Origin of the sequence: Campylobacter sp. IFREMER_LSEM_CL1890 (assembly GCF_025772045.1) — a bacterium.
GTDB classification, from domain to species: Bacteria; Campylobacterota; Campylobacteria; order Campylobacterales; family Campylobacteraceae; genus Campylobacter_D; species Campylobacter_D lari_D.
On record NZ_JAKMRK010000006.1, the window covers coordinates 1 to 115343 of the forward strand.

Annotated in this window: 109 protein-coding genes, 1 tRNA gene and 3 pseudogenes (1 of these 113 running past the window's edge); 43 read left to right on the top strand and 70 right to left on the bottom strand. The window is 29.8% G+C overall.

Going from position 1 to position 115343, the window contains the following annotated elements; all coding sequences use genetic code 11:
* The 8 genes from L8W57_RS04040 to mqnE form a co-directional block, all read right to left on the bottom strand.
* Window positions 1-1029: cache domain-containing protein (locus tag L8W57_RS04040; RefSeq protein WP_263659815.1), on the bottom strand; the 1029-nt coding region annotated here is incomplete at its 3' end.
* 78 nt (window positions 1030-1107) lie between these two features.
* A complete protein-coding gene (locus tag L8W57_RS04045) occupies window positions 1108-1848 on the bottom strand; it encodes a Tfp pilus assembly protein FimT/FimU (protein WP_133319343.1) in 741 nt (246 codons plus the stop codon).
* The gene (locus L8W57_RS04050; protein ID WP_263662049.1) at window positions 1845-3002 is read right to left on the bottom strand and encodes a hypothetical protein; all 1158 of its coding nucleotides are present in this window, start codon (window positions 3000-3002) and stop codon (window positions 1845-1847) included. Before L8W57_RS04050 ends, L8W57_RS04045 begins: the two co-directional genes overlap by 4 nt.
* Before the next feature lie 6 nt (window positions 3003-3008).
* On the bottom strand, window positions 3009-3542 hold the full coding sequence (locus tag L8W57_RS04055) for a hypothetical protein (protein WP_133319345.1): 534 nt from the start codon (window positions 3540-3542) through the stop codon (window positions 3009-3011).
* 1 nt (window position 3543) lies between these two features.
* The gene (locus tag L8W57_RS04060; protein WP_133319346.1) at window positions 3544-5937 is read right to left on the bottom strand and encodes a molybdopterin guanine dinucleotide-containing S/N-oxide reductase; all 2394 of its coding nucleotides are present in this window, start codon (window positions 5935-5937) and stop codon (window positions 3544-3546) included.
* 61 nt (window positions 5938-5998) lie between these two features.
* A complete protein-coding gene (locus L8W57_RS04065) occupies window positions 5999-6439 on the bottom strand; it encodes a phosphoribosyltransferase (RefSeq protein WP_133319347.1) in 441 nt (146 codons plus the stop codon).
* Window positions 6440-6448: 9 nt separating this feature from the next.
* A complete protein-coding gene (locus L8W57_RS04070) occupies window positions 6449-7765 on the bottom strand; it encodes an NCS2 family permease (RefSeq protein ID WP_263661047.1) in 1317 nt (438 codons plus the stop codon).
* 8 nt (window positions 7766-7773) lie between these two features.
* Window positions 7774-8838 (bottom strand): aminofutalosine synthase MqnE, encoded by a 1065-nt coding sequence (mqnE, locus tag L8W57_RS04075; protein ID WP_133319349.1) that lies wholly within the window; start codon window positions 8836-8838, stop codon window positions 7774-7776.
* Between the two features lie 120 nt (window positions 8839-8958).
* Here mqnE and L8W57_RS04080 point away from each other — a divergent pair, with 120 nt between their 5' ends.
* From L8W57_RS04080 to L8W57_RS04100, 5 genes and pseudogenes are all read left to right on the top strand, one after another.
* A complete protein-coding gene (locus L8W57_RS04080) occupies window positions 8959-11313 on the top strand; it encodes a nucleotidyltransferase (RefSeq protein WP_263662051.1) in 2355 nt (784 codons plus the stop codon).
* Window positions 11314-11316: 3 nt separating this feature from the next.
* On the top strand, window positions 11317-13116 hold the full coding sequence (gene glmS / locus L8W57_RS04085; RefSeq protein WP_133319351.1) for a glutamine--fructose-6-phosphate transaminase (isomerizing): 1800 nt from the start codon (window positions 11317-11319) through the stop codon (window positions 13114-13116).
* A gap of 127 nt (window positions 13117-13243) precedes the next feature.
* Complete coding sequence (fumC, locus tag L8W57_RS04090; RefSeq protein ID WP_133319352.1) at window positions 13244-14635, top strand: class II fumarate hydratase; 1392 nt, start codon at window positions 13244-13246, stop codon at window positions 14633-14635.
* A gap of 41 nt (window positions 14636-14676) precedes the next feature.
* Entirely contained in the window at window positions 14677-15051 is a 375-nt protein-coding gene (locus L8W57_RS04095; RefSeq protein ID WP_133319353.1) for an HIT family protein, read from the top strand.
* Between the two features lie 236 nt (window positions 15052-15287).
* A pseudogene (locus L8W57_RS04100) lies at window positions 15288-15661 on the top strand (DUF1090 family protein).
* A gap of 511 nt (window positions 15662-16172) precedes the next feature.
* Here L8W57_RS04100 and rsfS read toward each other — a convergent pair.
* Both rsfS and nadD read right to left on the bottom strand, forming a co-directional pair.
* Entirely contained in the window at window positions 16173-16502 is a 330-nt protein-coding gene (gene rsfS, locus L8W57_RS04105) for a ribosome silencing factor (RefSeq protein WP_133319354.1), read from the bottom strand.
* Window positions 16503-16515: 13 nt separating this feature from the next.
* Complete coding sequence (gene nadD / locus L8W57_RS04110) at window positions 16516-17061, bottom strand: nicotinate (nicotinamide) nucleotide adenylyltransferase (protein ID WP_133319355.1); 546 nt, start codon at window positions 17059-17061, stop codon at window positions 16516-16518.
* A gap of 59 nt (window positions 17062-17120) precedes the next feature.
* On the opposite strand from nadD, the gene gap reads away from it, so the two are divergent.
* The 10 genes and pseudogenes from gap to L8W57_RS07940 all read left to right on the top strand — a co-directional run bounded on the left by gap (window position 17121) and on the right by L8W57_RS07940 (window position 26246).
* The gene (gene gap / locus L8W57_RS04115; protein WP_133319356.1) at window positions 17121-18116 is read left to right on the top strand and encodes a type I glyceraldehyde-3-phosphate dehydrogenase; all 996 of its coding nucleotides are present in this window, start codon (window positions 17121-17123) and stop codon (window positions 18114-18116) included.
* A gap of 1 nt (window position 18117) precedes the next feature.
* Entirely contained in the window at window positions 18118-19320 is a 1203-nt protein-coding gene (locus L8W57_RS04120; protein WP_263662057.1) for a phosphoglycerate kinase, read from the top strand.
* The gene (locus tag L8W57_RS04125; RefSeq protein WP_263662059.1) at window positions 19317-19997 is read left to right on the top strand and encodes a triose-phosphate isomerase; all 681 of its coding nucleotides are present in this window, start codon (window positions 19317-19319) and stop codon (window positions 19995-19997) included. Before L8W57_RS04120 ends, L8W57_RS04125 begins: the two co-directional genes overlap by 4 nt.
* 3 nt (window positions 19998-20000) lie before the next feature.
* Window positions 20001-21635: a hydrogenase small subunit gene (locus L8W57_RS04130; protein WP_263662060.1), complete on the top strand. Its 1635-nt coding sequence runs from the start codon at window positions 20001-20003 to the stop codon at window positions 21633-21635.
* Between the two features lie 125 nt (window positions 21636-21760).
* Window positions 21761-22309 carry an ATP-binding protein gene (locus L8W57_RS04135; protein WP_263662061.1) on the top strand — a complete coding sequence of 183 codons (549 nt, stop codon included), beginning with the start codon at window positions 21761-21763 and terminating at the stop codon, window positions 22307-22309.
* Window positions 22310-22321: 12 nt separating this feature from the next.
* On the top strand, window positions 22322-23014 hold the full coding sequence (locus L8W57_RS04140) for a dUTP diphosphatase (RefSeq protein WP_133319361.1): 693 nt from the start codon (window positions 22322-22324) through the stop codon (window positions 23012-23014).
* Window positions 23011-23721: an EI24 domain-containing protein gene (locus L8W57_RS04145; RefSeq protein ID WP_133319362.1), complete on the top strand. Its 711-nt coding sequence runs from the start codon at window positions 23011-23013 to the stop codon at window positions 23719-23721. The genes L8W57_RS04140 and L8W57_RS04145 overlap by 4 nt, the downstream gene beginning before the upstream one ends.
* The gene (locus L8W57_RS04150) at window positions 23714-24118 is read left to right on the top strand and encodes a hypothetical protein (protein WP_263662062.1); all 405 of its coding nucleotides are present in this window, start codon (window positions 23714-23716) and stop codon (window positions 24116-24118) included. Before L8W57_RS04145 ends, L8W57_RS04150 begins: the two co-directional genes overlap by 8 nt.
* Window positions 24119-24464: 346 nt before the next feature.
* Window positions 24465-24920: pseudogene (locus L8W57_RS07935) on the top strand (PDC sensor domain-containing protein); the annotation flags it as partial.
* A gap of 801 nt (window positions 24921-25721) precedes the next feature.
* Window positions 25722-26246 (top strand): methyl-accepting chemotaxis protein, encoded by a 525-nt coding sequence (locus tag L8W57_RS07940; RefSeq protein ID WP_393921402.1) that lies wholly within the window; start codon window positions 25722-25724, stop codon window positions 26244-26246.
* 24 nt (window positions 26247-26270) lie between these two features.
* On the opposite strand, the gene fldA is transcribed toward L8W57_RS07940, so the two are convergent.
* The 5 genes from fldA to L8W57_RS04180 all read right to left on the bottom strand — a co-directional run bounded on the left by fldA (window position 26271) and on the right by L8W57_RS04180 (window position 29784).
* Window positions 26271-26762, bottom strand: a complete 492-nt coding sequence (gene fldA / locus L8W57_RS04160) for a flavodoxin FldA (RefSeq protein ID WP_133319365.1) — start codon at window positions 26760-26762, stop codon at window positions 26271-26273.
* A complete protein-coding gene (locus L8W57_RS04165) occupies window positions 26763-27455 on the bottom strand; it encodes a hypothetical protein (RefSeq protein ID WP_133319366.1) in 693 nt (230 codons plus the stop codon). It abuts the gene before it with no gap.
* A 1-nt stretch (window position 27456) separates the two neighbouring features.
* Window positions 27457-27774 carry a DUF2325 domain-containing protein gene (locus L8W57_RS04170; protein ID WP_263662065.1) on the bottom strand — a complete coding sequence of 106 codons (318 nt, stop codon included), beginning with the start codon at window positions 27772-27774 and terminating at the stop codon, window positions 27457-27459.
* Window positions 27775-27860: 86 nt separating this feature from the next.
* Window positions 27861-28994: a tRNA pseudouridine(13) synthase TruD gene (gene truD, locus L8W57_RS04175; RefSeq protein WP_263662107.1), complete on the bottom strand. Its 1134-nt coding sequence runs from the start codon at window positions 28992-28994 to the stop codon at window positions 27861-27863.
* A complete protein-coding gene (locus tag L8W57_RS04180; protein ID WP_263660509.1) occupies window positions 28963-29784 on the bottom strand; it encodes a thiamine-phosphate kinase in 822 nt (273 codons plus the stop codon). Before L8W57_RS04180 ends, truD begins: the two co-directional genes overlap by 32 nt.
* A gap of 97 nt (window positions 29785-29881) precedes the next feature.
* On the opposite strand from L8W57_RS04180, the gene L8W57_RS04185 reads away from it, so the two are divergent.
* Genes L8W57_RS04185 through L8W57_RS04235 form a run of 11 tightly spaced genes read left to right on the top strand, consistent with a single transcriptional unit; the run spans window position 29882 to window position 37801 of the window.
* The gene (locus tag L8W57_RS04185; protein ID WP_133319369.1) at window positions 29882-30520 is read left to right on the top strand and encodes a DUF5644 domain-containing protein; all 639 of its coding nucleotides are present in this window, start codon (window positions 29882-29884) and stop codon (window positions 30518-30520) included.
* A gap of 9 nt (window positions 30521-30529) precedes the next feature.
* On the top strand, window positions 30530-31234 hold the full coding sequence (locus L8W57_RS04190) for a hypothetical protein (protein ID WP_263662066.1): 705 nt from the start codon (window positions 30530-30532) through the stop codon (window positions 31232-31234).
* A complete protein-coding gene (locus L8W57_RS04195; protein WP_263659833.1) occupies window positions 31218-31613 on the top strand; it encodes a hypothetical protein in 396 nt (131 codons plus the stop codon). Before L8W57_RS04190 ends, L8W57_RS04195 begins: the two co-directional genes overlap by 17 nt.
* Window positions 31606-32262: an RsmD family RNA methyltransferase gene (locus L8W57_RS04200; protein WP_133319372.1), complete on the top strand. Its 657-nt coding sequence runs from the start codon at window positions 31606-31608 to the stop codon at window positions 32260-32262. Before L8W57_RS04195 ends, L8W57_RS04200 begins: the two co-directional genes overlap by 8 nt.
* Before the next feature lie 58 nt (window positions 32263-32320).
* Window positions 32321-33367: a flagellar basal body P-ring protein FlgI gene (locus tag L8W57_RS04205; RefSeq protein ID WP_263659834.1), complete on the top strand. Its 1047-nt coding sequence runs from the start codon at window positions 32321-32323 to the stop codon at window positions 33365-33367.
* Window positions 33367-33732: a rod-binding protein gene (locus tag L8W57_RS04210; protein ID WP_207921002.1), complete on the top strand. Its 366-nt coding sequence runs from the start codon at window positions 33367-33369 to the stop codon at window positions 33730-33732. Before L8W57_RS04205 ends, L8W57_RS04210 begins: the two co-directional genes overlap by 1 nt.
* A gap of 60 nt (window positions 33733-33792) precedes the next feature.
* A complete protein-coding gene (locus tag L8W57_RS04215) occupies window positions 33793-33999 on the top strand; it encodes a flagellar biosynthesis anti-sigma factor FlgM (RefSeq protein WP_133319374.1) in 207 nt (68 codons plus the stop codon).
* A gap of 41 nt (window positions 34000-34040) precedes the next feature.
* Window positions 34041-34475 (top strand): flagellar export chaperone FlgN, encoded by a 435-nt coding sequence (gene flgN / locus L8W57_RS04220; protein WP_133319375.1) that lies wholly within the window; start codon window positions 34041-34043, stop codon window positions 34473-34475.
* A gap of 10 nt (window positions 34476-34485) precedes the next feature.
* Window positions 34486-36315: a flagellar hook-associated protein FlgK gene (gene flgK / locus L8W57_RS04225; protein WP_133319376.1), complete on the top strand. Its 1830-nt coding sequence runs from the start codon at window positions 34486-34488 to the stop codon at window positions 36313-36315.
* Window positions 36315-37064 carry a TIGR02757 family protein gene (locus tag L8W57_RS04230; protein WP_133319377.1) on the top strand — a complete coding sequence of 250 codons (750 nt, stop codon included), beginning with the start codon at window positions 36315-36317 and terminating at the stop codon, window positions 37062-37064. The genes flgK and L8W57_RS04230 overlap by 1 nt, the downstream gene beginning before the upstream one ends.
* Window positions 37049-37801: a TSUP family transporter gene (locus tag L8W57_RS04235; RefSeq protein WP_133319378.1), complete on the top strand. Its 753-nt coding sequence runs from the start codon at window positions 37049-37051 to the stop codon at window positions 37799-37801. Before L8W57_RS04230 ends, L8W57_RS04235 begins: the two co-directional genes overlap by 16 nt.
* Here L8W57_RS04235 and L8W57_RS04240 read toward each other — a convergent pair.
* The 10 genes from L8W57_RS04240 to rplM all read right to left on the bottom strand — a co-directional run bounded on the left by L8W57_RS04240 (window position 37798) and on the right by rplM (window position 48831).
* Window positions 37798-38958, bottom strand: coding sequence for a type II secretion system F family protein (locus L8W57_RS04240; RefSeq protein ID WP_263662067.1), 1161 nt, complete (start codon window positions 38956-38958; stop codon window positions 37798-37800). The two genes, L8W57_RS04235 and L8W57_RS04240, sit on opposite strands and share 4 nt — an antisense overlap.
* On the bottom strand, window positions 38955-40472 hold the full coding sequence (locus L8W57_RS04245) for a GspE/PulE family protein (RefSeq protein ID WP_133319380.1): 1518 nt from the start codon (window positions 40470-40472) through the stop codon (window positions 38955-38957). Before L8W57_RS04245 ends, L8W57_RS04240 begins: the two co-directional genes overlap by 4 nt.
* Entirely contained in the window at window positions 40465-40794 is a 330-nt protein-coding gene (locus L8W57_RS04250; protein WP_133319381.1) for a CDC27 family protein, read from the bottom strand. Before L8W57_RS04250 ends, L8W57_RS04245 begins: the two co-directional genes overlap by 8 nt.
* Window positions 40775-42166, bottom strand: a complete 1392-nt coding sequence (gene mshL, locus L8W57_RS04255) for a pilus (MSHA type) biogenesis protein MshL (protein ID WP_133319382.1) — start codon at window positions 42164-42166, stop codon at window positions 40775-40777. Before mshL ends, L8W57_RS04250 begins: the two co-directional genes overlap by 20 nt.
* Complete coding sequence (locus L8W57_RS04260; RefSeq protein WP_133319383.1) at window positions 42138-42461, bottom strand: hypothetical protein; 324 nt, start codon at window positions 42459-42461, stop codon at window positions 42138-42140. Before L8W57_RS04260 ends, mshL begins: the two co-directional genes overlap by 29 nt.
* Before the next feature lie 2 nt (window positions 42462-42463).
* The gene (nifJ, locus tag L8W57_RS04265) at window positions 42464-46018 is read right to left on the bottom strand and encodes a pyruvate:ferredoxin (flavodoxin) oxidoreductase (protein WP_133319384.1); all 3555 of its coding nucleotides are present in this window, start codon (window positions 46016-46018) and stop codon (window positions 42464-42466) included.
* A gap of 117 nt (window positions 46019-46135) precedes the next feature.
* Window positions 46136-46780 (bottom strand): HAD family hydrolase, encoded by a 645-nt coding sequence (locus tag L8W57_RS04270; protein WP_133319385.1) that lies wholly within the window; start codon window positions 46778-46780, stop codon window positions 46136-46138.
* A gap of 3 nt (window positions 46781-46783) precedes the next feature.
* Window positions 46784-47770 (bottom strand): OmpA family protein, encoded by a 987-nt coding sequence (locus L8W57_RS04275; protein ID WP_133319386.1) that lies wholly within the window; start codon window positions 47768-47770, stop codon window positions 46784-46786.
* A gap of 243 nt (window positions 47771-48013) precedes the next feature.
* On the bottom strand, window positions 48014-48403 hold the full coding sequence (rpsI, locus tag L8W57_RS04280) for a 30S ribosomal protein S9 (RefSeq protein ID WP_039617655.1): 390 nt from the start codon (window positions 48401-48403) through the stop codon (window positions 48014-48016).
* A gap of 2 nt (window positions 48404-48405) precedes the next feature.
* A complete protein-coding gene (gene rplM / locus L8W57_RS04285; RefSeq protein ID WP_039617653.1) occupies window positions 48406-48831 on the bottom strand; it encodes a 50S ribosomal protein L13 in 426 nt (141 codons plus the stop codon).
* Between the two features lie 184 nt (window positions 48832-49015).
* Between rplM and L8W57_RS04290 the strand changes: the two genes are divergently transcribed.
* Window positions 49016-49597, top strand: a complete 582-nt coding sequence (locus L8W57_RS04290; protein WP_263662069.1) for a WG repeat-containing protein — start codon at window positions 49016-49018, stop codon at window positions 49595-49597.
* Window positions 49598-49616: 19 nt separating this feature from the next.
* On the opposite strand, the gene L8W57_RS04295 is transcribed toward L8W57_RS04290, so the two are convergent.
* From L8W57_RS04295 to L8W57_RS04375, 16 genes are all read right to left on the bottom strand, one after another.
* Window positions 49617-52361, bottom strand: a complete 2745-nt coding sequence (locus L8W57_RS04295; protein ID WP_263662070.1) for a RecB-like helicase — start codon at window positions 52359-52361, stop codon at window positions 49617-49619.
* On the bottom strand, window positions 52358-54745 hold the full coding sequence (locus L8W57_RS04300) for a PD-(D/E)XK nuclease family protein (RefSeq protein ID WP_263662071.1): 2388 nt from the start codon (window positions 54743-54745) through the stop codon (window positions 52358-52360). Before L8W57_RS04300 ends, L8W57_RS04295 begins: the two co-directional genes overlap by 4 nt.
* Window positions 54745-55257 (bottom strand): FixH family protein, encoded by a 513-nt coding sequence (locus L8W57_RS04305; protein WP_263662073.1) that lies wholly within the window; start codon window positions 55255-55257, stop codon window positions 54745-54747. Before L8W57_RS04305 ends, L8W57_RS04300 begins: the two co-directional genes overlap by 1 nt.
* A gap of 2 nt (window positions 55258-55259) precedes the next feature.
* Complete coding sequence (locus L8W57_RS04310; RefSeq protein ID WP_133319391.1) at window positions 55260-55835, bottom strand: hypothetical protein; 576 nt, start codon at window positions 55833-55835, stop codon at window positions 55260-55262.
* A gap of 100 nt (window positions 55836-55935) precedes the next feature.
* Window positions 55936-56148 (bottom strand): DUF4006 family protein, encoded by a 213-nt coding sequence (locus L8W57_RS04320; protein ID WP_133319393.1) that lies wholly within the window; start codon window positions 56146-56148, stop codon window positions 55936-55938.
* Window positions 56148-57026 (bottom strand): cytochrome-c oxidase, cbb3-type subunit III, encoded by an 879-nt coding sequence (ccoP, locus tag L8W57_RS04325; RefSeq protein ID WP_133319394.1) that lies wholly within the window; start codon window positions 57024-57026, stop codon window positions 56148-56150. Before ccoP ends, L8W57_RS04320 begins: the two co-directional genes overlap by 1 nt.
* The gene (locus tag L8W57_RS04330; protein WP_133319395.1) at window positions 57026-57229 is read right to left on the bottom strand and encodes a cytochrome c oxidase, cbb3-type, CcoQ subunit; all 204 of its coding nucleotides are present in this window, start codon (window positions 57227-57229) and stop codon (window positions 57026-57028) included. Before L8W57_RS04330 ends, ccoP begins: the two co-directional genes overlap by 1 nt.
* Before the next feature lie 8 nt (window positions 57230-57237).
* The gene (gene ccoO / locus L8W57_RS04335; RefSeq protein WP_133319396.1) at window positions 57238-57903 is read right to left on the bottom strand and encodes a cytochrome-c oxidase, cbb3-type subunit II; all 666 of its coding nucleotides are present in this window, start codon (window positions 57901-57903) and stop codon (window positions 57238-57240) included.
* 11 nt (window positions 57904-57914) lie between these two features.
* Window positions 57915-59381 carry a cytochrome-c oxidase, cbb3-type subunit I gene (gene ccoN / locus L8W57_RS04340; RefSeq protein ID WP_039617631.1) on the bottom strand — a complete coding sequence of 489 codons (1467 nt, stop codon included), beginning with the start codon at window positions 59379-59381 and terminating at the stop codon, window positions 57915-57917.
* Between the two features lie 108 nt (window positions 59382-59489).
* The gene (locus L8W57_RS04345; RefSeq protein WP_133319397.1) at window positions 59490-60152 is read right to left on the bottom strand and encodes a sulfite exporter TauE/SafE family protein; all 663 of its coding nucleotides are present in this window, start codon (window positions 60150-60152) and stop codon (window positions 59490-59492) included.
* A complete protein-coding gene (gene carA, locus L8W57_RS04350; RefSeq protein ID WP_263662076.1) occupies window positions 60149-61267 on the bottom strand; it encodes a glutamine-hydrolyzing carbamoyl-phosphate synthase small subunit in 1119 nt (372 codons plus the stop codon). Before carA ends, L8W57_RS04345 begins: the two co-directional genes overlap by 4 nt.
* Window positions 61264-61815 carry a DUF507 family protein gene (locus L8W57_RS04355; protein WP_263662077.1) on the bottom strand — a complete coding sequence of 184 codons (552 nt, stop codon included), beginning with the start codon at window positions 61813-61815 and terminating at the stop codon, window positions 61264-61266. The genes carA and L8W57_RS04355 overlap by 4 nt, the downstream gene beginning before the upstream one ends.
* A 63-nt stretch (window positions 61816-61878) precedes the next feature.
* Window positions 61879-62397, bottom strand: coding sequence for a MotE family protein (locus tag L8W57_RS04360; protein WP_165955271.1), 519 nt, complete (start codon window positions 62395-62397; stop codon window positions 61879-61881).
* Entirely contained in the window at window positions 62394-62813 is a 420-nt protein-coding gene (locus tag L8W57_RS04365; RefSeq protein ID WP_133319401.1) for a flagellar FliJ family protein, read from the bottom strand. The genes L8W57_RS04360 and L8W57_RS04365 overlap by 4 nt, the downstream gene beginning before the upstream one ends.
* Window positions 62810-64060 carry an adenylosuccinate synthase gene (locus L8W57_RS04370; protein WP_133319402.1) on the bottom strand — a complete coding sequence of 417 codons (1251 nt, stop codon included), beginning with the start codon at window positions 64058-64060 and terminating at the stop codon, window positions 62810-62812. The genes L8W57_RS04365 and L8W57_RS04370 overlap by 4 nt, the downstream gene beginning before the upstream one ends.
* A gap of 26 nt (window positions 64061-64086) precedes the next feature.
* Window positions 64087-64184: transfer RNA gene (locus L8W57_RS04375), tRNA-Sec, on the bottom strand.
* Window positions 64185-64339: 155 nt separating this feature from the next.
* Between L8W57_RS04375 and yedE the strand changes: the two genes are divergently transcribed.
* Together yedE and yedF (L8W57_RS04385) are read left to right on the top strand one after the other, a co-directional pair.
* Window positions 64340-65548 (top strand): selenium metabolism membrane protein YedE/FdhT, encoded by a 1209-nt coding sequence (yedE, locus tag L8W57_RS04380; protein WP_263662079.1) that lies wholly within the window; start codon window positions 64340-64342, stop codon window positions 65546-65548.
* A complete protein-coding gene (yedF, locus tag L8W57_RS04385; protein ID WP_133319404.1) occupies window positions 65545-65772 on the top strand; it encodes a sulfurtransferase-like selenium metabolism protein YedF in 228 nt (75 codons plus the stop codon). The genes yedE and yedF (L8W57_RS04385) overlap by 4 nt, the downstream gene beginning before the upstream one ends.
* A gap of 21 nt (window positions 65773-65793) precedes the next feature.
* Here the strand turns inward: yedF (L8W57_RS04385) and L8W57_RS04390 are convergent, their stop codons facing one another.
* The gene (locus L8W57_RS04390) at window positions 65794-66921 is read right to left on the bottom strand and encodes a mandelate racemase/muconate lactonizing enzyme family protein (RefSeq protein WP_263662080.1); all 1128 of its coding nucleotides are present in this window, start codon (window positions 66919-66921) and stop codon (window positions 65794-65796) included.
* A gap of 38 nt (window positions 66922-66959) precedes the next feature.
* Window positions 66960-68420 (bottom strand): annotated as a pseudogene (locus tag L8W57_RS04395) (BCCT family transporter).
* Window positions 68421-68804: 384 nt separating this feature from the next.
* Here L8W57_RS04395 and L8W57_RS04400 point away from each other — a divergent pair.
* Window positions 68805-69548, top strand: a complete 744-nt coding sequence (locus L8W57_RS04400) for a formimidoylglutamase (RefSeq protein WP_263662108.1) — start codon at window positions 68805-68807, stop codon at window positions 69546-69548.
* Entirely contained in the window at window positions 69545-70735 is a 1191-nt protein-coding gene (gene gltS, locus L8W57_RS04405) for a sodium/glutamate symporter (RefSeq protein WP_263662081.1), read from the top strand. Before L8W57_RS04400 ends, gltS begins: the two co-directional genes overlap by 4 nt.
* Before the next feature lie 24 nt (window positions 70736-70759).
* Here the strand turns inward: gltS and putP are convergent, their stop codons facing one another.
* From putP to nspC, 11 genes are all read right to left on the bottom strand, one after another.
* Window positions 70760-72241 (bottom strand): sodium/proline symporter PutP, encoded by a 1482-nt coding sequence (gene putP / locus L8W57_RS04410; protein ID WP_220566430.1) that lies wholly within the window; start codon window positions 72239-72241, stop codon window positions 70760-70762.
* A gap of 12 nt (window positions 72242-72253) precedes the next feature.
* Window positions 72254-75751 (bottom strand): bifunctional proline dehydrogenase/L-glutamate gamma-semialdehyde dehydrogenase, encoded by a 3498-nt coding sequence (locus tag L8W57_RS04415; RefSeq protein WP_263662083.1) that lies wholly within the window; start codon window positions 75749-75751, stop codon window positions 72254-72256.
* Between the two features lie 138 nt (window positions 75752-75889).
* Window positions 75890-76921, bottom strand: coding sequence for a selenide, water dikinase SelD (gene selD, locus L8W57_RS04420; RefSeq protein ID WP_263662084.1), 1032 nt, complete (start codon window positions 76919-76921; stop codon window positions 75890-75892).
* Complete coding sequence (yedF, locus tag L8W57_RS04425; protein WP_133319412.1) at window positions 76918-77496, bottom strand: sulfurtransferase-like selenium metabolism protein YedF; 579 nt, start codon at window positions 77494-77496, stop codon at window positions 76918-76920. The genes selD and yedF (L8W57_RS04425) overlap by 4 nt, the downstream gene beginning before the upstream one ends.
* Window positions 77497-77544: 48 nt before the next feature.
* Window positions 77545-78273, bottom strand: coding sequence for a winged helix-turn-helix domain-containing protein (locus L8W57_RS04430; RefSeq protein ID WP_263662085.1), 729 nt, complete (start codon window positions 78271-78273; stop codon window positions 77545-77547).
* 55 nt (window positions 78274-78328) lie between these two features.
* Complete coding sequence (fdh3B, locus tag L8W57_RS04435; RefSeq protein ID WP_133319414.1) at window positions 78329-78898, bottom strand: formate dehydrogenase FDH3 subunit beta; 570 nt, start codon at window positions 78896-78898, stop codon at window positions 78329-78331.
* A gap of 10 nt (window positions 78899-78908) precedes the next feature.
* Entirely contained in the window at window positions 78909-81731 is a 2823-nt protein-coding gene (locus tag L8W57_RS04440; RefSeq protein WP_263662086.1) for a formate dehydrogenase subunit alpha, read from the bottom strand.
* 16 nt (window positions 81732-81747) lie between these two features.
* On the bottom strand, window positions 81748-81951 hold the full coding sequence (locus tag L8W57_RS04445; protein ID WP_012661099.1) for a twin-arginine translocation signal domain-containing protein: 204 nt from the start codon (window positions 81949-81951) through the stop codon (window positions 81748-81750).
* A gap of 175 nt (window positions 81952-82126) precedes the next feature.
* Window positions 82127-82807: a molecular chaperone gene (locus L8W57_RS04450; protein WP_133319417.1), complete on the bottom strand. Its 681-nt coding sequence runs from the start codon at window positions 82805-82807 to the stop codon at window positions 82127-82129.
* Window positions 82808-82870: 63 nt separating this feature from the next.
* A complete protein-coding gene (locus L8W57_RS04455; RefSeq protein WP_039627999.1) occupies window positions 82871-83800 on the bottom strand; it encodes a formate dehydrogenase subunit gamma in 930 nt (309 codons plus the stop codon).
* 136 nt (window positions 83801-83936) lie between these two features.
* Window positions 83937-85100, bottom strand: a complete 1164-nt coding sequence (gene nspC, locus L8W57_RS04460) for a carboxynorspermidine decarboxylase (protein ID WP_263661080.1) — start codon at window positions 85098-85100, stop codon at window positions 83937-83939.
* 145 nt (window positions 85101-85245) lie between these two features.
* On the opposite strand from nspC, the gene L8W57_RS04465 reads away from it, so the two are divergent.
* The 10 genes from L8W57_RS04465 (at window position 85246) to L8W57_RS04510 (ending at window position 97712) form a co-directional block, all read left to right on the top strand.
* On the top strand, window positions 85246-86790 hold the full coding sequence (locus tag L8W57_RS04465; protein WP_263662087.1) for a multicopper oxidase family protein: 1545 nt from the start codon (window positions 85246-85248) through the stop codon (window positions 86788-86790).
* A gap of 10 nt (window positions 86791-86800) precedes the next feature.
* The gene (locus L8W57_RS04470) at window positions 86801-87022 is read left to right on the top strand and encodes a molybdopterin synthase, small subunit (protein WP_039617593.1); all 222 of its coding nucleotides are present in this window, start codon (window positions 86801-86803) and stop codon (window positions 87020-87022) included.
* A 3-nt stretch (window positions 87023-87025) separates the two neighbouring features.
* Window positions 87026-87472 carry a molybdopterin synthase catalytic subunit gene (locus tag L8W57_RS04475; RefSeq protein ID WP_039627992.1) on the top strand — a complete coding sequence of 149 codons (447 nt, stop codon included), beginning with the start codon at window positions 87026-87028 and terminating at the stop codon, window positions 87470-87472.
* A 1-nt stretch (window position 87473) separates the two neighbouring features.
* Window positions 87474-88655, top strand: coding sequence for a molybdopterin molybdotransferase MoeA (locus L8W57_RS04480; protein WP_263662088.1), 1182 nt, complete (start codon window positions 87474-87476; stop codon window positions 88653-88655).
* A 219-nt stretch (window positions 88656-88874) separates the two neighbouring features.
* Window positions 88875-90377, top strand: coding sequence for a type I restriction-modification system subunit M (locus L8W57_RS04485; protein WP_263662089.1), 1503 nt, complete (start codon window positions 88875-88877; stop codon window positions 90375-90377).
* Between the two features lie 219 nt (window positions 90378-90596).
* Window positions 90597-91787 carry a restriction endonuclease subunit S gene (locus L8W57_RS04490; RefSeq protein WP_263662090.1) on the top strand — a complete coding sequence of 397 codons (1191 nt, stop codon included), beginning with the start codon at window positions 90597-90599 and terminating at the stop codon, window positions 91785-91787.
* Window positions 91787-92386 carry an anti-phage protein KwaA gene (gene kwaA / locus L8W57_RS04495; protein ID WP_263662091.1) on the top strand — a complete coding sequence of 200 codons (600 nt, stop codon included), beginning with the start codon at window positions 91787-91789 and terminating at the stop codon, window positions 92384-92386. The genes L8W57_RS04490 and kwaA overlap by 1 nt, the downstream gene beginning before the upstream one ends.
* Window positions 92379-93341: an anti-phage protein KwaB gene (gene kwaB, locus L8W57_RS04500; protein WP_263662092.1), complete on the top strand. Its 963-nt coding sequence runs from the start codon at window positions 92379-92381 to the stop codon at window positions 93339-93341. The genes kwaA and kwaB overlap by 8 nt, the downstream gene beginning before the upstream one ends.
* Window positions 93342-93343: 2 nt before the next feature.
* Window positions 93344-96442 (top strand): type I restriction endonuclease subunit R, encoded by a 3099-nt coding sequence (locus L8W57_RS04505; protein ID WP_263662093.1) that lies wholly within the window; start codon window positions 93344-93346, stop codon window positions 96440-96442.
* Between the two features lie 187 nt (window positions 96443-96629).
* Window positions 96630-97712, top strand: a complete 1083-nt coding sequence (locus L8W57_RS04510; protein ID WP_263662094.1) for an NAD(P)-dependent alcohol dehydrogenase — start codon at window positions 96630-96632, stop codon at window positions 97710-97712.
* Here the strand turns inward: L8W57_RS04510 and L8W57_RS04515 are convergent.
* The 4 genes from L8W57_RS04515 to L8W57_RS04530 form a co-directional block, all read right to left on the bottom strand.
* A complete protein-coding gene (locus tag L8W57_RS04515) occupies window positions 97709-98161 on the bottom strand; it encodes a lipocalin family protein (protein ID WP_220566275.1) in 453 nt (150 codons plus the stop codon). The genes L8W57_RS04510 and L8W57_RS04515 overlap by 4 nt on opposite strands.
* Window positions 98158-98487 (bottom strand): MarR family transcription factor RrpA, encoded by a 330-nt coding sequence (gene rrpA, locus L8W57_RS04520; protein ID WP_263662095.1) that lies wholly within the window; start codon window positions 98485-98487, stop codon window positions 98158-98160. The genes L8W57_RS04515 and rrpA overlap by 4 nt, the downstream gene beginning before the upstream one ends.
* Before the next feature lie 226 nt (window positions 98488-98713).
* Window positions 98714-100435, bottom strand: coding sequence for a GMC family oxidoreductase (locus tag L8W57_RS04525; protein ID WP_263662096.1), 1722 nt, complete (start codon window positions 100433-100435; stop codon window positions 98714-98716).
* Window positions 100436-100438: 3 nt separating this feature from the next.
* Entirely contained in the window at window positions 100439-101167 is a 729-nt protein-coding gene (locus L8W57_RS04530; protein ID WP_133319432.1) for a gluconate 2-dehydrogenase subunit 3 family protein, read from the bottom strand.
* 234 nt (window positions 101168-101401) lie between these two features.
* On the opposite strand from L8W57_RS04530, the gene L8W57_RS04535 reads away from it, so the two are divergent.
* Window positions 101402-101986 carry an NAD(P)H-dependent oxidoreductase gene (locus L8W57_RS04535; protein ID WP_263662097.1) on the top strand — a complete coding sequence of 195 codons (585 nt, stop codon included), beginning with the start codon at window positions 101402-101404 and terminating at the stop codon, window positions 101984-101986.
* Here L8W57_RS04535 and L8W57_RS04540 read toward each other — a convergent pair.
* From L8W57_RS04540 to lgt, 6 genes are all read right to left on the bottom strand, one after another.
* Window positions 101976-103793, bottom strand: a complete 1818-nt coding sequence (locus tag L8W57_RS04540; RefSeq protein WP_263662098.1) for a dynamin family protein — start codon at window positions 103791-103793, stop codon at window positions 101976-101978. The genes L8W57_RS04535 and L8W57_RS04540 overlap by 11 nt on opposite strands.
* Entirely contained in the window at window positions 103783-106008 is a 2226-nt protein-coding gene (locus L8W57_RS04545; RefSeq protein ID WP_263662099.1) for a dynamin family protein, read from the bottom strand. The genes L8W57_RS04540 and L8W57_RS04545 overlap by 11 nt, the downstream gene beginning before the upstream one ends.
* Complete coding sequence (locus L8W57_RS04550) at window positions 105986-106711, bottom strand: fumarate reductase iron-sulfur subunit (RefSeq protein WP_012661078.1); 726 nt, start codon at window positions 106709-106711, stop codon at window positions 105986-105988. The genes L8W57_RS04545 and L8W57_RS04550 overlap by 23 nt, the downstream gene beginning before the upstream one ends.
* Entirely contained in the window at window positions 106704-108695 is a 1992-nt protein-coding gene (locus L8W57_RS04555; protein WP_220566271.1) for a fumarate reductase flavoprotein subunit, read from the bottom strand. The genes L8W57_RS04550 and L8W57_RS04555 overlap by 8 nt, the downstream gene beginning before the upstream one ends.
* On the bottom strand, window positions 108679-109458 hold the full coding sequence (locus tag L8W57_RS04560; protein ID WP_070255907.1) for a fumarate reductase cytochrome b subunit: 780 nt from the start codon (window positions 109456-109458) through the stop codon (window positions 108679-108681). Before L8W57_RS04560 ends, L8W57_RS04555 begins: the two co-directional genes overlap by 17 nt.
* Window positions 109459-109535: 77 nt before the next feature.
* Window positions 109536-110351 (bottom strand): prolipoprotein diacylglyceryl transferase, encoded by an 816-nt coding sequence (gene lgt / locus L8W57_RS04565; protein ID WP_220566270.1) that lies wholly within the window; start codon window positions 110349-110351, stop codon window positions 109536-109538.
* A gap of 72 nt (window positions 110352-110423) precedes the next feature.
* Here lgt and L8W57_RS04570 point away from each other — a divergent pair, with 72 nt between their 5' ends.
* Window positions 110424-111221: a membrane lipoprotein lipid attachment site-containing protein gene (locus L8W57_RS04570; RefSeq protein ID WP_263662100.1), complete on the top strand. Its 798-nt coding sequence runs from the start codon at window positions 110424-110426 to the stop codon at window positions 111219-111221.
* Here the strand turns inward: L8W57_RS04570 and L8W57_RS04575 are convergent.
* The 6 genes in view from L8W57_RS04575 to L8W57_RS04600 are tightly spaced (at most 5 nt apart) and all read right to left on the bottom strand, a layout consistent with a single transcriptional unit that may run on beyond the window.
* Window positions 111208-111747, bottom strand: coding sequence for a hypothetical protein (locus L8W57_RS04575; RefSeq protein ID WP_263662101.1), 540 nt, complete (start codon window positions 111745-111747; stop codon window positions 111208-111210). The two genes, L8W57_RS04570 and L8W57_RS04575, sit on opposite strands and share 14 nt — an antisense overlap.
* On the bottom strand, window positions 111731-112285 hold the full coding sequence (locus L8W57_RS04580) for a hypothetical protein (protein ID WP_263662102.1): 555 nt from the start codon (window positions 112283-112285) through the stop codon (window positions 111731-111733). The genes L8W57_RS04575 and L8W57_RS04580 overlap by 17 nt, the downstream gene beginning before the upstream one ends.
* Entirely contained in the window at window positions 112282-113247 is a 966-nt protein-coding gene (locus L8W57_RS04585) for a hypothetical protein (RefSeq protein WP_263662103.1), read from the bottom strand. The genes L8W57_RS04580 and L8W57_RS04585 overlap by 4 nt, the downstream gene beginning before the upstream one ends.
* Before the next feature lie 5 nt (window positions 113248-113252).
* Window positions 113253-113876, bottom strand: a complete 624-nt coding sequence (locus L8W57_RS04590) for a lysophospholipid acyltransferase family protein (RefSeq protein WP_133319441.1) — start codon at window positions 113874-113876, stop codon at window positions 113253-113255.
* The gene (miaB, locus tag L8W57_RS04595; protein ID WP_133319442.1) at window positions 113860-115158 is read right to left on the bottom strand and encodes a tRNA (N6-isopentenyl adenosine(37)-C2)-methylthiotransferase MiaB; all 1299 of its coding nucleotides are present in this window, start codon (window positions 115156-115158) and stop codon (window positions 113860-113862) included. Before miaB ends, L8W57_RS04590 begins: the two co-directional genes overlap by 17 nt.
* Window positions 115155-115343, bottom strand: the 3' portion of a protein-coding gene (locus tag L8W57_RS04600; protein ID WP_070255886.1) for an HP0268 family nuclease. 54 nt of this gene lie beyond the right edge of the window; only the last 189 of its 243 coding nucleotides appear in the window; its start codon lies beyond the right edge, outside the window; its stop codon occupies window positions 115155-115157. Before L8W57_RS04600 ends, miaB begins: the two co-directional genes overlap by 4 nt.

Below are 115343 nucleotides of genomic sequence, written 5' to 3' on the forward strand. Positions count from 1 at the left end.
ATTGATACCTTTTTGGATTGCTTGTAAAGGGGATAGCAATTTTGAAGAAAAAAAGTAAATAGCAAAACATGAAATAAACAATATAATAATAGAAAAAATAATTTGCTTATATGCGTCTTTTAAAACCAACATTTCCAACTCATCTTGCTTTTGAGTTGCACAAGCAATATAGCTTACTTTAGCTTTTGAATTATCTATATTAGCGCAAATTCCAAATCTTTCTTCTTGTGTATCAACGCTTATATATTCAAATGTTTTATAATCTCCAAATTGCTGATGATATTTTTTTATCTCTTCTATACTTGGATGTTGAGTTAAGATTAGTGATTTATTATTTGATGCAAAAGGAATAGAGCTTGTTGTATCAAAAACAAAAACATTTCCTGGAAGTTTTTCAAAGGTCTTTTGCAAAGATGTTAGCAGTAAATCAACACCTAAAACACCTATCAACTTACCATTTTTCTTGATCGGGGTAGAATAAGTAAAACTAGGTAATTTTGTAACAGAATCTTCATAAACATCGCTTATAAACACTCCATCATTTGCAATAGCCCCTTTATACCAGTCTCTAGAAGTAGCATCGTAACTTGGATCATCATAAGAAGAAACTCCACCACCTCTTTTTCTAAAATTAACTCCTTTTTTATCAGAAACAGTATCGCTTACAAGCATAGTTCCATCGGGAAAACCAACATAGACAGCTAAAGTATTTGATCCATCTTTAAAAATTTTTAAATCATCTCCTAGTATTTGCTCCATAGAATCAAAATTTAAAACTTGATTTTTTCCCAAAGAATCAATGTATTTTTTTATGGCAAGTAAAATATCTATATAACCATCAACATATCCTTCCACTTGAGTTTCTGTGATCAATAAATAATCTTCATTCGCTTGTTTACTGTTTGAAATTAAATTATTTCTACTAGAAACAAATGCCATTATAGTGATTATTGATAAAGCTAAAAAGACAATAACACCAACAACAATGGACAATTTATTTTTCACACTCATTTGTGTATTTACATTCATATATCTCCTTTTTTGTATTTAAATTGAAGTATTTTAGTAAATATATTTTATCAAAAAAATAATAAATTTTAATAAAAATTATATATTATGACAAAATATTTGTTTATTATTTAAAATAATACTCTGCTGGTTTAGTGAAGAAAAATGAGGTATATAAGCATAACCGCTAATAGGATTTATAACTATACATATATGCTGATCTTGTTTATTAGATAATCTTATAATGCAATCATTATTAAAAGAAGCAAGTTTATCATAAGGACGCATAGCATTTTTCAAAGGTGTATATAAGCGACCATAATCATCAAAAATTAAACGCGTACTTCCCTTGCAAGCACCTTCAAACAAAACTTTTGAAATACCATATGTTTTTTCTATATTATATTTTAAATTCGCCTTAGAATCATTTTGATTTATTACTCCGCTTTGTCCTGAGTTCATCAATAAGTTTGGATTAATTAAATCAACAGCTATTTCTCTGTCTTTATTAATCATGTTTTTACCTATATTTGCATTACCATCACCATTTTTATCTAAAAAAATAGTATAAGTTTGTTCATTATTTGTAGCTGACTTTGAGCGTATGAAATATAATTGCCATTTGGCTTTAAACCACTCTCGTTTAGCAATGTTAAATTCTTTTACTCTAAAATCATTTTGTATTAATGCTAAATGTCTTGTGTATTTAATATCATTTAAAATTTGTTCAGCCCCTAAACGCAAATAGTCAGGTTTGTAATAAAAATACCCCATAGAAAACAATAAAGACAATATAATACAAACAAAAACTAGTTCTATTAAAGTAAAAGCTTGTTTCATTTTATATAATAATAAATTTTATGCTTACCTAAACTAACATATATCTTACTAGCTTTTTTACTAGAATGAAGTTCTAATTTACCTTTGGAAATACCATAAAATTTAAGTCTTAAAGCTAACTCTTTATCTTTAGTGAAAATATGTGTAAAATTTCTTTGTTTTAATTTTAAAGACAATTCTTTAGCAATATGATAATCATAAGCAAAATGTTTTTTTGGATCTTTTAATAAATAATAAAAACTTTGATTAAAAATAATACCAAGATAAAAAAATAGTAAAAAAACTAAAGAGCATTCTATAAAAATTTTATGTTTTAGGCGTAATTGTGGCATTCTTGAGCGATAAGAAGACATTAAATAACGAACTAATAATGGAGTACAAACTACACAAAAAGGTAAAAAGTCTTCTAAAAAAAGTCTTTGTCTTATAGAAAAAATCAAACAAAAAACAAAAGTAGTTGCACTAATAAACCATAAAAGAGGTTTATCATCTTGTAAAAGAATTCTATAAATAACATAAAAAAAATAAAGAAAAATTAAAGGTGAAAAGCAAGCTGCAAAAATACCTAAAGTATCTAAAAAATATCCTTTAGGTTTTCCACTTGCATCAAAACCATAAATACTCATTGCAATAGCAAATAAAATCAAAGAGCATGCAATAAGTAATTTATCTTTTTTATATATAGCAAAAAAGAAAAAAGATAAATATAAAATTACAAAATTTCCATCTACAAAAAGAACTAAAAAAAACAAGATATAAAATAAAAAGAATTTTTTATATTCAAACAGCACCAAAATCAAAAGCGTAAAAAATATTACTACGCTAGATTCATTGATAAGCAAAGCACTGGCTACACTACCAGGAAGTAATATAAAAAGCACAACAGAAATAAAAGCATCAAAAGAAGTTTTGGTGTATCTTAAAGCCAAAATATACAACAAAATACAACTTAAAGAATGCAACAAAACAAACGGGAGTCTTAATCCAAAATCATTTTGTCCAAGAAGAGTAGTACCAAATCTAGCAATCATAGCAATTAAGCTATGATCGTAAAAATAAATTTGTGCTTCACTATAGCTGATAGATAAAGTGCTTACACCATATAATAAAGCACAAAAATCAAAAAATAAAACGGCTAATAAATACCTTTTCATTTTTGATTAGTCAAGTTTTACAGGCCCATTACTTGCGTGAGATTGTAAAAATCTTAAAATTCTATCTTTTTCCGCATCAGTGATTTTAGCAAAACCTTGCATAGCAGATAAATATGCATCCCATTCTTCCATTAAATGTTCTTTTGGTTTATGTGCTGCGTGACAACTTGTGCAAGTATCATAATAAGTTAATTCTATCTCATCCCAAGCAAGAATTTCTTGATCGGTCAAATCTTTACTTTTAACTAAAAATTCCATTTCATTACTTGCATTTTTACCATTTAAAGTAAGTAAAAGATAAATTCCATCTTTGGTATAAGCAAGGCTTTTTGGATTTGACTCCACAACCTCACCTTTGACTTTAATTAAAGAGTATTCACCTTCTTCTTTTATAAGCTCCACTTTAGAGCCTTCATAAATTTGTCCTACTACTTTTTTACTAGCACTATCTAAAAGATCTACTTTTTCATTAAAAATAAACATATCTTTAGCAAACAAAGCACTAGCTAAAAAAGTTAATGTCAATATAATTTTCTTCATTTTAAGCTCCTATGATTTCTGGTGGTGTAGTTGAATTATAAGGTTTTATAACTTCTTTTAGCTTTTTAATACCCACTAAGCAAGTATTTACACTAGTTGCTTGAGCCATAGTTGAAGTTGGTCTTGAGCTTGTTAAAACATTTACATGGCCTGCATTACATCTTGGCTTGCTATCGCTTACATCTTCAGGGTCATACCAAGCACCCTCTTGGATACTAATAACCCCTTCCATGATATTATCTGTTACAAAAGCACCTGCTAAAAGTGATCCACGATCATTATATACTTCTACAACTTCTCCGTGGGTAATGCCAAGTTTTTTAGCATCATTTGTATTAATCATCACAGGCTCTCTACCTTGAATTTTATACAAATCTCTTACCCAAGTATTATCAAGTTGAGAATGCACTCTATATCTTGGATGTGGACTTACTAAATGGAAAGGATATTTTTTAACTAATTTTTCATTACCCAGCCACTCTGCAGGCTCAAACCATGTTGGATGTGCTTTAAAATCATCTAAATTGTATTTTTCAAATTTTGGAGAATAAATTTGGATTTTTCCACTTTCTGTTGCAAGTTTATTTGCCACAGGATCGGCTCTAAATTCAGAGTGTCTTACAAAATTATAAGCTTCTTTTGGTGGTTCAAAATGGATAAAACCTTGTTTCCAAAAGTCAGCAAATTCCATATAATAAGGACAATCACTTCTTCCATAAAAACCTTCAAGCCATTGTTGTTTTGTTTTATTACCTGTAAATTTTTTATGCTCTCTCTCGCCAATTCTTTTTGCTAATTCTTCGAAAATATCATAGTCATTTCTACTTTCAAAATAAGGCTCAATTACTTTTTTCATAGCATAAACATAATCTTGAGAATAAGAGCCACCAAAGCTAATATCATCTCTTTCTAAAGTTGTAGTTGAAGGTAATACAATATCTGCCATTTTTGCCATAGGAGTCCACCAAGGCTCATGTACAATTAATGTATCAAGTGTTCTTAAAGCTTTGATAAGTTCATTTGTATTTGGATGATGGCCCAATACAGAAGCGCCCACTACATACATGAGTTTAATTTTAGGATAAGTGATTTCTTTACCTTTAAATTTAACTGTTTTACCTGGATTTAAAATAGCTTCTGAAACTCTACTTGCAGGAATATTAGTATCAAGATTATTTTTACCTTGTGGTAAACCTACTGGTAATCTTACACCTGAAAATGCTTGACCACCACCTGAATAATGCATAGAAAAACCAAATCCACCACCAGGCAAGCCTACTTGACCTATCATTGAAGCTAAAACCATTAAAGTCCAATCAGCTTGCTCGCCATGGTGTGCTCTTTGCATAGCCCAGTTACCTGCTAAAAAGGTTCTATTTTTTACAAAAGTATCTGCTAATGCAGTAATAACTTTTTCTTCAACGCCGGTAATATTTGCAGCCCAAGCTGGAGTTTTATCAATACCATCAGTTTTTCCAAGCAAATAAGGTAAGAATTTGTCAAAACCATCAGTGTATTTTTCAATGAATTTTTTATCATATTTTCCACTTTTATATAAATAATTCATCATACCAAGCATTAAAGCAACATCAGTATTTGGACGAATCTTAATCCACTGGGCATTTAAAATTTCTGCTGTTTGAGTATATTGAGGATCGATAGTTATAAATTTAATTTTTGATTTGCTGTATTTTTTATAATAATCATCATTACCACGATTTGCAACTTTAAAATCAATTTGATTACATTTATAAAGATCAGCTCCCCATAAAACATAAACCTGAGTGTTTTCCAAAATAACTTCATGAGAAGTTTGTAAAGAATAAACTTCCAAATCTCCTACTATGCTAGCATTTACTTTACCAGCAGCACCATTACTATACTCACCATCAGTGCCAATATGGCCACCTAAAGCGGTGTTAAAAAATCTTCCTGCTACTGAGTTACAATTGTGCAATAAACCTACATGTCCCCATGCACCATAACTTGCATTAAATAAATTTTCAATAGGGGTTTCTTTTAATTTTTCCAATACAAGCTCTAAAGCTTTCTCCCAACTTACTCTTACAAAAGGTTCTTTACCTCTTAATTTAGGTCTTTTTTTACCTTCTAAAAAGCTTTTTCTAACACAAGGATACTTTACCCTAGTGTCTGAATAAGTTCTATCGATAATAGCATCAGTTATTACTGAAGGATGTTTATCAGATTTTTGTGGAGTAACTTTTACTATTTTTCCTTCTGAATTTACTTCAGCCCAAAAAGCACCAAAGTGAGTTGCGTGAGGAATTTTTTTAGTATCGTAAAATTTTGTTTGTGCTGCCATTAAAGGATTAACGGAAGCAACTGCTGAAGTTGCAGCAAGACCTTTTAAGAATTTTCTTCTTGTTAAACTCATGTTTGTCCTTCCTTTTAGTTTAGTATTTAATTATATTGTATTATTTATAGCTAATAATAAACTAAATTTTAATACTCCAGAAAAAATCGATCCATTCTTTAGCTTCTTTAATATAAAATTCAGGGATTAATAATGCTGAAGTTTTGTAAAAAACACTTGCTACTTTAAGCTCTAAATGAGGAAACTTTTGACTTAAGACTCTCTTAATTTCTATCATAGTTTCACCACTATCTATGATATCATCTACCAAAAGAACTTTTTTATATGAACTAAGATCAGGAATATTAAAAATTTTAATCGTATCTAATTTTTGAGTATCTTCATAATGGATAGAATTTAAAGAAAATAAATTTCTATTACCCATACCTTCTGCTAAAAAATGGCCCAAAGTCATACCACCTCTTGCTATAGCAAGTAAAACATCGGGATTAAATTCCTCTTTTATTTTGCGCGTAAAAGGGATAATTTCTTTTTGAAATTCTTCATAAGCATAATAATACATAATCACTTCCTATAAAAATTGTAATAAAAATACCAATAATGAAATTGCACTTAAAATGATAATTCCAAGATTAATTTTATCAAATTCTTTTTGCATAATACGCATAAATAAATACGCAATAAAACCAAAAGCAAAACCTGTTGTAATAGAATAAGTCAGTGGCATCATAATAATAATAAAAAACGCACTCACAGCTATTGCTTTATCTTTAAAATTAATATTTGCAACTTCCATAAACATTAAAACTCCAACAAGAACCAATACAGGATAAATAGAATTTGCAGGAATAGCTTTAAATACCGGTAGTAAAAATAAAGTGAAAACAAAACATATAGCAGTAACTAAAGCTGTAAGACCTGTTCTACCGCCTGCTTCAACTCCTGCTGAACTCTCCACAAATGCCGTTACAGTAGAGGTACCAACAACTGCTCCCATAGCTGAACTAACAGCATCTACTCCTAAAGTTTTTCCTAGTTTTTTATCACCTTGTTTTGGATCATCAAATATTTTTCCTCTTGAACCTACGCCTGTGATTGTCCCTACGCTATCAAAAAGCTGAGTAACAAAAAAAGTAAGCACTATAGGAATCATACTAAGTTCTAAAGCTCCTTTAATATCAAGCTTACCAAATATTGCACTTAAGCCATTATCTCCGTTTATAACTGGCATCGACAAAAGTTGTTCTGGAAACCTAGCTCCATCAATACCAAAAATCCAAGCACACAAAGCACTTACAAAAACAGCTAAGATAAAAGCAGCTTTAATCCTCCAAGCCCAAAAAACAAAAACTAAAAACAAACCAAATAATCCAAAAAGCACTTTAGTGCTTGAAAAATCTCCCAAGCCTACTAAAGTTGCTTCGCTTTTGGTGATAATTCCCATTTGCACAAGTCCCATAAAAGCTATAAAAGTTCCAATACCCGCTGATATAGCTTTTCTTAGATCATTTGGTATGCTTTTTATAACCCAAATTCTAAAATTAGTAAAAGATAATAAAGTAAAAACAATACCTGATAAAAAAACAGCCCCCAAAGCACTTTGCCAAGGAATTTGATAAGTATTACACACGCTAAAAGTAAAATACGCATTTAATCCCATGCCTACACTCATAGCCACAGGAGTATTAGAGAAAAAAGCACTTAAAGTAGTAGCTATAATAGTTACCAAAGCGGTTGCTACGATTAAAGCTTCTAGTGGCATACCTGAATTGCTCATTATATTAGCATTAACTGGTATAATATAAATCATTGCTAAAAAGGTAGCAATACCTGCATAAATTTCAGTTTTTACATCGCTATTATGCTCTTTAAGTTTAAAAAAATCCATTTTAATCCTTAATAAATTTTTAGTTCATTATATAAACTATCTCGCTCTATTGCTATATAACCTGAACTTTGAATCATCTCTATGAAGGTTTTTAAACTTAAGCCATTTGAACTTTTTGCTCCACCTGCACTTTGTATGCTTTCTTTTTCTATGGTACCATCTAAATCATTTGCACCAAAATCTTGAGCCACCATAGCTAAATTTATACCCATAGTTGCCCAATAAGCTTTGATATTTTTAATATTATCAAGCACTATTCTTGCTATAGCTAAAGTTTTTAAAATTTCCACCGAGCCAAGTGGCTTTTTACCTGTAATAAAACTATTATCTTGTTGCCAAACTAAAGGAATAAAAGCATTAAACCCACTTGTTTGATCTTGGAGATTTCTTAATCTTATCATGTGATTAATTCTATTTTCTCTACTTTCTATATGCCCAAATAACATAGTAGCATTACTTTGTTTGCCTTTTTCATGCCAAAGTTTGTGAATTTTTAACCAATTTTCACTACTTACCTTACCATGACAAATTCTTTTTCTAACTTCTTCATCAAAAATTTCAGCTCCACCACCTGGCATAGAATCAACACCATACTCAAGCATTTTTTCTATCACTTCTTCATAACTCATATCAAAAGCTCTACTTAAAAAATCAACCTCAGCAGCAGTTAGAGCTTTAATGTGTAAAAATGGATATTTTTCTTTAATCATTTTAAAAATTTCTAAATACCACTGCCATGATGTATTTTTATTGTGCGCTGAAACAATATGAATTTCTTTCGTATCTCTTAAAACTGTCTCATCAACTATTTTCATTATCTCTTCATGTGTCATAGTGTAAGGATTAGGATTTTTCCTATGTGCTGAAAAAGCACAAAATTTACAAGTATCTGCACATATATTTGTAGGATTAATATGTCGATTGATATTAAAATAAACCTTTTTGCCATGCAAATTAGTACGAATTTTTTGTGCATATTTAGCTAGAGTAAAAAGCTCTAAATCCCAAAGTTTATTAGCCTCTTCTTCGTTTAATCTTTCTTGATTTTCTAATTTTTCTATAATTGTTTGCATATTCTTACCATATTTTTAATTTTAAACTACAATTATAATTTTAACTTACTTAAAATTTAATACAAAGTATTTTTTGGTATGATTTTAACAAAAATTTAAAGCAAGGAATAATTTTCAAAAATGGATATGCAAAAAATTCAAAAATTAAAAAATTCTTTAAAAGACTATGAGGCATATTGTTCTAGACTTTTTTTAAAGCAAGGCTCTTTTAGCTTTTACCATTCTAAAGAGATTGATCGTTTTATAGAAGATATTTATGAACTTGTTTTAAATGATTTTTTTGATGATTTTTTTCCACATAATGACAAAATTCCTTTTTGTATTATCGCCATTAAACAATATGCTAAAATGAATTTAAGCATAAAAGAAAGTATTGATTTATTGCTTATTTATAAAGATATAAAAGCTTATAATATTAAGCCTTTAATGAAAGCATTTATTACTTTTTTAAACGATATTGGTTTAAGCATTAACTATCAAATTTGTGAAATAAATGGACTTTATAATATAGCTAAAAATGAGCTTAAACAAAATATTTTACAATACCGCTATATTAGTGGCTCTAAGATTTTATTTAAACAAATCAAAGAAAAAATTTCCCAAGCTCAAGATGAGTTAAAAGAAGAATTTGCTCTAAAAATCTTGCAAGAATTTAACCCTTATTATCAACCTTTAATCAAGCAAGAATTTGATATTAATAAAAATTTTGGCGGTTTAGATGAGCAACTTAATATAGAAAATTTAAATATTTTATTTAAAGATTCTCCCAAAAATTATATGCTTAATTTTATCAATGAAAAAGAATTTAGCGAATTTAAGCTTGCGAGTGATTTTTTATTTTCACTTAAATGTGCAATGAATCTTTTAGAAGGTAAAAACACAAATTTATTTTTAATACAAAATTCACAAGAACTTGCCAACTTAATGCATAAAAAAGAAAAGAAAAATTTAGATCTTAAATCCATACTCATTCAAAAAGCAATGCAAAGTATGCAAATTTGTGGAATTTATACACATTTTTTAGCAAGATGCATCCAGGAAAAACATTATAAAGAAAATAAACTTTATGAAATACAAGATAACTTTTTTACTCATTCAGATGAAAATGAAAATTTAAATTCAATACTCAATCGACTTTTAAAACTAGAAGATGAGGAATTTATTTTTGATATTAAACTAATTTTTGCATTAAAAAGAGCAAAAAATAATGATGAAAATTTGGAGTTATTTAAAGGTATATTAGAAAAAAAACATTCTTTTAGTATTTTAAAACTACTAAACAATGCAAACATTTTAAAAGATTTTTGCAAACCATTAATTCAAAGTAAATTTTTACTCGAAGAAGAAGGTGTTTATAGCGCATTAGATAGAGCATTACTTTGCTTAAAATACTTTGAAGAAAAAGATTGCAAATTTGATAAAAAAACACTTCTAATAATAAAGCTTACCATACTTTTAAGTGCTATTCATGAAGAAAATGAAATTTCTTTAGCTAATATTTACAGAGCTTATGTTGGAAAATTCCAAGTTGATAATGAACTTTTAGATTTTGGCTTAAGATTATTTAAAAATTTCAATGCTTTTAAAGATATTATAGAAAAAGAAGATATTTATAATTCTACTATTGTATTAAATTTTATTTCCAAATTAAATGATACTCATACCCTAAAAACCTTACATCTTTTATCTTTTTGCAATGCTAAAGCTTTGGGTATAGAAAATCATTTTTATTATAAAAGTTTAGAAAGATTGTTTCAAAATGCACTAGAAGGTTTTGAGGATGAAAATTTAATTGATGAGAGTCAAAGAAGGGTAAAAAAAGAACAAACCCTAAAAAGAAGCAAGGCTTTTTTAGATCTTGATGAGCAAACTCAAAACAATATCACTCATATTAAATCTAATCTCTTTTTTATAAAAAATAGCTTTGAAAAAATTATTAAAATAACACAGATTGCGCAAAAAGAAAATTTTACTTTTTGGCTTGACAATCAAGATAATTTTACTCTAGAGCTTATAATGAATAGAAAAAATAATCTTGAAAATATACTCAACACTTTAAGTTCTTTAAATTTAGTCTTTATGAGTTTTTTTGAATTATTTGATGAAAAAGTTTATCTGAAATTTGAATATTCAGATATAGTAAGTGATAATCAAAAACAAAGTTTAGAAAATTTACTTAATTCTAAATTACATTTAAAAGTACAAAAAAAAGCAAAAAAACCAAACATTAAAAAAGATGAATTAAAATTAGACATGAATTATTCCAAAAGCTATGCCAAAATAACCTTAAACACAAAAGATCAAAAAGGTTTAATGGCTTATGTAATGGATGTGCTTGTAAGATATGATATTATCTTAAGTGCAGCAAAAATTCAAACTATAAAAGAAAGAACGCGAAATGTTTTGATTTTGCATAAAAATGAAAGCTTGCAAGATCATAAAGATCAAATTCTTAAATCACTAATAAGCGAGTAAAAGATGTGTGGAATAGTAGGTTATATAGGAACTAAAGAAAAGAAAAAAATCATATTAGAAGGTTTAAAAGAGCTTGAATATAGAGGTTATGATAGCGCCGGTATAGCAGTAATGAAAGATGGAGAATTAGACTTTTTTAAAGCGGTTGGAAAATTAGAAAATTTAGCTAATAAGACTGCTAATTTTAATAGTGATGGATTTGGGCTTGCTATAGGCCATACGCGTTGGGCAACTCATGGAAAACCAACCGAAATAAATGCGCATCCACATTTAGGACAATACTCTTGTGTAATACATAATGGAATCATAGAAAATTACCAAGAATTAAAAACAAAACTCACACAAGAAGGTATTAATTTTCTAAGTCAAACTGACACTGAAGTTATTGTACATTTATTTGAATATCATGCGAGTAATTTAGAGCCATTTGAAGCTTTTAAAAAGACTATAGCTGAACTAAAAGGTGCTTTTGCAATCTTACTTGTGAGTAAAAAAGATCCTAATACAATTTATTTTGCTAAAAATGCTGTACCACTCATCATCGGAAAAAATGGCGATGAAAATGAATATTATTTTGCATCAAGTGATGCACCTTTAGTTTCTTTAGTGGATAAAGTAGCTTATCTTGAAGATGGAGATTATGGATATGTTAATTTAAATGAATGCAAAATTTGTCATGATCAAGCTTATATACAACCTACTTTTGTGGCTTTAAGTCAAGATAAAAGTTATGCTCAAAAAGATGGTTATAGATTTTTCATGGAAAAAGAAATTTATGAGCAAAGTAGAGTTTTAGGCGAAGTTTTAATGGGACGATTACAAGGTGAGCAGATTGTTTTTGAAGATATAGATGAAACTCTTTTACAAAACATAGATGAAATCACACTTTGTGCTTGTGGTACAAGCTATCATGCAGCATTAAGTGGGGCTTATTTACTTGAAAGACTTGCAAAAATTAAAACTAAAGTTGAAGTAGCAAGTGAATTTAGATACAGAGAAGCTATTATAGGTAAAAATACTCTTTTTATAGTAATCTCTCAAAGCGGTGAAACAGCTGATACATTAGAAGCTTTAAAAATAGCAAAAACACAAGGAGTTAAAACTTTAGCAATATGTAATGTGGATAATTCTAACATCGTGCGTTTGGCTGATATATCTTTACTTACTAGAGCGGGCATTGAAAAAGGTGTAGCTTCAACTAAAGCATTTGCCACTCAAGTAGCAACTTTATGGATGCTTGCAATCTATCTTGCACAAAAAGCAAATTTAGATATGAGTAAAGAAATCAAAGCTCTAAGAAGCTTGCCAAGTATAGTTAAAGTTGAACAAAACTTACATGAAAAAGTACATAGAATTTCAAAAAGATACCTACATGGCCATGGCTTTTTCTTTATAGGAAGAGATGTATTTTATCCATTAGCACTAGAAGGAGCTTTAAAACTTAAAGAAATTTCATACTTACATGCTGAAGGCTATCCGGCAGGAGAGATGAAACATGGACCTATTGCTCTAGCAGATAGTGAGCTTTTTACCGTTGCATTAATGCCGCAAAATTGTCTTTATGAAAAAACAAAATCAAATGTAGAAGAATTAGCTGCAAGGGATTCTACTTTACTTGCTATCTCTCCACTTGATTTTGATTTAAGTGATGATTTTATAAAAACTTCAAAACAAGAGCACTATATGTGCGAATTTTTCGAAATGATGGTAATCTTACAACTTCTAGCTTTAGAAGTTTCTATAAGACTTGGCAATGATGTGGATATGCCAAGAAATCTAGCAAAAAGTGTTACAGTAGAATAATATTTGTGTAGTTTTGAAAAAAACTACACTTTTTTAAAAAATTTTATAAATACTTCTTAAATTATAAGCAAACTTTAGGGTTTATTTAGTTTAAATATCACAACTTATTTTATTACAAGGAAAGGCCATGGAATACAGAATCGAACACGATACTATGGGAGAGATTAAAGTTCCTAATGATAAATATTGGGGAGCACAAACTGAAAGAAGTTTTGAAAATTTTAAAATTGGTTGTGAAAAAATGCCAAAAGTTTTAATTTATGCTTTTGCAAATCTTAAAAAATCTTTGGCTTTAGTAAATAATAAACTTGGCAAATTAGATGATGTTAAAAAAAATGCTATCGTGCAAGCTTGCGATGAAATTGTAGCAGGAAAATTTGACGATAATTTCCCATTAGCAATATGGCAAACAGGTTCAGGCACTCAAAGCAATATGAATATGAATGAAGTTATAGCAAACCGTGCAACTGAAATTATGGGTGGAGATTTTAGAAAAGAAAAGCTTGTTCATCCAAATGATCATGTAAATATGAGTCAAAGTTCAAATGATACTTTTCCAACTGCTATGAGTATAGTTTCGGTAGAGCAAGTAGAGAAAAAACTTATCCCTGCTTTAGATGAGCTTATTGCAACTTTTGAAAAAAAAGTAAAAGAATTTGAAGGAATTATTAAAATAGGAAGAACTCACCTTCAAGATGCTACACCACTTACCCTAGCTCAAGAATTTAGCGGATATCTTTCTATGTTACTTCACTCAAAAGAGCAAATCATCGCTTCTTTACCTACATTAAGAGAACTTGCAATAGGTGGAACGGCTGTTGGCACAGGATTAAATGCTCATCCAGAACTTAGTGAAAAAGTAAGCGAAGAATTAAGCAAGCTAATAGGCACTAAATTTATTTCAAGTCCAAATAAATTCCATGCCCTAACAAGCCATGATGCAATTAATTTTACTCATGGAGCCATGAAAGGCTTAGCTGCAAATTTAATGAAAATAGCAAATGATATTAGATGGCTAGCAAGTGGTCCTAGATGTGGTCTTGGGGAATTAAACATACCTGAAAATGAGCCAGGAAGTTCTATCATGCCAGGCAAGGTTAATCCTACCCAATGCGAAGCTTTAACTATGGTTGCAGTGCAAGTTATGGGAAATGATGCAACTATTGGCTTTGCAGCAAGCCAAGGAAATTTCGAGCTTAATGTTTTCAAACCTGTGATTATTTATAACTTCTTGCAAAGCCTTGATTTATTAGCTGATGCTATGCATTCATTTAATATCCATTGTGCTGTTGGTATAGAGCCAAATAAAGAAAAAATAGATCATAATTTACATAATTCTTTAATGCTAGTAACTGCACTAAATCCGCATATTGGCTATGAAAATGCAGCTAAAGTAGCAAAAAATGCTCATAAAAAAGGTATTTCTTTAAAAGAAAGTGCTATGGAACTTGGCTTAGTAAGCGAAGAAGACTTTGCTAAATTTGTAGATCCTACAAAAATGATAGGAGTAAAAAAATAATCAAAAGACTAGGAATAACCCTAGTCTTTTTAAGGATTTAAATGATTTATGAAAATGATTTTTTATTTATAGAAAAAGAAGATTCTCAAATTCCTTGGGTGAAAATTTTTACTAAAGAAAACTACAAAGAATTAAGTGATTGTCCAACCTTTTTGCAAAATATGCTTTTTCAGTATGTTTTAGCTTGTGAGTTAAGCCTTAGAGAATACTACAACCCAGAAAAAATCAACATAGCTTCCTTTGCAAACTATGTACCAAGAGTGCATTTTCATGTTATGGCACGTTTTAAAGAAGATGGGTTTTTTCCTGAAAGTATGTGGGGAAAACAGCAAAGAGAAATTAAGGATTTAAATTTACCTGATTTTGAAGGATTTACATCAATATTACTTAAAAAAATAAATAATATTCATGTTTAAAAATTTATTAATTCTAGTTATCAAGTCCTATCACATCATCTACTTAGGATTATTTTAGTACAAAAATCATATAAGTTTAAAATATGAGAAAATCAAACTATAAGCTTGATAATAATTCATCTTTGTTTTTATAAAAGGTCAAATAACTTTTTTTTAAAACTCATGTTTTTATTAAAAACAGCAAATAAATTATTTAATATAATAAACTAAAATTTCAAAAAAGAAAGGTTTAAATTATGAAGCAATTGTTATTTTTACTTACACTTTGCTCATTTGCATTTTCCACGCAATGTGAGGTTAAAATAAAGCAAATTCAAAAAGAAATAGCTTATGCTAAAATTACAATCATCAAGAAAAAGCTTTAAGTTTAGAATTAGCCTTAAAAGAAGTCCAGGCAGATTGCGCAAAAGATCCTCTTTTTTATGATAAAAAATTAGAGGGCAAAAAACTTAAAGAGCAAGAGATAGAAAAAATCGAACAAGAGTTAAAAGAATTAAAAAAACAAAAAGATTATATGAGTAAAACAGAGTATAAAAATAAAAAACAAGCTTTAAAAGACAAAAAAGACAAAATCAAAAAAGAGATTGAAGAATACATCAACAAACTCTAATTTAATTCCAAATTTGCCACCACTTTTTATTTTACTGTTTTAATTTTTGCATTAAAATATTTTGATTTTTTAATGCAAACTCATTTTCTCCATCAAGCTTTGATAATTCTTTGGTATATTCTAAAACTTGTTTACTCAATCATTTTATTAAAAAATTCTATAGCCTTTTTGATAATCTTCCAAATTCTCAAAGTCGCTTCTTAAACAAGAGCTAGATCAATATAAGTTTACAATTTTTTTAAGGCTTTTGTTTGCTTATCTAAAAGTATATAAACCTAGCTCTGTTAAAATATACTAAATAATATGTATTATCTAGTACATGGTTTTATTGAAAGCCAAAAGTACTTCTTGAAATTTCAAACAATTAAATCTACAAAATGCTCTATTATGATAAGCTTCCAAAAACAATACGCTCGCTTAAGACTTCATCGCATTTTTCAAATTCTGAATTTTCAAAATATTCTTTAGCTAAATCTGATAATTCAGTGATTAGATTATCCAAATATTAATCCTAGTTTTGATTTTCTTTATTTAAACTTTTCAAAAATTCTTCTATATTATATTTTGTTCTATAAGTTTCACTCATTAAGTGAATCAAAATATCTCCTAAATCAAGCACAGTCCATTCTTCACTACTTTCTATATTTAAAAACTCCTCACCTTTGCTTTTAAGATTAGTTTTTAAATCATCAATCAAAGAAAGCGCGTGTCTTTCCCCCATAGTAGTAGCAATCACTACAAATTTAACAAAATAATCCTTATCTTGCATATCAAAGCTTTCTATTAAATCTGCTTTTTTATCATCTAAAATCTGCACTATATTATTAATTCTTTCTTGCATTGTTTTCCTTTTGTTAAATATTTTTAAATTTAGAATAATAAAGCTTAACTTCTTCTTTGATTTGCTCACAAACTTGCGTTGTTTGTAAAGTTTGTCTTATAAAAGATGAAGAGATATTTACTTTAGTATCTAAAGTTTTAAAATGTTTTGGTATAAAAATATCATCTCTTTTAGCTATAACAAATTCTACCAAATTTTGCAATCTTTCAAATTCATGCCATTTTTCAAGACTTTGCAAATGATCAGCTCCTAAAATAAGATAAAATTTTGAACTTTCATATTGCTTATATAAAAATTCAACACTTTCTATACTAGGCACAGGTCTTTGCTTTTTTATTTCAAAATCACAAATTTCAACTTTTATTAAGCTTCCCCAAATTTCCTTGCACCATTTTAAGCGTCTTTGTTCATCTGCAGTAAATTCTTGTTTAAAAAGACTAATAAAAGTAGGCATAATAATGAGCTTATCAAGCTCTAAATTTTCTAATGCATTTAAGACTATAGCATTATGACCTAAATGAGGCGGATCAAAACTACCGCCAAAAAGTGCGATTTTCATTAAAATTTAACCTTTTTTTAGTAGAATTTTATCTACTTAATCATAAAAAGGAAATGAAAATGGCTGTAAAAGTTGCAATAAATGGCTTTGGACGCATTGGAAGATGTGTTGCAAGAATTATCATGAAACGCGATGATATAGAACTTGTAGCGATTAATGATACTACTGATATTGAACTCACAAAATATCTTTTTAAATACGACACCGTTCATGGGACATATGATGGTAGTGTTGAAAATGAAAATGATGATTTAATAATTGATAATAAAAAAATAAAAGTTTTAAAAAGTAGAAATGTGGCAGATTTAGACTTTGCAAAATATGGCGCACAAATTGTTTTAGAATGTACCGGTGCACACTTAACTATGGAAAAATGTCAAGGATTTTTAGATCATGGAGTGCAAAAAGTCATCATGAGTGCACCTGCAAAAGATAAAACTCCAACCTATGTTTTAGGAGTAAATGCACATGAATACAAAGGCGAAAATATCATCTCAAATGCAAGTTGTACCACTAACTGTCTAGGACCAATTTGTAGAGTTTTACAAGATAATTTTGGCATAGAAAAAGGTTTAATGACTACTATACATGCTTACACCAATGGTCAAAGTATTATCGATGCAAAAGCAAGAGATAAAAGAAGATCACGCGCTGCTGCACAAAATATCATCCCTACTTCTACCGGTGCAGCAAAAGCTATGAAGCTTGTTATGCCTGAACTTGATGGAAAATTACATGGTCAAAGCATGCGTGTGCCTGTAGCTGATGTATCAACTGTAGATTTAACTGCAACTTTAAAGAAAAAAGTAAGTAAAGAAGAAATTAATGAAGCCTTTAGAAAAGCAGCTGCTAGTAATTTAAAAGGCATATTATTAGTTGATGATGAAGAAAGAGTTTCAAGTGATTTTATAACTTGCTCTTATGGTGCAATTGTAGCAAGTGATTTAACTCAAGTTATTTGTGATGATTTTGTTAAAGTGGTTGCTTGGTATGATAATGAATGGGGTTATTCTTCTCGTTTAGTAGATATGGCAGTATTTATAGCAAAGGCTTAAGATGAGTAGTATTTTATCGATTAAAGATATTGATCTTGCAAAGAAAAAAGTATTTATAAGATGTGATTTTAATGTTCCTCAAGATGAGTTTTTAAATATCACCGACGATCGTCGTATTCGCTCGGCCATCCCTACTATAAGGTATTGTTTAGATAATGGCTGTGCAGTTATTTTAGCTTCACATTTAGGGCGTCCAAAAGAAATAGCTTCAAAATACTCTTTAGAACCAGTTGCAAAAAGACTTGCACGCTTAATGGCTAAAGAAGTCATCATGGCTAAAGATGTTATAGGTGAAGATGCAAAGAAAAAAGCTAGCGAATTAAAATCAAGTGGAATCTTACTTTTAGAAAATTTACGCTTTGAAAAGGGTGAAACTAAGAATGATGAAAATTTAGCCAAAGAACTTGCTTCTATGGCTGATGTTTATATTAATGATGCTTTTGGGGTTTGTCATAGAGCCCATGCTAGCGTTGAAGCTATTACAAAATACTTTGATAATACAAACAAGGGTGCGGGATTTTTACTCCAAAAAGAAATTGAGTTTGCAAGCAATCTTATCAAACACCCTGCGCGTCCTTTTGTAGCCGTAGTAGGTGGTTCTAAAGTAAGTGGAAAATTACAAGCTTTGACTAACTTACTTCCAAAAGTAGATAAATTAATCATAGGTGGAGGTATGGCCTTTACTTTCTTAAAAGCTCAAGGTTATGATATAGGAAATTCTCTTTTAGAAGAAGATTTAATTGAAGAAGCAAATAAAATCTTACTCAAAGGTAAAAATCTAGGTGTAAAAATTTACCTTCCTGTGGATGTTACAGCAGCACAAACTTGCTCCCAAGAAGCAGTAATGAAATACACCCCTGTGCAAGAAATTCCTGCAGGTTGGATGGGACTTGATATAGGTCCTGCTAGCGTAAGATTATTTAAAGAGGCACTTTCTGATGCTCAAACTATATGGTGGAATGGGCCTATGGGGGTTTTTGAAATCGATAAATTCTCAAAAGGTAGCATTAAAATGAGCCATTATATTAGTGAATCTCACGCAACAACTGTAATAGGTGGTGGCGATACTGCTGATGTTGTAGCAAGAGCCGGTGATGCTGATGAGATGACTTTCATTTCAACTGGCGGTGGAGCATCATTAGAACTTATAGAAGGAAAAGAACTTCCTGGTGTAAAACCTTTGACTATAAAGGATAATGAATGATTTTTGCAGCAAATTTAAAGTGTAATCATACAAGATCAAGCTTTGAACTTTATGCTCAAGAATTAAATCAAAATTTAAACAAAGAAGATGAAATTTTCATCTTCCCACCTAGCATAGCTTTTTTAAAAGACAATTTTTCATTTCAGCAAAGCGCGCAGAATTTCTACCCTTGCGAAAATGGAGCCTATACCGGAGAAATTGGTAAAATTCACTTAGAAGAATTTAATATCAAAAGTGTTTTAATAGGTCATTCTGAAAGAAGAGCTTTAAATGAAAATGAAAGCTTCTTAAAAGCTAAATTTGATTTTGCAAAAAATCTTGATTTTAATATCATTTATTGTATAGGCGAAAGTTTAGAAACCAAAAATACTAATAAAAGCTTAGATTTTTTAAAAAAACAAATTGAAAATATTGATTTATCTTATAAAAAACTTATCATAGCATATGAGCCTATTTATTCTATAGGCACAGGAGTTAGTGCTAATCTTGATGATATTAATACCATACTTAATTTTTTAAGAGAATTTACTAACGCTAAGCTTTTATATGGTGGAAGTGTTAATCAAAACAATATTAAAGAAATTTGTGCTTTAAAAAATTGTGATGGAGTATTAATAGGTTCAGCCGCATTAAATGCAAATGATTTTTTAAATATGATACAAATAGCCAAAGGTTAAAAAATGTCTTTAAGCAATGAAGAATTAAAAAGCATATTAGAGCGTAAAATTGCTCTATTAGAAAACTCGCATAAAGAAGAGAAAAATATCTCATTAGAAGCCGTAAATTCTATCATTAAAATTTTAGGTTTGCCAAATGATTTTAGCCCTTTAGCACATAGATATTTTCAACTTCACACCCCACCTAGTCTCATATGGCTTCATTTAAGTGAATGCACAGGGTGTAGTGAGAGTTTGCTTAGAACTTCATTGCCTGACTTTTTAGATCTGATTTTTGATTTCATTTCTTTAGAATATCATGAAACCTTTATGAGTGCAAGCGGACACCAAGCAGAATCGCATTTAGAGGAAGTTTTAGAAAAAAAAGATTTTCTTTTGGCCGTTGAAGGCGGGGTTTGTGCTATAGATCCTTTTTATCTAACTATAGGAGCACATGGTGAAAATGGATATGAAATTTTACAAAAATGTGCCAAAAATGCTAAAACAATCTTTGCTATGGGAACTTGCTCAAGCTATGGAGGAATTCAAGCTGCACATCCAAACCCTACCAAAAGCATAGGAATTTCTAAAGTCTTGGAAAAAAAAGTAATCAATATACCAGGTTGTCCTCCAAGTGATGTAAATATCATCGCAGCGCTTTGCTTTTATATATTATTTGAGCAAGACATGGCTTTAGATGAACAAAATAGACCTTTGGTTTTTTATGGTAAATGTTTGCATGATTTATGTGAAAGAAAAGCTAAATTTGAAGCAGGCAATTTTGCTCAAAGTTTTAACGATGAAAATATAAAACAAGGTTATTGTCTTTTTAAAGTAGGTTGTAAAGGACCTTATGCTTATAATAATTGCCCTAAGGTTAAATTTAACTCCAAAACCTCTTGGCCAGTAGCTGCAGGACATGGCTGTATTGCCTGTAGTGAAGAGAATTTTTGGGATGATTTTGGTTTTTATGAAAAACCTATGAGCAATGAATTTGCTTATAATAATTTTTCTATTATATTGGATAATAAAATAGTCCATAATAGCTCTAACAATGAGCTTAATTCAGATAATATTTTGTTAGATTTAGAAAGCGATATTAGTGGAATTTTTTATCAAAATGACACAAAGATTAATTTTTTAGACTTTAGTTTTGAAACTAATCCTAAAGTTTTTTTAAATAATTTTGCAAAAACTAAAATGGCTATGACTTTAGTACAAAACTATCAAGAGCAATTTAAAACATATTATAATTTTATACAAGAAAATTATAATAATGAAAGCAAAATTAGCAATAATATCTTAGATTTATTTTATTTTATATATCCTTTTATTAGCGGAAAAAAATTAAGCCATTTAGATGAGTTTTTAGATCTTGCTTTAGCTTATAAGTTCAAACATCCTAGCAAATTTGATTTTAAAACTACCATTAATAAACAAGCAAAGCTTGATATTTCTAAATCAATGCGTATGCCTTTGATTTATATTTTAGGTGGTTTAGATAAAGAAGCTATTGCTTTTGGATTGATTTTTTCTTTAAAAGAAAATTTAAAACAGGCTTTAAAAGCATGTAAAAATATACATAACAAAAAACAAATTTTAATACACTCAAATAATGAAAAAATACTAAAATTATTTTGGGATTTAACGAGTGTTTAAAGACTTAATGATAAAATATTTATCTCCCTAGTATTTGAAATTTGCAAAGCTTAAAAACTTTGCAAATTTATTTAAGATTTAGTTATTTTGACGATATAACTTTATCTTGATTTGAAAGGAACATTATGCAAATTTCTAGCTACAACTCTCAAAATTTTTCTATGGATATAAAAACAAAAAATGGCAATCATCTTTCTTTTTCTATGTACGATAAAAAAGAAGCAAAATTAGATAAAGATGGAAATTCAGCATCTTTGAGTTTAAGAAATCAATTTGGTTTTTCGTTTTCATATAGTGGCACAAAACTTTCACAAGAAGAAATTGAAGAAATTAAAGAAGCAGTAGCCAAAGTACAGCCTCAAATTGATGAATTTATGAAAAACTCAAGAGTAGGAACCTTAAAGCCAAAAGAGCTTATCACCACTGCGATGAAAATTGGCGATGCTCTGCCTATACCAAAAAATGAAGAGCATAAAAAAACAACCTTGCATGAGTTATTTAATATTATGGATAAAAGTTTAAATAAAGAAATGACAAAAACTGATCTTGAAGATATTAAAAAACAGATTTTCCAAGATAGTGCTAAATTATTAGAAGAAATTTGGAAGCAATATAACAATCAAGAAAAGAAAAAAGAAGAAGAAAATAATAAAGAATTTGGATTTTACGCTTAAGAAGGAAAATAAATGCAAGTAAAAGATATTTTAAAAAGCATGCTAGAACTCCAGCAAAAATTAAATGATGATACTAATGGTATAGGATGGGAAAATGGCTATACCAAAGAAGGTAAATTAATTAGCTTTAGAAGATGCATTTATATGGAGTGTGCTGAACTTATTGATTCTTTTGCTTGGAAGCATTGGAAAAGTATACACACTCCTGCAAACTGGGATAATGTATGTATTGAAATAGTAGATATATGGCATTTTATCTTGAGTTTAATTTTAGAAGAATACAAAGAAAAACAAATTAATGATAAAAATTTCATAGCAGAAGAAGTTTCTTCTGTAAGTTTTTTTGATGATTTTTGCAAAGAAACTTCTAATCCAAATGAAGCAGATATTTATGGAATTTTAAATGATATTGAGCTTATTATCCATAAATGCAGTGGATTTGATTATGATTTAGGTGAGCTTTTAAGTGTCTATTTTATTCTAGCTAGAAAATGTGGCTTAAATTTCTTTAAACTTTACAAAACATATATTGGAAAAAATATTTTAAATCAATTCAGACAAGAAAATGGCTATAAAGAAGGCACATATAAAAAAACATGGAATGGTGTAGAAGATAATGAAGTTTTAAATCAAATTTTAAAAGAAACCTTAGATTATAAAGAAATTTACAAAAAACTTCAAAATTATTACGATGAATTAAAATGAATATTTTATATCTAAGCTTGCAAAATTTTTTTAGTAAACCTTTTTTAAAATTTTCTTTTTTGCCTTTTTTTGTTAGTTTAATTATTTTAGCCTTGCTTGTATTCTACACCTATGATATCTTTTTTTCTTATATTGAAGATGTCATTAGCGGAACTTTCATGGCTTGGTTTTTTAGCTTTTCCATAGTACAATTTTCACTTACATTTTTGAGTGCCATAGGTGGATTTTTCATAGTAGTTTTTGCCTCAGTATTTTTATCCATGCTAATTATTTCTTTTTTAACGCCTTATATAGTAAAAAAAATAAATCAAAAATACTACAACTATTTCATACAAAAAGAAGTAAATTCTTTAGAAGTTTTACTCAAAACATTTAAATTTATATTGACTTTTTGCGTATTATTTATAATCGCTACTTTTTTACTAATCATACCTTTTATAAGTATTGTGATTTATTATGGAGTTTTTTATTATTTATTTCATAAACTTTTACTCTTAGATGTATTAAGCAATGTCTTGGATAAAAATTCTTTTAATAATTTTTATAAGAACTCTTCACCTTTGAACTTTAAAATAAGCACTTTAATATTTTTTATTTTATCAAGCATTCCTTTACTTGGACTATTTTTACAAGTATTTTATGTAATTTTTTTAACTCATTTAAGTTACCAAAAGATCTTAAATTTAGAAGCTAAAAATAATGGATGAGAGAATTAAAAAATTCATTCATTCTCAAAAACTCTTAACCTTGAGCGTGCAAGATAATGATGAAATATATTGCGCAAGTTGCTATTATACTTTTGATGATAAAAATCTTGCATTGATTTTTGCTAGCGAAGAACATACTAGACACATTCGGCTTTCTTATAAAAATCCAAAAGTAGGAGTTAATATAGCACTAGATACAAATATTATCAATCTTATTAAAGGAGTGCAAATTAAAGCTATTTTTAGAAAAGCTACCGCAGAACAAGAAAAAATATATTATGAAAAATTTCCCTTTGCAAAACTTGCAAAAGCTTGTATTTTTACTCTAAATATACAATGGGCAAAATATACCGATAATAAAATTCTACTTTCTAAAAAATTAGAATTTTTTATTTAAAAATATCCTAAAAATATAATATTTTTTAATAAAAATTAATTTTTTTATAATTTTTTAAATATTTTTTTAATAAAATTATACAAACCATCATAATCATAAAGTCAAATATTGACTTTGTCAAGGAGAAAAAATGCTCTCTTCTATTAAGAAATACCTACTAGGTAATTTTTCCAACAAAATAGCTTTCTTAGTTTGTATTTTTGTTGTAGTTTTGCTATGTGTTTTAGGTTTTTTTAATTATGTTAAATCTAAATCCAATAGCCATACACTGTTAGTTCAGTTTCAACAAAAGGTTGCTTTTGATGTGAGTAAAAGATTTGATTTATACGCAAGCGATAGGCGCAATATGATCAATTCTTTAACAAAATACATCAAAGAAAATAAAAATAATCTAAATTCAATACAATATACTAGTTTATTAAATTCTATAGGAAATTCTTTGGGTTTTGATTTAACCTATGTGGGTTTTGAAGATGGAACTATATTTAGATCAAATGGCAATAATCAAACTCCAGAAAGTGGTTATGATCCTAGATCTAGAGGATGGTATAAAGAAGCCAAGGAAAAAAGAGAATTAATTGTCACAGATCCTTACATATCATCTAGTATGCAAAAACCAACCATTTCTTATGCTAGTCCTATTATAGACAATGGAAAAGTTATAGGTGTAGTTGCTGCTGATTATGATTTGAAAAAATTCTCAGAAGAAGTTTTGGCTATAGGTAAAACACCTTATTCACATGCTGCTGTTTTAGCTGATGATGGAACTTATCTTTTTCATACCGATTCTTCCAAAATCTTAACCTCAACTAATATTAGTAAAGATATTATTTCAAATTATTTTAAAACAACTGAAGGTGCAAACAAAAGTCTTTCTAGGGATATTTTCAAAATTCAAACTAAAGAAGAAGGGATCAAAGCTTTAATTTGTAATGGTAGTATCAATCCAAAATATACTATTTGCTCTATAGCTGATTATGATTTTTACAGCGATACAGCTAAACAAACACTGATGGAACAAATTATTATTTCCTTAATTGCTATTTTTATTACTTTGATTTTTATTAGAATAATCATTTCTTATAATCTTAAGCCAATTGCTATTATATCTTCAGGCTTGCATAATTTCTTTAACTATTTAAATCATAAAGACATTCATTCACACCCTATTAAACTAAAAACTCAAGATGAATTTGGGAAAATGGCTGATGAGATTAATGAAAATATTAATATTATCAAAGAGGCTTTAAGTAAAGATGCAAAAGCTATTGAAGAATCTGTAAATGTTGCTAGAAAAATAGAAACAGGTGAGCTTAATTTACACATTAGCTCTCATGCTAACAATCCACAAATTCAAGAACTCATAGATGTTTTAAATAAAATGCTTGATACTTTACAACAAAAAATTGGTAATAATTTAAACGAAATTCAAGCGGTATTTGATAGTTATAAACAATTAGATTTTACTGCAGCTATTAATACCCCAAAAGGCGATGTTGAAAAAGCAATCAATGCCCTTGGGAATGAAATCAAAAACATGCTTTCAAAATCACTAAACCAAGGTGAGTTATTAAATCAAAAAGCCGAAGCACTCAAACAAAGTATGCATGAACTTACAAATGATGCCACACATCAAACCTCATCATTACAAGAAAGTGCAAGAGCTTTAGAGCAAATGAATTCAACTATGAGTGAAATTTCTATCAAAGCACAAGATGTAGTTAAACAAAGTAATGATATTAAAAGTGTTACCACTATGATTTCAGATATTGCTGATCAAATTAATCTACTTGCATTAAATGCAGCTATTGAAGCAGCTCGTGCAGGAGAACATGGTCGTGGCTTTGCTGTTGTTGCTGATGAAGTTAGAAACTTAGCAGAAAGAACTCAAAAGTCTTTAGGTGAGATTGAAGCTAATACTAATATCTTAGCCCAGTCTATAAATGATATGGGTGAAGCTATAAAGGAAGAAGCTAATGATATTAGCCAAATTAATGAGTCAGTGGCTACTATAGAAAAACTTACACAACAAAATTCTCAAACAGCAATACATACAAATGCTATTGCAAATGAAGTAGATTCTTTAGCACAAGATATATTAAGTGAAACAAAAAAAAGAAAATTTTAAAAGATGCCTTTTTGGCATCTAGATTTAAGAAAAAGAAGGTTTAATTTGTTCTAACCAAGCATCAATTCTACTTTCGGTTAAATCCTCATGGTTATCATTATCTAATGCAAGCCCTACAAATTTATCTCCTTCTACCGCATCACTTGATTCAAAAGTATAACCACCTGTAGAAACTGAACCTACTAAATTTGCACCTGCTGCTTTTAAAGCCTGAGCAAGTTTTCCCATAGCACTACAATATGTATCTGAGTAGCTTTCACTATCTCCCATACCAAAAACTGCAACGGTTTTTCCACTAAGATTTAAAGCTGAAAAATCAAAACTATCCCAATCATCTTGAAAATCTCCACTTCCCCAAGTAGAAGTTCCGCAGATTAATTTATCATAAGAATTGATTTTTTCTGCATTAATATCTGCAATATTTAACACATCTGAAATTCCTAATTTTTGAGCGATCATATTTGCCGCACCTTCGGTATTTCCCATAGAGCTACCATAAATTACTGCTACTGACATTTAACATCTCCTTAAAATTTGATTATTAATAGTATAGGGAACTAATTTTAGCAAAGTTTTGTTATTTTCACATAAATTATGTCTTATTTCTTTATGTTGAGTAAAATTTTTATTTCTTGGATACACAATATAAAATATTTCAAAAACATTTTTTTTGATAATTTGCAAAGCTAAATTTATATCCTTTTTATTATCTTCAAAAAAAGAAGGCATAATAGCCATTTTATCATTGATAATAATGATATTTTCTTGAATATCTACCCTAGCCTTTACATTGCTTTTACAAATTTTATCATACACAAAAGACTCAAAAGCCACCTGTGGATCTAAGATAAAATTTGATGACATAAAAACATTTTGTATTAATCTAGCTAAAGCATATTTTGGCATCTTTGCTTCAAGCTGTAATTTATTTAAATTTCCTTCTTTATATGCTTTGATGATTTTATGAGAATATGGACAAAATTGTTTTATTTTACTAAATTTCAAAACCCTTTCTGTGATCATATTTTGGATTTTTAACTCAAAAATATTTCTTAAACTAGTAGCTTTTTTTGCATAAATATAAGGTATTTTTAGATCATTTTCCACCAAAGAATTATACAAATTCAAAAAAATAAAATTAATATTTTCTTGTTCTAAATCTCTAAATATTTTAGGTACCAAATCCTCTTTGTTATTAAAACCAAACATGTTATGCCTTCTTTGTACATTCATAAGTTTGATCAAGACCAAAAACCTTACAATATTCACAATATACACAACTCACACTGCGTTTAGCACAAACCAAAGGTATATTGCGTTTTTTTGCCTCTGTTTTAATTTTTTTCATGGTGTTGTGATTTAAAAAACTAGTAAGCATGACTATGCATTCAGTATTTTGTGGAATGGGTTTTCTATTTACCCTATTTTCATTTCTAGCATCCCAATGCTCTATACTTTTTGCGCCTAAATTTGTCAAAACTGCCTTAATTGGAGCAATTTCATCTGCACCTATAACCAAAACTGACATTGAGCTTTCCTTTTATAAAAATGATAATTGTTATTATAATTTATAAAAGATAAATTTTAACTGATACTCAATATCAATTTTTAAAATTATGTATTATAGGTTTGATCAAAAATATCTGCGTGTAAAATCTCTTCTAAAACCACTGTAGCATATGAACCTTTTTGCAAGAAAAATTCTAAAGTAAAATGAGCTTTTTCTTCATCATAATAACTTTTACAATCTTGCAAATAAGACCACATAAAGCGTCTTGAACCTTGCATTTTATCTTTAAACTCATATGCAAAAGAAAAAATCTCATCTTCTAATTTTTTAGCTAGACCTTCATTTGTTTCATAAGCTTTAGAGCCTATTAAAAGTCCCATAGAACTAATATCTTTTTGATTAAATCTTTCTACTTCACTTGGCAAATCTTCACATACAAAGCATTTACCAAAAGGATAATGCCCTAAAACTTCACCTTTTAAAAGCTTAAAAAACTGCTTTTGATTTTTTAAACTTTTGATTTCATCTTTATCTAAATCATAAATTTGTTTTATTTCTTTTTCACTAAAATCATTGATAAAATGTGATAATTCCACCCTTTTACTCAAATATCTGTTAAAAAGTTCGCTTTGAAAGGCAGAAATTAAAAATTCTTGTATTTTTTTATTTTTGATTTTTTTACCTTTTAAAATTTCTAGTCCTTGTAAAAAATTATCTTGAAATTTACCAAAACGCTGATATCCAAAATAATTAGCAAAACCTTGTTCTTGGATATTTTTGAAAGCTTGTTCTATTTTTAAAGCATCTACTTTTGAAACTTTTTTTAATCTTATAAAAAATGAATTTCCTTTTAAATGCCCTATTCTAAGTTTATTATCATGATAAAAACTTTCTAAAATTTTCATCTTCTCATGTTTAAAATTTTTTAAGCCCTCTTCAAATTTTTTAGGCATAGAAATATATTGAAAAGTTAAGCCTTGTTTATCTTTTAAACCACTATAACCAAAATCTCTCATTTTAACACCGCTTTGCTCACTTAAAATTCTCAAAGCTTCACTGGTGCTTAGATCTTTTTTTTGTATATGTAAAATAAGATGTTCACCTTTACCACTAAATTCATACAAAGGCTTTTCTCTTACTACAAAATCATTACTATTTTTTGAAAAATACACATTTATCGGGCTGTGTTTTAAAGTATATAAGGGCTTAAAAATGATGTTCTCTTCCATAAAATTTATACCTTCCTGTTGTTGTTTTTGCAAAAATATTTAGTTTAATTCTATGTTTTTTAGCCATATTTTGTATAAATACTTTATGTTTTTTATCAAAAGCAAATAAAATTTCATACTCTTCTGCACTATTTAAGCTAAATTTATCTAATTTTTTAAGAAATTTTATACCAAGTTGATTTATAAAGAGCATTCTCGATAGATCCTTATTTAAACCATCTGAAATATCCATACTTACTCTGACTTTTTTTGCTATATCATAAAAAAATTTCTGCCTTAAATTTGGTTTTATAAAACGATGTTTAGAATGTAATTTTCCACCGCGAAATAGTATATTTAAACCTTTTAAACTCTCACCTAATTTCCCACTAAAAGCAAGCAAATCTCCCTTTTTTAAACCTTTTCTAAAAATAGCCCTTTTATTCACTTTAGAAATAATAGTTATACTAATATTAATTTTCCTATCTGCTATAGTATCTCCGCCTATAATTTGCACCCCAAATTCTTTTGCGCTATCTAGCAAGCCTTTTTGCAAAGCTTTAACTTGTTTCATTTCTAAACATTTTGGTAAAGAAAGCCCTAAAAGAGCGTATTTTGGTGTAGCATTCATAGCAATTGCATCAGAAATATTAACGAGCATAGCTTTTGCACCAATTTGCTCTAAACTCATCCAAGAGCGTTTAAAATGCACATCCTCACAAAATAAATCTTTAGAATAACAATATCCATCGATGATTGCTCCATCATCTCCGTTGATAGAATTTGCAAAAGCATTTATAATAAATTTTTCTTTATCCATGTGAATATTTTATACAAAAAGCTTTTAATTTTATATAATAATCAAATTTTTATAAGTTTAAAATGTATATAATCAAAAATAATACCAAGGATAAAAAATGCAAATAACTTTAAGAATTTTTCGTTTTGATAAAGATAGTGATTATTTAGCTTATTATAAACCATATGTTTATGATAGTAAAAATTTTAAAAGTGTTTATGATATTTTAAGTCAGATTAAAAAAGATGATATATATTTTGATTTTGAAGAAAACCCAGAAAGTTGTATTAAAGTTAATCAAGTTACCATTAGACAAAGAAGAGATTTAAGTAATATTATTGAAAGATTTGGAAAAGAACTCATCATAGAACCACTCGATACTAAAAGAGCTATTAAAGACTTGATCATGGATAAGAGTGATTTTTTAGAAAAACTTGAACTTTTTAAAGGACTTATTGACATACATGATATAGAGCTTTACAAGCAATATGACTTTTTATATTATACAAGCGAAGTAAGAGAATTTCTACCTGAATATTTAGGAGATAGTTTCTTTATATTTGCCTATAAAATGCTACTTAAATATCCAGAAAAAACTCCACAATTTTTAAAATTGATAGCAGATGAAGAAAAAGGAATTTATTATCATACTAAATTCAAAAATTTTATTTCATCTAATGAGCTTGACTATGAATCTTACATCAAAGAATTAAAAGTTATGCTTGTAAAATCAGGTCTTGCAAGAAGTATTTTTTAAGGAATTAAAATGTATAAAATTTATACCAATAGCAATAATGATTTATTTTGTTATTTTGATATTATCAAAAATGTCTTAGATACAGTCGGTGTTGAAAGCACATTATGTGAAAAACCTTTGGGTAAAAATTATTTTATTATTGACTATGATCCTAAAGATATTTTAGATGAATATTCTAGAATGATGAATGAGAATAATATCTTAGCTTGCGAATATAGCTCTTATGAAATTATGAGTAAAATCGATAAGATTAAATACGCTCCAGAGTTTTTTTTAAAATACTTAAAAACAGAACACATTAAATATTTTTTTGATAAATTTAACATAGGTGTATATCAAGGATTTTCCCATGCTAATTGCTCTTTAGAACTTGCTAAGATTCTTAAAGCAAATATAATTGATTTTGAAAGAAAATATAAGAGTTGTGGCTATGGGTTCTTAAGTTTAAATGCGCAATTAGCTTATAAAAGTGCAGCAGCAATCATTTTAGATGCTTATGATAGTGGTTGTGATTTTTTAGTTGTAGAAGATTTTTATTCTTTTTATATGTTTGATAAGTGTTCTAAAGAATTACAAGCAATTTCAAATAGAAATTTTGAAGATTTTTATATTTTAAGTTTCGCAGAGCTTGCAAATTTAGCTCTAGGTATAGTACCATACACTTTAAAAAAACACAAATTAAAAGTGAGTTTAGTCAATGAAAATCGCTCTTGAATGCAAGGATTTAATTTTAGAAAAAACTTTAGAAATTGCTTTAAAAGATTTTTTAGTTTTAAAAAAAGATTGTGATTTTTTAGTCTGTGATGAAAAAATCAACACACAAAAGCCACAATTTATCATCAACAAAAAATCAAATTTCTTAACTCACCCTTTTAACATAGAAGAGTTGCTATGTGCTTTAAATGATTTCAATGCAAGCTTGCAAAATATTGCCTATAAAATAGCAATGCGTGAGAAAAAAATTATGAATCAAAAATGTGAAGCCATTTTAGAACAACTACGCCAAGAAAGTCATGAAAAAATCGATGCAATATTTGATCTTTATAAAACAGAGTTAAAAAATCTTATCAAAGAAGAAAATAATAATGCATAAAACACAAGAATATCAAAGCGTAAGAGATTTTTTAAAAAATTACAAAGAGGATAAAAAAACAAGCTCAAAAAAACAAGCTCAAAAAATTTACACCACTATAGAAAGTGGAATTTATAAGGGTAAAAAAATTTTACTTCCTAGCCTAGATACCACAAGAAGCACTAAAAGCATAGTAAAATCATGTGTTTTTAATGTTTTGCGTTTTTCTTTACAAGATAAGGTTTTTATAGAGGCCTTTGGAGGAAGTGCTTTGATGGCATTAGAAGCAAGAAGCAATGGTTGTTTAAAAAGTTATGCCATAGAAAAAGATAAAAAGGCTTATGAAATAGCTTTAAAAAACGCTTCTGGTGTTGATCAAAATACCCTTTGTTTTAATGATGATACTTTTAAAAAAACTCCTCAAATTATTCAAAATTCTAAAGAAGATATTATTTTATATCTTGATCCTCCATTTGATATTAGAGAAGGTTTTTTTGATATTTATGAAAAAACTTTAAAATTGATAGAAAATATACAAAATTCAAATGTAAAAATCATTATCATAGAACACCACAGCACTTTTAAAACTCCAACTAAAATACAAGATTATGAAAAAACTAAAGAAAAAAAATTTGGCTCAACTACTCTAAGTTTTTACTCCTTTATATAAATTTGGAACTTTTTTTGCTTTAATTTTATGAAAATAGCATAGATTAAAGGAAGAATCGATGAGAATATTACTATTTTGCTTGGTATTAAATCTAAGCATTTTTGCAGCTACTATTAAAGAACTTACTAATGTAGTAGGTGTTAGAGATAACCAACTTATAGGATATGGTTTGGTTGTTGGCTTAAACGGAAGTGGAGATGGTACAAGTAGTGAATTTACTCTACAATCTATTTCAAATATGCTTCAGGGTATGAATGTAAAAGTTAGCCCAGGTGATATAAAATCAAAAAATACAGCAGCAGTAATGGTAACAGCAAAGCTTCCTGCTTTTGCAAGAAGTGGGGATAAGCTTGATGTAAGTGTGGCTTCTTTAGGTGATGCAAAATCTTTACAAGGTGGAACCTTACTTATGACGGCTCTAAAAGGAGTTGATGGAGAGATTTATGCAGTAGCTCAAGGTTCATTAGCTATAGGTGGACTTAGCCCAAGACCGGGTGCAGCAGGAACACACTCAACCTCAGCAAATGTTATTAATGGCGCTGTAGTAGAAAGAGAAATTCCACAAAACTTTAGCCAAAGTGAAGATTTGATTTTAAGCTTAAAAGAAGCAGATTTTAAAACAGCTAATAATATAGAAAGAGTTTTAAATACTATTTTTGATACAGATATAGCAAAAGCTTTAGATTCTAGAACTATAAAATTAACAAAACCTGAAGAATTTTCTCATGTTGAATTTATGGCAAGAGTATTAGAACAAGATATAGCTTATACCCCAGAAAGCAAAGTGATTATTGATGAAAGAACAGGAACTATCGTAGCGGGAGTAAATATAGAAGTTGAACCTATATTAATTACTCATAAAGATATTACTATAAAAATTGATCCAAACAATACCGTAGCTTTAGGACAAAATGAAATCGATATGAAAGATGGTGGTATTTTAGACCCTGTATCTAATACTTTAAAAATCACAAACAATAAAACAACAGTAGCAAACATAGCTAGAATGTTAAATAAACTTGGAGCAGCACCAAATGATATCATAGCTATTATGCAAAATCTAAAAAGAGCTGGTGCAATCAGTGCTGAATTAGAGGTGATATGATGAGAGTTGATAATTATTTAGCGAGCAAAAATTACAGCAGTGAGCTTTATGAAAACATTACCAAGCATAATAATAGCTATAAGGCTGCTAAAAACTATGCAGATAGTGCTTTTAAAAATGATTTAACTCATATACAAGCATTAAATGATGAAGATAAAGCTTTAAAAGAACAAACCGATGCTTTTGAAGCTTTCTTAATTAAAAGTGTTTTGGATATTTCTTTAAAACAAGAAAATTCTTTATTTGGAAAAGATGCAAGTGATGAAATTTATTCATCTATGTATAATGATACTATGAGTAAAGCATTAAGTGGTGGTTTAGGTTTTTCAAAATTATTATTTGATTATTTAAAAGAAAGGCGTTAAGTTATTTTTTTAAGTGTCGATATGGTTCTTAGAGTTTTTCAATAGAACTGGAGGCTTAAAATGATAAACCCTATACATCAAAGCTATGTGGCTCAAGTTGCTACTAGCGATATAAATAAAACAGAAAACAAAGAAAATAACAAGGCAAAAGAAACTCAAAAGGTAGAAGAAAATAAGGCATCTTTTATTGCTTCACAAATAAAGAATGGCGAGTATAAAATAGACTTGCAAGCCACTTCAAAAGCAATAGTAGATTCTTTATTATAATTTTTATCCTTTTTTGGGTTAGTGCCTAAGAAAGGATAAAAATGGTTAAACAACACTTAGACAAAACAAATTCTATTTTAGAAAAACTCATCAATCTTACTTTAGAAGATATAGCTCAAATTCAAGCTGCTAATCACCAACATGTTAGCAAAAGCGTAGAAGAAAAAACTAAACTTGTAAATGATTTTCAAATTGCTAAAAAAAATCTTGATAAGGCTTTAGTAGAACTTAGTAATCAAGGAAACAATAAAGGTTTAGACGAACTTTTAGATGATGAAGATAAAGAAAAACTTGCTCTTTTAAAGCAAAATTTAAACACCTTACATCAAAAAAATAAAGAATATGCTAAATTGGCTCTTATTATTAAAAATTTTTACGACAATCTTTTAAATACAATGTTTGAACAAAATGGAACAAATAATGCTTATGGGGATAATAAGACAATTCCAGATTCATTATTTAAGATCAATGTTTAAAGGCTAAGTCATGGGAATTTTTGATAGTTTATATACAGGGGTTAGTGGTATAAGAGCTGCTGAACTTCAAATCAATACCACAGGTAACAATATCTCTAATGCAAATGCAGTATTTTATACTAGACAAAGAGCGGTGCAAAGTTCAGGTATGTCTCTTGATAGAGGTGGCTTACACTTAGGAACAGGTACGCAAATTGATACTATTAAAAGATTGCATGATGAGCATTCTTATTATGAGCTAAAAAACGCCACTACTCAACAAAACTATACAAATTATTTAGGACAAATTTTACAAGAAGCAAGTCAAAGATTTCCTGATATGCAAGGAACTGGTATTTTACAAGATTATAAAAATTACTATGATGCGTGGAATAACTTTGCTTCCAACCCAAGCGATGGAGCAAGTAAAATAGATCTTGTTAATAGCGCAAACACATTAGCTCAAAACATACAAAAAACATTACAAGATCTTAGCAAAATGCAACAAACAGTTAATGAGCAAATTCAACAAACCGTAGATGAGATTAATAACATTGGTCAAGAAATTGCAAATATTAATAAACAACTTGAAAATGAAGAAGTTTTACCTACCGATAATGCAAATCAACTAAGAGATAAAAGAGATGAACTTGAACTTAGACTTTCAAAGTTAGTTAATGCTGTTGCTTGGAAAGGAACAAGCTCTCAAGATAGTACTTTAGAATCTACCATGACTGATTCTGGAAGATATTATGATTTAAGCATTCAAGGCTTTAGTATAGTAAATGGCTCTAGCTTTCACCCTTTAAAATTAGATAATAACAACCCTAATGGTTTTTATCAAATTTATTATGAAGTAAATGATGAAAACCGCTATGATTTAACAAGCAAAATTTCAGGTGGGCAGCTTGGTGCTCAACTTGATCTTAGAGGTAGAAATTATGATGGCAATCATGATACTTACAGCGATGGAAAATTACAAGAGTATAAAGATATGCTCAATACCTTTACAAAAACACTCATAACTCAAACTAATAATGTCTATGCTCAAGCAGCAACCGATAAAGTAAATTCAGATGATTTAAAAGGTTTAAAATCTGATACTTCTTTAATGAGTTATGATAAAAACATCCAAGCAGGAAGCTTTGACATCACAGTTTATGATGAAAAAGGTGAGCCGGTTGCTACTAGAACTATAAAAATAGATGTTAATACCACTATAGAAGATGTTATTAAACAAATCAATGCAGATATTGATGATAATAAAAATGGTCAAGGTGGTGATGATTTAAATGATTATTTTCAAGCCTTTTATCATTATGATGGAAAAAGTGATAGCGGAAATTTCCAAATCAATGGCTTAAAAAAAGGTTATAAAATAGCTTTTAAAGACAATGGCACAAATTTCCCAGGCGCTTTAAATGTATCTTCATTTTTTAATGGTCAAGATGCAAGTAGCATTAATGTAAATTCAAGCATTAGAAATGATCCAAATAGTTTAAAAGCTAGTTCAAACGGAGTTGATGGAAATAACGATGTAGCTAACGCTATGTTGCAACTTCAAAATCAAAAAGTAAATTTTTATAATAAAGATGGTACAGTAGATACTATGACTTTGGATGGATATTATAGAAAATTTACAGGCCAAATTGCTTCAGATGCTGAAAGCAATGGCTTTGCGCATGCAACTAATATGACGGTATTTAATACAGCTTATGCAGAATACCAATCAAAAAGTGGTGTAAATACCAATGAAGAATTAGCAGCACTCATACAATATCAAGCAAGTTATGGCGCTGCAGCTAAAATCGTAACTACCGTTGATCAAATGCTTGAAACCTTACTTGGTTTAAAATCTTAATGCAAATTAAAGCTCTTTTAGATGAAGCAATTTTAAGCAAAAACACTCAAAAAGAGCTTTTCTCTCATCCTGATCCTTTACAAATTGCAAGTGTTTATAAAGATGAAAATATAGCCTTGCTTTGTGCTTTATTTGCCTATGGAAATGCTAAAAATATTGTAAATTTTTTAAATAAACTTGATTTTTCCTTGCTTGAGAAAAGCGATGAGATTATTAAAAAAGAATGTAAAAATCTAAAATACCGCTTTCAAAACTCTCAAGATATAGCTCAAATTTTCATCACACTCAAGCGCTTAAAAAATGAAGATAGTATAGAAAATATTTTTACCAAAACTTATCAAAAAGAGCAAAACATAACACAAGCAATAAAAGCTTTCATAGAAACAATTTACAAGCTTAATCCTTATAAAAGTTATGGTTATGAATTTTTCTTTTCAAAAGAATTTAACATTCCAAAAGGTCCTTTAAAAAGATACAATATGTATCTTAGGTGGATGGTAAGAAAAGATGAATTAGATTTAGGTTTGTTTAAAAATATAGACAAAAAAGATTTACTCATACCCTTAGATACTCATACTCATAAAGTTTCATTAAAACTTAAGCTTTTAAAGCGTAAGATTTATGATTTTAAAAGTGTTTTAGAACTTACGCAAAGTCTTAAAAAATTCGATCCTACTGATCCTATAAAATATGATTTTGCTCTATATAGAATCGGACAAAACAAGGAAAGCTTATGGAGCTTGAATTAACTTATTATGTGATTTTATTCTTTGTTGCTGCTTTTGCAGGTTGTGTTGATGCGATTGTAGGTGGTGGTGGGCTTATTACCATACCTGCTTTATTTGCTTGTGGTATTCCTCCTCATTTAGCCCTAGCTACTAATAAACTTCAAAGCACCTTTGGATCGCTCACTGCGGTTTTAGCTTATAGAAAATCTATGCATATAGAAAAGATAGCCTTGGGAATTTTATTTACTGCTATTGGAGCTGCCATTGGAACTTATGCAGTCTTACTAATAGATCAAAATGCTGTTAAAATCATTGTATTAATTTGCCTTGTTTTAATCTTTTTTTACACTATTTTCAAGCCTGATTTAGGCCATGTACATAATAAAGCTAAAATGAGCACTACAAGCTTTCAAATCATCTTTGGCTTGCTACTTGGTTTTTATGATGGTTTTTTAGGACCCGGCACTGGATCTTTTTGGATTTTTGCTTGCGTGATATTTCTTGGTTTTAGCATGAAAAATGCAAGCATTAATACCAAAATCTTAAATTTTACTAGCAATATAGTAGCTTTAGGGGTATTTTTATACTCTTATGAGGTGCTTTGGAAAGTTGGTATTTTAATGGGTATAGGCCAAATTTTAGGTGCTTTTATAGGATCAAAACTAGTCTTAAAAACGCAAGGAACTTTTATCAAAAAACTCTTTTTGATTATGGTTGCTTTAACTATAGCTAAGGTTGCTTATGATTATCTTGCTTAAATTTCTTGACTAATTTGCCACATAGGTAAAAATACACCCGAGGCTAAAACTAAAATCAAACTCGCCATAAAAATTGTCATCAAAGGCTCCAAAACACTCAAAAGCTTTTGAGTATAATTTTCTTTTTTATACTCATAAAACAAAGCAAGCTCATAAGTACTTTCATCTAATTTAGAACTTTTTAAAGCTAAATTTAACATTCTTATCACAAAAGGCTCAAAAAGCTTTGTGTTAGAAAAAGCTTGAGCTAAATCAAGTCCTGATTCAAATGAAGTCTTTATAATAAACATTTTGTTTTTAAAGAATTGATTTTCTATACCTTCACAAGCAAGTTCAAAAGCTCTTTTTATATCCACCCCTGCTTTTAATAAATATGAAAAAATTAAGAAAAAACAAAATTTATCTTGATAAAATATTATTTTTCCAAAAATGGGAAAATAAAAAAGAATTCTATGAAAAAACAAAGACTTCCTAAAAAAATAAGTAAGTATTATAAAAAATCCTATATTTAATAAAATAATCATATAAAAATGACTAAAAAAATCAGCTATAATAAAAAGAATTTGAGTGATTTTTGGCAAATCCAATTCAAGTTGTAAAAATAAAGTTTTAAATTCAGGCAAAACTAAAGTTATAAGAATAAAAAAAGCAAAAATAATACACATAAAAACGAAAAGTGGATAAGCTATAGCCTTTTTTAACTGCTTAAAACTATGAAGATTTTTTTCTTTTAAACTAATAATAATATCAAGAGCCCTATGTAAATCTTCTCTGCCATCACAAATTTTTAAAATAGCACATTCTCTAGAATTTAAAATATCTTTAAAGGCTTCATTATAAGAACTTCCATTATTGAGTTTATTATAAATTGTATTAAAAATTTTAATATTTTGTTTTTCATAGCTTGATTTTAAAAATTCTAAAATTGCTTCCTGTAAGCTTAATCCTGCCTTTAAGATCATATTTAAATCCTTAAGAATGAAAATAAGCTCTTCTTCTTTGATTTTATGTTTTATCGGTTTGAAATATTCTTCAACACTAATAATATTTACAAATGACTTTAACGCAAAATTTCTAGCTTCATATAAATTTCTAGCCCTTATTATATATTGTTTTTGCTCTTTATTTAATACATAAAAAATAACAAATTTTTTCAAAAACTAATCTTTCTTAACTCATCTATACTTGTTAAGCCAAGTTTTGCCTTTTCTAAAGCATCCATACCTAAAGTCAAAAAACCTTTTTTTAAAGCGTATGTTAAAATATTTTCATAATTTGCATTATTTTCTATCATATTTTTTAAATTATGATCTAAAAATAAAAATTCAGCTACCATCAAACGCCCTTTATATCCACTATACATACACTCAACACAACCTTTTGCTTTGTAAAATTTTCCTTCAAAAACTTGATTTTGAAAGTAAAATTTTTCCTTGTTAGGTTCTTTACATTCACATAGTTTTCTTACTAATCGTTGAGCTATAATTAAATTAAGAGAATGAGCTATTAAGTATTCTCTTGCACCCATATGCTTCATTCTAAAAATAGCTTCTATAGCGCCATTAGTGTGTAGGGTGCTTAAAACTAAATGTCCGCTTAAAGAAGCTTTTAAAACTATATCCAAACTATCCTCATCTCTAATTTCACCTATCATAATCACATCAGGATCGTGTCTTAAAACTGCTCTTAAAGCTTTGTGAAAATCAAATCCGGCTTTAGAATTTAAAAGAATTTGTTGAGCATATTTAAGTTTATATTCTATAGGATCTTCTAAGGTGATGATTTTTTTACTTTGTTCAATTTCATTTAAAATAGCATGCATAAAAGTACTTTTACCACTCCCTGTTGGCCCACAAAACAAAATCAGACCATAAGGTGCATTCGTGTGTATTTTCAGCTGAATTAAATTTTCTTCTTTGATAAAAAGTTTATTAAGTTTTAAAACATATCCATCTTGTTTTAAAATTCTAAGCACTATGCTTTGTCCAAATAATAAAGGCATAATTGAAACTCTAAAATCATATTTTTGTTCTAAAATGATTTTAGAAAAACTCCCATCTTGAGCTTGTCTTTGTTCAGCTACATTAAGCAAAGCAATAATTTTTACATGCATCAATAAGGCTTGGTATGATTTTGCATCAAAACTATGTATATATTTTAACTCCCCATCTATTCTAAATCTTATATATACTTCATTTTCTAAAGGCTCTAAATGGATATCACTTGCTCTTAAAAAACAAGCATAAGTTAAAATTAAATTCAAAAACTGCTCTAATAAAAATTCATCTTTATTTTCATCACTTTTCAAACTAAGCTCTAATCTATTAAGATGATTTTGAAATTTAATTAAAAATTTAACCCTTTCTAGCAAAAATTCAAATTGCGTAAAAACACAAAGAAAAATCTTGATAGTTTTAAAACGATATAAATTTTGTATTTTTTCCAAAACATTCTCTTCCAATGGTTTAAAGGAAGCTATATGGATATTTTCATCATCTTCATAAAAACAAAAAATATTATGTTGTTCTATTAAAGAAAAAGGCAAAATGTGAAGATATTTTTCAAAATCAAAAGTTTGATTTAAATTTAAAAATTCCATTTTGTATTGAGAAGCAATTTCTTTTAAAGAATACTCGCTTAAGTTTTTTAATTTTTGATGTGTATCACTCAAAATAAATCTCCAAAAGCTTTTCGTATTCTTTTTTAGCTATTAAAGCATCTTCATATCTTCCGAGTTTTATTTTAGCATTAATAAAAACAAGCCAAGCTTCTTTTTGCAATAAATCAAAATCATTAGCCTCTATAGCCCAAAAAACTGCTTGTTTGTATTCTTTATTTTGATAAAAATATTTTGCTAAATTTAAAGCATTTTCATAGTTTGGTTGATTAATGAATTTTTCATAAAATATGTTTTGATCGAAACTATTGTTTTGAATTTCTATAGCATTTAAAAAAGAAAAACATATTAAGATTTTAAAACATATCATCTTCATGCTGAAAACCTAGGTCTTTTAAACTTAAAATTTTATTATTAGTTTTTACTAAACTTGGTTTGATAATAAAAACTATTTCGCTAATATCTTCATAATTTTGTTTTCCTTGAAATAAAGCTCCAAAAAGTGGAATTTTAGATAAAATGCTTATTTCATTATGATTATTAATGGTATTTTTACTAATCAATCCGCCTAAAATTAAAGTTTGTCCATCATCAACCTCAACTACAGTAGAAAGCTTTTTTTGTATAGTATCTGGCGCTATATTTCTTGGTTTGCTTTGTCTATGATTATCAAAACTATATTTAAAATCACTCAAGCTTGGATTAATCCTAAGCATAATTTTATGATCATCTGAAATCTCAGGCAATATATTAAGTAAAATTCCTACAAAAATAGAATAATTATTATATATTTCACTAACTATTGTACCATTTTCTGTTCCTTTAGAACTTTCTTTTACTTGATAATTTATTGTATCGCCTATAGAAATAATAGCTTGCTGATTGTTTAAAGCCATAAGTTTTGGGTTAGAAAGTATAGTTGTTTTACCATTTTCTTGTAATAAATTTAAAATAGCTTTAGTTTCAATATTTGCTTTTAAGTTAATATTTCTAACACCATCTTTATTAATTATAAAATCATTATCATCACCATTAAGTTTAAAAGCAAGTTCTTGCCAATTAATTCCACTTGAATGATTTTTGTTTAAATGCACAGCAACAATACTTACATCAATTAAAACTTGTTTTTTAAGTCTTTTATTTAAGTCATCTAAATATTTTCCAACTCTTGCAAGTTCATATGGAGTTGCATTTAAAGTAATAATTCCTGCATTAGTATTGACAATAGGTTTAGTTGTATTTTCATCCAACAAAGCTTGAATTTCTTCTGAAATTTTCTCCCAAAAATCAAATTTATCAGTACTAATAACTAAATTATCTACTTCCTTATAATTATCATAATCTCCTTGTTTTGGTCTAGAATCCACTGAAGCTTTAGTAATACTTTGTCCTTCTCTAATAGAACTTATATAATGCACTTTAAAAGTTTCAACTTGTTTTCCATAAATTTTTAAAGCATTTTTATCGTATTCATAAGCAAGATTGTTTTCCACCAATAAAAGCTTAAAAATCTCTCTTAAAGACATTTTCTTTATATGTAAATAATTTTGAGCATGCATTAATTTTTCTTGAGCAAAAATATCTTTGATAATAATACTAAAATCACACTCTCTTCCGAGTTCATTTAAAATTTCAAGCAAAGAAGTTTTGTTTTCTACTCTTATATTAAAAAAATGCTGATTACACTGCATGGCAAATACATTTGTAAAAAACAAAAAATTAATACATAAAAATACTATTTTTTTCATACAAATTTACAACCATTATTTTTTCTTCCTTTTTTAATACAACTTGAGAATTTCTAATTTCAACTATTTTAAAACCATCAATATAATCGTTTAAAGCATACCACTTATCATTAATCTTAATCTTATTTGAAACAATAGCTTGCAAAGAAAAATTAGATTTTATATTTGTAGTCTTTTTAAAAAAAGGATCTTGAATTGAAATTAAATTATCAACATAACAATTTTGATTTAAAAATGGATAATTAACACCAAAAGCATTAATTACCCATAAAACAAGAAAAAAAATTCGAAACAAAATTAATTTTCATTGCTAAAATCAGCACTTGCTAAACGCTTAAGCTGTCTGTAACGACGTTGTGCCTCTGCTTTATTTTTTTCAAATAATTCTTTTGCTTGCTCAGGATTTGATTTTTTCAAAGAATTATAACGAACTTCATTCATTAAAAAGCTTTCATATAAATCCCAATCAGGTTCTTTTGAAGAAATTGTTAAAGGATTTTTACCTTCAGCTTCTAAACGCGGATCATAAATATAAGTTGGCCAATATCCACATTTTGTAGCTAACTCTGCTTGATTTCCTGAATTTCCAAGTCCACCTTTAATACCATGAGCTATACAAGGAGAATAAGCAATAATCAAAGAAGGTCCATCATAAGCTTCTGCCGCCATTACAGCTTTTAACAATTGTGCATAATTTGCATTAGAATTTACTTGAGCCACAAAAATATAACCATAAGTCATAGCAATTTGACCAAGATCTTTTTTCTGTACTGGCTTACCTGCTGCAGCAAACTGTGCTACTGAACCTGTTCTTGAAGATTTTGAGCTCTGACCGCCTGTGTTAGAATACACTTCAGTATCAAGCACTAAAATATTTACATTCTCACCGCTTGCCAAAACATGATCAAGTCCACCATAACCTATATCATAAGCCCAGCCATCACCACCAAAAATCCAATGTGATTTTTTACTTAAATAGCTTTTAAGTTCTAAAATATCATTAACTGCTTTGATTTGCTTATTTTCTTCTAACAATGGAACTAATTTATCTCTTAATTCCAAAGAAACTTTAGAATCTTCTTTATTTGCAATCCACTCTTTATATAATGCAGAAAGTGCGTTAGGTACTTCTTGCATACTTTCATTCATTATGTGTTCTATTTTATGTCTTGTAGTTTCAGTTGCTATTTTCATACCAAGACCAAATTCAGCATTATCTTCAAATAAAGAATTGCCCCAAGCAGGTCCATGACCATTTTTATTGCTTTTTCTATATGGAGTTGAAGGAGCTGAGCCACCATAAATAGAACTACAACCCGTTGCATTAGCAACAATCATTCTTTCACCAAATAATCTAGTAATTAAAGTAATATAAGGAGTTTCTCCACACCCTGGACATGCTCCATGAAATTCAAATAAAGGTTGAGCAAATTGGATGCCTTTGGTATTTTCTCTATTTAAAATATTATCTTTATAACTTACTTTTTTGAATAAATAATCTGCATTTTCTTGCTCACCATGATCAAGCTCTTCACCTAGTGGTACCATCACTAAAGATTTTTCTTTGGTAGGACACTCATGCACACAAAGCTCACAACCTGTACAATCAAGCGGCGAAACTTGAATTTTGAAATTTAATTTTTGTTCTTTCACGCCTTTTGCATTTAAGCTGTGCTCTTTTACACCTGCTGGAGCATTGTTTAATTCTTCTTCATCAATCAAGAAAGGTCTGATAACTGCATGAGGGCATACTGAAGCACATTGATTACACTGAATACAATTAGTTTCTATCCATCTTGGCACCATAACACCAACGCCTCTTTTTTCATACTCAGTAGTACCATGCTCAAAACTACCATCTTCATAGCCCAAAAATGCCGAAACTGGTAAATCATCGCCCTTAGCTGCATTCATAGGTTTTGCGATTTTTTCAACAAACTCAGTACCTTTATAAGCTATAGTTTCTTCTTTTGCTTCATTAGCTAAATTTACCCAAGAAGGATCAATATCAACTTTTACAAGTCCATCTGCACCTACATCAATAGCTTTATAATTCATTTCAACTATAGCATCACCTTTTTTACTATATGATTTATAAGCTAATTCTTTCATATATTTTTGCGCATCTTCAAAAGGAATGATATTAGCAAGTTTGAAAAATGCTGATTGCATAATCGTGTTTGTTCTACTACCTAGTCCTATCTCTCTAGCAAGTTTTGTAGCATTAATGATATAAAAATTAATTTCCTTTTGCGCTAAAACTCTTTTTACTGCATTTGGAATTTTTTCAATAGTTTCTTGCGCACTCCAAATACTATTTAAAAGGAAAGTTCCTCCTTTTCTAATGCCTGCTAAAACATCATAAATTTCTAAATACGCAGCCACTGAACATGCTACGAAATGTGGCGTAGAAACTAAATAAGTTGAAGTAATAGGTTTTTTAGAAAATCTTAAATGGCTTCTTGTATAACCACCTGATTTTTTAGAATCATAAGCAAAATAAGCTTGCGCGTAAAAGTCTGTTTTATCTCCTATAATTTTAATAGAGTTTTTATTTGCACCTACAGTGCCATCGGCACCAAGTCCATAAAATAAACACTCTATAGTACTTTCATCACCCAAAGAAATTTTCTCTCCCACAGGCAATGAGGTAAAGGTTACATCATCATTAATTCCTATGGTGAAACCATCTTTTGGATTTGCTTGATTTAGATTTTCAAAAACTGCTATCAACTGAGCAGGATCCACATCTTTTGAAGAAAGTCCATATCTACCACCAACGATTAAAGGTGCTTTTTCTTTTCCATAATATGCACTTTTTAAATCCAAATAAAGTGGCTCGCCTAAACTTCCTGGCTCTTTAGTTCTATCTAAAACAGCAATTTTTTCAACACTTTGAGGCATTACATCAAATAAATATTTTAAACTAAATGGTCTATATAAATGAACTTTTAAAACCCCTACTTTTTCACCTTTGCTACTCAAATAATCTACAACTTCTTTTAAAGCTTCAGTCACTGAACCCATTGCTACAACAACACGCGTTGCATTTTTATCCCCATAATATACAAAAGGTCTGTATTCTCTTCCTGTAATTTTTGAAATTTCTTGCATATATTCATTAACAATATCAGGAACAGCTTCATAATATTTATTTGCCAACTCTCTTGTTTGAAAATAAATATCATCATTTTGAGCCGTACCTCTTGTTTTTGGATTTTCTGGATTTAGACAGGAATTTCTAAATTCCAATAAAGCCTTACGATCCAATAAGCGATCAAAATGTGCATAATCCATTACTTCAATTTTTTGGATTTCATGAGAGGTTCTAAAACCATCAAAAAAATGCATAAAAGGCACTCTACCTTTAATAGCTGCTAGGTGTGCAACACCTGCTAAATCCATACTTTCTTGCACAGAATGCGAACAAAGCATAGCAAAACCTGTTTGTCTTGCAGCATAAATATCTTGATGATCTCCAAAAATAGATAGCGCTTGAGATGCTAAAGCTCTAGCTGCCACATGAATTACTCCAGGCAAAAGTTGACCTGCAATTTTATACATATTTGGTATTTTTAGCAAAAGTCCTTGAGAAGCGGTATAAGTCGTGGTTAAAGAACCTGCTTGTAAAGACCCATGAACTGTCCCTGCTGCACCTGCTTCACTTTGCATTTCTACAACTTTAACTGGCACTCCAAAAAGATTTTTTTTGCCTTGAGAAGCCCATATGTCAGTATAATCAGCCATAGGAGAGCTTGGAGTGATAGGATAAATTCCAGCAACCTCTGTAAATGCATAAGCAGCGTAAGCTGCTGCTTCATTACCATCCATCGTTTTCATTATTTTACTCATTTAATCTATCCTTATAATTAAATAATTACTTAAAGTCAATAACTACTTTATCTTTAATTATCTTAAACAATAATAAAAATTTTTTATTATTTATAGGTATAGAGTTTAAATGGGAAATTATCGGATATTTCTTATATATTTTATGGCTTCATAGGTATTTTTAAAAAGCGGAATTTCAAATTTAGCTAAACTTTCTTTACTTTCATAACCACTACTTACAGCCACAGGAATAATATTGGCATTTTGAGCAGCTTTTATATCTAAATGAGTATCACCTACCATAAAAGCATTTTCTTTGTTTTTAGAAAGTTTCTTCAAAGCTAATAAAATAGGCTCAGCATCTGGCTTTGGACAAGTTACATCGTCTCTACCTATAATAACTTTAAAATGCTCTCCTATACCTAAATGATCAAGTAAAGGTTTAGAAAATTTAGAACTTTTAGTCGTAACAACAGCTAAATCAGCAAATAAACTAGCCTCATATACACTTTCTTTTGCCAAAGGAAGTAAAGAAGTTTGTTCTATATAGATTTTTTGATATACTTTTCTATAAGCATTAACATATTCACTTGTTTTCTCTTTTGCCACACCAAGCTTTTCAAAAGCTACATCCAAAGGAAAACCTATCAAAGCCTTAATAGCTTCATGATCTCTTAAAGGCTCATTAAAAGCTTTAAAAGCAGCATCAAATCCATCTAAAATGGCACTTGTAGAATCTATCAAAGTGCCATCTAAATCAAATAAAATTGTCTTTTTTAGCAAAGTTTATTCTTTAATAAAAAATTTTGCTTCAACGCGTCTATTTTGCGCACGACCTTCTTTGGTATCATTGCTTGCTTTTGGCTTTTCAAAACCATAGCCTTTAGTTACAATTTTTTCTTTAGCAACACCTGTTTTTTCAAGTTCCTTCGCTACGGCATTAGCACGCTCTAATGATAATTTTTGATTATAAGCCTTAGGACCTGTACTATCTGTATGGCCTTCTAAAACAGTATAGTATTGAGGATTTTCTTCTAAGATCTTACCTACTTCTTGAATTTTTTGAGCAAATTCTGGATTTATATTAGTCTGATCAAAACCAAAATGCCCCTCAAGGGCTATTGTTTTTTCACAACCTATATGATCAAGCAAAGCACCTTTTCTTGGCTCTGAACATGTTTTATCGATTTGTTTTACTTGTGGCTTTTCTTCAATTTGCTTAGTTTCAACATTAGGGGTTTTTGGAGCTTTATTGCCAAAATAAAAACTTAAGCCAACACTAGAAATTAAATTATGTTCGCCATTGTTGAATTTAATTTGATCTCTTGCTTCAAGTCTTAAAGCTAAATCTTCTCCAAGCGCGAATTTAAAACCCGCACCATATTGAGCAAACATGCCACTTTTATTTTCATAAGCCCCGTGACTTAAATACTCATAACCTGTTCCTAATAATCCATATAAATACACATGATTAGCTAAATCAATTCCTTTAATAGCATTCACATAAAATCTCGAAACACTAGTATCTATATGTGTATTATCATTTGGATTATTATATTTTGCATTATCATAATACTCTAAACCAAGTTCAGCTTGATCTATCCATAAATCATCATAGTGATAGCCAAATCTTAAGCCAACTCCACCATAATTTTTAAGATCTAAATTTCCTTCTGGTGTTGTATAGTTAAAGGTCGGGGTTATTTCTATTTTGCTAGTATCAAAAGCAAATAAAACACTAGCTAAACTAACTAAGCTTATAATTTTTTTCATAACAATCCTTATAAAATAAATTGAGCGATTATATAAAAAAGAAGATTAAAATAAAATAAGCCCCTTTGGGTAAGGGGCTTAAATTTACTACAAAAAGGAGGTTTCCCTGATCGGACCTTGGAATTATAAATATTTATTCTAAACAAAAAATCCTTTGATTTTAAATAAAATAAAAATATATGAAAAAAATATGATTTTTTTAAAAAAATAGAGAAAATGGATCCAAAATGGATCCAAAAAATATTAGCGTTTAGAGAATTGTGGGCTTCTTCTTGCTTTTCTGCGACCGTATTTTTTACGTTCAACAGTTCTGCTATCTCTAGTAAGAAGTCCTTTTGGTTTTAATAATGCTCTAAAATCTGCATCCATAGCAGCTAAAGCTCTTGAAATACCATGTCTTAAAGCTTCAGCTTGAGCACTGTAACCACCGCCTAAAGTTGTTGCTTTAATGTCCATAGAAGTTTCTTGCTTAGTTACTAATAAAGGCTGAACTACTTTTAATTTTATAGCTTCATGTCCGCCAAGCCAAGTGTTTAAATCCATACCATTAACGATGATTTTACCACTACCAGCTTTTACCCAAACTTTAGCTACAGCGGTTTTTCTTTTACCTGTTGCGTATGTTGTTGCCATGATTATTTTCCTTTATTAGCAATTTGAGCAGTATGAGGATGTTCGCTACCTGCATAAATTTTTAATTTTTTAAGCATAGCTCTACCTAGGTTTGTTTTAGGTAGCATACCACGAACTGCTAATTTATATAATTTAACTGGATTTTTTTCTAATAAATCACCAAATTTTTCACTTTTTACGCTTCCAAAATACCCTGAATGTCTGTGATATAGTTTATCTTCTGCTTTATTTGCACCTGTGAAAACTGCTTTAGAAGCATTGATAATGATTACATAATCTCCACAATCAACATTTGGAGTATAGCAAGGTTTATTTTTACCTCTTAAAATAGTCGCTACTTCTGTTAAAAGACGACCAAAACGCTTTCCTTCAGCGTCTAAAACGATCCATTCGCGTTTTACTTCGTTTGGCTTTGTTATCTTTGTCATCATCTTACCTTTGCCAAAAATTTTTTAAAAATGAGATTATAATTATTTTAGCTTAATTAATACTTAATTTAAGAATACTTAAAGTTTAAATGATATCTTTTTTATATTGTAACTTATTCTTAAATAGTTTATATTACAATTGTAATATAAAATACTTTATAAGGCGAAATAATGTTAAATTTATTTGCTAAACATAAAAAAATTTGCTATTGCTTTTGTACTACCTATTTTAGCTTTTGGTTTTAATATTTATTATAATACAAATAAAAGTGAAATTCATACAACTAACCCAAACAAACAAAATAACAAATATGAAATTTTAAAAGAAAAGTGCAACAGTGGGGATATTAAGGCGTGCTTAGATTCCTATCCTCTTAAATATAAAAAGCCCATACAAGCTAAATTAAATGGAAAATGGGGATTTATAGATAAAAGTGGAAAATTTATATTAGATCCTATTTTTGATTATACTCTTGGTTTTAGTGAAAATATTGCAGGTATTAATTTAAACGAAAAGTGGGGATTTGCTAATAAAAATGGGGAGATAATAATAAATCCTATATTTGACAATATTTCTAATTTTAAGGAAAATCTAGCAAGTGTTAATTTAAACGGAAAATGGGGTTTTATAGATAAAAATGGAAAATTTGCAATAAAACCTATTTTTGATAAAGTTTATAGTTTCAACCAAGGAATTGCAAAAGTCAAGTTAAATGAAAAATGGGGACTTATGGATAAAAATGGAAATTTTTCTAGTAGAACCTAATATTTAATAAAATAGATTATTAAACCTCCGCTATCTCCACTTTATCCTTTAAAACATATACCAAAAAAGCCTTAGTGGAAGTCTTGGCTAAGATTTTTTCTATGGCTTCTTTGTAAAGTAAAACTTGCTTTTTATGCTCGTTTAAATTTAAACCCGTTTTATAGTCTATAATGATAGCTTCATTATCATCAAATGCAAGCATATCAAGCTGTTTTTGCTCACCTTTATAAGTGATGATTTGCTCTTTTAGTAGCTTTTTACCCGCTAAAAGCGCGTTAAAGCTCTCATCTTTTAAAAGCATAGTAAGTCTTTTAAAAAGCTCATTAAAACCTTCATCATCTAAGTAAAAACGATATTTTTTATACACCATTTGCTTGCAAAATTCAAAATTGCTTTTAGTGTTAAAATCAAAATATTGCAAAAACTCATGCAAAGCCAAACCAAAATGTATTTGTGCGCTTGAAAGATGACTTTTTACTTTAACTTCTTGCAAATTTACCTTTTGAAATTCTTCAAAGTTTTCTATTTGTTCTAAATTTTCTAAAGGCTCATTTGTTTTTGAAAGCTGTTCTTCTATAATACCTATTTGTTTTTCTTCATAGTCTTGAAAATAACTCTTAAAGGTTTTAAAACTCTCATCATTTTTTATAATAAAAAGAGAGTTTTTAGCTCTAGTAAGCGCTACATATAGACAATTTATCTCATCTTCTGCTTGAAGTTTTTCTCTTTTAGCTAAAAAGGTATTGTAATTTTGATCTTCAAGATATTTTCTAGCACTATGCCTGTATTTTACTTCCCAACCTTGCTCTAAATCATACTCAAACATTAAAGTTTCATTATCCGGAGCTTTTTTACTAAGTCTATCAAGTACGATTAAATTTTCAAATTCAAGCCCCTTAGATTTATGCACAGTCATAATACTTACTCCATCATCTTGAACTTGTAAAGACTTTAACTCGCATGGAGCAAACAAAAAATCAAAAAAATTATCAAAAGCACTTGCATACTCTAAATATGCAATGAGATTAACATCACTTAAGTCAAGTTTTAAAACATGTACTAGGTATTTTAAAATCTCACCTACACTGCGGTTTAAATCAAGCGTGATAAACTCAAGCTCTTTTTCTAAAATACTACTTGCAAAGTACAAACTAAACTCATCTTTAAGCACACAAGCCTTTGCATACTCAAAAAGCACTCTTACACTAATACAATCCATCAAAGCTACATTGCTTTGCGTATAAGCTTTAATGTCATTTTCTTCAAGAAATTCTTTCATTAAAGTAGCGTCTTTGTTAATCCATACCAAAATGCAAATTTCACTAAGCTTTAAGCCTTTTTCTAAAAGCTTTTGAATGATCTTTAAAACTTCTTTACCACTTGCTTCATGCAAAGAACTTTTTAGCGGGATATGATTTTGTAAAACTTCCACATATCCACCTTCTTTAATGCTTTTTTGCAAAGTAAAGCTAGGATTTAAAAAGCTATCAAAAAATTTATCTTTAAAGACTTCATTTACATAATCAACAATAATCTTTTTACTACGATAATTAGTATCTAAATGCTCTAATTTAATTTGTGGAAAATCTTTTAAAAGCTTATCAAAAAGCTCTTTTTTACCCCCTCTAAAACCATATATGCTTTGCTTTTTATCCCCCACATAAAAAAAGCTTCTATTTTTTTTCACTCCCTCGCCTGAAACAAGCTCAGCAATGATGGGTTTTAAAATTTGATACTGCAAAACATTAGTATCTTGAAATTCATCGATTAATAAATGCGAAATATAACCATCAAGTCTAAAATAAATCAAATCTTTATTAGTTTCATCACTAATTAACTCATAAGTTTTTAAAGCTATATCTGAAAAAGTCAATGCATTTTGCTTAGCATTGTTTTCATTTCTTGCTTCTTTAAAATGCTTCAAAAGCTTTGCAAGCATACTAATGCGATAATTTTCCATTTGAGTAAAATACTCTTTTGCGCTTTGTAAAAACTCTGCTCTTTTTTGTAAAAATTCACTATCGATGACTTTTACAAAATACTTTTTATCTAAATCACAAATAATAGGTTTAGTAAAGAAATCTTCTATGTTTTCAAATTCAAAATTTTTTTGATAGTTTTTATCTGTACTTAAATTTCTTGCATAAGTTATAAACTCACTTAAGCTTTTTTCCAAAAAAGTTTTATTTGGAAAATGTGCATTTTGTATAGAATTTATCTCACAAGATCTTTCATACAAGCTTTCAAGATTTTGCAAAAAATCACTTTTACTTTTTGTTTGGACAATGTAATAAGCTAAAGCCCTTAGTTCTTCTTCATCTAATTTAGAAATGAAATTTTTATAACTATCTTGACTTTCTATAATATCAAAATCACTCATAAGACCTAAATTTAAAGCAAAAGAACGAATGATTTGTGAAAAAAAGCTGTCAAAAGTGTAGATATTAAGCTTAGATCTTAAAAACTCATCTTTGTATTTTTCTCTTAAAGCTATAAGCTCATTTTTACTTTTACCTAGCATTTTCATAAGCTCATTACATTCTGCTTTATTCTCTCCATTTTCAAGCACATCAAATTCTAAAAAGGTTTTAAAAACTCTTTCTTTCATTTCACTTGTAGCTTTATTAGTAAAAGTAAGGGCTAAAATTTCATTAATCTTAGCTCCCATTAAAACCAAAGCTACAAAACGCACACTTAATGCAAAAGTTTTTCCACTTCCTGCGCTAGCTTCCAAAGCTAAAAAAGGCTCAAAATGATAACTCAAAGCTTAAACTCCTTTTTATAAAGCATGGTATAAGGGCTGTAAGTATTGTCGTTTTTTTGATTAAAAAATTCTTTTTCCAAAGGCTCTTTAGCAAGCTCATTAAGTAAATCTTTCAGTTCTTGTACGCTCTTACTTTTAGCATTTTCATGTATGATTTTGATATTTTTTAGATCATAAAAACAAGCTTTTGTATTTAATAAGGCATTTTGATTTTCTAATAAAAACTTATAAAAAGCAAGTTGATAAGACTTTTCATCTGCCTTACCACTTTTATAATCTATAATCAATCTTTCATTGCCATTATTATCTACTCTATCTAAAAAGCCTATGGCGTGAATTTTCACTCCATTTTCTGCAATAAATTCTTTTCTTGGTGGATTAAATTCACATTTTTCTACCACATAACCTTGCTTAAAATGCTCATTTTCAAGTGTTTGGAATTCTTTAAATATAGTTTGTATTAAAGCTAAATTTAGCGCATCAACTCGGTATTGTTTAATGCTTTTTACCACTTGCATAAAAACTTCATAATCAAAATGATTTTTAGATTTTTGTGTATAATAAAGTTCTAAAGCCTTATGGATAAAACTCCCCAGCTCATTTGCTCTAAGTGTATCATCTAAAGTCTTTGGCTCTTTTAATCTTAAAACATATTTATAATAATAATCCAAACCATAATGCACAAGAAGATGAAATCTTGAAAAAGAAAGATCCCTTTGAAAATAATCGTGTTTTGCTTTAATACTTACAATAGGTTCAAGATTAAAAGTACATGGATAAGTTTGAAAATATTTCACATAAGCATTATTACTATAAGTCTTGTCTTCATAAAATGGAAGTTCAAGTTCGTTTAAAAATCTTGATTTGATTTTTTCTTCATTTTCCACATAAGAAATTCCAACTAATTTTGCCTTGGCTATTAAAGTATAATAATAATGTCTTTGTAAATTTTCTCTTTGAGCATGAGTGATAAGTCCTGCTTTTTTGCGAATTTCATTGTTTAAAAATAACTCACTTGAAACTCTTTTTGGGATAAATTCATCATTAAAATCAACTATAATCACCCCGTCATATCTAAGTCCCCTACTTTCTAAAAGTCCCATTACAGTAACTTCACCACCACCAACACTACTTAATTTTATACCATCAATTTGCATGAAAAATAATTCTAAAATTTGCACAAAGCTTAACTCGTGTGTTTTTACAAGCTCTTTGATAAAAATAAGCTCTTGATGTATATAACTTTTTAACTCCTCATCACTATCTTCTAGCAAATTAAAAATAAAATTCTCAAAAAAATCATAAGAAATATTTTCATCAAAAAGCTTTTTAAACTCTGTAAAATCAACACTAGAAGAAAAAAAATGTAAATTACACAAATGTTTGTTTAAATTACACCTTTCATAAAATTCTTCATTTTCTTCATACTCAAACTCATCATCTTTAGCACTTTCATACAAAGACTTTAATCTATGATAAAAAAGTGTATTTTTAATACTTTCTCCACTTGCATAATTTAAAACATTGTTTTTATCATAAAGTCTTAAAATATCTACAAAATTCTCATCAGGTGTAATCACTACAATATCTTTTGCGCTTATACCGGATTTTAAAAAAGAATTAATTTTTTCAAAAACAAAAGCAGCTTGTAAAGATCTTAAATGAAAACTTTTATAACTAATTTTACTTTCTTTAAAAAAGCACTCTTCTTTTAAAATTGTTTTTTGATTTAAATCAAACAAATAAGCATAATTTGCCTTAAGAGAAAGTCCTTGTAAAAAGCTAAGAGTATTTAAAAAATCTTTATTAAATTTAGTGCAATTAAACTGCACTTTAAGAGGAAGTATTTCCTTAACTTTTAACAAAAGCTCTACTTCAAAGGCATTTAAAAAACCTTGAAAATCAAAAATAATCTCATCATAATTTTTTAAAAAATCACTATTAATTTCATAATCTAGCGGCAAAGAAATATCATCATATAGATTTTGTTCTTTTAACAAGGTAAGATAATTTTTAAAAAGTTCTTCTAAAATTTGCAAATGTTCATCATACTGAGCGTAAGCATCATGAAATTTTAATGAGTTGATATCTTTTTTTTCTAAACTAAGCTCTTTAAAGAAACTAAATAAATAAGCATTATTTTTTAAGAAAGCAAAAAAATTACTCGGTATTTTTAAGCTTTGCTCTAAATTTTTAGTTTGCTCGCAAGCCTTTTTCATCAAAAGTAAACACTCATAGTGTGTTGCTTGAAAATGCGGAGAAAAAACTAACTTTTGTATAAATTCGGCTATACTCATAGCCGGCTCTACTAAACTATCAACCTGTAGTTTTTTCTCATAATACTTTCTTAAAGCTCTTAGTGAGCTAAATACAAAAAGTTTCATTATTTAGTCTGCAAAAAGAATTTAAAAAATCCTACACTATTTTCATCTTGAGTGATTTTTAAAAGTATTTGCCAAACACCTTTTTCTTTGATATTAAAATCAAACACCAAATCACTTCCTTCTAATCTTACTTGCAAATTTTCATCATTTACATTTGTATGTGGACGCGAAAGTAAAGTTTGGATTTGAAGCTTACTTAAATCATAATCTTTTAAATTTTCAATTGCAATCCTAAGCTCATTTTGCCCTTCATTGATATAATAAACTTGATTTTTCTTATGCATAAAGCTTTCTTTGTCTTTAATGCTTAGCTTAAAATTTTCATCAAAAGTCTTTTGTCTGTTTTGAATTTCATTATAATTTAACTCTACATTTTGATAAGAATCAAAATAAAAATTATCTTCATACACAGGAGCCTTGCTTGCAATAAAAATCGTAACAATACAAGCCATAACAATAAGCCCCAAAGAAATCAAAATACCATAAGGCCAAAATGTTTTCTTATTTTCCATTTTTATTTTCTCCTTTTGATTTTTCTTTGAACTAGCATTAAAATTGCAACACATAAAAATCCATAGATTAAAATTCTCATGATATTTAAAGTATCACGATTTGAATTTCCATAAAAAGGTTTTATATTAAAATAATTTGCTACTTGATCGGCTATATCTGCATAACCATTTAAAATAGCTGCATTATAAATATCTTTTTGTTTAGGATTTGCAAGTATAGGTAAAATTGTTCCTTTTTCAGGATAAGGACTCAAAACACCTTCTTTATCAAAAAAAGCCAAAGCATCATCGCTTGCAAGTATATCTACCTTATGTGAAGCTTTAGAAAATACAAGTAAAATATATGGCTTACTTAAATTAGCTTCATAATTTTTTAAACTTTCAAAATCTTTTTTATCACTTAATGCTAAAGCGATATTTACTCCAGTTAATTCATAAATTTGTCCAGAACTTGTAGTGATATTTTGTTCTATCGCAGTGTTTAAGATATTATCATTTAATAATATTTCAGCATGTAAAAAATTAGCAAAACAAATAAAAATGGCGGCTAAAAAACCGCCTTTAAATATATTTTTCATCCTATAAAAAGATGATTTGCAGTTAAAACCGACCAAGCAGTGATTCCAGCCGCTACAACTAAACCGGCTATGATTAAATATTCAAGAACTTTTGCCATAATCATTCCTTTATAATGATATGTTCTTCTCTTTTAGAGTCAAACATTTTAATTTGTTCTGCATTTTCTATTTTATAAGGTTTTTGCATAACATCTTGTTGTGTTTTTAGACCCAAAATAGTTAATCCTGCTAAAATCGATAATAATAAAATAGTTGCTATTAACATTCCGCTAACGCCTGAAAGTGAAAATACACATCTGTTTGAATTTTCCATTATTCGCCCCTTGAAAGAGAAATCACATATTCGCCAACTGCTTCTTTTTGAAGCTCATTTAACAAGCCATTGTTAAAATGAGGCATTACACCTATACTACCTGCTTTACCACGATTTAAAACATCTACTACAAATTCTGCACTACCATATTTTGTTAAATCTGGAGCCACTAATTGACCATCAATAGTTCCTTTTCCATCTTCACCATGACATACTGTACAAGTGACAAATAATTCTTTTCCTTTTGCTACAAGTTGAGGATTTTCAGTTTTTTTAATTGCTGAAATTTCAGAAGCAACATAAGCAGCAATTGCAGGAATATCAGCTTCATCTATACCATTATCTGCTGCACTTAACATCTCACCCATAGGATAATTTAAGCCCTTAGAACCTTTAGTAATTACTTCTATAAGTCCCTCTTCTGAACCCCAAACATTAAGATTTTGAGCTTTTCCATTGATACCATCACCTGTAATACCATGACAAGAAGAGCATTGAACTAAAAAGATATTTTTACCCATTTCTTGCTTATCTTCATTGCTTAAATTTGCAAATTTTTGTGCAAATTTCTCATTATGCGCTTGTACTTCTTTATTATATTGACCAATTTGAGAATAACTATTTAAAGGATACCCCCAAAGAAAATACCATATACACCATACTATAGCTAAGAAAAATACCACAGCCCAGCCAAGTGGTATAGGATTTTTATATTCACCTATACCATCCCAACTATGTTCACTTAGCTCACCCTGACTTTTTTCTTCTTTCATACTTTTAAACAATTTTCCTACCACAACAAGCGTAATCAATATGATAAGAATTGCTCCAATAAAAGATAATAAATTAACATTATCTTGTAAGTTCAACCATTGCATTAAGCACTCCTTTTATTTTGCTCTAAAACACGATCGCCAATTTCATCATGTAATGCTAAATCAGCATATTTTTCATAGTTTCTTCTACCTGTTTTTTCAGATCTATACAAATGAAACCAATAAGAATACAAAACTACCACTAAGAATACTACAAGGGCAAAAAAGCCATAAGCTTGCAACTCTCTTATTAGTTCTAAATCCATAATTTTTCCTATTTCAAGCTATTAAGATACGCAATCAAAGCGACAATTTCTCTAATTTCACCTCTAGCAAACGCATCTTTAACATCTTGATTTTTCATTTGATCTACTATAACTTGGGCTTCTGCTTTAACTTCTGCTTGAGCTTCTTCCCAAGTACCAAGTTTTGTACCATTTTCAACATCATAAGGAACATTGAAAACTTTTTTTACAGTTAGTGCCTCTGCATAAGCTGTTTCTATATTTGCATTATTGCTAAACATATGTTTGTAAGCTGGCATAATAGAACCAGGAACAACTGAAACTGGATCCCACATGTGATTTTCATGCCAATCTGTAGTTCTAAAATTACCTATACGCAATAAATCAGGTCCAGTTCTTTTTGAACCCCATAAAAATGGTCTATCATAAGCATATTCACCGCTAACTGAATACATACCATAACGATCTGTTTCTGATTTAAAAGGACGAATAAGTTGTGAATGACATGCATTGCAACTTTCTTTAATATAAGCATGGCGTCCTGCAAGTTGTAAAACCGTATAAGGCTTTTTACCTTCAATTGGTCTTGCATTTTGAGCAAAATCAGGTAAAACTTCCACAATACCTGCATATGCGATCACTATAAATACTGCCACAGCAAAAAAGAATGGATTTTTTTCTAACCAACTAAACATATTTTTCCTCCTTATGCTGCCATAGGTGAAGCACTTTTTGGCTCTTTATCAAGCACTCTACCCACTGAAATTGATTTATAAATATTATAAACAAACATGAAAAATCCTACTAAGTACAACAAGCCACCTACAGCTCTAATCCAATAATAAGGAATAATAGCTTCAACGGTATCAATGAAAGTATAAAGTAAGTTACCATACTCATCTGTAGCTCTCCACATCATACCCTGAGTAATACCTGCTATCCACATAGAACTAAAGTACAATACTATACCTGTAGTTTGGATCCAAAATTGAGCTTCCATTAGCGATTTACTATATAATTCTCTTTTAAACATTCTAGGCACCATGTGATAAAGCGCAGCCATAGTCATAAAGCCAACCCAACCTAAAGTACCATCATGAACATGTCCTGGAATCCAATCTGTAAAGTGTGCTAATGCATTAACTGATTTAATAGAAAGAATAGGACCTTCCAAAGTTGAGAACATATAGAAAGTTGAAGCTAAAATCATAAATTTGATTAATGGGCTTTCTCTTAATTGACTCCACTCACCTTTCATAGTAAGTAAGATATTAATTGCTGAACCCCAAGAAGGTAAAATAAGAACAATTGAAAAAACTGAACCCATAGTTTGCATCCAATCAGGCACTGTAGAATAAATCAAGTGGTGTCCACCTGCCCATAAATAAACAAACATTAAGCCCCAAAATGCAAATAAAGATAATTTGTATGAGAAAATTGGTTGTCCACTTTCTTTTGGTAGAAAATAATAAATTTGAGCGATAATACCAACAGTGAATACAAATGCAACTGCATTGTGTCCATACCACCATTGAACTAATGCATCGTTTGTCCCTGCATACATAGAAACACTATGCCACCAATCACCCATTCCACTCACAAAATAAGTAGGCACAGCCATATTGTTAAATAAATAAAGCATTGCTATACCTAGGAAAGTAGCTATATAATACCAAAGTGAAACATATAAAGTTTTTTCACGGCGAATTCCAATAAGCCCAAAAATACTTACACCCCATAAAACCCAAACTAAAACTACCAATATATCAAGTGGCCATTCAAGCTCTGCGTATTCCTTTGAAGTGCTAACACCTGCAAATAAAGTAATAACAGCTATAATCATAGTGATCATGTAAAGCCAAAAATGCAATTTACCAATGAACATTAAAAAGCTTGATTCTGCCATACTAACTTTTAGCACACGCTGACCAATATAATACCAAGTAGCCCAAATTCCTGAGAGCATAAAACCAAAAATTACACCTGAAGTGTGCAATGGTCTAAGTCTTGAAAAAGTACCATACTCACCGGCTAAATAATTTAAATCTGGATAAGCCATCTGAAAGGCAATAAGCGTTCCAATAGCCATACCAATAACACCAAACAATAAGGTAGCAAACATAAAATATTTAGCAACCGTATAGTCATAGTTTAATGCATTTCCTGGGTGCATTTCCTCTCCTTAAGTTTTTTTCTGCAATTATGCGATCTTTATATTATACGATACCTAATATCTTTTTTAGCTTAAACTATGTCTAATTATTTATTATTTATTAATAAATTATCGCGTAAAAACAAAGCCTATATAAGAAAAATACACACCATAACAAAAAATTAAAATATAGGAAATTAAACTAGCTATTTTTTGAAATTTTTCATTTAATGTTTTAGAAAAATACGCAAGAAATATCAATGCTGGTAAAGTTGAAAAACCAAAAACAAGCATAATTAAGGCCGATAAATACACACTTTGCACACTCATTCCAAAGGCTATATAAAAATACACCAAACCACAAGGCACAAAGCCATTTAAAAATCCTAAAAAAAGAGTACTCTTGAAAGATTTTTGTTGAATCAATCTAGAGATGTTTTTTTTAATTACGCATTCAAAAAATAAAGAATTTTCAAAAAAACTTAGAAATTTTCCTTTAAAAATCAAAGCAAGTGCTAATGTTATCATAAAAATTCCAATTATAAAAAACATTATGCCTTTTGAAAATTCACTAAATGAAAGCAAGCTTCCAAAAACTCCAAAAAATATACCCAAGCAAACATAAGCAAAAATTCGAGATAGATGATATGAGAAAATTAAAAGAAAAAAAGGGAGTTTAATTTGCTTTGAAAGCTGAGTATAAGCTAAAACAAAACCTCCACACATTCCATAACAATGCCCAAAACTAGAAAGAAAAGCTATACTTGCTAAAGCAATAAAATCTAAACTCACAAAAGCTCTAAAAATTCTTTAAAAATATACTTGCTCTCATGTGGTCCTGAAGAACTTTCTGGGTGATGTTGCACCGATATAATAGGATAATTTTTATATCTCACACCCTCTACATTATCACCAAACAAATTTCTATGAGTAATAGTTGCAACCTCTGCTATTTCTTCAGGAATATTATAATTATGATTTTGTGCTGTAATTTCTACTGTGTTATTAGTAAGGTTAATAACAGGATGATTTGCTCCATGTTGGCCGAATTTCATTTTATAAGTTTCATAACCAAAAGCATTACTTAAAAGTTGATGTCCCAAACAAATACCAAGCATAGGAATTTTAGCTTCTGCTAGTTTTTTAATCTCTGCGATTTCATCTTTTAAAATTTTTGGCTCACCTGGTCCATTGGATAAAAATACACCATGAATTTTACCTTTTTGATATAAATCAATCAAATCTTTTGCCTTGGTATTATAAGGAAAAACCTCCACCTCAAGTCCAACACTTACAAGCTCATTTAAAATATTTTCTTTTACACCATAATCAATCACAGCTACTTTTTTACCATTTGCTTTTACATTCTCATAAGCTTTGTTGCTATGATCCCAAGCACCTTTACTATGTTTATAAGAGTTTTTAGTGCTAACCTGTGCTACATAATTTACCTCATCAATTTTAGCACTAGAAAGAAGCATTTTTTTAAGCTCTTCTTTGTCCTTAATTTCAGTAGATATTACCGCTCTCAAATTTCCTTGATCTCTGATCATTTTAACTAAAAATCTAGTATCAATTTCACAAAGCCCTATTTTTTCATGCTTTTTCAAATAAGCACTTAAAGAATCATTGGCTCTAAAATTAGAATAATCTTCATTTAATTCTCTTATAATCATTCCGCTAGCAAATACATTTTTACTTTCATTATCTTCATCATTAATACCAACTATACCAATTTCTGGCATTGAAAATACTACAAACTGACCTGCATATGATGGATCAGAAATAATTTCTTGATAGCCTGTCAAAGAAGTATTAAAAACAAGCTCTCCAAAAAAAGTTCCACTTTGTCCAAAAGCCTTTGCGCTTAAAAAAACATCATTCTCTATATAAATATATGCTTTCATAAAAGTCCCTTTTTTCTAAGCTCTTCTTGATATAGCTTTTCAAATACCAATTCATATTCTTCAGAACCTAGAATAAGTTTTCTTTTATAATTTGAAATTTTTTCATAGACTAAATCTTCTAAATTTTCATACTCTTTTAAATAAGACATAATACTTGAAAAAATGAGATTTTTCACGCGATTTTCTGATACATTGTAGTTTATCAAATCTTCTTCCACTAAATTTTCTAAAATTTTATGAGAAAGATTATTGTATCTATCTTCACTATCAAGCATAAATTTAAACTCATTTGCTAGTTTTTTCTTAATCATCCAAAACATACTTTTTCTATCTATTTGCATAAACTCAATTTCATCTTCTTGGCTTTCTAAAATTTCTTTTGCTTTTTCATCAAGTTTACGCTCATTTAAAACATCTATTTCTATAATTTCTTTTGCTGTTTTTAAAAGTTTTTGACTATCATCTTTAATTTTAACAAAAGAAGAATGCATTAAATCAAGTATTATTTTATTTGCTATATAAGGTATATGAGCTGGTTTGATACGCATTTATTCACCTTTTTATTTTTATTTTGAAATAATACTAAAAAAAAGGTAAAAACTGCTTAAAACTTACTGCGAACTTGCATTTTGATCTAAATTTTTTAAAAGTAGTGTTAAATCGGAAGCTTTTTTTGGATCCATCTTGGCCATAATGGATGAAATTTTTCTAGGATCTAGCGAAAGTAGAATTTTTGAAGCCTCATCCGGTTCCATTTCGCTTAATATACCTGCCACGGCCACATCTTTCATTTTAGCATAAATTTCTGTGATACGCCCCATAGTTTTATCATTAATAACTTGAAGATTTTGTTTAGTCGCTTCTAATATACGCTCATTTTGCTCTTTTAAACTTTTTATTTGCTCTAAACTTGCATTAACATCAGCTTCTTTTTGCTCCAAAGCTTGCATTTTTTCTTTTTGCAAAGCTTCAAAAGAAGCTCTATAAGCCTCTAAACTTTGTCTTGCTTCATCATATTCTCTAATTTGCTCTTGCATTTGCTCTTTTCTTGCTTCAAAATACTGCTCGCAATTTTGCTGTGCATTTACAAAATTTAAGAAAATCAATAAAAATATTATTTTTTTCATCATTTATCCTTATTAAAATGTCTTGTTATAGCAAGTTCATCTATAAATTTTTCTTCTTCTTTTTGTAAGGCTTTTTGGATTTTTTTTAATTCTTCATTTTCTAAAACCTTAATTTTTTCAAATTCCAAATGAGCCTTTTTGTATAAATGTTGATGATGTGCAAGTTCTTTTTTAGTTAGGTCTAATTTTTGTTTAATTCTTTGCTTACCCTCTCTTGCAATCTCTTGCATTTTTAAAGACGATCTTAACAAAGCCACCGAACCTTTATCAGCCAAAGTCAAGCTTTCGCATGTTTTTAAAGCTTCTTTAAATTCTTCTTCACACAACAAAAGCTTTTGTCTTGTTCTAGTCAAATTTGCCTCTGCTTTATCAAGCTGTTGTTTTCTAAGCTTAATCACAGAAGAATATTTGCTTTTCATAAAATGATGGTATCTTCTCTTTCAGGACTTGTGGAGATATAACCTACTCTAACGCCACTTAATTCTTCCAAACGCTTAATGTATTTTTTAGCATTTTCAGGTAGCAAATCATAATCTCTAATCCCTGCAACTTTATCCCAACCTTCCATTACTTCATAAATAGGCTTAGCGTTTTCTAAATCACAAGGTACATAGTCTATTTCTTGTCCTTTATATTCATATGCTTTACAGATTTTAACACTTTCAAAACCATCTAATACATCAAGTTTCATTAATGATAAAGTATCTAAGCCATTTAATCTTGCAGTATATCTTACCGCAACCGCATCAAACCAACCACATCTTCTTTTTCTACCTGTGCTTACTCCGATTTCTTTACCAATAAGTCCTATTTTTTCACCATCTTCACCTAAATCCTCACTTGGAAAAGCTCCATTTCCCACTCTTGTTGTGTAAGCTTTTACTATGCCTATAACTTTTCCAATTTCTTTTGGATTTAATCCCAAACCACTTAAAGCTCCAGCTGAAATAGTCGTTGAACTAGTTACATAAGGATAAGTTCCATGATCAATATCAAGCATAGAACCTTGCGCGCCTTCTAACAATACTTTTTTATCCTCATCTAAAGCTTTCCAAAGCATTCTTGTAGTATCTGTAATATATGGCGCTAGCACTTCTTTAAAGCGTTTTAAATCTTTTAAAATTTCATCATAACTAGGCATTGCAATACCTAAAACATCAAAATAAGTTTTTTTAAGTTCAAAATCTTTCATTAAATTTTCACAAAGTTTTTCAGGCTCTAGCAATTCCCCTACTCTATGTCCATTACGACTTATTTTATCTTCATAGCTTGGCCCTATGCCTTTGCCTGTTGTTCCTATAGCTTTATCGCCTTTAAGTCTTTCTCTTGCTTGATCAATCAAAGCATGATGATTTAAATTTAAATGAGCTCTATCGCTTATAAATAATCTTCCTTCTAAATTTTCAAATTGAGCCATTTCACTAATTAATACATCAGGATTAACTACAACTCCATTACCTATAACATTAATACATTGCTTATTTAAAACACCTGATGGCATTAAATGTAAAGCATATCTTATACCATCAACCCATATAGTGTGACCTGCATTATGTCCACCTGCGCTTCTGCAAACATAATCATAATTTTCACATAGTTTATCAACTATCTTACCCTTACCTTCATCACCCCATTGGATACCAACGACAATATCTGCTTTACTCATAAAAAAACTCCATTTTGACTTAAATTTGGCGAGAAGGTGAGAGAATCGAACTCCCCAAAAAGTAGTCAACTACCCTTTCATCTGATTTGAAGTCAGTGGCCATCACCAGATAAGCTAACCTTCCAAAAATGATATTATATCTTAATATTTTTAATTGAAACAAAAATTAAACATATGAAATTATAAGCGCGTAAAAATACTTTGAAATATTATATTTTTTAGTTATAATGTTTGTTTTTCAGTGTCAAGTTTTGACAATTACAATTTTTGGATATATCAATGCATTCTTTCAAACAATCTTTTTTTATAAATTTTTGGGATAATTCCAAAGGCATGATTATACTTGGAATTTTAAGTGCTATTTATTTTGGAATTTTTGGCAGTGTTTGGGCTGTTACAGGTGAAATGACACGCTGGGGTGGAGAAATTTTAGAATTTTTTGGTATGGATTTAAGCTCCTACACTTACTACCAAAAGCAAAATTTAAGTGGCAGTCCCTTAACAAGAATTGATGGTATCATGCTCATAGGTATGTTTATAGGATGCTTAGTAGCTGCATTTTTAGCAAATAAATTTAAATGGCGTTTGCCTGCTAGCAAAATTCGAATTTTTCAAGCTATTATAGGAGGAATTTTATCAGGCTTTGGTGCAAGACTTGCTTTTGGTTGTAATTTAGCAAATTTCTTTACAGGTTTACCTTATTTTTCTTTACATACTTGGGTTTTTACTTTATTTATGATTTTAGGAATTTATCTAGGTGTTAAGGTTTGTAATCTTGCCTTATTTAAGCCAAAAGCAAAGTTACAACGCGTTTGCAAAGAAAATCAAAAATTAAAAACACAAAATAAAATTTCAAAAATATATTTTTACATAGGACTTGGTGTATTTATAATTTTTATAACTTATGTTGTATTTATACTACAAAAACAAAATATTGATATTAAAAACAAAGAAAGTTTTTTTCCTTTAGCGTTAATATTTGGTTTTGTTTTTGGTTTTATCATTTCTAGGGCTCAAATTTGCTTCACTTCTTGCTTTAGAGATTTATTTTTATTTGGTAGAGACAATGCTATAAAAGGCGCTTTAATAGGTATGATCATAGCTTGTTTAATAGCTTTTGCTTTTATATTACAAGGGCATACTAGTAAAGTAATAGAAATATCACCAAACCTTGCTATAGGTGCTTTTTTATTTGGATTTGGAATAGTTTTTGCCGGAGGATGCGAGTGTGGTTGGATATATAGAGCTTGCGAGGGACAAAGTCATTTTATTATAGTGGGTATTGCCAATATCATCGGTACTATGATCTTAGCTTTAAATTATGATCATTTCCCAAAAATACTAACAAATGGTATAAAAATTCATCTTTTAAATGATTTTGGTTATTTTAATGCCTTATTAATCAATTTAGCTTTGTTTGCTATTTTATTTTTGTTTGTTTTAAAATTTAAAAGATTATTCTTCCAACACAACAAAGGAAAATTATGATTATTCATTATAGTTTAAATTTAGAAGGTGAGGCATGCCCATATCCTGCTATAGCTACCATTGATGCATTAAAAGAATTAAAATCAGGTGAGGTCTTAGAAATTTTATGTGATTGCCCACAAAGTATTAATTCTATACCTCAAGATGCGAAAAATCGCGGATTTGAAATTTTAGAGATAGATCAAGATGGACCAACGCTTAGATTTTTAATTCAAAAACCTTAAAAATTAGATTTGAGTATTTACTCAAATCTTTATATTTATACGATATTTTTCTATTAAATTTTCATCCAATATCACTCCTATACCCACGGCATCATTGACTTCAACTATACCATCTTTGCAAGGGATTAAATTTTTCACCAAATGAGTAAAAAGCACACTTGTTGATTGAGAATACTCTATCAAATTACAATATTTAGTACTTGCTAGAAACTGCACCGTAGCAGCAAGTAAAATTCCTGTAGAAAAACCATGCGGGACTAAATCACAACCATATTTTAAAGATATTTTTTCAATTTCTAACATAGTGTCAAAACCACCGCATCTAGTAATATCAGGTTGCACAATAGAAACTTTTGACTTTTTAATAAAATTTTCAAACTCATTTAGCGTGTAAAAACTCTCTCCACCCGTAATCTTACAAGGTAAGTGTTCGCTAAGTCTTGCATAATCATAAAAATTATTTGCACTAACTGGTTCTTCTATCCACTCTAAGTTATATTCTTCAATTTCCAAAAATCTTTCTCTTGCATAAGAAAAATTTTTCCAAAGCCCTACTAAGTCAATACTAAGTTTAATATCATCACCCACTGCACCTCTAATATTCTTGATAATCTCTTTATCAGATAATGCATTATTACCAAAGCCTGCACCACCAAATTTTAATAGTTTAAAACCTTCTTCTTTTAAGTATTTTACTCTAGAAATATTTTCTTCCATATTTTTACTCGGAATAAAAGTAGCGTATGCATTTAAAAAGTCTTTTCTTTTTCCACCAAGTATAGTAGCTACACTTACACCATAAATTTTTCCAAGTAAATCATATAAAGCAATATTTATTGCACTTAAAGCACAAATTAATGCTCCGCTAAGTCCATAATACGCACTTCCCTCAATCAAATCATCCATAATCTTCTTAATATTTCTTGGATCTTGTCCTATTAAAATTTCACTTAAATTTCTGCAAGATCCATGAGTACTAGGTTGCTCAAACATTATCTTTAAAACTGCTGCAGCACTATCACTTTCCCCTATTCCATAAAGATTATTATCTGTATAAATTCTTAATATAAAGGCATCTTCACCCCACTCACAAGACTCATCAAAAGTTTTTGTCCTTAACCATATAGGTTCAACCTTAGTAATTTTCATTATCCATCCTTTTTATCCATTTAATAAGCCCATAAAAGCTAATAGCAAGTATTACCAAAAAAGGAGCAGCACTCAAAACAACTGCAACTTTTAAGGTATTTAAATCTGCATTTATATAAAAGCATTGCTAGAGGAATTAATCCAAGCATAATACACCAAAAAACTTTTAAATATTTACTAGGATTTTCACTATCTATTTTTGTGCTTACACAAGAAATAGTAAATGCAGTAGCATCCATATGAGAAGCCAAAAATACCATCATAAGCAGGAAATAAAAAAGAGCAAAAATAGTACCAAATGGTAGTGTTTTTATCAATGCTACCACTCCAGCTTCTCCAGCATTTGAACTAATAAAATTTGGAACATCTAAGATTCCACTTTGAAAAATATCTATTGCATATGAACTCAAAACTCCAAAGAAAAACCAAGTCCCAATACATCCACCCACAATAAGACCAAAAATTACTTGACGAATGGTCCTTCCTTTAGAAATTTTTGTCACAAAAATACTAACAGCAGGAGTGTAAGTAATCCAATAAAGCCAATAAAAAACTGTCCAATCAGAATTAAAGCTACTTACACCAGCAATATCATTATATAAGCTCATTGAAACATGATTACTAAAAAATACCCCTATACTATTTATTATATTATTTAATATAAATACACTATCTCCTAAAATAAATACCAATATTGCAAACACAAAACACAAGATACAAGATATTTTAGCAAGTTTTGCCATACCACTTGATAATCCAACAAAACTAGAAAAGGTAAAAACAGCTGTAACAATAGCTAAAAGAATAAATTTTAAATAAAAACCATCATTAATATCAAAAATTCCAGAAAGTCCAGCACTAATTGTAATTATAGAAAGGGTTGTAGTAAGCACAAGTCCACCAAAAGTACTAAATAAAAACACAACATCGATGATTTTATCAAGCACTATATTTTGATTAATATGCAAGATATTTGCTATTAAACTTGAAATTTTTAAATTTTTATTTTTAAAAATATAAAAATGAAAACACATTGCAATAGAACTTAAAGCATATACAGCCCAAGGCGTAATACCCCAATGCAAATACACAAAAGAAGTTGCACTTCTTAAAGCTTCTGTAGATTTTGGAGTAATATTTAATCCAGGTGCTAAATAATAATATGCCCATTCCATAAATGCTCAATACATAGTAGCAGATCCAAGTCCTGCACAAATAAACATAAAAATCCAAGCAGTATTTGAATAAGGATTTATCCCATCGCCTAATTTAATATTACCTATTTTAGAAAAAGCCAAGTAGAAAATAAAAACTACACAAATAAACTCAAAAAGTTGAACAAATGAGCCAAACATATGTGTAAGCTTACTAAAAAGAAAATTTGCTACTTCTAAAGCTTTACTAGGATTTATAAGTAAAATTACAATCACCATAAAAACCGCCAAGATAGATGTCACTATCAAAAATAAATCATAAGTTTTTTGATTATTTTTTTGCATAAATCTCCTTTTTGTTTCAAGTAGTAAATATATAGTATTTTCTTATTTTAAAATAAAACTTAAAGAAACTTTTATCATAAATGCATTAAAAGCCATACCTTAGTATTTTCAAATATTTTTTACTATAATAAAAAATTATTTAATCAATAAATTATTGCTACTAAAATACACAAATAAATAATGTTATTTCTCAAAATACAAAAATATTTAAAAAAATATCTTACATTGAAATTAAACACAAAAAAGGAGGAATACATGTGGCAAGGGAGAAATGATGGTGATGAAATTATCCATAAACGATTATTTAAATGTTTAAATCACTCTTCAAATAATAAATTATTAGGCTTTTGTTCATCATTGGGTGTGTAGAGAAATAATGGTAGAATTGGAAGTGAATTAGCACCAAAAATTATAAGAAAGAATATGGCAAATTTTGCTATACATGATGATTTTGATTTTGATGATTTAGGAGATATTGAAAATTTTGATACCCTAGAATTAGGCGATGAACTACTTTATCACAAGTGCTTAGAAATTTTACATAATAATCATTATGGTGTAATTTTAGGAGGTGGACACGAAACATCTTTAGCTTGTATTAAAGCGCTTTTAGATTACAAAAAAAGTGTAGGAGTTATAAATTTTGATGCACATTTTGATGTAAGAATTCAGGAGTTACATACTTCTGGAAATTCTTTTTACAAAGCTTATGAATATGCAAAAGAAAATAATTATGATTTTTCTTATCTTTGCTTGGGTGTAAGTAAATTATCTAACACAAAAGCACTTTTTCAAACTATGGATAATATGAAAGCAAGTTATGTTTTAGATACTGAATTTGAAAAATGTATAGAAGTCATTAAAAATTTCTTAAAACAAAATGAAGTTGTTTATTTAAGTATTGATATGGATGTATTTTCACAAAGCATAGCTCCTGCTGTAAGCGCCCCTGCTGTTTTTGGTATCAATTTAAAAGAAATTTTAACTCCGATAAAAATTATTTTTGAAAGCAAAAAAGTTGCTTTAGCAGATATTTGTGAATTTAATCCTAAATTTGATATAGACAATCACACTGCAAAAATCGCTGCTTATCTAGCATATTTTTTATTAAGTAAAGGAATGATATGAAATTTGATAGTTTAAGTGTATTGGCTATTAGTATCGGGGTTTTATTGTTTGGTATGTTTTTGAAAAAACGTTTTTTAATCTTAGAAAAATTTTGCATTCCCGCACCAGTTATAGGTGGATTTTTAATCAGTATAATCATTTGGATTTTAAGTTTTATTGAGATTAAAGTTGATTTTGATACAAGTTTACAAACTCCTTTAATGGTAGCTTTTTTTACCGTAATAGGATTAAGTGGAAGTTTTAAACTCTTAAAAGTAGGAGGAAAAGTACTTTTAATCTATCTAGGTTGTTGCTGGTTTATGGCTTTAATGCAAAATTTTATCGGCATTTCCATGATGAGTTTATTCGATTTAAATAAACTATATGGAATTTTATGTGGTGCTGTTTCTTTGGAAGGAGGACATGGAAATGCTATAGCTTTTGGAGGTATGGTTGAAGAATTAAGTGGCTTAAATAACGCTAAAGTTTTAGCAGTGGCAGCGGCAACCTTTGGACTGATTTCAGGGTCTTTGCTCGGAGGTCCTGTAGCAAAATATCTTATAAATAAACACAAATTAAAAATCACAACTAATCAAGATATTAAAGATATAGATCCTCTAAAGCATGAAATTCACAATGCAAATTATAAAGATTTTTTAAAATCTTTATTTTTAATATTATGTATTATGTGTATTGGACTTTTTTTAAGTTCCAAATTTACACAATATAGCGGCTATTCTTTGCCTAGTTATGTTGGTGCCATGCTTGTTGCTATTGTTGTAAGAAATATTAATGATTCTTTTAATATTTTCAAGCTAAATCAATATACAATAGATACTATAAGTGAATTAAGCCTTGGTATTTTTTTAACTATGGCTATGATAAATTTAAAAATAAACGAACTAAGTGCTGTTGCTACACCTCTTTTTATTACTTTGATTGTGCAAGTTTTAGCTTTACTATTCTTTACAATTTTTATAGTTTTTAGATTATGCGGAAAAAATTATGATAGTGCGATTATGTGTGCCGGACTTATGGGACATGGTCTAGGTGCAACACCAAATGCAGTAGCAAATATGAATGCAGTTTGTTCTAGATATAATTTAACTTCAAGACAAGCTTTTTTAATAGTACCTTTATGCGGTGCTGTTTTAATTGATATTGTTGCAATACCTTTAAATACTTATTTGATTAATATTTTTTCATAGTTACTCTCGCATATTGCGAGAGTATTAGAGATGTTTTAGCATTGTTTCATAAGCTGCTTTAGTTCCTGGGCGAACTTTAGTTACCATGCTCACTAAAATAATCACAACAGAAGCAGCTAAAAATCCTGGAATGATTTCATAAATAGGAAAATCAAGCCACTCTGCTAAGAAATTTTTATATACTACAACTACAACTGCACCGGTAATCATACCTGCAATAGCAGCATATCTAGTCATTTTTGACCAAAATAACGAAAAGAGCATTACAGAACCAAAACTTGCTCCAAACCCTGCCCAAGCATAAGCTACTATACTTAATACGCTTGAGTTTTTATCAGTAGAAATAATAAAAGCTATCACAGCTACTGCTAAAACACCAAATCTACCCAAAGTCATCACTGTTTTATTGGACGCTTCTTTGTTAAAAATTCTTTTATAAAAATCTTCTGCTATAGTTGAACTTGAAACAAGTAATTGCGAACTTGCTGTGCTCATAATAGCTGCCAAAATAGCACTTAATAAAACACCTGCTATCCAAGGATTGAAAAGCAATTGCGACATTACGATAAAAATCTTTTCAGGATCTTGCAAACTAAGCTCAAATTTACTCACATAAGCTATACCTAAAATACCTATCAAACAAGCTCCAATTAAAGATATAACCATCCAAGAAATTCCTACAAAAGTAGCAGTTGGAATATCTTTAGTTGATCTTATAGACATAAAACGCACCAAAATATGTGGCTGACCAAAATACCCAAGCCCCCAAGAAAGCGCTGAAACTATACCCAAAAAGCTTAATCCTTCCCCCATAGAAAAAGTATTTGGCTTAATTTCTTTGACTATATTAACAGCTTCACTAAAGCCGCCCAAATGATAAATCATCACTATAGGTACGATAATCAAGGCACTCATCATTAATAAACCCTGAATCAAATCCGTCCAACAAACTGCCTTATATCCACCCAAAAATGTATAAGCAACTATAATCACAGTTCCTGTAGTAAGTGCATAATCATATTGGATTCCAAAAGTTGCTTCAAAAAGCTTTGCTCCACCTACGAGTCCTGAAGAAACATAAAAAGTAAAGAAAATCAAAATAACAATAGCACAAACCACTCTTAATATATGCTTATCATCATCAAACCTTGTCTCAAAATAATCTGGAATTGTAATAGAATTTGCAATCACACTAGTATAAATTCTAAGTCTTTTTGCTACAAAAGCCCAGTTTAAAAATGCTCCTATACTAAGACCTATTGCAATATAGCTTTCAGCTAAACCACTTACATATAAAGCTCCCGGTAAACCCATTAAAAGCCAACCACTCATATCAGAAGCTCCAGCACTAAGTGCTGAAACTACCGGCCCCATAGAACGACCACCTAAAAAATAATCCTCTGAGTTTTTATTTTGTTTATAAAAATAAAATCCAATAAAAAGCATTAATGCTGAATATGCGACAAACATTATCGCAATTTGAGTATTAATGTGTACAACCTCCATTTTTTCTCCTTTTTATTTTAAAGCACGAATGCCTAAATTTCCATAACGGTGGAAAGATATACTTAAAGCTTTTTCATTATGATATAAAAGCAACTCAAAACGTCCGTTCATTAAAGGCTTAGCATTGGCAATGATTTTTGCGCAACTTGCTGCTTTTATGAAAATTTCATCATTAATATTTAATGGAGCAAAATAACGAATTCTTTCATAATCAGCTATTTTGCTAATGAAATTTTCTTTACTTTCTTTAAGGAATAAAGTTTTTGAACTAATTTTTTGATTAATCTTTTGCACAAGATCTATTTTTTCATGCTCATCATAACTTAAAATAAGATCAATATTTAGCACACTAGCTGCTAAAATAACTCCTAAAATATCTTTTAAACTATCATCTTTATGTACTCTATAAGCAATATTTTTAACCTTTGTATAAGAGAAAATATTATCCTCACCTCTTATATTGACATAATCTTTTGCACTTGCAAATTCATGTTTTGCATGATAAGCATAGCTTCTTGCCATAGCTTTAATGACTTCAAAATCGGCTTTATCTTTTTCATTTAAATCCAAGCTTAAAGCATTTAAATTTGATGCTAATTCATTGTCTAAAACATTTTGATCAGCTTGACTTTGCTCTATATCTAAAAATTGGGTGATGTAATTATAAATTCCAACTTTTCTACCAAAACCAATGGCTGATTTTTTAATACCACCAAAAGGTTGTCTAAGAACTATAGCTCCTGTTGTTGGTTTATTGATGTAAATATTTCCTGCCTCTATGTGAGTGTGGAAGTATTCCCATTCTCTCTCATCTAAACTTTCAAATCCTGCTGTAAGTCCATAACCTGTAGAATTTACTATATCAATAGCTTCTTTTAAATCTTTTGCTTTCATTACAGTTAAAATTGGCGCAAAAAGCTCATTCATGTGTGTAAAATCACCTTTTTTTGTACCATATTTAATCCCTGGAGTTAAAAGATAAGGATTATCATCTACAAATTTAGGCTTTAAAGCCCAACTTTCATATGGAGCTAACTCATCTAATGCTTTTTGCAGTTTTACATCTGGTTTATCTGCTAAAGCTCCAAGTTTATTTTTAAATACAAATGGATTTCCAACCGCCATAGAACTAGCAGCATCTACTAAGGTCTTTTTAAATTCCTCATCTTCATAAACTTCTTCTTCCAAAACAAGTAAAGAAGTAGCAGAGCATTTTTGACCTGAATTTGAAAATGCTGAATGAATGATATTTTTAATCGCACTATCACGATCAGCAAATTTAGAAACAATAGTTGCATTTTTACCGCCTGTTTCAGCACTTAAAAGTAAGGTTGGATTAGCTTTGAGCATTGCATAAGCAGTTTCTTCTCCACCGGTTAATACTGAAAATTTCACACTTTGATCAACAAGCAAGTATTTTGATATATCACTACCTTTAGCAGGTAAGAAAATCAAAGCATCTTTTGGAATTCCCGCATCCCAAAAGCATTTACAAAGCATATAACCTGTTAGCATGGATAAAGATGATGGCTTATATATTACTTTATTACCTGCAGCCAAAGGTGCTGCTATGGTTCCTACTGAAATACCTACTGGAAAATTCCATGGTGCAATTACCACACCTATGCCTTTTGCTTTAAAAGTAGTATTTGGATTTTGCTCTTTTAGTTTTTCCAAAGAATGTGGGTAAAATTCTAAAAAGTCTATAGCCTCACTAACTTCAGGATCAATCTCTAAGAAAGTTTTTCCTACTTCTAAAGCTGCTATACCCATTAAATCTCCTCTACGATCTCTAACAAGTTGAGCAGTTTTTGCTAAAATTTTATAAATTTCATCATGACTTAAATCACTAAAATTTGAGCTCTTAGCTACATCTAAAGCATATTTAATCTCTTTTTGGCCTGCTAAATGTGCTTTACCTATAGTGCGATTTTTGATTTTATCTTTAACTTCTATTACTTGTAAATTTTCATTTTTAATTTCCTCTTTTGCAACCGGATAGACATCATAATTTTCTAAATTTTCATATTTAGTTCTTATATTTTTAGCCCACTCTCTATTTGCTTTTAAGATAAAATCTGTATCAGGTTCGTTTTTAAATTCTTTACTCTCATAAGAACTAATAGCCTTTGTTTCATTATTTCTATCTTGAGTTCTATGAGTAGAATTATCCAAACTAGCAACGCCTTCTAAAGATTTTATAAATAATTCTTTTTGCATTTGCCAATTTTTATCATTGATTTTAAGGTTGAAAAAATATCTCATGAAATTGTCTTCACTAGTATTTTCATCAAGTCTTCTTACTAAGTAAGCAATGGCATTATTAAAATGCGCTTCATCGCACACCGGTGCATAAAGTATAAGATCATGCATTTTAGAAAGCTCATAAGAGCATTGCAAGCTCATACCTTCAAGCATTTCAAAAGTAAAAGATGATAAAGCTCCTGCTTGTGAAATTCTAGTATAAGCATAAGCAATTTCAAATAAATTGTGACTCGCAATACCTACATTAATATATTTATAATTATCGCCTTCTAAGACAAAATCGAGCATTTTCTTATAATTACTATCTGTGTCAATTTTTTTATAAAAAGTAGGTAGAGCCCAACCTCTTTGCGAAGCTATAGTTTCTTCACTTTCCATATTCGCTCCTTTAACAAAGCGAATTTTTATAGGCTTCATACCTTTTAAAACTCTTTCTTTTGAAAAAGCAAAAAGTTTTTTCAAATATTCATAAGAATCAGGAAGATAAGCTTGTAAAACGATACCTGCTTTAATATTATACTTTGCAATACTTTCCATAAAAGCTTCAACGGTTAATTCTAAATCTCTAAATTCCTCCATGTCAAGATTGATAAATTTAGACACACCTTGCTTTTTTTCTTCTTCTAAAGCAAGAGCATATAATTTATCCAATCTTTTTACCACTTCATCTTTAGAGTATTCAAAATCAATGATATTAATTTGAGAAAAAATGGTAGTGATTTTAATTGAAATATAAGTAATATAGCTTGTTTTTAATGCTTCTTCATATTTTTTTACTCTATAAGCACTCTCAGCCTCACCCAAAACCTCTTCACCAATTAAATTTACATTTAAGGTAATTTTATCTTCATCTTTTCTTTTACGCATATGAGGCTCTAAAACACTAGGATTTGCATCTAAAACCATAGCTTTAGTATCTTCTCTTAAATGCTTAATGAAAAATGGCACACTAAGAGTTGGCGCAAATTTTCCAAAATTTAAAAATGAAAAAAGCAAAAATTTTTCAAAAGCACTAAAAAAATCTGCTATACCATATTTGTTTAAAGTATGCTCTATAAGCTCAAAACTCGCACTTTTATCTTTACATCTAAAAGAGCGATCTAAAAGTTCAATCAACATCACTTTATTTTTAGGATTGTTTAAAAGTTTTTGCATTTTGGCGTGAAATTCTTTTTCACTTTGAGAGATATTACTTTCTATTTTTCTTTGTAATTCTTCAGCTAATTGCAAAGCTTTTTGTATCATTTCTTCCTCCATTTAGTAATTAATATCTTTTATGATACAAAAATAGCCACAAAAATCAACATATATTTATTTATAATTTATTTTTTTATGTAAAAAAGTAACAAATATAAACATATATTTTTAATTGTAAATAAAATATTAGCGTAATAATAAATAATTATGAGTATTTCTTACACATCTAGCAATAATCTTTGCCTCTATATTGTAATCTTTCAAAATTTTCAAAGCCTCATTTGCATCTTTTTCACTCATTGCAGCTAAAAGTCCCCCTGAAGTTTGAGGATCAAAATACACTATATCTTCATCTTTTTCATTTAAATTATCAACCCAAATTTTTAGGCTATCTTTATTTTTATAAGCTCCTGCTGGGATTATCCCCATATTAGCCATTGGCAAAACTCCATCCATTAAAGGAATTTCATTTTTATACACTTCTATCATAATCTCTTCATTTAACATTTCTTTTAAATGCCCCAAAAGGCCAAAACCAGTAACATCACTTAAAGCACTAAGACTTTTAAACCCCTTTAAAATACGACTTGCGTAAAGATTTAAAAAACTCATTTGCTCTATTGCTTTTAAAATCTTTGCTTTTTCTAGCAAACCAGCCTTGATAGCAGTGCTAATAATGCCACTACCTATAGGCTTAGTAAGTAAAATAACATCACCATCTTTTGCACTATTATTAGCTATAAATTTCTTAGGATGAACCACACCTGTCACACTAAGACCAAAAATAAATTCATCATTTTCTATAGTATGGCCACCTACTAGCACAGCACCAGCTTCTTCAACCTTAGCTCTAGCACCTTCTAAAACTTCAAGTAAAATTTCATTGTTAAAATGACAAGTATCAAAGCCTACAATATTTAAGGCATTAATCACCTCAGCACCCATAGCAAATACATCACTTAAAGCATTGGCAGCAGCTATAACACCAAAATGATACGCACTATCAACCACAGGTGTGATAAAATCAAGTGTTTGCACTAAAGCTAAATCTTCATTTAGCTTATAAACACTTGCATCTTCGTTATTATCAATACCACTTAAAATGTTTTCATGCGGTTTTAAAATGCCAAGAATTTTGTTAAGACCCACCGAGTCTAGTTTGGCAGCTCAACCCGCAGCTTTTACATATTGAGTTAGTTTTTGGTCTTTATATATCATAAAGAAATAATCTTTGCCTTTCCAAAAAGTTCATTTAAAATTTCATAAGCATTACCTATTTTGCCTATTTTAAGCTCTTTAGTTTTACCAAAAAATTCCAAACATGCCCCACAACTATAAATTTCAACCCCTAAATTTTCAAGCTCTTTCATAGCTTCAAAAGCCATATGAGAACAATCAGTATTCATTAAAACACTATCATTAACGCAAAGGATTTTTACAGGTTTATTAGGTAAATCTTTTAAGGTTTTTAAAAAACCTAGCATTAGATTTTTCCCAAGTTCCCCTTCGCCTACTTTATCACTTTTTAAAAATAACACATTATATTCTTGTAAATTTTGTTCTTGAATTTGAACTATATCACCATCTTTTATAATGCTAATAATACTTTCATCATTTACATCTTTCACACTAAAGTTCAAATTTAAAGATTTTAAAAACCTCATTACATTTTCTTTAGAAGCTTGAGAATTTAAAAGAATTTCTAAATTTTCATTTTCTTTTAACTCTTCTAAAGCCTTTTTTGTCTCTATCACAGGACGCGGACAAGCTAAATCTCTACAATCAATTTTCATTTTTTACCTTTTTTACTTAATGATATATTTTTATAACTTGTATTCAAATTAAGTTTTATCTTTTTCTTGATTTTTCTTGAAAAATAATTCTTTAAAGCGTTTATTAGTGTATTCTTCTACATCTTGTTGTAAAATTTTAAAATTTTGAATTAACTCATAAGCTCTTGGAGTAAGCTTACTACCAGCTTCACTTCCTCTTCCTTTTTTAGCAATGAGCAATTCTTCTTTCATATTTTTTTCTAAATCCTGTATATAAAGCCAAGCTTTTTTATAATTCATCCCTAGTTGTTTAGCCGCTTGGGAAATACTTCCGCATTCTCCAACTAATTCTAAAATATCTGTTTTCCCTTTACCAAAAAGTAATTCTCCATCAGGATTTTCTACCCAAATTTTGCTTTTTATATGAAATTTTTTACCTTTTTTTTCTTCAAAACAACCAAGTTCGCAGTATTTAACATCAATTTTATAAGTTTTAAGCGTAGCTCTCATATCAGCCATATTAAAGTTTTTAGCACATTCTAAAGCATCTTTACATGATATGCGACGCTTAGAATCTAGTTTTGTTTCTAATTTTTCTAAAATTTCACTTTTTGCTATATTTTTATTTAACTTTCCAAATTGACCTAACTCGCAATCTGAAATTTTTACATCCATTTTTTTTATACTAGCTTGAAAATCTTCTTTGGAGTATTGTTTTAAAAGCTCTAGTGCTTTTTTACAAGTAAGTTTATTATTTTCATCAAGATTTTTTTGAATTTGTAAATTTAATTCTTCCATGAATTAACCTTGGATTATAAGTAGTAAAAAAGGGTGCCTGTAAACACCCTTTGGGTTATTTTGCATCAAGTCCTAAATTTTGGCCCTTAAGCAAAACTCTTTTTCTATACATTGCACTAACTTCAGCTGCATCACCAACCAAAAGTGCATTTGTAGAACAAACCGCAGCACACATAGGTACTTTACCTTCTGCGATACGATTTTGTCCATAAAGTTCTCTTTCTTCATGAGAGTTAGTAGGCTCAGGACCACCTGCACACATAGTACATTTATCCATTTGACCTTTGATACCAAAAGCACCATCTCTTGGAAATTGTGGAGCACCAAAAGGACATGCATAAAGACAATACCCACAACCTATACAAGTTTTTTTATCATGTAAAACAATACCATCAGCTCTAATATAAAAGCATTTTACAGGACAAACTTGCTCACATGGAGCATCTGTGCAGTGTTGGCAGGCAAGAGTTGTTGAAAACTCTTTTCCTTCTATGCCTTCATTTAGAGTGATTACCTTTCTTCTATTAATCCCCACTGGTACTTCGTGCGCACTTGAACAAGCCACTTGACAAGCAAAGCAAGAAATACAGCGATTATTATCTACATAAAATTTCATTCTAGCCATAACTTACCCCTTAAGCCTTTTCAAGTCTGCAAAGTCCTGCATTAAATTCAGAAATTTGCGTATTTATATCAAAACCATAGTTAGTAACCGTGTTAGAACTTTCACCTATAGTATAAGGTCTAGTGCCTTCAGGATAATTATAACTTAAATCCACTCCTTGCATAATACCCGCAAAGTTATAAGGCAAGCAAATTCTATCCGGTGTAACAGAATGATTATGCACACATTTTACTTTAATCTTAGTACCTTGCGGTGAATGAATCCACATCATATCTCCATCATTTATACCATATTTTAAGGCAAGTTCAGGGTGAACATTAGCAAACATTTCAGGTGTGATTGCAGCAAGATATTTACTAGTTCTCTCAAGCATACCTGCACCACTTAAATTTACTAAACGCATACTTGAAATGATAGTTGGAAACTCTTTACTCCAATCTTTCTTTTGTTGCTCGCTGATAAATTTACTCTCAACTCTGAAATTTTTCTCTTGATCACCCCAAGTAGGATATTTTTTAACCAAATCCCAACGAGGTGAGTGAATAGGCTCTCTATGTAACGGAATAGGATCTGCAAATTCCCAAACTTTCATTCTAGCTCTTGCATTACCTAAACAGCAAGCACTCTTTTCTCTACATTTTTCTAAAATAATACCTGAAATATCTGTACTCCAGCTAGTGCCCATTAATTCTTTTTCGCTATCACTTAGTTTGATATTAAATACTTTTTCAATATTTGCCTTAGTGATTTGTGGGTAACCACCTTTAACTTTACATCCTTTTGGAGTAAAGGCATCATCTGCTAATTGAGAATGTCCTTCATGCTCCAAACCAAAGCGGTTTCTAAAGCCCATACCGCCTTCTTCATAAGGCACATCAGTATTCCATAATATAGAAGTTCCCGGATGTTGTTCATCCCAACAAGGCCAAGGTAAGCCATAGTATTCGCCTTTAACTTCACCACCAAGACCTCTTTGAGTATCAGGATCAAAATGTTCCCAATTTTGTTGGTGTTTTCTTAAGCGTTCAGCTGAAATACCTCTTAAGCCTATACTTAAAAGACCATTACTCATTTCTCTTGTAGCATCATCAGGCCATATAAAATTATCATCATTATCATCTCTTGTTTGTACAAGCTTATGATCTTTCAATTCCATTTTCATACCGCGAGTGTATTCTTTATAAAAGCCGAATTTTTTAGCAAAAGCAAACATAATCTCTTGATCTTCTTTGCTTTCATAAATTGGTTTTACTACTTGAGAACGCCATTGCATAGCACGATTAGTCGCAGTGACATAACCTTCTGTTTCAAATTGAGTACAAGCAGGGATAATATAAATACCATCAGAACGATCTGCTAAAACTGCTACTTCATTTACAAAAGGTTCAGCGATTACAATCATATCAAGTTTTTTAAGCGCTTCTTGAATTTTTACCGTATGCGCCATAGAAGTAATACCCGTTCCTTGCACCCAAAGCACACGGATAGGTGAGTTAGAATAAGTTTTTTCTTCATGTAAAACGCCTTGCCACCATTTTGCTAGTGAAAAACCTTTTTCATGCATCCATTCTTTAGAATAAAATCTTGAATTTAAATATTCTCTATCTACATTCCAAAAATTAGCAAAATGATTCCACGCATTATCATCAAGCCCATAATAAGCTGGTAAAGTATCAGCCAAACAGCCCATATCAGTAGCACCTTGAACATTATCATGACCTCTAATGATGTTTGTTCCTGCACCTGGTTTGCCTATATTACCAAGAACGAGTTGTAAGATAGCTAGAATTCTTGTGTTGGAGCTACCTACCGAGTGTTGAGTAATACCTAAAGCCCAAAATAGCGTAGCAGGTTTGATTGTAGCTAACATTCTTGTAATTTTTTCAAGTTGAGCAGCTGGAACGCCTGTTACATCTTCTACAACTTCAGGAGTCCATTTAGCAGCCTCTGCTTTTATTTCTTCAACACCATAAGTTCTAGTTTTGATTAATTCTTTATCTTCCCAACCGTTTTTGAAGATCAAATGAAGCATACCATAAACTAAAGCTATATCTGTGCCTGGACGAATTCTTACATATTCATCAGCATGTACTGCAGTTTTTGTAAATACAGGATCTACAACTACCAATTTAGCATTATTACGATCTTTTGCTTGTAACAAGTGTTTAAATCCGATAGGATTTGCCACAGCAGTATTTGCACCAAAAATAATCATCATTTTTGAGTGTTTAGTCACATCACCAAAATGATTTGTCATAGCGCCATAACCCCATGTATTCGCCACACCGGCGACTGTTGCGCTGTGTCAAATTCTAGCAACGTGGTCTATATTGTTAGTACCCCAAAATGCTGCAAATTTTCTAAAATAATAAGCTTGTTGGTTATTAAATTTAGCCGAACCTAAAAACATAACGCTATCAGGTCCATTTTCTTTACGGATTTCAAGCATTTTATCGCCAATTTCATTGATAGCTTGCTCCCAAGTTAAACGTACCCATTTGCCATTTTCTTTTTTCATAGGATATTTAATACGCTGCTTTGATTTAGTAAGATCGATTTGATCTATCCCTTTACAGCAGTGTGATCCTTGAGAAATAGGATGTTCTATAGCGTTTTCTTGACGCACCCAAACTCCATCTTGTACTTCCGCTTTAATTCCACAGCCTGCACTACAGATACTACAGATTGTTCTAACAATCTTAGAATCTGGATAAGGATTTGCTACTTCTTGTTCACTTGCAGCTCTAATAGCTTTGTTTTCACTACCAAAAGCCGCAGTTCCAAGACCAGCAATACCAGCAAGCTTAAGAAAATTTCTTCTTGCTAATGCCATCTTCTTCCTTTCTTAATTAATAAGCTATTTTGTAGTATTTTTCCCAATGCATAGTTTTTTTATAAAGCACTTCTTTTTTAGTACTTTTTCCTAAAACTACGGTATTTTGCTCTTGGTAATCATCTTTAGCTAAAGCATTCACGCTTGCCCCAGCTACTACCCCTAAAGCACCAATTTTCAAAGATTTTTTTAAAAAATCCCTTCTTTGATTGGCCTCCATGTTCTCTCCTTTGAAATAAAAGTAAAGAATAACTATAAATACTTATTTTCAAAGTATTTATACACTTAACAAAATAAATTTTGCATATTTTCACTTAAGATTTTATTTAATTTCTATTTTCATAAAAAGATGATTTTGATAATATGTATTTTGGTAACAAAATACATATTAATTTCTATAATTTACTAAGTTCTTCTATATTTGTTTTGCTAAATTTAGTAGGAAGTCTTGGCTCATAAGGAAGTCTTTGTAAAGCCTCATCTGCTATACTTTTACCTTCTTTTTTTATAGGTGCTTGTACTTCCAAATAAGCTCTTTCATTTGCAAAAAAGACTTTCATAATATTGGCAATAGCAATGTAAAAATTTGAGTTTTTGTGGATTTGTAATTTTTCTATAAACTCATCTATTACAGGGTTTATCACAAAACGAAATAATTGCTGTGCAACTTTTAAATCATGCTCAATAATACTTGCCATAAAAGCAAACAAAAAGCCAAATTCATCTTCACTTTGCCTACAATCTTCTTTTTTTCTAAATTTGGTTTTTCTAATGATTTCACAGGCTTGAAGCTTCATTTTGCCATCATCTCTACCCTCATCATAAAAAGAAGCACTAATAGGCACATTCACATAAGAAAAATCAAAAAACACTCCATTTTGTTCTTCTTTAAAACTTGCAAAATCACATACACTAAGTTTTTCAAAATCAAATTTTAAACTATCATCTAAAGGACTTTGAGCTAAAACTAAAACTTGCTCATGCCAAATTTTAAACTCATTTTCATCGATAAAATTAAAAGCTTTTGAAAAAAATTCATAAAAATATTTACGCGAAAGATCAATATCTTGTATCATTAATTTTCCTTGTTATTTTTATTTGATTATAACAAGGAAAATTTAAAAAAATCAAGTGAGATTTTAAAATTTTGTTTTAGAATCGTAAGTAAACGATGGATTGATTTGTTTTTTATCGCTTAGTTCTTTATACCAATAAGAATGTAAAATATAAACTTCCTCTTCTTCTTTATAGCCACTAATCATAGAATGGATACTTCCTTTAATAGCAAATACAGCCATATAAATATGAATAGCAAAAAATACTGCACATAAAATACCCAAAATATTATGGATGATAGCTGAAGCTCTTAAAATATCTATATGAGAAATGCCAAAAATAGATTGCAAAGAAGTAGAATTAAAATCAAGGAAAAACATAAACGCACCAGTGATTATCATCAAAAAGCCACCAAAAACAGCTATATAATACCAAGATTTTTGACCAAAGTTAAACTTACCCGCAGGCACAGGTTTTTTCTCTTTGCTTAAATATCCACCTACTATCATCATCCATCTTAAATCATAACTTGCAGGAAGCATTCTTTTAATCCAACACAAAAGCATAGGAATGATGGAAATGATAAATAAAATAGTAGCAATACCATGTAAGTTTTTACACATTCTTACAAAAAATCCACCGCCAAAATACGATCCAAAAATCATAATAAGTCCGGTTGGTACAAGGATAATCCAAGAGATTGCTGCTACAAAATGAAACAATCTTTCAAATACTGAAAAAGCGTAAATTTTCTTACCATCATGAGAAAATTTCTTTGGACCTATGACCATATAATGCAAAGCAAAAGCTGAAATTACGACTATAAGTATAATCAAAACAGCACTTGCAATATACTCACCTTGCAGTTTAGTCCACAAAGCACCAAAATTTTGATAACTTTCTATATTCATCACTCTTTGCACATCCCAAATTTGAGTATTTTTAACTTCAAAATTTTCTTGAGCAAATAGAAAGTTAAAACAGGCTAAAAGAGCTAGTATAACTCTATGCATAAATTACTCCTAAACATTACACGCTAGAAAAAGCTTAGCATTGTAGTTTTGTTAATTTTCAGTTTCCATTTTTATTTTAAAAAAAGTTTTATTTAAAAAACATAAATTTGCAAAAAACTACAAAAAAACTCAATTTTTAGTTTCTTTTTGAATAATTTTCATAACAAAACTCTCTTATCATAGATAAATTTTCATTCTTATCTAAGAACATTAAATTTGGAAGTCTTACTCCATTAAAAGTAGTGTTTTTAACTATGGAATAATGAATTTGATCTAAAAATACTATTTTTTGTCCTATTTTTAACTCTTGATTAAAAGCATACTCACCCATGATATCCCCTGCTAAGCAAGTATTGCCACCAAGTAAATAAGCAAATTCATTTTCTTTTAACTCGCTGTAATTTTGTCCATCACGACTTGATAAAATTCTAGCATTTAAAACCTCGCTTGTATAAGGCATAATGATAGTATCTGGCATATGAGCTTCGCTTGAAGTATCTAAAATAGCTATTTTTTTCTCATTTTCTACTATATCTATTACACTTGCAACTAAAGTCCCACACTGCCAACCCACAGCCTCACCTGGCTCAAGATACACTTGCACACCGTATTTATCGCTAAATTTTTTACAAAGATCAATTAGTTTTTGCGTGTCATAACCTTCTTTGGTAATATGATGACCCCCACCAAAATTAACCCATTTCATATTTTTAATAAATTTTGAAAATTTAGCTTCAAAAGCATTTAACACAAGCTCTAAAGAATACGCACTTTCTTCACATAAAGCATGAAAATGAAGCCCACTTAAAGCGCTTAAATCTTCATTTTCAAAATCAATCGCACGAATTCCTAATCTTGAAAATCTACCACAAGGATTATAAAGTTCTTTTGGAGCCACTGAAAGCTCTGGATTACAACGCAAACCAAGAGACTTTTTACTCGCTTTATCTTTAAATTTTTTAAACTGATTAAAAGAATTAAATACTATATGGTGTGAAAGATCTATGATTTCATCTATTTCATCATCTTTAAAAGCAGGTGAAAAAGTATGAATTTCTTTGTTCATATATTCTTTTGCAAATTTAGCTTCCCAAAGTCCACTACAAGTACAACCTGATAGATACTCACCCACTATATCCATAGCACCTGAAAAAGCAAAACCCTTTAGAGCAAGCAAGACTTTTGCTCCACTTTGCTCACTCACTTTAGCCAAAAGCTCACAATTTTTTCTAAGCTTGTCTTCTTCTAAAATATAAGCAGGAGTCTGAAAGTCTTTATCTAAATGATTTTTAATTAGCATTATTTGTCCTTAATTTTTTGATTTAAAACCACTTGTATAACAAATCATATTAAAATTATATCTTGTTTTTATAATTTACAATCATTAATCAAACAATAGCTATAATCAAAATCCAAATCAAAATTAATTTAGGAGTAAAAATTTAATGGATAGAAGGTTATTTTTAAAATTTAATGCTTTAGGTTTAGCAAGTATTAGCAGTGCTTATGCAATGGGGGATCATTCTCATCATAATATGCACTCAAAACATACACAAAAAGATACAAAAGAAATCGATACTTCTTTTATCAAACTAGAAAATCCAAACATTAAACTACTCGATGAAAAAGACTTTCCTAGCGAACAAACATTAGCAAATTTAAAACTTCTAAAAAACACAAGCACAAAGAAAAATTTCTTTAGATCAAGTATAGAAATCAAAGAAAGTCAAATAGAGCTTGTTAAAGGTAAAAAAACAAAATGCTTCACTTACAATGGCTCTATACCTGGACCTAAAATAGAAGTTTATGAAGGTGATACGGTTGAAATTTTGGTAAAAAATAGTTTAAAAGAGCCAACTACTATCCACTGGCATGGACTTGACATACCACCTGAGCAAGATGGCAACCCACACGATCCTATCATGCCTGGTAGGGAAAGAATTTATCGCTTTAAACTTGGAGAAAATTCAGCAGGAACCTATTGGTATCATCCACACCCACACTACACCACAGCAAAACAAGTTTATAAAGGCTTAGCAGGGGTATTTGTAGTAAAAGCTAGAAAAGATACGCTGTCGCATTTACAAGAACAAGATTGGGTGATTAGTGATTTGCGTTTAGATGAAAACGCACAAATTCCTGATAATAATTTATTTGATTGGCTAAATGGTAGAGAAGGAAATTTAGTTCTTATCAATGGACAATTAAAACCAAAAATAACACTTGACAAAGCTCAAAGAATTCGTATTTATAATTTTTGTGCGGCAAGATATTTAAATTTACGCATTAAAGGTGCTAAATTTATTTTAGTAGGAACTGATGGAGGGCTTATAGAAAAAGGTGTTGAATTAGATGAATTATTTTTAAGTCCTGCTTCAAGAGTAGAAGTGCTAATCAAAGCAAGTAAGGGTGAATTTAAACTTGAAAGTACTTATTATGACCGCGATAAAATGCTTGTTAAAGAAGAACCTTACACTCTTATGTTGGCTGATCTTAAAGTAGAAAAAACTATAGAAAACATACCTGAAAAGCTACGAGAATTTTCACCTTTAAAAGAAGCTACAAGCTTTAAAGAAGTGATTATGAGCGAAGATCATATGCAAATGCATGGTATTAGTAAAAAAAGTGAAGAAGAAATCAAAAAAAGCCTTGCCTCTATGTTTTTAATCAATGGTAAAACATTTGATATGAATAGAACGGATTTGACCTCAAAATTAAATGAAGTAGAAGAATGGGTAATAAAAAACAAATCGCACATGGATCATCCTTTCCATATACATGGAACACAATTTGAACTCATATCTTCTAAATTTAAGGGTAAAATAACAAAAGCAAAATTCAGAGCATTGCAAGATACGATTAATGTAAGACCTGGAGAAGAATTAAGACTTAGAATGAGTCAAAAATTTACCGGTATTAGAATGTTTCACTGCCATATTTTAGAGCATGAAGATCTTGGAATGATGGGAATTTTAGAAATCAAAGAATAAAGGTAAAAAAATGGTAAAAGTTGAATTTCTAGGGCCAATTAACAAAGAAAGCTTAGAACTAAATGTAAGTAATCTTAAAGAATTAAAAGCAATTTTAGGGCAAGATGAAAGCTTAAAAGAATGGCTTGAACTTTGTGCAGTTGCTTTAAATGATGAAATGGTTTTTGATGATGAAACTACCTTAAAAGATGGGGATAAAATTTGTTTATTACCACCGGTTTGTGGAGGATGAGTTATGTTTGAATTACATCAAGGAGCCTTAGAAATTCCTAGCATTTATGCTAGATGGTATGAATATGCTAAAGATAAAAACTGCGGAGCTTTAATCACATTTTGCGGTATAGTGAGGGCTGAAGATGAGATTGAGGCTTTAAGTTTTGATATATATGAGCCTTTATTAAAAACTTGGTTTGAAAAATGGTGCCAAAAACTTGCAAATGAAAATGTAAGCTTGATGTTTGCTCACTCTATCGGTGAGGTTAAAGTGCATGAGAGTTCTTATTTTGCTGGGGTTTTAAGCAAGCAAAGAAAATTAGGACTTAAGTTAATTAATGATTTTGTAGAAGATTTTAAAGCAAGCGCACCTATATGGAAATATGATATCATTAATGGCGAAAAAATTTATGCCAAAGAACGCTCTTTGAAACTTCAAGGAGCAGGAATTTTAAGCACTAAGGACTAAAATGCTAACTTCTTATAGCCAAAGTTTAGACATACTTCATTCACACATACAAGCATATGAAAAGATAGAAAACATCGCTTTAACACAGTGCTTAGATAGAATTTTAGCCATAGACATCAAAGCTTCTACTAACAACCCTCAATTTCCTACTGCTTCTATGGATGGCTATGCGATTAAATTTAGCGAACAAAATGAGCCTTTGTCTATCATAGGCGAAGTACCTGCTGGAATTTTCCCAAGCTTTAAAATACAAAATAAAGAATGTGTTAAAACCTTTACAGGCTCTTTGATGAGTGAAGGTTGTGATACCTTAGTGCCTGTGGAAAAAGTTGAAGTTAAAAATGATGTGATTTATATAAAAGAAAAAGTTCCACAAGGCTTTGCTGTGAGAAAGGTGGGCGAGAGCTACACCGAGGGCGAAATTTTACTCACAAAAGGCACAAAGCTAGGCTATAGCGAGATAGCACTTTTAGCTGAGCTTGGATATTTTCACATTAGTGTTTTTGCTAAACCTATCATAGGTGTGCTAAGTAGTGGAAGTGAGATCAAAGACTTAGGCGAAAGCTTAGAACACCCCGCACAAATTCGCTCATCAAACCATGTAGCCATAGCTAATATGGCAAAAAAACTTGGTGCTGAAGCTAGAATTTTTCCACTTTTAAAAGATGATATGCAAAAAACTCCAAGTGTTTTAAAACAAGCACTTAATGCGTGTGATATTTTAGTTACCACTGGTGGAGTTTCCATGGGGGATTTTGACTTTTTAAAGCAAGCTGTTAAAGAGTATGAAATCATCTTAGATAAAGTCGATGTAAAACCTGGCAAACACATCAAAATAGCCAAATTTGAAGATAAATTCATCTTTGCTCTACCGGGTTTTCCATACTCGGCTATGGTGATGTTTAATTTATATGTAAGAGAACTTTTAAATGCTTGGCTTTTACAAGAAAAAGACTATATATTTAAAGCATTTGCAAATACTGACTATAAGAAAAAAAGTTCGCATTTAGAATTTGTAGCTTGTAATGTGGAATTTAAAGATGGAAAAATTTATGCCAATTTAAAAGGCAAAAAACAAGGCTCAAGTGCCATCATCAACAACCTTAACCACAAGGCTGCACTTATGATAGCACATAATGATATAAAAGAAAATGATTTGGTTGATATAATTTTTATGCCTTAAACAAATGCTTTTTGAATTTTTTCTAAAAGCATTTATATTGGTAACTAATATTTACAATAGCTCAAAAAAATATTTTATAAAAAACAAAATATTCTAATCAAGAAATTAAATAACTTAATAAAATTTAAATTATTTACAAATTTATTTAAAGATAGGTAAATATAAGGCTTTTTTGTTATACTTAATTAAAAATTTTTGAAGATAAAATCAAGGAAAAAAATGACAAAGAAAATAGAGGTAAAACTAGAAGATGCATTGTGGAAAAGTGCCGATAAATTACGCAAAAATATCGACGCAGCAGAATATAAGCACATAGTTTTAGGGCTTATATTTTTACGCTACATTAGTGATAGTTTTATGCAAAAATACGAAGAATTACTCGAAGAACAATCCGAAGGAGCTGACCCAGAAGATGAAGATGAATACCTAGCTGACAATATCTTCTTCGTCCCAGAAAAATCTCGCTACAATTACATAAGAGATAACGCTAAAGATCTAAAAATAGGCAAAATACTAGATGAAGCAATGGATGAGATAGAAGCGCACAATGATGCTTTAAAAGGAGTTTTGCCAAAAGTCTATGCCAAAGACAACCTAGATAGTAAATGCTTAGGCGAACTCATAGACCTAATAGGCAACATCGCTTTTGATACCGATAAGAGTGCGGATGTATTGGGGAATGTATTTGAGTATTTTTTAGGCGAGTTTGCCCTAGCAGAAGGTAAACAAGGTGGACAATTCTATACACCAAAATGCGTCGTAGAACTCCTAGTGGCTATGCTTGAGCCATATAAGGGCAGAGTATATGATCCTTGCTGTGGAAGTGGTGGTATGTTTGTTCAAAGCGAAGAGTTTGTAAAATCACGCCAAGGTAGACTAGATGACATCTCAATCTACGGTCAAGAATCAAATCAAACCACCTACAAACTCGCCAAAATGAACCTAGCTATAAGAAAAATCGAAAGCTCACAAGTGATATGGAACAACGAAGGCTCGTTTTTAAATGATGCTCACAAAGACCTAAAGGCTGACTTTATCATAGCCAACCCACCATTTAACGACTCAGATTGGAGTGGTAAACTACTAGAAAAAGACGGTAGATGGAAATACGGTGCCCCACCAACAAGCAACGCCAACTACGCTTGGATACAGCACTTTTTATATCATCTATCACCAAACGGCGGTGTAGCAGGATTTGTCCTAGCTAAAGGCGCACTTACAAGTAACACCATAAACGAAGCAGCCATTAGAAAAGGACTCATTGAAGATGATTTGATAGATTGTATAGTAAATCTACCTGCAAAGCTTTTTTTAAACACAGGTATCCCTGCATCACTTTGGTTTATAAGACGCCAAAAGCTACCAAACACAGCCAAAAAGACACTTTTTATAGACGCAAGAGATTTAGGAACTATGATAAATAGACGCAATAAAACCCTAAACAAAGACGATATAAACCAAATCGCAAACACTTATAAAGCATGGAAAAACGGTACCAATTATGAAGACATAAAAGGCTTTTGTAAAAGTGCTAGCATAGATGAGATAAGAGAGCTTTCTTATGTGCTTACACCAGGACGTTATGTAGGGCTTGCTGATAGTGATGATGAGTTCGATTTTGATGCTAGATTTGATGAGCTTTTAACAAAACTAAAATCCCAAATCAAAACCGAGCAAGAACTAAGTGAAACTATCTTAAAAAACTTAGAGAAGATTAAATGATGTTTTTTACTATACTCTCGTCAAAACCACTTAAAACTAGCTTGATTTATACAGCCCATTGCTTGAAAATACGAGCTTTTAGCGTCTTTTCTTCTGTTGTACTTTCGTCATTCTTTTTTAAAATAAGCTTAAGTAAACGAAATTCCAAATTCAAATTCTTGAATTTATTTCGTGTATTTTTTGGATTTTTTACGCAAATAAATTCCAAAGGATTAAGATATGAATAATTGGAAAAAATGTAAGCTTGAGGATGCCCCATTAGATTTTATAGACGGAGATAGGGGTAAGAATTATCCGAAGCAAAATGAATTTTATTCTAATGAATATTGCTTATTTTTAAGCACTAAAAATATAAGAGAGAATGGTTTTGATTTTAGCGAATGTCAGTTTATTACCAAAGAAAAAGATGAGATTTTAAAAAAAGGTAAATTAAAAATCAATGATTTAGTTTTAACCACAAGGGGAACTATCGGAAATCTAGCATTATATAAAGAAAATATACCTTATAAAAATATAAGAATAAACTCGGGAATGCTTATAATTAGACCAAATAATGAAGAGTTGGATAGTAGGTATGCGTTTTATCTTTTTAAAAATTTAAAAGATGAATTTGATAATTTTGTTTCTGGGAGTGCTCAACCACAGCTACCTATTAGAGATTTAAAAGAAGTTGAAATTTTATTACCACCATTAGAAGAGCAAAAGCAAATCGCTACTATTTTAAATAGTATTGATGACAAGATAGAGCTACTACACGAGCAAAACAAAACCCTAGAAGAACTCGCCCAAACTCTTTTTAGACACTATTTCATAGAAAACCCAAACCCATCTTGGCAAGAAAAACCATTGAAAGATGTATGCATGATTTTAAATGGATATGCGTTCAAAAGTAAGGAATATTCTCAAAATGGAACAAAAATCGTAAGAACAACAAATTTTAAAAATGGTTTTATTGACAATAAAGATGTTATTTATATTGATAATTTAGAAAATCAATATGATAAATACTTGTTAAGAAAAAATGATTTTTTATTAGTTATGGTTGGTGCAAGTTTAGGAAATTATGTAGTGGTTACAAGTAATGTTTTACCAGCTTTGCAAAATCAAAATATGTGGAATTTTAGAGCGTTAGAAGGTGTTTCTCAACATTATTTAAACTATGCTTTAAGGGACATTATAAAAGAAAGTGTTTATGGTGCTTCGGGAAGTGCAAGGGAATTTTTTCAAAAAAATCAATTTTATGAAAAAAACATATTAGTCCCTAGTTTTGAAATAATGAATAAATTTGAAGAAGAAATTAGTGGGTTTTATGATAAATTAAATGAAAATTTAGAGCAAATCCAAACCCTAGAAAATATGCGTGATATACTTATCCCAAAACTCCTAAACGGAGAAATAAGGAGTAAATAATGGTTATTAAAGGTAAATTTTTTGAGTTTAATTTATTTTTATTATCTTTATGGTTGCTTTTTATATGTTTGATAGTTCTGACATTTAAATTTCCTAAAAATTTTGATACATCATATATGAATTTGTTATGTTCTTTTGTTAAAAATAATATTATAAGTTTATCGTGTATTATTATTCTTGTATATTTATATTTTGTATATAAATATTTCAATTATAGAGCTAGTAATGGTAGTTATAGCGGAACTACTTATTGTATTTTAGAAAGCAAAGATATAGAATACGAGAATTTAACTTTTCTAACTACATACATCATTCCTTTGGTAGGAATTGATGTAGATACTGCTAAAGAATTTATCGTATTTTTAATTTTGTTGATTGCAATAGGCGTAATTCATATTAAAACTGATAGGTTTTACACTAATCCAACATTATCTTTGTTTGGATTTAGAATTTATAAAATTAAATTGGATAGTGATACAGATGAAGAACTTATGATTATTAGTAAAGATAAACTTAATAAAAATGATTATATTGTCATAAAACATTTAAAAGATAAAAAATATTATTTAGCTTACAAGAAAGGTAAAAAAAATGATTGAAATAAAAAATGATTTTAAAGAATTTTCAAATAAAGATAGAGATTTGTTAGGTGCGGTTTTATTTGCCGTTACCAAAACAAACGAAGTTTATAAAGTAGATTTAGAAAGTAATGCTGTTGTTGAGTTAAGAAATATGATTTTAGATGTTTTAGATGGCATTGTAAATAATGAAGACATGTCTTTTATGGATATTTCCGCAGTAGATGATAGAAAAGATGTAGTTTGTGTTTATGATGAGGGTTTAGCTCTTCCAGAAGATTTAGCAGAAATTCAAGCAAGGCTAAATAATGAAAGTAATTTGGAAGATATGGATTTTACTCAAATACAAATGAATGATATAAAAATGTTTATAGTTCATACAGGAATAGATATAGATAGGCTATATTTATATCAATTTGTATCAAATGTAAATATTTATGGAAGAGATAAATTTTTCTTTAAAAAAGATAAACATAGATTGATGAGAATTGATGATGATATGGTTAGAATAACTTCAAAAATACATATGGCACAGTTGGGTGACAAGTTAGCTATTTTTGAATTAGAACAGTTTGAAAAGATATTTAAATTTCACGATGTGATAAAACAAGAAGCAACTTCTTGTATGAATAAAATACAAGAAATGCAACTTATTGAAAATATTGAAGACTTTAAGAGTATTGTAAATGATGCAAAATTTACTAGAAAAATAATTAGAGCTATTAGAAATTCTCCAGTTATTAAGCTAGGAATTTCAAATAAACAAATTATTGATTTTTGTATGAATTATAAATCTATAGCTGGTAAATTAAAATTAAATGATGATAAAGATAAATTGATTTTAGACACAAAGAAGTCTAAAGACATATTTTTAAATGTGATGTTGGATAATTTTTTAAGTTCTGAACTTACAAAATTGTACTATGAAAGTAGAGCTAAAGATGAGATAATTAGTGATAGTGAAAAGGAGAGTTAAAAATGAGCAAGGCTAAGACTAGTGAGTTTGATTTGGAGCAGTTTGTCATATCATCACTTAAAAAGCTTGGGTGGTGCTATGAAAAGCCAGCAAGAGCTACCGATGAAGTCTTACTAGAAACTAGCCTTATAAATGCACTTTGTAGGCTAAATCCACAGCTTAATTTATCAAAGGCTAATGAGATTTATAAAGAGCTAAAAAGCAAAAATCATCTTAGCCTTTTAGATAGCAATGAAAACTTTCATTATAAGCTTGTAAATGGGGTAAATATAAGCACTACAAAAGATGGCGAAAGCAGAGCTGATATCATAAATCTAATTGATTTTGATAATGTAAGCAACAATGAATTTATAGTAATAAACCAGCTAAGTATCACAGAAGCTAAAGAAAACAAAATCCCAGATGTAGTGCTATATATAAACGGAATTCCACTTGTTTTAATGGAGCTAAAAAGCCCAAGCGATGAAAATGCCACGATAAACTCAGCCTATAATCAAATAAACACTTATAAACAAGCAATCCCAAGCATTTTTACTTACAATGCTTTTTGTGTGATAAGTGATGGGTATTTTGCTAGGGCGGGGAGTATTTCGGCTGATTTTTCAAGGTTTATGGCGTGGAAAAGTAGCGATGGGATAAACTATGCTCCAAACAAGTCTTTAGAAATTAAAACCCTAATAGATGGTATGCTAAATCCAAAAACCTTGCTAGATATAATTTGCAATTTCATAGTTTTTGAAAAAGAGCAGATAAAGGACATAAACGATATTTTGAGTATAAAAACTACCAAAAAAATCGCAGCCTATCATCAATACTACGCAGTAAATAAAGCTATTGCTAGAACAATCACAGCAAGTAGCAAAGACGGAAATAAAAAAGGTGGCGTGGTATGGCATACGCAAGGTAGTGGGAAGTCTTTGTCTATAGTGTTTTATAGTGCTAAAGCGATAAAGGCTTTAAATAATCCTACGATTTTGCTTATCACAGATAGAAATGACCTAGATGATCAGCTTTTTGGTACTTTTGCAAGTTGTGCAAATCTTTTAAGACAAGAGCCAAAACAAGCAAATGATAAAGAGCATTTAAAAGAGCTTTTAAAGGTAGTTAGTGGTGGAGTGGTATTTACTACTATTCAAAAATTTAGTCCAGAAAATGATAATGTATTTGAGTGCTTATCACTTAGAAATAATATCATCGTAATTGCAGATGAAGCACACAGAACCCAATACGGCTTTGATGCAAAAGTAGTAGAAGAAAAGTCAAAAAGTGGTGATGTGTTAGGGCAAAAGATAGTCTATGGTTTTGCAAAATATCTACGTGATGCTTTGCCAAATGCTACTTATATAGGATTTACAGGAACGCCAATTGAAAGCCATGATATAAATACCCCTGCAGTTTTTGGAAACTACATAGATATATATGATATATCAAGAGCTGTTGAGGATGGTGCTACTGTGAGCATATACTATGAAAGCAGACTTGCTAAAATAGAGCTAAGCGAAGAAGGAAAAAGGCTTATAGATGAACTAGATGAAAGACTTGAAAACCAAGAAAACGAAAAAGCAAAAGCTACCAAGCTAGAAGCAGTAGTAGGTAGCACAAGCAGACTAAAACAAATCGCTAAAGATATAGTAGAACACTTTGAGGCAAGGTCTAGTAAGCTCGGCGGAAAAGGTATGATAGTAAGCATAAGCCGAAGTGTAGCTATAAAGCTATATGATGAAATCATAAAAATAAGACCAAGCTGGCATAGCGATGAGCTAAATAGCGGAGCTATAAAAGTAGTGATGACTTCAAGCTCTAGCGATGGAGTGGAGTTTAGCAAACATCATACAAGCAAGGCTCAAAAGCAGTTTTTGGCAAATCGTATGAGAGATATAAACGATGAGCTAAAGCTAGTTATCGTGGTGGATATGTGGCTAACTGGCTTTGATGTGCCATCACTTCATACTCTTTATATAGATAAGCCTATGAAAGGGCATAATCTAATGCAAGCCATAGCTAGGGTAAATAGGGTTTATAAGGATAAACCTAGTGGGCTTGTAGTGGATTATCTTGGGATTGCAAGTGATTTAAAAAAGGCTTTATCATTTTATAGCGAAAGTGGTGGCAAGGGCGATATAGTCACTACTCAAGAAGACGCTGTAAAAGTGATGATAGAAAAGCTTGAAATCGTAGAGCAAATGTTACCAAATGATTATGAAATATATTTTGAGCTTGATACAGGGGCTAAACTTGAATATATACTTGATGTAGAAGAGCATATATTATCAAATGAAGATGGTAAAGATAGGTTTATGAGAGAATTTACAGCACTTGATAAAGCCTACACAATAGCTATTCCGCACAAAAAAGCTTTAGGTATAAAAGATAAAATTGCCTTTATGTATACAATAAAAGCTAGATTTTTAAAGTTTACTAGAGCAAATGAGAGTAAAAATACAATTAATCAAACAATCATAAAACAAGTGGTAGATAAGGCTATCATATCATCTAATGTAGTGGATATTTTTGATGCTAGCGGGATAAAAAAACCTGACATATCTATACTTTCTGATGAGTTTTTACTAGAAGTAAAAAATATGAAGCGTAAAAACTTAGCCTTTGAAATGCTAAAAAAGATACTAAATGATGAGATAAAATCAAGGCAAAAGCTAAGCCTAACAAGGACTAAAAAATTAGCGCAAATGCTAAATGAGACTATCAAAAAATATAATAACAAATTAATCTCATCAAGCAAGGCGTTAGATGAGCTAATAAATATGAGTAAAAACATAGCAAGTATGGATGATGAGGCTAAAAGACTAGGACTAAAAGACTATGAATACGCCTTTTACTCAGCACTTGCTTGTAATGATGAGTATGAAAAGATTTTAGGAAATGAAAAATTATTAGCACTTGTTAGCGAAATACTACAAATCATTAAAAACAATGCGAGTATAGATTGGATGATAAAAGAAAATGTAAGAGCAAGATTAAGAGTAGGCGTAAAAAAGGTACTCAAAAAATACGGCTATCCACCTGATATGCAACAACTCGCAATCGATGGAGTTTTAGCTCAAGCTGAGATTTTAAATCAAGAATTAGCTAGCGAACATTAAATAATACTAAAAATATGAAAATTTATATTACTACTTTTATATCTACATATATAAAAGTAGTAAAAACAAAATTATATAAGCTATTCTATCTTATAAACGCACCTTGAGTATAGTATCTTACTTTATTTTCCCTATTGCAATAAAAACCTAGCTTTATTATAATTTCAAAAACCACAAAGGAGAGAAAATGGACTCAAAAATCTTTTTAGAAAATGGTCGTGTTAAAAGTAAAGGTTATGCCATGCTTAGCAAGGATTCTAAATTTACACCTTTTGAATTCACACGCCATAAAGTAGGCAAAAACGACATCTTAATCGCTATCAAATACGCAGGAATTTGCCATAGCGACATACACACTGCAAGAAGCGAATGGGGCGAAGCAACCTATCCTTGCGTACCTGGCCATGAGATAGCAGGAGAAGTCATCGCAGTGGGTGAAAATGTGAGTAAATTTAAAGTAGGTGATTTTGCTGGGGTTGGGTGCATGGTAAACTCATGCGGAGAGTGCGAAGCATGCAAAAAATCTCAAGAGCAATTTTGCGAAAATGGTAAAACCATCTACACTTATAACTGCAAAGATGTATTTCATGATAATGAAAACACCTATGGAGGCTACTCAAACAACATCGTAGTAAGTGAAAAATTTGCTATCAATGTGCCAAAAAATGCACCACTTGAAAAGATAGCACCTTTACTTTGTGCGGGTATTACTACCTATTCACCGCTTAAATTTTCAAATATCAAAGAAGGCTCAAGTGTAGCCGTAGCAGGTTTTGGTGGGCTTGGTATGATGGCAGTAAAATATGCTGTAAAAATGGGGGCAAAAGTAAGTGTTTTTGCAAGAAATGAGAACAAAAAAGCACAAGCTCTAGCTATGGGTGTGAGTAATTTTTATACTAGTACAGATAAAAGTACAGTAAAAGAAAGATTTAACCTCATCATCTCCACCATACCAACCCCTTATGATCCACTAGCTTATATGGATTTATTAAAATTTGGTGGCGAGATGGCTATAGTAGGATTACCTCCACATGAAGTAAGCCCTAGCATTAACATCATTCATTTTGTACATAAAGCAGGTAAAAAAGTATATGGCTCGCTTATTGGGGGCATTAAAGAAACTCAAGAAATGCTTGATTTTTCTTTAGAACATGGAATTTATCCTGAAATTGAACTCATCAAACCAAGCGAGATTGACAAAGCTTATGAAAACCTCACTTCAGGAAAAGCCAAATTCCGCTATGTAATCGATATGAGTGAGCAGGATTAATACTCATCAAAAATCACATCACTAGTGTCAAAACCTCTTTGCTTGGCTATTTCAAGCAAAGAGTTTATTTGCTCTTTTGCTAAAATCTCTCTTGATAAAATCCAAAGATATTTTTTATCAGGACTACCTACGATAGAAACTTGATAATTTGTATCAATGTAAACAATCTCATAATTTGGCTTGTTAAAAACATTCATAAAAATACTAAATTTAACCGCTAAAGATCTTGGTGATTTTACCCTAGCTTTGCCATTTGCTTGAGAGATTTCTCCATTTTCTTTAGTGCATATATTTTTGACTTTGATTATAGGTGTAGAGCCTTCATACTCTAGCTCATATTCTGCCTTAGCACTTTTACAAGTTTTTTGAAAAAATGCAGGTTTTCTAGCCATTTCTAACCATGTACCCATGTATTTTTCTAAATTTATACCATCTAATAATTCTATCATTTTTCTTCCTTTTGATTTGCCTCGCCCCAATCACACATCGCTTGTAAAATAGGAATTAAACTTTGACCTTTTTTAGCAAGGCAGTATTCTACTTTTGGAGGGATTTGTGGGTATTCTTTACGCGTGATTAAATCATCATTTTCAAGCTCTCTTAAAGTATGTGTTAAAGTCTTAAAAGAAATATTGCCAAGATATCTTTTAAGTTCATTATATCTTACTACTTCATAACGAAATAAACAATATAAAACACTCATCTTATACTTTCCCGAAATCAAAGATAAAGTATAATTAAATCCGCATTCCGTAAAATCGCACTTTTCTTCCATATACTTTCCTTTTATATAGCATCATGCTTTTTTATATTATAATCCAAAATCATTTTTTATCAAAATGAAAACAAATTAAAAATGGTTTCGATGTATTTCATCACAAATCTTATCATTGCTGCTATTGTTGATGGGGCATGCGGGGCTGCGCTTCATTTATGGAAAAAGAAAAAAGAAAAAGATAGTAGTGAAAAATAATATGTGAAGCAAAATGCTTCACATATATCTATACTAATTGTCTATCATTTTTATGATATTTTAAAATACCCTCTGCACAACGATAAGCCAAAGCTCCAACTGTATCAGTAGGATTATATCCGCTATTGTGCTGAAAATTTCCTGCACCCACAACAAAAAGATTATCCATATCCCAATGTTGCAAATAAGTATTAACAACACTTGTTCGAGGATCAGCACCCATAGTAGTTCCACCCGTATTATGTGTAGATTGATAAGGCACAATACTATAATCTTTTAAATAAGTTCCTTTTTTAATTGATCTCACTCCTTGCATTTTTTTAGCTACTTCAGCTGTTTTATCTGTTATAAATTTATGCAAAGCACGATCTTGATCTGTAAAATTATAAGTAAGTCTTACAAGTGGCGTTCCAAAAGCATCTTTATAGGTTGGATCTAAACTCAAATAGTTACTTTTATGTGGTAAAGATGCGCCTTGCCCTCCCACTGTAATGGCTCTTGTAAAATTATAGTTTAAAGCTTTTTTAAATTCAGCTCCCCAACTTGGAGTTCCTTTTGGCAGAGGAGCTGATTGGATAGGGCGATTTCCAAGTTGCACACTATAAATCATAGCTCCGTGTAAAAACTTCTCTTTTGAGTGATCAAAATTATCCCCATTATAATCATCGCAAGTTGTACCCAAAGCACCTGAGCCCATATATGTATTAAATTGCTCATCAAAAAACGCTGTTGTTCCCATATTGATTTGATAACAATAGTTTTTACCTAAAGTACCTTTGCCTGTATTTGGATCGTATTGCTCACCTATACCACTTACCATTAAAAGCTTAGCATTGTTAAACATATAGCTTGTAAGCACTACAATATCTGCTGGCTGAATATACTCTTTCATAGTTCTAGTATCTACAAACCTAACTCCTGTAGCTTTGCCATCTTTTTTTAGTATTTCTATAACATTACTATGAGTTCTTATAGTATATTTTCCTGTACTCATGGCTTTAGGTATGACAGTATTAATAGGACTAGCCTTAGCACCATACTCACAACCAAAACGCTCACAATAAGCACAATATTGACATGGGGCTAGATCTTGACCATCTGGATTAGTATAACCGCCTTTTGAATTAGCCGCAGGTAATCTAAATGGATGTAATTTCACTTCTTTTGCAGCTTTTTCGAAGCGTTTAAGCATTTTAGTATTTTCTAAAGGTTCTTGCGGATAAGGACTTGATCTAAACAAACCCATTTTTTCAGCAAGTGGGTTTTCTTCTCCACAAATTCCACAGGTTTTTTCAAACTTATCATAATAAGGTTCCATATCTTTATAGGTTAAACCCCAATCTTGCAAGGTATAATCATCACCTAATTTATTACCATATCTTTCAAAACTTTTTGTTTTAATCTCAAAATCATAAGGTAAAAATCTAAAGGTCCAACCATTCCAATGTACCCCTGCACCACCAACATTACTTCCAAGTAAAAAAGATCCCATTTTTCTATATGGTAAGGCTAAACCATTGACATTATGGCGAAAAGTTACTGTATCTTTTGAGCAATCTTGCATTAAACCATAGTTAATACCATATCTCCACTCATCGTGAATCATTGCAAAATTTTCCGTAGTTTGCATCATACCACGCTCTAAGCTCAAGACAGTCAATCCAGCTTTGGTAAGTTCTGCTGCAACTATACCACCTGTCCAACCAGCTCCTACTGTTACCACATCTACTTTTTTTAATACTTCTACCATAATTTATCCCTCCATATCAGCTAAACTCATAGGCTCTATGTCAAAAAACTCATCACTTGCAATTTTGTCAATATAACTCATTTGAGCACCAGGATATTGCATCATTCTCCATCCATTTTTATTGTCATTGCCACCATAAATTGGATCAGACAAAACTCCAGCTATTGTCATATCCCTTAAAAGAGTAAAAAATTCAGAAGATTTAAATCCTATGAAATCGATTTTATTTTTTTCCAAATCAACTAAAATTTTATCTTGCTCAACTCCTTTTAAAGATGAAAAAGTTTTTTTATAACGCTTTTGAGATATTATTTCCAAAGCTTTAACACCCTCTAAAAAAATCTCATTACGCTTCATTGGGGTTTGATAACCTTGCTCAGCAATTCCTTCTATAAATGGTCCTTGTAAGTATTCTCTATCATTATAACCATAAGCTGAAGCTAATTGATTATCAATAAAATAAGGTACGCCTAAACCTATAGCACCATCACCTTGCTCATCTTTTGGATAAATTCTCTCACATGCTGCACTTAGATTATCAAAATCAGTCTGCACTTGAAAAAACATTTTTCCTCTTATTTTATTTGAACCTCCTTGTGTTTTCTTGTGCGCATGAGTTAATTCTGCAGCATGCAATATAGCTCCACCACTCATAGTGCTAGCAGCAACCACGCCGCCACCTAAAAGACTTAATTTAAAAAAATTTCTACGATCAATGACATTATCTTGCATATCTTCCTCCTTTTTATTGACAATATCAAATCATATCAATTCTATTCCTTGATTTTTTAATATAGTCTTAAATAAAAAAAATAATACTATTTTTGTATTATTTTAAAAAAATCAATCATAAAAAGTAACATATTTGTTTTAAACTTTCTTATAATATAGTATCTTACATAAACTTCGGCATTGAAATATAGTTATAGTTAAATTATAATTTTAAAAAACATAAAAAGGAAAAATATGCAAAAAGTATTATTATTAAATGGTGCAAAAGAATTTGGACACTCCAAAGGAAGACTAAACACAAGCTTGCATGAGCTTGCACTTAAGACTTTACAAGAACTTGGTTTACAAACCCAACAAACACACATAGATCAAGGCTATAACACAAACGATGAGGTAGAAAAAATTCTAAATGCTGATGTTTTGATTTGGCAAATACCTGGTTGGTGGATGGGAGAGCCTTGGATAGTGAAAAAATACATTGACGATGTTTTCACAGCAGGACATGGAGTATTTTATAAAAACGATGGTAGAAGTCATAATGAACCTACTAAGAATTATGGCACAGGTGGGCTTTTAAAAAATAAAAAATACATGCTTTCGCTAACTTGGAATGCTCCAATGCAAGCTTTTGATGATGAGAATGAATTCTTTAATGGAGCCGGAGTTGATGGAGTGTATTTACACTTTCACAAAGCACATGAGTTTTTAGGAATGAGTGCTTTGCCTACTTTCATAGCAAATGATGTAATCAAAAATCCTCAAGTACAAGAATATTTCACAAATTATAAAGCGCACTTAGAAAAAATTTTTAAAGCTTAGAAATTTGGGATTTGATGCTAGAAATCATTGATTTTTTAGCCTCAAATTCACTTTTTAAATTCAAAATAATCTGTCTTTTAGTCTCAATAAAATCAACAAAACTTTGCATATAATTTTTATAAATTTTTAAAACTACAGGCTTATTTAAAAGCAAATCTTCAAATTCATATACATTAAGCTCGGTTAATACTCTTTGATGTACTTCACTTGCTTTAGGATGATACAAGCTAAACTCAGTGCTATCAAGCTCGTAAAATTCTTTACTTGCATTCATTTTAGTACTAAAAAATCCCAAAGTAAGTTTAGTAGCACTTTCATAATTTGCCAAAGCCTTTAGATTAAGCTTTTCTAAAAATAAATCAAGTTCAAGTTGGCTTTTAAACAATAATTGTTTAAAATCTTTTAAAAAAAGTTCTTCACTAGCACTAGCAAAGCTTCTAAAACTAGCAAATTCTTTTTCACTTTCTAAGGCATTTTCTTTTTGTAAATTTGAAAATTGAGCCTTAAAAAGCAAAATTTGCTCTTCTAAATGAGTAAAAAATAAGGAAAAATCATCTTTAATTTGACTAAATTCTAAAGCGATTTCATTTTTTAATCTTTTAAATTCCTTATTCATTGCTTCAGAGTTATAAAACATAGCCAAAAATGCATCATCACTTGAAAGATATGGTGCTTTATAAGCAACTTTTTCATAAAGATTTTTCTTAAATAAACCCTTAGCTTCTTTATAATAACTACTATCTTTTTCTTTGATAAATTTTAAAATTTCTTGAGCAATTTTTTCTCCAACAAGTTTTAATTTATCTAAACAATTATGATTTAAAATTTTGATTTTTTGCTCTAGTTTGCTTGCTTTGAAAGTTTGCAAAACAGTATTAAATTTAAGCTCTAATTGCTCTAGCGCATTTTGAAACAAATCATATTGATTTGACAAAAGTTCACATAAATTACTAAGTTTTTCTTTAATAAAATCTTTTTTAATGCACTCATAATCAAGTTTTTTTAAATACTCATAAAGTAAAGGTAAATTTGACTTTTGCAAATCAAATTTTGCCTCTTTGCATGAAATTGCGATGATTTTTTCAAAATACTTATCAAAAACTAAATGTGCATAATTTAAAACATTTTCTAGCTCATCTTGACTTAACTTATCTTTTTGATTAAGTACACAAATTCCACCACGCTCTAAAAGCTTAGTATTTGCCTTTATGGCTTCTTCTTCACTTTTTTTGCCTGCATTATCAATCAAACTAAGCCAAATAGCACTATGCATAAAAGAAAGCTCTTTAAAAGTAGTTAGCGTATCGGTGGTGTTTGCATTTAAACCCGGGGTATCTATAAGTGTGATATCTTTTAAAAGCTCAATAGGTGCAAAAAGGTGCAGACTTTTAGTTTCTTTTAGCTCATTTCTTTGATCACTAAATTTAGAAAGTTCGTCTATATCAACAATCTCATCACTGCCATCTTCATATTCAACTCTTAAAAAATACCCCTTAGCATAGCGTAAAAAAGTGGGCTTAAAAGTCACTGGCACCACGCCTGTTGGCAGGCATTCTTTTTGTAAAATTAAATTTAAAAGCGTAGATTTACCACTAGAAAATTGCCCTATAATAGCCACATTAATGGCTCTTTTATAGCTAGCTATAATCATTTCAAGATCTTTTAAAAAGACATCATTTAAATGCAAACTCGGTTCTAAAAATGCATTTTTGATTGCTAAAATTTTTCCTTCAAAACTATCATCAAAACTTTTACAATAAGCATTTTCATAAGCTTTTAAAAAATCATTAATCAAATCATTTTGCATTTAAAAGCTCCGTTTTTAAAGTCTTTAAACTTTGTAATTTTGTATTATTTTTTTCTAAAAGTTCTTTGGAGTTTTGCTCGTTTTGTTCTATTTGTAAAATCAAGTCTTTTAAGTCTTTGATTTGCTCTTCTTGTTCTTTTTCGTATAAATTTAAACTAAGCTCTAAATTAGTAAAAAATTCTTGATTATTTTTTAAATCTAGAGCGATTTTTTCTATATTGAATGTTTGTAATTTTTCTAAAATTTGATTTTCTAAAGAGCTTTCTAGCTTATAAATATCTTGCGTGGATTCTAAATTTTTTAAAAGCTCCGCTTTTAATGCCATAAAAAGATCATTGGTAAAAATGCTTTCTATTTTTGTTTCAACCTTACTTTTAAAATCATCACAATTTTGCTCTAAAATAGCTTTTAAAAAATCATATTTCACACTTAGTGTGGTTTTAAGCTCATTAACCTTATACTCACTTTGCTGTTTTAACTCTCTTAAAAGATCAAAAATTCCATCTTTTAAAGTCGTATCAATGATAATATTTAGTCTTTGAGTGTTGTTTTTGATTTTATTATTTTGATTATATTTTAACTCATCTATAAGTTTTTCTTTTAATTTTTTAGCTAGTAAATGCAAAAGTGTTAAAATTTCTTGAGTATTTTCATCTTTTGTGTTAAAAATAGCACTTAGTTCTGCTTTTACTTGCATTAATTTTTCTTTTTTTGCTTTAAAATCGTTGATAATAGTTTGATTTTGCTTATCAAGCTCAAAGCTTTCATAATTTAGCATTTTATTAGAAAATTTAATTTTTTCTTCTATTTTTTCTAAATGTAATAATAATTCTTTTTTATAAGCACTTAGAGCAATTTTGTTTTTATCATATAAGCTTTTAGCTATAAGTTCTTCTAGTGTTAAAATATTACTTTGTTCTAAATTCCCACCTTTTTTTTGATAAAAATCATTAGCTAATTTTGAAGAAATACACACAAAATCTAAATTATTTAATAATTCTTGGCTAAGCTGCTTTTGTGCTAAATTTTCTTTGAGTCTATTTTTAGTATAGCTAATTACTTCTTGCAAGTCTTTTTGACTAAGCAAGTCAGCCTTAGTAAGCACAATTAAAAGCTTACTTACCCTTGAAGTTAACAAACATTCTATAATAAAATCACAATCTTTTTGACTAAGACTTTGAGAAGCATTCATAAGGTGGATTAAAAAGTCAGCCTTGCTTATATACGCTTTTGTTAAAAGTTCTCTTTGGATAATAACATCATCAAGTCCTGGAGTATCAACCATACAAACATTATCTTTTAAAAAATCAAGCGATGAAAAAAGTTCTATTTTTTTAATAAGTGCTGAGATTTTGTTTTTTGCACTAGTGTAATTTTTTAATTCTTCAATTTTTATTTCTATATTTTTATTTTCTTTTTCAAGATATTCATTTAGATTAAAATTTTGCTCTAATTGTTTTATAAGTTCTTGCATGTCTTGATTATCTTTAGAGCTTTTTAAAATATCTTGCCATTCTTCATCACTCCAAAAATATATCTTAGCTTTTTGATCTTTGCCGTATTTTAAAACACTCAAATTTGCAGTTTCAGGCACATTAGATACACCTAAAAAATCTTTTTTTAAAAGCGCATTTAGCATGCTTGATTTACCTGCATTTACCACACCCGTTACCGCGATAGAAAAATCAATATTACTAAATTTAACCAAAGCTTCTTGTAAGAGTTTTTGAGCTTTTTCATCCTCGCAAAGCTCTTGTAAGTTTTGATTAATGAGATCTAGTGTTTGATGTGAGTTTTTAACTTCTTGCTTGTAATCTTTTTGAATAACTTTTTGCCTAGATACAAAAGCACATATTAAAGTATTATTGGTGATTTTTTGAAGTTTTTCCAAAGCTTTTAAAAGCTCGTTTTTGTCTAAAATTCCCAAATTTAAAGCATTAATAAAACAAACCTGTGCATACTGTATACCATAAAGATCTAAGCGTAAATTTAAACTTTTCATCAAATTTTTAAATTCATTTAAAGCGCTAAATCTTTCATAATTATCAAGATTAGTACTTAAAAGAATTGCTGCTTTTTGAGCATCAATTAAACTTTCATCAAAAAGTGTATTTGTATCAAGATAAACACTATGATTTTGCCAAATTTGTTTTAGTAAGGTTTTAAGTGCCCCCTTTTCTTGGGGGCTAAGATTATTTGTTTCTTTGAGCGACAAGCTGTCTTCTCATATAAGCGATTTTGCTTTGTAAAGGTAGTTCTTTTGGACAATTATCTTCACATGCAAGCAAAGACATACATCCAAACACACCATCATCATCGCCCACTAATTCATAAAAATCTTCTATAGTTCTGTGATCATGTGGATCTTGTAAATATCTAGCTGTTCTTAAAAGTCCAGTAGCTGCAATAAAGTCAGGTCTCATTAACTTAGTCGCACAAGAAGCAACACAAATTCCACACTCTATACAACGATCAAGTTCAAAAGTCTCATCAGCAACTTCTGGCTCAATACGCTCTTCAAGTTTAGAAATATCTGTTTCTTTTTCATTATGCACCCAACTTTCAACGCGTTTGCACATACCATCAAACCACTCACCTGTATTAACACTTAAATCTTTTATGTGTCTAAATGCAGGTAAAGGCATAAGCTCTATAACACCATCTGGATAGTCTTTTGTCAATGTTTTACAAGCAAGTTTTGGCTTACCATTGATCATCATAGCACAGCTTCCACAAATCCCTGCTCTACATACAAAGTCAAAACTCAAATCCGCATCCATTTTTTCTCTGATTTGAGTTAAGCACACAAAAATCGTCATAAATGGAGTTTCTTCAAGCTCATAAGTAACAAAATGAGGCTTAGAAATTTTACTTAATGGATTATATTTAAATGCTCTTATTGTTAATTTTCTACTCATAATCAACTCCTATTCTTTGATTTGGTGCTTTAAATTTAGCTTGTAATTCATAAGGCATTAAAGCATGTTGAATTTCATATCTACCTTTGCCTTCTGCTTCCATTTTTTCACGGATCGCATCAACTTCAGCTTGGCGTTTTTCACTTAATGGGTTTTCAATGATATTTCCTTTAGCACCATAACCTCTAAATGCAGGTGGAATTTCCATTTTCATAATGTCAAGATCTTCATACTCAACTCTAGGCATACTTTCACCTTCTACCCAGTAAGTATTTGTTCTTTTCATCCAATTTAAGTCATCTCTTTTTGGATAATCTTCTCTATAATGAGCCCCACGGCTTTCTGTTCTTAAAAGCGCACCATAAGCAACACATAAAGCAATTTTTAGCATTCTTGGAACCCTGTAAGCTTCTTCAAGCTCTGGATTTGCACATTTTAATTCTTTATCATGCACTTTTAGATCAAGTGATTTATGATATAACTCTTCAAGTTCTTTAACCGCTTCTTCAAGACCTTGACCTGTTCTAAAGATAGCTACTTTTTCCCACATAATGTCTTTCATTCTGTTTTTGATTTCAAATACATCATGTTTTCCTTCTTTACTTACAAGAGATTTTAAATAATCATACTCTTTAGAAAGGAAAGATTTAACGATGTTTGTATCAATTTCTGAACCATTTTCTTTACAATATTGTGCAAAATAATCCCCTACGATCATACCTGCAACAACAGTTTCTGAACATGAATTTCCACCCAAGCGGTTAAATCCGTGCATGTCCCAACAAGCTGCCTCACCACATGCAAAAAGACCATTTAGCCATTGACTTTCACCGGTTGGTTTTGTTCTAATACCACCCATTGAGTAATGTTGCATAGGTAAAACTGGCGCCCAGCCTTTTGGACCCTCATCAGCAGGATCAATACCATTAAATGTTTTACAAATATCTTGAACATCACGAAGATTTTTTTCAACATGAGCACGACCAAGGATAGAAATATCAAGCCATAAATGATCTCCATAAGGGCTTTTTACCCCTTTTCCTTTTCTAATATGTTCCATCATTCTACGACTTACAACATCCCTACTTGCAAGTTCTTTTTTCTCAGGCTCATAATCAGGCATGAAGCGGTAACCATCAACATCTCTTAAGATACCACCATCACCTCTACAACCTTCAGTTAGTAAGATACCACTTGGCACGATTGGAGTTGGATGAAATTGCACTGCTTCCATATTTGAAAGTCTGCAAAGTCCAGTTTCAAGCGCAATAGCAGCTCCTGTACCTTCACAAATAACAGCATTTGTAGTTTGTTTATAAATTCTACCATAACCACCTGTTGCAATCATAGTTCCTCTAGCAACATAAGCAATTAATTCTCCATTAGTTAAATCTCTAGCAATAGCTCCTAGACATTTTTTACCATCATGAATTAATCTTACTGCTTCCATTCTATCAATGATTTTAACTTGATGTTTAATCGCTTCATTTGCCACACCATATAACATACAATGCCCTGTTGCATCAGCGATATAACATGTTCTCCATTTTTTAGTACCACCAAAGTCTCTTGCATTTATAAGACCATGTGCTTCTTCTTTTTCTTCGATAGTAGTTTTTTGAGCGTTTATAACAACAGTTCTAGGTCCTTTTGTAACTCTAGTCCAAGGCACACCCCAAGCAGCAAGCTCACGAACCGCTTTTGGAGCAGTTTGTGCAAACATTCTAGCTACTTCTTGATCACAGCCCCAATCAGATCCTTTTACTGTGTCAGCAAAATGCACATCTTCATTATCACCTTCGCCTTTTACACTATTTCCTAAACTTGCTTGCATACCACCTTGTACAGCAGCTGAGTGAGATCTTTTAACCGGACAAATACTTAATAAAGTTACACTCTGACCACTTTTTGCAACTTCAATAGCAGCTCTTAAACCTGCAAGACCACCACCAATAACTAAAGCATCACTATATTGTATGTTCATATTTAGCTCCATCATAAGTTTTTACTATTTGCGCTACAGAGTTGTTTTGGTAATTATTAAGACCTATTTTTGCAAAAGCAGCTAAGCTTAATACACCTAAAACTAAGAAGAAAATACTAATAAACCATTTTGCTTTTTTAAGTTTTTTACGACTTTCTTTTGCATCTTTACCTTCAAACCAACCCCATTTTACACATAATCTATATAAACCAATACTTCCATGCAACTCAACACAGATTAATAAGGCAATATAAAATAACCACATAAAATGACTTACCACTCTATCGCCTGACATATCAGCACTGATTTTATCTGCATTAGTTATAACAAAAATCAAATGCGCTGAACCTAGGAAAAACATTACAAAACCAGTTGCAGCTTGAACCCACCATAAAGAAGAATCACCATGATTCATATATTTTAAGTGTGTTCTACAAAGTTGATATTGTCTAAAATTGATAGGAAATTTTCTCATTGCAAGACCTGCATGCACAAAGAAAATCACTAAAACACAGGCGGCTAAAAAAGAAGTGATGTAGCTCATCATAGGGCTATCAATGATAAATTTTAGTTCCAAAAAGTGAACTACTGAATCAAAAAAATCATCACTAACCAAAATGGTAGAAACGAAAAACATATGTGCCCACATAAACAAGCCTAAAATCAAGCCTGTTGCACTTTGAATATAGTCAAGTTTTGCTGGCATTTTGCTTTTTTTGCCATCAACACTCTTGCCTAAAAAACCTTCAATGAGTTGGCTCATATTTACTCCTTTAAAAAGTTGATAATTTATAATATCGGAGCAATTATAGAACTTTTATTCTTAAAAAAAATAAAAATTTATAAATTTTTTTTAATATTTCTTAAATAAAAAGATAAAATTAGTCCTAATAAAAACATTATAATACTTAAAATTTGACCCATACTCATACCAAAAACAACAAAGCCTATACCAAAGTCAGGCTCTCTATAAAACTCACAAACAAAACGCGCTAAAGCATAAAAAATTGTATAATAAGCAATAAGCTCTCCATTGTATTTTTTATATTTTTTTATCAATAATAAAATGATAAAAACTATAAAACCTTCTAAAAATGCTTCATAAAGTTGCGAAGGATGACGCAATACCCCATCTACATAAATACCCCAAGGTACATCCGTAGCTCTACCAAATAGCTCTTGATTTAAAAAATTTCCAATACGCCCAAAAATATAACCACATGGCACACTAATAGCAACCAAATCTAAATATTTCCATAAATTTTGTTTATTTTTTTTACAAAAAGCATAAGTTGCTATTAAAAATCCTATAACAGCACCATGGTAACTCATACCTCTAATTCCTACAAATTCTCCATTATAAAAAGGATTAAAAATTTGCCAAGGATGCGTAAGATACCATAAAGTATTTGCATCATAAATTAAAATATAACCCAATCTTGCACCTAAAATTACACCAATTTCAACCCATATAAAATAACTATCAAGCATAGCTTTTGAAATTCCCATATTGTCTTTAATAGCATAGTATTTTGCAACCATTAAAGCAACAAGTAAGGCTAATACATACATAATACCATACCAATGCACTTTTAAACCAAAAATTTCAAAAGCCACTACATCAAAATTTGCATAAATATTTTGCCAAAATTCCATAAAAAAGCCTTTATAATAAAACACATAATATAGCAAAAAATTGTATAATTATAAAAATAACAAGGAGAGAAAATGAAAAAAATATTATTATTTTTTAGCATAATTTTATTTTTAAGTGCTTGCACTGGTAATCAAAAAACTTATTATATTTCTATGCCAAGTTTTAAAAGTTCTTTTGAAGAACATAACAATACAAAAGAAAATAGCCCAAAAGTTAAAATCAATGAAATAGAAATTATTAAAAATACTTTTTATAGTTCTTATTTTGAACAGTCTACCCTAAATCAAAGAATCAATAAAAGCCTAGAATTACTAAAAAAACAGCTATTTAAAGATAGTAAAGCACTATTAGAAAGTAAAGGATATACTATAGATAATGAAAATCCTGATTATGCTTTTAATATTACCATCAGTGCTAACTTATATGAGGATAAAGTTGCAAGAAATTCAAGTCTTGGAGGCGATAGCGTAGAATCTTCTTTTATGATTATTTTAGAAGCTCAAAGTCATTTAAATAATTTGCATCAAGAAGATACCTTCCAAAGCACAACAAGCTCTGCAAAATTAAATGATCCTATTATTTTAAACTATCCTATAAAAGGTCAAGCAAGTATAGAAAGTTTTAGACAAGTTTATAGTGCTGTCCCAACCCAAGTAAATGAAAGTCTTGCAGCTAGTGCTTTGGAAATTGATAAAGTTTTTATTGCTTTTTACAAAGAATTCACTTCTAGTTTAAAAACCAATATAAAAGAAATCAAGGAAGAATCAAAAGCACAAGAAAATTTAGAAGCTCAAGATATAAAACAAGATAGTAAAAAGGAAGAAAAAATCTCTCCTTATCAAAATAATGAAGTAATCATTTTTGAATAGCTAAAGCATGAAACACTTTGATTCTAAATTTAAGATCAATGTGTTTTTCTTCTGATTTAAATTCAACAGGCGTACTTATTTCTATTAAATTTTTATATCTTTGTAAATCATTTAAAAAAGAATAAAAAGCTTGTGGATTTTTCATCTTTACGCTAACTCCAAATTGATATTTTAAATATTCTTGTTTTTTTTTAATAGGAATAAGATTTATTTTAACATCATCAAAATAATTTTTCATAAAATCCATTAATTCTTTTTGAGAAAATTCCGCATTGATTTGAGCTAAATTTTGCGCGTTTGTGCTTTGAAAATCTCTAATAACCTTTTCCAAAGCTTGTAATTCATTTAATGCTTTGGTATTTTGAATTTGTTGAGCGGCTAATCTAGAATGTTCGATTTTATAATCCTTCAAAAAAGGTACAATTAAGAATAAAATCAATATTGCACAAAGTGCAACAAATGAAAAAGAATAAATCAATATCTTTAATATATCAGCTTCTTCTAAGCTCTTATCTTTTTTGTTCATACATTTCCTCTGGTATAGTAATATTTACACTAACAAAGCGATACCACCCATTTTCTAATTGATAATAGCTTGTTTGAGAATTTGAAAAAATACTTCTTAATGGGGCTTCTAACAACAAAGCAAACATTTCTTTAGTAGGTGTAATACCTCTTAAAATAAGCGACCTATCTTCCATTAAAACCTCATCTAAAGATATATTTTTAGGCACTAAAGTAAAAAGGTTTTGAATACTTTTTAATAAAACTTTATTTTTACCATTCTCTCGTTCTTGTTCTAAATCCCCTAAAATCATTTCTGCTTTATTATTTTGTCTTACTAATTCTTGATATTTAAGTTTATTGGAATTAATTTGAGCTATGATTTGAGCCAATTCTTTTTTCTTATCATCAAGTTGCATAGATGCGTAGTAGCTTTTAAAAACAACAACAATAAACACCACAAAAATCAAAGACACACTAATACTAGTAAAATAAATCCAAATTCTAGTAAAAAGATTAAAAACTGGTTTTATCTTAGGCTTTATTAAACTATATCTCATAGCTTCAAATCCTTAACTACAAGCTCATTCATCAAATTTAAAGTATCTATAAGCTCTACTTTTGGCTTTATAAAAAGCTCATTTTCTAAATAATCTAGCGAGGTTGCACTAAAACTTTCCTCATCAAAAATTACAATTTCTTCTAAAAAACTATTATCATACAAAGGATTATGATAAAATTCTTTTACACTTGAAATGATATATTCTATCATTTTCATATCTGAACTAAAATTTTCTAAAGATTCCATAGGAAGCTGTTCTTCATTCTCATCTAAATCTTCAAGCTTATCAAGTTCTTTACTCATCTCTTCTAAACTTTTTAAATCATAATTTTGCTCATTTTCTTCCTCTTGGCTTTCATCATCAATTTGCAAATCAAATTCTTCCTTAATATCATCAAAAAAATCAACTTCGTCATAATTTTGACTAGCTATATTAAAATAACTTCCAAATAATATAATCTCATTTTTACAAATTAACATCGCAACAAAATCATGATATCTATACACATAAAGGCCTATTTTTTCTTCAAAACCGCTATTTGCTATACAATGATAAAGCAAAGAAAAAGGTGAGTAAAGCAAATCTAAACCACCAAAAGCTTCATAATCTTCTTTGTAAGAACTCAAAGATTGATTGGAAACATACAACAAAGCATTATTAAAAGGAATACATTTAACATTATTTGCTTCTACTCCAAAATTAGAAAGCTCTTTGAAATTTGAACTTGGCACTACACCTTGAGCAATAGGTGTAAAAAAAGTACAAATATAATAAATTTGAAAGTCTTTACTTAAATTTTTAACATATTCTATTGCTTTTTCTTTATCTTCAAAACTTTTTTCAAAAGTATCAACTGGTTGAGATTTTTTCCAAGTATGACATCTTATAATGTATTGTTTTTCATCATAACAAATACAAATTAAAAGCTGTAAAATATACTTTCTAAAAAAAGATAACATGGTGTTTATCCTTTATCTATTTGACTTATCATATCAAATTTTTCTTTTATCAATACTTTAGCTTCTTCTAAATTTAAATTTTGTATTTTGATTTCTTCACTTAATCTATAAGTAATCTTAGAAAAAGGCTTAGGTAAGATCATTTTATCCCAACTTTTAAATTCCCAAAAAGAACTTGCTTCATAATTTAGCAAAAAAAGTGGAGCATTTTTTTTTAAAGCTATCATCACAGAACCATCTGAAACACTATGATAAGGTCCTCTTGGCCCATCTGGAGTGATAATCACATCATCGCCTTGATCTAAAATTTTAAAAGATTGTTTCAATAAAGCCAAGGCACCTTTGCTTGTGCTACCTCTTAAAGCATCCAAACCAAAAAAAGCAATATTTCTAGCAATGATTTCTCCATCTTTATGGTGTGAAATCATCACATAAGCTTTTTTTCCTTTAATACCCATTTTACGATAAGCAAAAGGCATTAGAGCAAGACGCCCATGCCAAAAAAGTATCACACATGATCTTTTTGGAAGCTTTTGCCCTAAATAAACCTTTCTACAAGTTAAAAAAATTAGCCATTGTAATAAAAAAATTCCAAAAGCTAAAAGATTAATCTTAAAGGATTTCACCATTTAACACCATACGCCTAGGATTGGTGATTTTTACTTTTTTCATTTGTCCTAATAGCTCTTCACTGCCTTTAACTTGAATCAAAAAATTATTATCACTTCTACCTGCTACAAAACCTTCGCTTCTTAATTCTTCAAATAAAACTTCAAATTCTTTATCTTTTTGTTTTACAACAATTTCATCTAAAATTTCTGTATGTCTTGCTTGTAAAACACTCAAGCGTTTTGAAGCTATATCATCAGGAATTTGATTTGGCATAGTTGCAGCTTTAGTTAATGGTCTTTTAGAGTATTTAAAAGAAAACATTTGCTCAAATCGCACTTTTTCAAGCACATCCATGGTATCTTCAAAGTCTTTATCACTCTCACCTGGAAAAGCCACAATCACATCAGTAGAAATACTCACATCTTTACACATAGAACGAAGTTTCAATGCTCTATCTAAATACCACTCTTTAGTATATCCGCGTTTCATAGCCTTTAAAATTTCACTTGAACCACTTTGCAAAGGCATATGCATAGACTTACAAACTTTAGGATTTTTAGAAAAAACCTCTAAAAATCTATCGTCCATATGCAATGGATGTGGGCTTGTAAAGCGGATACGCTCTAAACCTTCAATTTCACTTAACTTTTCCAAAAGATCTGAAAAATTAATCTTTTCATGTGCATTAGAAAATCTTTTGCCGTAATTGTTAACATTTTGTCCTAGCAAAAAAATCTCTTTAGCACCCTTAGAAACAGCTTTTAATGCTTCATTTTTAATAATCTCAAAAGGTATAGAAATTTCATCTCCTCTTGTGTGAGGCACTATACAATAAGTACAATGCTTATCACAACCTATGGAGATGTTAATATAGGTCTTATAAAGGCTATTTCTAAAATCTGCAAAAGCATAATTACTCTCATCAAAATCTATATCATTACCTAAAAATTTTGGAGTATTTACGGCCTTTGTGATTTTAGAAACATTTCTAGCGCCCAAAACAAAATCCACATTAGGAGCACGCTTGAAAATCTCATCTCCCAAATGTGAAGCAGTACAACCACAAACTCCTATTTTAGCTCCATTTTTTTTGATTTTTTCAAAACTTCCAACTTCTGAAAAAAGCTTATGCACAGGCTTTTCACGCACCGAGCAAGTATTGATTAAAATCAAATCTGCTTCTTTTGCATCTTGAGTTAATTCATAATTTTCTTTTTCTTTAAGTTCAGCTATCATGTGCTCTGAATCACGCACATTCATAGCACAACCTAAAGTTTGTATAAAAAGTTTTTTACTCAAAGAATATGTACCTCATACATAAAATCTGCATCATCTAAACCATATTTGATTGTTCTATGATAAACACATTTTCCTTTTTTTTCAAAATGCTCCACCAAAGCGATTAATTGCTTATGGGCATTATCTTTATCGAAATAGAAAAATTTTTGACCTTCTTTATCCACAGCCTTTTCAATACTTTCTAA

Coding starts and splice junctions, on each gene's coding strand:
- L8W57_RS04045 (WP_133319343.1), bottom strand. CDS start 1,848: ATGAAACAAGCTTTTACTTTAATAGAACTAGTTTTTGTTTGTATTATA.
- L8W57_RS04050 (WP_263662049.1), bottom strand. CDS start 3,002: ATGAAAAGGTATTTATTAGCCGTTTTATTTTTTGATTTTTGTGCTTTA.
- L8W57_RS04055 (WP_133319345.1), bottom strand. CDS start 3,542: ATGAAGAAAATTATATTGACATTAACTTTTTTAGCTAGTGCTTTGTTT.
- L8W57_RS04060 (WP_133319346.1), bottom strand. CDS start 5,937: ATGAGTTTAACAAGAAGAAAATTCTTAAAAGGTCTTGCTGCAACTTCA.
- L8W57_RS04065 (WP_133319347.1), bottom strand. CDS start 6,439: ATGTATTATTATGCTTATGAAGAATTTCAAAAAGAAATTATCCCTTTT.
- L8W57_RS04070 (WP_263661047.1), bottom strand. CDS start 7,765: ATGGATTTTTTTAAACTTAAAGAGCATAATAGCGATGTAAAAACTGAA.
- mqnE (WP_133319349.1), bottom strand. CDS start 8,838: ATGCAAACAATTATAGAAAAATTAGAAAATCAAGAAAGATTAAACGAA.
- L8W57_RS04080 (WP_263662051.1), top strand. CDS start 8,959: ATGGATATGCAAAAAATTCAAAAATTAAAAAATTCTTTAAAAGACTAT.
- glmS (WP_133319351.1), top strand. CDS start 11,317: ATGTGTGGAATAGTAGGTTATATAGGAACTAAAGAAAAGAAAAAAATC.
- fumC (WP_133319352.1), top strand. CDS start 13,244: ATGGAATACAGAATCGAACACGATACTATGGGAGAGATTAAAGTTCCT.
- L8W57_RS04095 (WP_133319353.1), top strand. CDS start 14,677: ATGATTTATGAAAATGATTTTTTATTTATAGAAAAAGAAGATTCTCAA.
- rsfS (WP_133319354.1), bottom strand. CDS start 16,502: ATGCAAGAAAGAATTAATAATATAGTGCAGATTTTAGATGATAAAAAA.
- nadD (WP_133319355.1), bottom strand. CDS start 17,061: ATGAAAATCGCACTTTTTGGCGGTAGTTTTGATCCGCCTCATTTAGGT.
- gap (WP_133319356.1), top strand. CDS start 17,121: ATGGCTGTAAAAGTTGCAATAAATGGCTTTGGACGCATTGGAAGATGT.
- L8W57_RS04120 (WP_263662057.1), top strand. CDS start 18,118: ATGAGTAGTATTTTATCGATTAAAGATATTGATCTTGCAAAGAAAAAA.
- L8W57_RS04125 (WP_263662059.1), top strand. CDS start 19,317: ATGATTTTTGCAGCAAATTTAAAGTGTAATCATACAAGATCAAGCTTT.
- L8W57_RS04130 (WP_263662060.1), top strand. CDS start 20,001: ATGTCTTTAAGCAATGAAGAATTAAAAAGCATATTAGAGCGTAAAATT.
- L8W57_RS04135 (WP_263662061.1), top strand. CDS start 21,761: ATGCAAATTTCTAGCTACAACTCTCAAAATTTTTCTATGGATATAAAA.
- L8W57_RS04140 (WP_133319361.1), top strand. CDS start 22,322: ATGCAAGTAAAAGATATTTTAAAAAGCATGCTAGAACTCCAGCAAAAA.
- L8W57_RS04145 (WP_133319362.1), top strand. CDS start 23,011: ATGAATATTTTATATCTAAGCTTGCAAAATTTTTTTAGTAAACCTTTT.
- L8W57_RS04150 (WP_263662062.1), top strand. CDS start 23,714: ATGGATGAGAGAATTAAAAAATTCATTCATTCTCAAAAACTCTTAACC.
- L8W57_RS07940 (WP_393921402.1), top strand. CDS start 25,722: ATGCATGAACTTACAAATGATGCCACACATCAAACCTCATCATTACAA.
- fldA (WP_133319365.1), bottom strand. CDS start 26,762: ATGTCAGTAGCAGTAATTTATGGTAGCTCTATGGGAAATACCGAAGGT.
- L8W57_RS04165 (WP_133319366.1), bottom strand. CDS start 27,455: ATGTTTGGTTTTAATAACAAAGAGGATTTGGTACCTAAAATATTTAGA.
- L8W57_RS04170 (WP_263662065.1), bottom strand. CDS start 27,774: ATGTCAGTTTTGGTTATAGGTGCAGATGAAATTGCTCCAATTAAGGCA.
- L8W57_RS04180 (WP_263660509.1), bottom strand. CDS start 29,784: ATGGATAAAGAAAAATTTATTATAAATGCTTTTGCAAATTCTATCAAC.
- L8W57_RS04185 (WP_133319369.1), top strand. CDS start 29,882: ATGCAAATAACTTTAAGAATTTTTCGTTTTGATAAAGATAGTGATTAT.
- L8W57_RS04190 (WP_263662066.1), top strand. CDS start 30,530: ATGTATAAAATTTATACCAATAGCAATAATGATTTATTTTGTTATTTT.
- L8W57_RS04195 (WP_263659833.1), top strand. CDS start 31,218: ATGAAAATCGCTCTTGAATGCAAGGATTTAATTTTAGAAAAAACTTTA.
- L8W57_RS04200 (WP_133319372.1), top strand. CDS start 31,606: ATGCATAAAACACAAGAATATCAAAGCGTAAGAGATTTTTTAAAAAAT.
- L8W57_RS04205 (WP_263659834.1), top strand. CDS start 32,321: ATGAGAATATTACTATTTTGCTTGGTATTAAATCTAAGCATTTTTGCA.
- L8W57_RS04210 (WP_207921002.1), top strand. CDS start 33,367: ATGAGAGTTGATAATTATTTAGCGAGCAAAAATTACAGCAGTGAGCTT.
- L8W57_RS04215 (WP_133319374.1), top strand. CDS start 33,793: ATGATAAACCCTATACATCAAAGCTATGTGGCTCAAGTTGCTACTAGC.
- flgN (WP_133319375.1), top strand. CDS start 34,041: ATGGTTAAACAACACTTAGACAAAACAAATTCTATTTTAGAAAAACTC.
- flgK (WP_133319376.1), top strand. CDS start 34,486: ATGGGAATTTTTGATAGTTTATATACAGGGGTTAGTGGTATAAGAGCT.
- L8W57_RS04230 (WP_133319377.1), top strand. CDS start 36,315: ATGCAAATTAAAGCTCTTTTAGATGAAGCAATTTTAAGCAAAAACACT.
- L8W57_RS04235 (WP_133319378.1), top strand. CDS start 37,049: ATGGAGCTTGAATTAACTTATTATGTGATTTTATTCTTTGTTGCTGCT.
- L8W57_RS04250 (WP_133319381.1), bottom strand. CDS start 40,794: ATGAAGATGATATGTTTTAAAATCTTAATATGTTTTTCTTTTTTAAAT.
- mshL (WP_133319382.1), bottom strand. CDS start 42,166: ATGAAAAAAATAGTATTTTTATGTATTAATTTTTTGTTTTTTACAAAT.
- nifJ (WP_133319384.1), bottom strand. CDS start 46,018: ATGAGTAAAATAATGAAAACGATGGATGGTAATGAAGCAGCAGCTTAC.
- L8W57_RS04275 (WP_133319386.1), bottom strand. CDS start 47,770: ATGAAAAAAATTATAAGCTTAGTTAGTTTAGCTAGTGTTTTATTTGCT.
- rpsI (WP_039617655.1), bottom strand. CDS start 48,403: ATGGCAACAACATACGCAACAGGTAAAAGAAAAACCGCTGTAGCTAAA.
- rplM (WP_039617653.1), bottom strand. CDS start 48,831: ATGACAAAGATAACAAAGCCAAACGAAGTAAAACGCGAATGGATCGTT.
- L8W57_RS04300 (WP_263662071.1), bottom strand. CDS start 54,745: ATGAAACTTTTTGTATTTAGCTCACTAAGAGCTTTAAGAAAGTATTAT.
- L8W57_RS04305 (WP_263662073.1), bottom strand. CDS start 55,257: ATGGAAAATAAGAAAACATTTTGGCCTTATGGTATTTTGATTTCTTTG.
- L8W57_RS04310 (WP_133319391.1), bottom strand. CDS start 55,835: ATGAAAAATATATTTAAAGGCGGTTTTTTAGCCGCCATTTTTATTTGT.
- L8W57_RS04320 (WP_133319393.1), bottom strand. CDS start 56,148: ATGGAAAATTCAAACAGATGTGTATTTTCACTTTCAGGCGTTAGCGGA.
- ccoP (WP_133319394.1), bottom strand. CDS start 57,026: ATGCAATGGTTGAACTTACAAGATAATGTTAATTTATTATCTTTTATT.
- L8W57_RS04330 (WP_133319395.1), bottom strand. CDS start 57,229: ATGGATTTAGAACTAATAAGAGAGTTGCAAGCTTATGGCTTTTTTGCC.
- ccoO (WP_133319396.1), bottom strand. CDS start 57,903: ATGTTTAGTTGGTTAGAAAAAAATCCATTCTTTTTTGCTGTGGCAGTA.
- ccoN (WP_039617631.1), bottom strand. CDS start 59,381: ATGCACCCAGGAAATGCATTAAACTATGACTATACGGTTGCTAAATAT.
- carA (WP_263662076.1), bottom strand. CDS start 61,267: ATGAAAGCATATATTTATATAGAGAATGATGTTTTTTTAAGCGCAAAG.
- L8W57_RS04355 (WP_263662077.1), bottom strand. CDS start 61,815: ATGCGTATCAAACCAGCTCATATACCTTATATAGCAAATAAAATAATA.
- L8W57_RS04360 (WP_165955271.1), bottom strand. CDS start 62,397: ATGATGAAAAAAATAATATTTTTATTGATTTTCTTAAATTTTGTAAAT.
- L8W57_RS04365 (WP_133319401.1), bottom strand. CDS start 62,813: ATGAAAAGCAAATATTCTTCTGTGATTAAGCTTAGAAAACAACAGCTT.
- L8W57_RS04370 (WP_133319402.1), bottom strand. CDS start 64,060: ATGAGTAAAGCAGATATTGTCGTTGGTATCCAATGGGGTGATGAAGGT.
- yedE (WP_263662079.1), top strand. CDS start 64,340: ATGCATTCTTTCAAACAATCTTTTTTTATAAATTTTTGGGATAATTCC.
- yedF (WP_133319404.1), top strand. CDS start 65,545: ATGATTATTCATTATAGTTTAAATTTAGAAGGTGAGGCATGCCCATAT.
- L8W57_RS04390 (WP_263662080.1), bottom strand. CDS start 66,921: ATGAAAATTACTAAGGTTGAACCTATATGGTTAAGGACAAAAACTTTT.
- gltS (WP_263662081.1), top strand. CDS start 69,545: ATGAAATTTGATAGTTTAAGTGTATTGGCTATTAGTATCGGGGTTTTA.
- putP (WP_220566430.1), bottom strand. CDS start 72,241: ATGGAGGTTGTACACATTAATACTCAAATTGCGATAATGTTTGTCGCA.
- L8W57_RS04415 (WP_263662083.1), bottom strand. CDS start 75,751: ATGATACAAAAAGCTTTGCAATTAGCTGAAGAATTACAAAGAAAAATA.
- yedF (WP_133319412.1), bottom strand. CDS start 77,496: ATGAAAATTGATTGTAGAGATTTAGCTTGTCCGCGTCCTGTGATAGAG.
- L8W57_RS04430 (WP_263662085.1), bottom strand. CDS start 78,273: ATGGAAGAATTAAATTTACAAATTCAAAAAAATCTTGATGAAAATAAT.
- fdh3B (WP_133319414.1), bottom strand. CDS start 78,898: ATGGCTAGAATGAAATTTTATGTAGATAATAATCGCTGTATTTCTTGC.
- L8W57_RS04445 (WP_012661099.1), bottom strand. CDS start 81,951: ATGGAGGCCAATCAAAGAAGGGATTTTTTAAAAAAATCTTTGAAAATT.
- L8W57_RS04450 (WP_133319417.1), bottom strand. CDS start 82,807: ATGATACAAGATATTGATCTTTCGCGTAAATATTTTTATGAATTTTTT.
- L8W57_RS04455 (WP_039627999.1), bottom strand. CDS start 83,800: ATGCATAGAGTTATACTAGCTCTTTTAGCCTGTTTTAACTTTCTATTT.
- nspC (WP_263661080.1), bottom strand. CDS start 85,100: ATGCTAATTAAAAATCATTTAGATAAAGACTTTCAGACTCCTGCTTAT.
- L8W57_RS04465 (WP_263662087.1), top strand. CDS start 85,246: ATGGATAGAAGGTTATTTTTAAAATTTAATGCTTTAGGTTTAGCAAGT.
- L8W57_RS04470 (WP_039617593.1), top strand. CDS start 86,801: ATGGTAAAAGTTGAATTTCTAGGGCCAATTAACAAAGAAAGCTTAGAA.
- L8W57_RS04475 (WP_039627992.1), top strand. CDS start 87,026: ATGTTTGAATTACATCAAGGAGCCTTAGAAATTCCTAGCATTTATGCT.
- L8W57_RS04480 (WP_263662088.1), top strand. CDS start 87,474: ATGCTAACTTCTTATAGCCAAAGTTTAGACATACTTCATTCACACATA.
- L8W57_RS04485 (WP_263662089.1), top strand. CDS start 88,875: ATGACAAAGAAAATAGAGGTAAAACTAGAAGATGCATTGTGGAAAAGT.
- L8W57_RS04490 (WP_263662090.1), top strand. CDS start 90,597: ATGAATAATTGGAAAAAATGTAAGCTTGAGGATGCCCCATTAGATTTT.
- kwaA (WP_263662091.1), top strand. CDS start 91,787: ATGGTTATTAAAGGTAAATTTTTTGAGTTTAATTTATTTTTATTATCT.
- kwaB (WP_263662092.1), top strand. CDS start 92,379: ATGATTGAAATAAAAAATGATTTTAAAGAATTTTCAAATAAAGATAGA.
- L8W57_RS04505 (WP_263662093.1), top strand. CDS start 93,344: ATGAGCAAGGCTAAGACTAGTGAGTTTGATTTGGAGCAGTTTGTCATA.
- L8W57_RS04510 (WP_263662094.1), top strand. CDS start 96,630: ATGGACTCAAAAATCTTTTTAGAAAATGGTCGTGTTAAAAGTAAAGGT.
- L8W57_RS04515 (WP_220566275.1), bottom strand. CDS start 98,161: ATGATAGAATTATTAGATGGTATAAATTTAGAAAAATACATGGGTACA.
- rrpA (WP_263662095.1), bottom strand. CDS start 98,487: ATGGAAGAAAAGTGCGATTTTACGGAATGCGGATTTAATTATACTTTA.
- L8W57_RS04525 (WP_263662096.1), bottom strand. CDS start 100,435: ATGGTAGAAGTATTAAAAAAAGTAGATGTGGTAACAGTAGGAGCTGGT.
- L8W57_RS04530 (WP_133319432.1), bottom strand. CDS start 101,167: ATGCAAGATAATGTCATTGATCGTAGAAATTTTTTTAAATTAAGTCTT.
- L8W57_RS04535 (WP_263662097.1), top strand. CDS start 101,402: ATGCAAAAAGTATTATTATTAAATGGTGCAAAAGAATTTGGACACTCC.
- L8W57_RS04540 (WP_263662098.1), bottom strand. CDS start 103,793: ATGCAAAATGATTTGATTAATGATTTTTTAAAAGCTTATGAAAATGCT.
- L8W57_RS04550 (WP_012661078.1), bottom strand. CDS start 106,711: ATGAGTAGAAAATTAACAATAAGAGCATTTAAATATAATCCATTAAGT.
- L8W57_RS04555 (WP_220566271.1), bottom strand. CDS start 108,695: ATGAACATACAATATAGTGATGCTTTAGTTATTGGTGGTGGTCTTGCA.
- L8W57_RS04560 (WP_070255907.1), bottom strand. CDS start 109,458: ATGAGCCAACTCATTGAAGGTTTTTTAGGCAAGAGTGTTGATGGCAAA.
- lgt (WP_220566270.1), bottom strand. CDS start 110,351: ATGGAATTTTGGCAAAATATTTATGCAAATTTTGATGTAGTGGCTTTT.
- L8W57_RS04570 (WP_263662100.1), top strand. CDS start 110,424: ATGAAAAAAATATTATTATTTTTTAGCATAATTTTATTTTTAAGTGCT.
- L8W57_RS04575 (WP_263662101.1), bottom strand. CDS start 111,747: ATGAACAAAAAAGATAAGAGCTTAGAAGAAGCTGATATATTAAAGATA.
- L8W57_RS04580 (WP_263662102.1), bottom strand. CDS start 112,285: ATGAGATATAGTTTAATAAAGCCTAAGATAAAACCAGTTTTTAATCTT.
- L8W57_RS04585 (WP_263662103.1), bottom strand. CDS start 113,247: ATGTTATCTTTTTTTAGAAAGTATATTTTACAGCTTTTAATTTGTATT.
- L8W57_RS04590 (WP_133319441.1), bottom strand. CDS start 113,876: ATGGTGAAATCCTTTAAGATTAATCTTTTAGCTTTTGGAATTTTTTTA.